The following is a 109,816-nucleotide window of genomic DNA, read 5'->3' on the forward strand; positions in this document are numbered from 1 at the left end:
TTGTGGGGGTGGGCGGGTGCGGTGGTGGGGCTTTGCGCGGGTGGGTGTCTGCTGGTGCCGCCAGGTTTGTCAGTCCCGTCTCGTACTCTTGGCCCGTGCAGGAACTCCACGACGCCCCCCTCGCCCCCCTCACCACCTTCCGGTTGGGTGGTCCCGCGACGCGGTTGGTCACCGCGGCCACCGACGCCGAGGTGATCGACGTCGTGCGCGCGGCCGATGACGCCGGGACGCCGTTGCTGGTCGTCGGTGGCGGGTCGAACCTCGTCATCGGGGACAAGGGGTTCGAGGGCACCGCCCTGCGGATCGCCACCCGCGGCTTCGAACTCGACGGTACGCGGCTGGAGTTGGCGGCCGGTGAGGTGTGGACCGACGCCGTCGCCCGCACCGTGGAGGCCGGTCTCGCCGGTGTGGAGTGCCTCGCCGGGATTCCCGGGTCGGCCGGTGCGACCCCGATCCAGAACGTGGGGGCGTACGGCCAGGAGGTCTCCGCCACCATCACCGAGGTCGTCGCCTACGACCGCACCACCCGCGAGACGGTCACCCTCACGAACGAGGAGTGCGCCTTCTCCTACCGGCACAGCCGGTTCAAGGCCGAGCCCGACCGGTATGTCGTGCTGCGCGTCCGCTTCGAGCTGGAGGACGCGGACGGGCTGTCGGCGCCCGTGAAGTACGCCGAGACGGCCCGCGTCCTCGGCGTCGAGCCAGGTGACCGGGTGCCGTTGGCGCAGGCCCGGGAGACCGTTCTCGCGTTGCGTGCCGGGAAGGGCATGGTTCTTGATCCCGAGGACCATGACACCTGGTCGGCCGGTTCCTTCTTCACCAACCCGATCCTCACCGACGCGCAGTTCACCGCGTTCCACGCGCGCGTGGAGGAGCGTCTCGGGGAGGGCGTGGAGCCGCCCGCGTACCCGGCGGGGGAGGGGCACACCAAGACCTCCGCCGCCTGGCTGATCGACAAGGCCGGCTTCACCAAGGGATACGGCACCGGGCCCGCCCGGATCTCCACCAAGCACACCCTCGCCCTCACCAACCGGGGTGAGGCGACCACGGCCGACCTGCTCGCCCTCGCGCGCGAGGTCGTCGCCGGGGTCCACGACACCTTCGGAGTCACGCTCGTCAACGAACCGGTGACCGTAGGCGTCAGCCTCTGACACCGCCCTCCGGAGGGCCTCAATAGGCCAGCCCCACCCCCTGCTTCACCGTCCGGGGATCGTCGGTCATCGCCAGCATCGCGTGGGCGACGTCGGCCCGGCCGATGAACCGCCCCTTGTCCGGGAAGCCGCCCACGACCGTGCGGTACGTGCCGGTCACCGGCTTGTTCTGGAGGCGGGGCGGGCGGACGGTCGTCCAGTCCGTGGCACTGGCGGCCAGGGCCGCCTCCATCTCCCGCAGATCGTCGTAGACGTCCTTCAGGAGGGCCGAGATCAGCCCGCGCGCGGTGCGGTCCAGGAGCCCCGCGCCCTCCGGGTCCGGGCCGATCGGACCGGCGCTCACCACCAGCACCCGGCGCACCCCCTCCGCCTCCATGGCCGCCAGGACCGTCCGCGTGAGCCGGGTCGCGATCCCCGCGTCCTTGCGGCTGCGCGCACCGAGCCCGGACAGGACCGCGTCCCGGCCCGCGACCGCCGGGCGTACCGCCTCCGGGTCGGTGAGGTCCGCGCGGAACACCTCAAGTCCCGCGCCCCGCACGGTCAGCCGCGCCGGGTCCCGTACGACCGCCGTGACCTCGTGGCCCGAGGCCAGCGCCTGACGGACGATCTCCTGGCCGATGCCTCCGGTGGCACCGAAAACGGTGAGCTTCATGGCGCACTCCTGCCCCTGAACGAGGTGGGTGAGTGTTTACTCACCCCTGCCTCCCTCTAGAGTGAGTAAGCACTCACCCACCCGTCAAGCCCGAACGGACCAGCCATGGAATCCTTGGGCCCCATGCAGCAGAAACAGGCCCCGGAGCCCGTCGCGCAGAAACCCGCCCGGGTCCGCATCCTCGACGCCGCCCACGCGTTGATGCTCACCGTCGGCCTGGCCAAAACGACCACCAAGGAGATCGCGAAGGCCGCGGGCTGCTCCGAAGCCGCGCTCTACAAGTACTTCGCCAGCAAGGAGGAGCTGTTCATCAGCGTCCTCACGGAACGGCTGCCCCAGCTGACCCCGCTGCTGCGCAGCCTCGCCGCCGAGCCCGGACAGCACTCCCTGGAGGACAACCTCACCGAGATCGCCCGCCAGGCGGCCCTCTTCTACGAGCAGAGCTTCCCGATCGCGGCCTCCCTGTACGCCGAGACCCAGCTCAAGCGGCGCCACGACGAGGCGCTGCGGCAGCTCGGCTCGGGTCCCCACAAGCCGATCGAGGCCCTGGACGCCTATCTGCGCGCCGAACAGACCGTCGGCCGCGTCCGCCCCGACGCGGACACCTTCGCGGCCGCGTCCCTCCTCCTGGGCGCCTGCGCACAGCGAGCGTTCGCCTACGAGGCCGCAGGGACCGGCGTACGCCCGCCCGTGGACGACTTCGCGCCACGCCTGGCCCGGACGCTGCTGGGCGGAATCTCCGTTGCCGAAAACCCCTCCTGACCGGGACCCTTGTCCCATGAGGCACCCCATATGGAGCTGAGACTCCGCCAGTTCAGACCCCGGTTCGGCCCGCACGAACACCGGGTCGTCCAGCCCGGGCAACCCCTGCGCCACACCTCGCTGCGCGACCAGGCGCCGCTCGGAATGCTCATGGGGGACCACGACGGGCTGAGCCGGCTCGCGGGCCTGTTCTCGTTCGCGGCCTACTCGCGCCACACCATCGTGCACATCCCGCTGCGCGAGAGCGTGCCGCCCGACGAGGGGTGCGGGGAGCTGGTCGATCTGGTGGTGGCCCACCAGGAGGCGGGGCTACGGCCCTCCAAGTGGCCCGAGCTGAGACGGTCGCTGGGGCGCGGGACGCCGCTCACCGTCCGCACGGACGAGGCACGAACCGAGCGCCACGCGCGCGCGTGGCGGGAGCGGCCGTACGACCGCGGGCTGTTGCGGCACACCACGCATGCGCGTACGTACTTCCTCATCGGTGGCCGTGACGTCCTCGCCTCGGCCGCCACCGCCTTCGCCTACGCGGCCGGCTGGGGGCCGCGGCACAAGGGGGTCTCCAAGGGACAGTCGGCGTTGATGGCAGGTCTGCAGTACGAGCTGGAGCCCACGCGCGGCGGCGGGCACCCTCACGAGGTCCTGATCTGTTTCAAGCCGTATCCGCCCTACGCCCAGTTCAAGAGACCGGGGCACTGAGCCAGTCGTCGATGCCCGACAGGAGCTTCGTCTTCATGTCCTCCGGGGCGGCCGATCCGCGGACCGACTGCCGGGCCAGTTCAGCGAGTTCACGGTCCGAGAAGCCGTGGTACCGGCGGGCGATCTCGTACTGGGCGGCCAGCCGGGAGCCGAACAGCAGCGGGTCGTCGGCGCCGAGCGCGAGCGGCACGCCTGCCTCGAAGAGGGCCCTCAGGGGCACGTCCTCGTGCTTCTCGTAGACGCCCAGGGCCACGTTCGACGCGGGGCAGACCTCGCAGGTGATGCCCCGGTCGGCGAGCCGCTTCAGCAGGCGCGGATCCTCCGCCGCGCGGACGCCGTGGCCGATGCGGGTCGCGTGCAGGTCGTCCAGGCAGTCCCGCACCGACGCCGGGCCCGCCAGCTCGCCGCCGTGCGGCGCCGACAGCAGGCCGCCCTCCTGGGCGATCGCGAAGGCCCGGTCGAAGTCCCGTGCCATGCCCCGGCGTTCGTCGTTCGAGAGGCCGAAACCGACCACACCCTGGTCCGCGTACCGCACGGCCAGCCGGGCCAGCGTGCGCGCGTCCAGGGGGTGCTTCATCCGGTTCGCGGCCACCAGGACCCGCATCCCGAGCCCGGTCTCCCGGGAGGTCGTCTCCACCGCGTCCAGGATGACCTCGAGCGCCGGGATCAGCCCGCCCAGGCGCGGCGCGTACGACGTCGGGTCCACCTGGATCTCCAGCCAGCCCGAGCCGTCCCTGACGTCCTCCTCGGCGGCCTCGCGCACCAGCCGCTGGATGTCCTCGGGCTCCCGCAGACACGACCGCGCCGCGTCGTACAGCCGCTGGAAACGGAACCAGCCCCGCTCGTCCGTCGCCCGCAGCTTCGGCGGCTCCCCGCTGGTCAGCGCCTCGGTCAGGGCGTCGGGCAGCCGTACGCCGTACTTGTCGGCGAGCTCCAGCACGGTGGTCGGCCGCATCGACCCGGTGAAGTGCAGGTGCAGATGGGCTTTCGGCAGTTCAGAGACATCACGTACACGCTCCATCTGGGAATCCTGCCGTACGTTCGCGCCGTCCCGGTACCACTTTCCTCGATCGTGGTCTTGCTCGCACAAAGCAGCGGGCCGCCTCCCCGGAGGGAAACGGCCCGCACACGCGCGTGGAGCACGAGAAACGTCAGTCCTTGGCCTCCGCCAGCAGCTTCTGGATACGGCTGACGCCCTCGACGAGGTCCTCGTCACCCAGGGCGTACGACAGCCGCAGGTAACCGGGGGTCCCGAAGGCCTCGCCCGGGACGACCGCGACCTCGGCCTCCTCCAGGATCAGCGCGGCCAGCTCGACCGAGTCCTGCGGGCGCTTGCCGCGGATCTCCTTGCCGAGCAGCGCCTTGACCGTCGGGTAGACGTAGAACGCGCCCTCGGGCTCCGGGCAGAGCACGCCGTCGATCTCGTTGAGCATCCGCACGATGGTCTTGCGGCGGCGGTCGAAGGCCTCGCCCATCTTCGCGACGGCGTCCAGGTTGCCGGAGACGGCGGCCAGCGCGGCGACCTGGGCCACGTTCGAGACGTTCGAGGTGGCGTGCGACTGGAGGTTGGTCGCGGCCTTGACGACGTCCTTCGGGCCGATGATCCAGCCCACCCGCCAGCCGGTCATGGCGTACGTCTTGGCGACACCGTTGACCACGATGCACTTGTCGCGCAGCTCCGGGAGGATCGCGGGCAGCGAGGTGAACTTGGCGTCGCCGTAGACCAGGTGCTCGTAGATCTCGTCCGTCATGACCCACAGGCCGTGCTCGACGGCCCAGCGGCCGATCGCCTCGGCCTCGGCCTCGCTGTAGACGGCGCCGGTCGGGTTGGACGGCGAGACGAAGAGGACGACCTTGGTGTTCTCGGTGCGGGCCGCCTCCAACTGCTCGACCGTGACGCGGTACCCGGTCGTCTCGTCGGCGACGACGTCCACGGGGACACCGCCCGCGAGACGGATCGACTCCGGGTACGTCGTCCAGTACGGCGCGGGGACGATGACCTCGTCGCCCGGGTCGAGGATCGCGGCGAAGGCCTCGTAGATGGCCTGCTTGCCGCCGTTGGTGACGAGGATCTGCGAGGCGTCCACCTCGTAGCCCGAGTCGCGCAGCGTCTTCGCGGCGATCGCGGCCTTCAGCTCCGGCAGACCGCCGGCCGGGGTGTAGCGGTGGTACTTGGGGTTCGAGCAGGCCTCGATGGCGGCCTGGACGACGTAGTCCGGGGTCGGGAAGTCCGGTTCACCCGCGCCGAAGCCGATCACCGGACGTCCGGCGGCCTTGAGGGCCTTTGCCTTGGCGTCCACGGCGAGGGTGGCGGACTCGGAGATCGCGCCGACTCGGGCGGAGACCCGGCGCTCGGTGGGAGGGGTTGAGGCGCTCATGGTGCCCATCGTTTCAGACCGGAAACCCGCCCGGCACACCGGTTTCACAGACTGAACAGGATCGGGCGAGCGTGGAACAACCGTCCGGATTCCCGCCCCGGCCTGGGCGATCTTCCTCCGGCAATCCCCGTACAGGCACTTTCTGTTCGACGACCGGCCCCGGAGCACGTACACTCCTAGCTCGTTGGCCTTCAACAGCCGCGCCCTACCGGGTGCACACCGAGCACTCGGGCGGATGCGGTACGTTGGGGACGTCACAAAGGGTCGTAGCTCAATTGGTAGAGCACCGGTCTCCAAAACCGGCGGTTGGGGGTTCAAGTCCCTCCGGCCCTGCTACACACACCTTCACCAGGATGTGTGCGCAGCGCATGTACGTACAGCAATGCACCGCCGTGCGGCTCAGACCGGGCGCGGCACGGCCACGACCCGGGAACAGGTGAGGATGAATGGCGGACGCCGTGGGCTCCATCGACATGCCTGATGCCCAGGACGAGGTGTCGGAGTCCAAGAAGAAGGCCCGCAAGGGTGGCAAGCGCGCCAAGAAGGGCCCGCTGAAGCGCCTCGGCATCTTCTACCGCCAGATCGTCGCGGAGCTCCGCAAGGTCGTCTGGCCGACCCGCAACCAGCTGACGACGTACACGACGGTTGTCATCGTCTTCGTCGTCATCATGATCGGTCTCGTGACCGTGATTGACTATGGACTCAATCACGCCGCGAAGTACGTCTTCGGCTGAGGCCGGAAGCGAAGGGCGCCCTGACCGGCGCCCCTTTCGCGTGTTCCACCCCCATGTATCCAGGAAGAAGCAGCCACGTGTCTGACCCGAACCTGAACGAGGCCGTCGAGCCGGACGAGTCCGTGGAAGACGAACTCGACATCGTCGAGGGCGCGGACGAGGAGCTGGACGAGGTCGAGGCTGCGGACGCCGACGCGGGCGAGCCGGCCGAGGAAGCCGCCGTACACGTCGAGGACGAGGACGCGGAAGCGACCGAGGACCTCGACGACGAGGCCACGGCCGAGGACGACGAGGAAGAGGCCGAACCGGCCGAGCCCGTCGACCCCGTGGTCGCCCTGCGTGAGGAACTGCGTCTCCTGCCCGGCGAGTGGTACGTCATCCACACGTACGCCGGCTACGAGAACCGCGTGAAGACCAACCTGGAGCAGCGCGCCGTCTCGCTGAACGTCGAGGACTACATCTTCGCGGCCGAGGTGCCGCAGGAAGAGGTCGTCCAGATCAAGAACGGCGACCGCAAGACCATCAAGCAGAACAAGCTTCCGGGCTACGTCCTGGTCCGTATGGACCTGACGAACGAGTCCTGGGGCGTCGTCCGCAACACCCCCGGCGTCACCGGCTTCGTGGGCAACGCCTACGACCCGTACCCGCTGACCCTGGACGAGATCGTCAAGATGCTCGCCCCGGAGGCCGAGGAGAAGGCGGCCCGCGAGGCGGCCGAGGCCGAGGGCAAGCCGGTTCCGCAGCGCAAGGTCGAGGTCCAGGTGCTGGACTTCGAGGTCGGCGACTCGGTCACCGTCACCGACGGGCCGTTCGCGACGCTGCAGGCGACCATCAACGAGATCAACGCGGACTCGAAGAAGGTCAAGGGTCTCGTCGAGATCTTTGGTCGTGAGACGCCGGTCGAGCTTTCGTTCGATCAGATTCAGAAGAACTAGTAGTACTTCTGCTGCGGGTGTGTGGGGGCTGGTCGCGCCGTTCCCCGCGCCCCTAGGTGGGTCAGGTCAGGTGGGCTCCAAGTGGGCCCCCTGGCCTTTCTCGTTTTTGGGCATGGCTTCTTACCCGCTATTGTTGTGCGGTATGCCTGCGTGCGGCAGAACAACCCGAGTGCAGGCAGGACCCGAACGAGAGGACCCGGAGAGCAATGCCTCCCAAGAAGAAGAAGGTCACGGGGCTCATCAAGCTCCAGATCAACGCCGGTGCGGCGAACCCGGCCCCGCCGGTCGGCCCCGCGCTCGGTCAGCACGGCGTCAACATCATGGAGTTCTGCAAGGCCTACAACGCGGCGACCGAGTCGCAGCGTGGCTGGGTGATCCCGGTGGAGATCACGGTCTACGAGGACCGCTCCTTCACCTTCGTCACCAAGACTCCGCCGGCCGCGAAGATGATCCTCAAGGCCGCGGGTGTCGAGAAGGGCTCCGGCGAGCCGCACAAGACCAAGGTCGCCAAGATCACCCAGGCGCAGGTCCGCGAGATCGCCACGACCAAGCTTCCCGACCTGAACGCCAACGACCTGGACGCCGCGTCGAAGATCATCGCCGGCACCGCCCGTTCCATGGGCATCACGGTCGAGGGCTGACACCCACCCTTTAGGACACACCGTGGCAGGGCCTGCTCGGCCCACACCACGACTCCTCAGAACACACACAGGAGCAGTAGTGAGCAAGCGCAGCAAGTCTCTCCGCGCTGCGGACGAGAAGATCGACCGGGACAAGCTCTACGCCCCGCTCGAGGCCGTCCGTCTCGCCAAGGAGACCTCCACCTCCAAGTTCGACGGCACCGTCGAGGTCGCCTTCCGTCTGGGTGTCGACCCGCGCAAGGCGGACCAGATGGTCCGTGGCACCGTGAACCTCCCGCACGGCACCGGCAAGACCGCCCGGGTCCTGGTCTTCGCGACCGGTGACCGTGCCGAGGCCGCGACCGCCGCCGGCGCCGACATCGTCGGCTCCGACGAACTCATCGACGAGGTGGCGAAGGGCCGGCTGGACTTCGACGCCGTCGTCGCCACCCCGGACCTCATGGGCAAGGTCGGCCGCCTCGGCCGCGTGCTCGGTCCCCGTGGTCTCATGCCGAACCCCAAGACCGGCACCGTGACGCCGGACGTGGTCAAGGCCGTCAACGAGATCAAGGGCGGCAAGATCGAGTTCCGCGTCGACAAGCACTCGAACCTGCACTTCATCATCGGCAAGACGTCCTTCGACGACACCAAGCTGGTGGAGAACTACGGCGCCGCTCTGGACGAGATCCTCCGTCTGAAGCCGTCCGCCGCCAAGGGTCGCTACATCAAGAAGGCCGCGATCAGCACCACGATCGGCCCCGGCGTTCCGCTCGACCCGAACCGCACCCGCAACCTCCTCGTCGAGGAGGACCCGGCCGCCGTCTGAGCCCCGCGCTCACCTCGGTAGCCGCGTCCGGTACGCGTCAGCATCGAGCGAGCCCCGCAACCTTCGGGTTGCGGGGCTCGTCTTCTTTCCGGACGGGGTGTCAGTGCGCTGCGCTAGCGTTTCTGGCAGGCACAGCAATCGCATAGGGGTGGGGACGGATGAAGAGCACGACCGTGCGCCGGGTGGGTCTCTCGATAGCGGTGGCGACCGCGCTGGCCTCGGTGGCCGCCTGCGGCTCCTCGGGGTCCTCCGGGGGCTCCGGGGGCTCCGGCAAGGACGACAAGGCCGTGGGCAAGGGCTCGACCCGGGTGAGTCCGATAGCGGCCCTGCGCAGCGCCGAGCAGTCCACCGACAAGGCGGACTCCGCGAAGGTCGAGTCCTCCACGGTGATGGGCTCCCTGATGTCCATGGAGGCCAAGGGCGACCTCGGCTGGAGCGACGGCATCACCGGCGTCCTCACGATGACGTACACCGGCGGCACGCTGGCCCAGACGATGCGCGCGGCCGGGAGCACGTCGATGGAGGCCCGCTATCTGCCGGACGCCTACTACGCGAAGATGGGCGAGAAGTTCGCCGAGCAGGCGGGCGGCAAGCACTGGCTGAAGTACGACTACGACGACCTGGCCAAGCTCGGCGGCAGCTCCGGCGCGTACCTCAAGGACCAGATGCAGAACTCCACGCCGAACCAGTCGGTGAAGCTCCTGCTCGCCTCCGGTGACGTCAAGAAGGTCGGTACGGAGTCGGTCCGCGGCCAGCAGGCCACGCACTACTCGGGCACGGTGGACGTCGCCGACCTCGCCGCGAAGAACTCCAACCTCACCGCGAGCCAGCTCGCCGGCCTCAAGAAGCAGCTCACCGCGGCCGGCGTCACCACGGAACAGGTCGACATCTGGGTCAACGCCCAGAACCTGCTGGTCAAGAAGGTCGAGAAGGGCAAGATGTCCTCGGGCCAGTACAGCCAGACCGCCTACTACAGCGACTACGGCGTGAAGGTCGACGCGACCGTGCCCCCGGCGAGCGACACCGAGGACTTCACGGCACTCCTGAAGCGGCAGGGCGCGGGCTCGGACAGCAGCGGCACGTCGACCGGGTCCGGCACGAGTTCCTGAGCCGAGTGCGACTCCGGCCGGGCGCACGTCCGGCCAGGGCCAACTCCGGTCGGGGCCAGGGGAGTTCGCGGGGCCGAGGGGGTACCAGAGACGTGAAGAAGTGCGCGGCGAGGGCGACAAGGGTCCGCTCGGCATGACGATCACCTTCCTTGACCTGGACAAGCCGGTGACGGTCACCGCCCCGTCGGCGAGCGACACCACCGACCTCGCCGAGCTGATGAAGGACGCCCAGGGCTGAGCCGTACGGGCGGATTTGCTTCAGTCCGTGACGCTCGCGTACGGTGGTCCAGAAGCCAAAGACCGCTGGTCGTTGCCGTGCCTGTCAAAGGGTGTGGTGACCGAAGGATCCGCTGAACAGTGGGCGACCCGCGCAGGTGAACTGGATGTGCTCCCGGGATGTTGTTTCCGGTCGAGCTACGCCCCGTGCGCCTGCGCCGGGGCGTTTTCTCTGTCCCAGCCCCTTCTGAGCGGTCCTCATCACCCGGAAGGAGGCCGACGCTCTATGGCAAGGCCCGACAAGGCTGCCGCGGTAGCCGAGCTCGCGGGACAGTTCCGCGACTCGAACGCCGCCGTGCTGACCGAGTACCGGGGTCTCACCGTGGCGCAGCTCAAGACGCTGCGTCGTTCGCTCGGTGAGAACGCCCAGTACGCCGTGGTGAAGAACACGCTGACCAAGATTGCGGCCAACGAGGCCGGCATCTCTACGCTCGACGACCTGTTCAACGGTCCGACGGCGGTCGCCTTCATCACCGGTGACCCGGTGGAGTCGGCGAAGGGTCTTCGTGACTTCGCCAAGGACAACCCGAACCTCGTCATCAAGGGCGGCGTCCTTGACGGCAAGGCGCTGTCCGCCGACGAGATCAAGAAGCTCGCGGACCTCGAGTCCCGCGAGGTTCTGCTCTCCAAGCTGGCGGGTGCCTTCAAGGGCAAGCAGACTCAGGCTGCGCAGCTCTTCCAGGCGCTTCCGTCGAAGCTCGTCCGCACGGTGGACGCCCTTCGCGCCAAGCAAGAAGAGCAGGGCGGTGCCGAGTAATTCGGCTCGCAGCATGACCGCCGCCTGAGGCTCCGCGCCGCACGGCAACGGTCGTAGCGGGCCGAACGTACGCCCGCCAGACATGTACACACCGGCACCAGCCGAAAATTAGTGGAAGGAAGCCATCGTGGCTCTCACCCAGGACGAACTGCTCGCCGAGTTCGAGACGATGACCCTCATCCAGCTTTCCGAGTTCGTGAAGGCGTTCGAGGAGAAGTTCGACGTCACCGCCGCCGCCGCGGTCGCCGTTGCCGGCCCCGCCGCCCCGGGCGCCCCGGCCGAGGCCGAGGCCGAGCAGGACGAGTTCGACGTCATCCTCACCGGCGCCGGCGAGAAGAAGATCCAGGTCATCAAGGTCGTGCGTGAGCTGACCTCGCTGGGTCTCAAGGAGGCCAAGGACCTCGTGGACGGCGCCCCGAAGCCCGTCGTCGAGAAGGTCGCCAAGGACGTCGCCGAGAAGGCCGCCGAGTCCCTCAAGGCCGCCGGCGCCTCCGTCGAGGTCAAGTAACACCGTTGAGGCCGTGAACGAGGTCTCAGGACCTTGTAACGCCTAAGCACCGAAGAGCGATCATCCATCTGGGTGGTCGCTCTTCGGCGTTCCTGGGTCGGGTGAGCGGCAGCCTTGCGATCAGGGGTTCGCGGAGTATGGTGATCTTCTTCGTGCCTCCGAGCATCCCTGGTGGCATGTGGTGTGGGCCATGGAGGCCTTGACGAACCGCACGCAGCGCGCAATTCTCAGGACGCGTCGTCACAACGATCCGAATCCGAGGCATGGATCGGCGGCGAAGAGGGCAGTATCAACGCGTTGAGGACGTGAGCTTGCCGAGGGTGTTGAGCACGACGAGGGTCTCAAAAAAGCGGGGCTGGACATCAGTGCGCCAAGTGGCTACACTGACCCTTTGCGCTGCCTGTTAGCTGCTCCCTGCCCGTCACCAGGGGCATGCCCTCACTTGAGCATCGATGACCGGACCAACTCTGACCTGGCCTTTCCGGGCCGTCTCAGGAAGTCCATGTCTCTTTGCCCCTGAGAGGGGCCGGTACGCGCGTAGTGAGTCCGAGCCCTCGGAAGGACCCCCTCTTGGCCGCCTCGCGCACTGCCTCGACCGCGAATATGAACAACGGCGCCAGCACCGCCCCGCTGCGCATCTCCTTTGCAAAGATCAAGGAGCCCCTCGAGGTTCCCAACCTGCTCGCGTTGCAGACCGAGAGCTTCGACTGGCTGCTCGGCAACACCGCCTGGCAGAGTCGGGTCGAGGCGGCTCTGGAGTCGGGTCAGGACGTCCCCACCAAGTCCGGTCTGGAGGAGATCTTCGAGGAGATCTCTCCGATCGAGGACTTCTCCGGGTCGATGTCGCTGACCTTCCGCGACCACCGTTTCGAACCTCCCAAGAACAGCATCGACGAGTGCAAGGAGCGCGACTTCACGTACGCCGCCCCGCTCTTCGTAACCGCTGAGTTCACCAACAACGAGACCGGCGAGATCAAGTCCCAGACGGTCTTCATGGGCGACTTCCCGCTCATGACCAACAAGGGCACCTTCGTCATCAACGGCACCGAGCGTGTCGTCGTGTCGCAGCTGGTCCGCTCGCCGGGCGTCTACTTCGACTCCTCGATCGACAAGACGTCCGACAAGGACATCTTCTCCGCCAAGGTGATCCCCTCCCGGGGTGCCTGGCTGGAGATGGAGATCGACAAGCGCGACATGGTCGGTGTCCGCATCGACCGCAAGCGCAAGCAGTCCGTCACCGTCCTGCTCAAGGCTCTCGGTTGGACGACCGAGCAGATCCTGGAGGAGTTCGGCGAGTACGAGTCCATGCGCGCCACCCTGGAGAAGGACCACACCCAGGGCCAGGACGACGCGCTGCTCGACATCTACCGCAAGCTGCGTCCGGGCGAGCCCCCGACCCGCGAGGCCGCGCAGACGCTTCTTGAGAACCTCTACTTCAACCCGAAGCGCTACGACCTCGCCAAGGTCGGCCGCTACAAGGTCAACAAGAAGCTGGGCGGCGAAGCCCCGCTGGACGCCGGCGTCCTGACCGTCGAGGACATCATCTCGTCGATCAAGTACCTGGTGAAGCTGCACGCCGGTGAGACCGAGACCGTTGGCGACAACGGCACGACGATCGTCGTCGAGACCGACGACATCGACCACTTCGGCAACCGTCGTCTGCGCAACGTCGGCGAGCTCATCCAGAACCAGGTCCGTACGGGTCTGGCTCGTATGGAGCGCGTCGTGCGTGAGCGCATGACGACCCAGGACGTCGAGGCGATCACGCCGCAGACCCTGATCAACATCCGGCCGGTCGTCGCCTCCATCAAGGAGTTCTTCGGCACCAGCCAGCTGTCGCAGTTCATGGACCAGAACAACCCGCTGTCGGGTCTCACCCACAAGCGCCGCCTGTCGGCTCTTGGCCCGGGTGGTCTCTCCCGTGAGCGGGCCGGCTTCGAGGTCCGTGACGTGCACCCCTCGCACTACGGCCGCATGTGCCCGATCGAGACCCCTGAAGGCCCGAACATCGGCCTGATCGGCTCGCTCGCCTCCTACGGCCGGGTCAACGCGTTCGGTTTCGTCGAGACGCCGTACCGCCGGGTCACCGACGGTGTCGTCACCGACGAGGTCGACTACCTGACCGCCGACGAAGAGGACCGATTCGTCATCGCGCAGGCCAACGCGCCGCTGACGGACGAGTTCCGCTTCGAGGAGTCCCGCGTCCTGGTCCGCATCCGTGGCGGAGAGGTCGACTACGTCCCCGGTGACGAGGTCGACTACATGGACGTCTCCCCGCGCCAGATGGTGTCCGTCGCGACCGCGATGATCCCCTTCCTGGAGCACGACGACGCCAACCGTGCCCTCATGGGCGCGAACATGATGCGTCAGGCCGTGCCCCTGATTAAGTCCGAGGCGCCGCTGGTCGGCACCGGCATGGAGTACCGCTGTGCGGTCGACGCCGGTGACGTCCTGAAGTCGGAGAAGGACGGTGTGGTCCAGGAGGTCTCCGCGGACTACATCACCACCGCCAACGACGACGGCACGTACACCACGTACCGCCTCGCCAAGTTCTCCCGCTCCAACCAGGGCACCTCCGTCAACCAGAAGGTTGTCGTGGACGAGGGCGCCCGGGTCATCGCCGGCCAGGTGCTGGCCGACGGTCCGGCGACCGAGTTCGGCGAGATGGCGCTCGGCAAGAACCTGCTCGTGGCGTTCATGCCCTGGGAGGGTCACAACTACGAGGACGCGATCATCCTGTCGCAGCGCCTCGTGCAGGACGACGTCCTCTCCTCGATCCACATCGAGGAGCACGAGGTCGACGCCCGTGACACCAAGCTGGGCCCCGAGGAGATCACCCGGGACATCCCGAACGTCTCCGAGGAGGTCCTCGCCGACCTCGACGAGCGCGGCATCATCCGTATCGGTGCCGAGGTCGTCGCCGGTGACATCCTCGTCGGCAAGGTCACGCCCAAGGGTGAGACCGAGCTGACCCCCGAGGAGCGCCTGCTCCGCGCGATCTTCGGTGAGAAGGCGCGCGAGGTGCGCGACACCTCGCTGAAGGTGCCGCACGGCGAGATCGGCAAGGTCATCGGCGTCCGCGTCTTCGACCGCGAGGAGGGCGACGAACTGCCGCCCGGCGTCAACCAGTTGGTCCGGGTGTATGTTGCGCAGAAGCGCAAGATCACCGACGGCGACAAGCTGGCCGGCCGTCACGGCAACAAGGGTGTTATTTCGAAGATCCTGCCCATCGAGGACATGCCGTTCCTCGAGGACGGGACTCCGGTCGACATCATCCTGAACCCGCTGGGTGTCCCGTCCCGAATGAACCCGGGACAGGTCCTGGAGATCCACCTCGGCTGGCTCGCCAGCCGCGGCTGGGACGTCTCCGGTCTCAGCGAGGACTGGGCGCGCCGCCTGCAGGTCATCGGCGCCGACCAGGTCGCGCCGGGTACCAACGTCGCGACCCCGGTCTTCGACGGTGCCCGCGAGGACGAGATCTCCGGTCTCTTCGAGGCCACGATCCCGAACCGCGACGGCGACCGGCTGGTCCAGGCGTCCGGAAAGGCCAACCTGTTCGACGGCCGCTCCGGCGAGCCGTTCCCGGAGCCGATCTCGATCGGCTACATGTACATCCTGAAGCTGCACCACCTGGTCGACGACAAGCTGCACGCCCGTTCGACCGGTCCGTACTCGATGATCACCCAGCAGCCGCTGGGTGGTAAGGCGCAGTTCGGTGGTCAGCGCTTCGGCGAGATGGAGGTGTGGGCGCTTGAGGCTTATGGCGCCGCTTACGCCCTCCAGGAACTGCTGACGATCAAGTCCGACGACGTCACCGGCCGCGTGAAGGTCTACGAGGCCATCGTCAAGGGCGAGAACATCCCCGAGCCCGGCATCCCCGAGTCCTTCAAGGTGCTCATCAAGGAGATGCAGTCGCTCTGCCTGAACGTGGAGGTGCTGTCCAGTGACGGTATGTCCATCGAGATGCGTGACACCGACGAGGATGTCTTCCGCGCAGCGGAGGAGCTCGGCATCGACCTGTCCCGGCGCGAGCCGAGCAGCGTCGAAGAGGTCTGACGGGAGTCCGGAGACCTGCGCCACGCAGGTCTCCGGCCCCAGGACCCCCGTATCAGACCCCAAGACTTACAACCCTGAGAGGGATTGACGCATAGTGCTCGACGTCAACTTCTTCGATGAGCTCCGGATCGGTCTGGCCACCGCTGACGACATCCGTCAGTGGAGCCACGGCGAGGTCAAGAAGCCTGAGACCATCAACTACCGCACGCTCAAGCCCGAAAAGGACGGACTCTTCTGCGAGAAGATCTTCGGTCCGACCCGGGACTGGGAGTGCTACTGCGGCAAGTACAAGCGCGTTCGCTTCAAGGGCATCATCTGTGAGCGCTGCGGCGTCGAGGTGACCCGCGCCAAGGTGCGCCGTGAGCGGATGGGCCACATCGAACTGGCCGCGCCCGTCACCCACATCTGGTACTTCAAGGGTGTCCCGTCGCGTCTGGGATACCTGCTCGACCTCGCCCCGAAGGACCTCGAGAAGGTCATCTACTTCGCGGCGTACATGATCACGTTCGTCGACGAAGAGCGCCGTACGCGTGACCTGCCCTCGCTGGAGGCGCACGTCTCCGTGGAGCGTCAGCAGGTCGAGAACCGGCGTGACTCCGACCTCGAGGCCCGCGCCAAGAAGCTCGAGACCGACCTGGCCGAGCTCGAGGCCGAGGGTGCCAAGGCCGACGTGCGCCGCAAGGTGCGCGAAGGTGCCGAGCGCGAGATGAAGCAGCTGCGCGACCGTGCGCAGCGCGAGATCGACCGCCTGGACGAGGTGTGGACCCGGTTCAAGAACCTCAAGGTCCAGGACCTGGAGGGCGACGAGCTCCTCTACCGCGAGCTGCGTGACCGCTTCGGCACGTACTTCGACGGTTCGATGGGTGCCGCGGCGCTGCAGAAGCGCCTGGAGTCCTTCGACCTCGACGAAGAGGCCGAGCGGCTTCGCGAGATCATCCGCACCGGCAAGGGCCAGAAGAAGACCCGTGCGCTGAAGCGGCTGAAGGTCGTGTCTGCGTTCCTGCAGACCTCCAACAGCCCCAAGGGCATGGTCCTCGACTGCGTCCCGGTCATCCCGCCGGACCTCCGCCCGATGGTGCAGCTGGACGGTGGCCGCTTCGCGACCTCCGACCTGAACGACCTGTACCGCCGTGTGATCAACCGCAACAACCGCCTGAAGCGGCTTCTGGATCTTGGTGCTCCCGAGATCATCGTGAACAACGAGAAGCGCATGCTTCAGGAGGCCGTTGACGCGCTGTTCGACAACGGTCGTCGTGGCCGTCCGGTCACCGGTCCCGGTAACCGCCCGCTGAAGTCCCTGAGCGACATGCTCAAGGGCAAGCAGGGTCGATTCCGTCAGAACCTGCTCGGCAAGCGTGTGGACTACTCCGCGCGTTCCGTGATCGTCGTCGGTCCGCAGCTGAAGCTGCACCAGTGCGGTCTGCCGAAGGCCATGGCGCTGGAGCTCTTCAAGCCGTTCGTGATGAAGCGCCTGGTGGACCTGAACCACGCGCAGAACATCAAGAGCGCCAAGCGGATGGTCGAGCGCGGCCGCACGGTCGTCTACGACGTCCTCGAAGAGGTCATCGCCGAGCACCCGGTTCTGCTGAACCGTGCGCCCACGCTGCACCGCCTCGGCATCCAGGCCTTCGAGCCGCAGCTGGTCGAGGGCAAGGCCATCCAGATCCACCCGCTCGTCTGCACCGCGTTCAACGCGGACTTCGACGGCGACCAGATGGCCGTACACCTGCCGCTCTCCGCGGAGGCGCAGGCCGAGGCCCGCATCCTGATGCTGTCCTCGAACAACATCCTGAAGCCGGCCGACGGTCGTCCCGTCACCATGCCGACCCAGGACATGGTGCTGGGTCTGTTCTTCCTCACCACCGACGGTGAACTCCGCGACGTCAAGGGCGAGGGCCGCGCGTTCGGCTCCACGGCCGAGGCGACGATGGCGTTCGACGGCGGCGAGCTGGCGCTCCAGTCGGCCGTGGACATCCGCTTCCCGGTGGGCACCATCCCGCCGCGTGGCTGGGTGCCGCCGGTCCGCGAGGAGGGCGAGCCCGAGTGGCAGCAGGGTGACACCTTCCGGCTGCGTACGACCCTGGGCCGCGCGCTCTTCAACGAGCTGCTGCCCGAGGACTACCCGTTCGTCGACTACTCGGTGGGCAAGAAGCAGCTCTCCGAGATCGTCAACGACCTGGCCGAGCGCTACCCCAAGGTCATCGTGGCGGCGACGCTCGACAACCTGAAGGCGGCCGGCTTCTTCTGGGCGACCCGTTCCGGTGTCACCGTGGCCATCTCCGACGTCGTCGTTCCCGAGGCGAAGAAGGAGATCGTCAAGGGTTACGAGGCGCAGGACGAGAAGGTCCAGAAGCAGTACGAGCGCGGTCTGATCACCAAGGAAGAGCGCACGCAGGAGCTCATCGCGATCTGGACCAAGGCGACCAACGAGGTTGCCGAGGCGATGAACGCGAACTTCCCGAAGACCAACCCCATCTTCATGATGGTCGACTCGGGTGCCCGAGGAAACATGATGCAGATGCGTCAGATCGCGGGTATGCGTGGTCTGGTGTCGAACGCCAAGAACGAGACGATTCCCCGTCCCATCAAGGCGTCCTTCCGTGAAGGCCTGTCCGTGCTGGAGTACTTCATCTCCACCCACGGTGCCCGTAAGGGTCTGGCCGACACGGCCCTCCGTACCGCCGACTCGGGTTACCTCACCCGTCGTCTGGTCGACGTCTCCCAGGACGTCATCATCCGCGAGGAGGACTGCGGCACCGACCGCGGCCTCAAGCTGCACATCGCGGAGCGCGGCGCGGACGGTGTCCTGCGCAAGGCCGACAACGTCGAGACCAGCGTGTACGCCCGTGCGCTGGCCGAGGACATCACCGTCGACGGCAAGGTGCTGGCCCCGGCCAACACCGACCTCGGCGACGTCCTCATCGACGAGCTGGTCAAGCACGGCATCGAGACGGTCAAGACCCGCTCGGTCCTGACCTGCGAGTCCGCCGTCGGCACCTGTGCCATGTGCTACGGCCGCTCGCTGGCCACCGGCAAGCTGGTCGACATCGGTGAGGCGGTCGGCATCATCGCCGCCCAGTCCATCGGTGAGCCCGGTACCCAGCTGACGATGCGTACCTTCCACACCGGTGGTGTGGCCGGTGACGACATCACCCAGGGTCTGCCCCGTGTCGTCGAGCTCTTCGAGGCTCGTACGCCGAAGGGTGTCGCCCCGATCTCCGAGGCCCAGGGCCGCGTGCGGATCGAGGAGACCGAGAAGACCAAGAAGCTCGTCGTCACCCCGGACGACGGCAGCGACGAGACGGCGTTCCCGATCTCGAAGCGTGCCCGTCTCCTGGTCAGCGAGGGCGAGCACGTCGAGGTGGGCCAGAAGCTCACCGTGGGTGCCACCAACCCGCACGACGTGCTGCGCATCCTGGGTCAGCGTGCCGTTCAGGTCCACCTGGTCGGCGAGGTCCAGAAGGTCTACAACTCGCAGGGTGTGTCGATCCACGACAAGCACATCGAGATCATCATCCGGCAGATGCTCCGCCGCGTGACGATCATCGAGTCCGGCGACGCCGAGCTGCTGCCCGGCGAGCTGGTCGAGCGTTCGCGCTTCGAGCAGGAGAACCGTCGTGTGGTCCAGGAGGGCGGTCACCCGGCCTCCGGTCGTCCGCAGCTCATGGGTATCACCAAGGCCTCGCTGGCCACGGAGTCCTGGCTGTCGGCGGCGTCCTTCCAGGAGACGACCAGGGTGCTGACGGACGCGGCGATCAACGCCAAGTCCGACTCCCTGATCGGCCTCAAGGAGAACGTCATCATCGGTAAGCTCATCCCGGCCGGTACGGGCCTGTCCCGCTACCGCAACATCCGGGTCGAGCCGACCGAGGAAGCCAAGGCCGCGATGTACTCGGCCGTCGGCTACGACGACATCGACTACTCGCCGTTCGGCACGGGCTCCGGCCAGGCCGTTCCGCTGGAGGACTACGACTACGGTCCGTACAACCAGTAAGCGAGCAGGCTGAGTTGAACTGAAGGGCGGTCACTCCGTTTCATACGGGGTGGCCGCCCTTCGGCGTTGTCTCAGCGCGCGGTGATTTCGAGCGCGGTGACCACGACCGTCGCTACGGCGGCCAGCGCGCCGATGCTCGCCAGCGGCCAGCGGGACCGCTCCAGGGTGTCCAACCGCCGCTCGTGGTCGGCGAGTTGCTTGTCGGTCTGGTCGCTGCGCTGGACCAGGAGCGCGAGCGAGCCGTCGACCCGGGCGAACCCGGCCTCCAACGAGCCGCGCAGCCGCTCCAGTTCGAGGGCGACGGTGATCGCGTCGTTCGGATCAGTGTCGTTCATCGGCGTCCCCCGTCCGCAGCCACGCGGGCAACAGCGCCTGTACGGCGGGCAGGGCCATGACCCTGGTGACGCCGGCGGCGACGGCCAGGGCGCCGGCCACCCACGGGATCGTCTCGGCGACACCGGCGGCGTCGACGACCGTAGGAAGAAGGACACACAGGCCGACAGCGGTCTGGACTACGGTGCGGAGGGTTCGCTTGGCGGCCTCTGACATGGGGCCTCCTCTCAGGAGCTGTACGGGACCTTCAGCGCGATCCAGGACGTGGCTCCCGGCCAGCCGTCCGCCGCGGTGCCGGTGTAGCCGAGCTTGCGCTGCCACTTGGCGTAGGAGGCCTTGTCGGTGGTGGTCCACTGGGGGCCGGGACCCGAGGTGTACGCCGAGCAGCCGACGGCGACCAGGCGCTTGCCCATCGCGGTGACGATGGCGGACTTGGGGTTCTTCTTGAACCAGTCGGCGCCGGGGAAGGGCTGGTAGGTCGGCTTGGCGGGCGGGGTGACCTTCGTGCCGAGGCGGGTGGCCACGCGGGTGCGGAAATCGGCCATCGTGAAACCCCGGGGGTCGATCTTGGTGTTCGTCCACTCCTTGTGGCCGATGACCGAGTGGGCGTTCCAGCCGTGTGCTCGGCAGAGGGCGGCGGAGGCTCGGACCATCGCGTCCAACTGGACTGCCGGCCAGGGGTCCTTGCCGTCGCCGAGGTTGACGCACTCGAAGCCGTAGAAGTGGACGTTGCCGTCCGTGTTGTTCTGGTTCGGGGCGGGGAGGGTGGGGCTCTGGGCGATGACTGCCTTCAGTACGTCTCCGTCGCCGCTGCCCGCGTGGTTGGCTCGGCCGTTGCCGACGAGGTGGACCGTGCCGTCCTTCGCGATTACCCCGTGGCAGAGGGGGCCGGGGAGTTCCGAGTGGCCGTTGTAGCAGAGGTTGACGGAGGTGGTGGTGCCGGAGGTGACGGTGTGGTGGATGACGATTCCGTTCACTGGGCCCCAACTGCCCTTGCTGTTGCGGTTGTTGGTTCGCCAGCCGGGGTGTTCGGTGACAGTGATGCCCTCGGCTTTGAGGGCGGTGATGAGGGCGTCGGGGGAGAGGGGTGTGGCCATGGGGTGCCTTCCTGGTCGGCGGGGTGGGCATGAAAAAACCCGGGCCGGGGGTGGGGGCTCGGGTTGTGTGCGGAGTGCGGGGCGGTGGGGGCTGGTCGCGCAGTTCCCCGCGCCCCTAAGGGGGTTGGGGTGCGCGGAGGTGGAGGGCTAGGTGGTTGCCGTGGGGTCCTCGGTGCCGTCGCCGTCTCCCGGATCGTCGTTCGACGGGGTCCACTTGGCGGCCAAGGCGGTATAAGACGCCGTGTTGTCCACGAAGTTGGCCAGGGCTGCGGCCACCACGCTTTGGACGGCGGTCTGGTCGGGGACGACCATCGCTGTGCCTATGGGCATGATCGTGGTGCGGGCGCTGCCTCGGATGGCGGAGCCGTTCGCGCCCCATTCTGTGAACTGGGCGGCCACCGTGACGGGGGCGTAGGTGCCGCTTATGGAGTCGGGGGCGATGATGCTGTTGTAGCTGGAGTCGGAGACGTTGACGTAGATCGTGTGGCCGGCCTCGGTGATGGTGGCTCGGCCCGCGAAATCGATGGCCAGGCCCCAGGGTTGGGTGGTGTCGATGTCCATGGGTTGTCGTGTCCTTTCTCAGGTTTGGCGGCCGTACATCAGGATCGGGTTGGCGTAGACCGTGCCGGAGGCGCTGGTGACCTGGGCCTGGACCTCGACCTTGAGCTGGGTGCCGTAGACCGTGCCGAAGTCGGAGCTGATCAGGGCCTCGTAGATGAAGTCCGTGCCGGCGCTGACCGTGCTGCCCCACTGGGCGCCGTTGACGAGGACCTGGACGGAGCCGGTGGCGCCGGAGCTGGCGCGGGTGTTCATGACCAGGCGCATCTTCGGCTGCCAGGCGATGTTGTAGGACATCGCGATCGTCGTCATTGACGTCGATGTTGTCTGTGGCCAGCGGGTCGTGCTCGTGTCCTGTGGGGGCAGCATGTTCAGCCAGGGGCGGGCCAGGCCGCCCGTGCTGATGTCGTCCGAGAGGATCTCGCGCTCCGCCTTGTCGTAGAGGCGGAGGGGTTGCAGTGAGGTGGCGGTGCCGTCGCCGTTGTACATGCTCATCGCCAACTGGCCTGTCTGGCGGCGGAGTTCCATGCGGTACTCGTCGGTGCCGGGCCACTTGCCGATCTTGAAGACCGGGGAACCGGTGGCCGGGCCCACCTCCAGGGTGCCGCCCGAGACCGTGTTGAGGGCCGGGCGGGTGTTGACCGCGGTGGAGAGCTGCTGGATGCGGCGTTCCATCTGGGTGAGCCGGTCGATGATGTCTTCGGGGAGCTGGGGCATCAGGCCTCCTCCAGGTAGAGGTCGGCGGTGTCGGGGCGGCCGCGCTGGGCGGGGCTGACCTTGACGCCGATGATCCGGTAGCGGGTGTCGAGGCCCTCGGCGTACCACTCGTCGGTGATCCGGATGCGGACCGTGCGGCCGATCAGCGCGGACGGGACCAGGTCGTCGAGGCGCACGCTGATCTCGGGGATCACCACCGCGCCGGTGGCCGCGGCCAGTTCGGTGCGGGCGAGGGCGGTGAGGGTGGCCGCGTCGGTGATGTCGTTGTGGTCCGAGGTCAGGTCGATGCGGGGGTAACCCGCTTGTCCGATCAGGTTGTTGGCGACCGCGACCGTGGAGCACAGGGGGCGGGACTCGCTTGCCTGGTCCGTGTTGGTGGAGGCGCCTCGGGCCCGGTCCGTGGTGCCGCCGCGGGTGGCGTCCCGGGGGAAGGAGTACGCCAGGATCGTGCCGGGCCTGTCCATCACCAGGTCGGTCGCCCCGGTGAGGATCTTCGGGCTGCCGAGGCGGAGGCGGCGTACGCGGGCGCCGGTCGTGGGGTCCGTGTACACCGAGATGTAGTGCTTGAAGCCGTTCTCCAGCGCGGCCAGGGCGTCCAGCGCGTCGAGGTAGACCGTCTCGTCGCCGTCGCGGTAGCTCGCCGAGCGGGTCACCCCGGAGGTCTCGGTGCCGTAGCTGACGCCGATGTCTCCGCCGGGGAGTGCGGTCTGGAGGTCCGTCCAGAGGGCCCTGGCCATGTCCAACTGGTCGCCGGTGAGGGCTAGTTGGTAGCCGGGGTCGTACTCGGGTGTCGTCGCCCGGATCAGGCGCCTTCCCGCGTACGACTCGAAGGTCGCCGCCTGGACGCCGAGGGTGAGCACGCCCTGGTCGTCGCTCTGAAGCGTGCTCGTCCAGACGATGCCGCCCCACCACAGGTCGTTGCCGCGCTGGAGGTAGACCGAGGTGCGGCCCTCCTCGATACGGCGGACCCGGGCGGCCATCGCCGCGTCCGGGACCGGGATCGTGCCCGAGAGGGAGCCGGCCTTGCCGATGTAGTCGTCGACGGTGACGTCCCGTAGGGGGAGGATGTCGATGGTGCTGTCGGTGAGCAGGTCGCAGAAGATCGCGCGGTAGGGCGTGTTGACGGTCGTCATGCGGCGGCCTCGTAGGTCGCCGAGCCGAAGATGGTGTGGCCACTCGCCCAGGTCCACGGGGTCAGGGAGTCCACTCCGCCGGTGTTGGCGAGGGCCACGGCGGTGGGCTGGCCGGAGGCGGTGACGAGTTCGAAGGCCCCGGTGGTGGCGGGGTAGAGGCGGGCCATGACGCGGTTGTTCGCGGTGTTGGCCGACATCTCGGCGAAGCCGATCGACATACGGGTCGCGGCGGCGGCGACCGGCAGCGAGAAGCGCCAGCCGTCGCTGATGGTGGGGCTGGTGCCGAAGGAGGTGGTGCTGCCGAAGACGATCTGGAAGTTCAGGTGCACGGTCGTGCCGAACTTCACGTACCGGCAGCTCAGGCTCGCGTTGCCGAAGGACGGGGTCGCCGATCCGGTGCTGGTGGTCCACACCGGGGTCCAGTTCTGCCAGGTCGGCAGGGCCGGGTAGTCGGCCCAGGCCGTGCCGTTCCAGCGCTGCAACTGGCCGTTCAGGTCGCGGTACTGGCCGGGGTAGGAGCCGTTGGTGGAGTCGGTGGTGACCGGGAGGATGCCGCCGATCGCGACCGTCGCGGTACGGACGCCGGTGAGGGCGGTGGTCCAGGCGATGCCGCCGGTGCCCGCGCTCGTGTTCTTGGGTACGGCGACCTGGTACAGCGGGACGGCGAGGTCGGGGGTGGCCGGGATCGCCGGGGTGGCCGCGGGGGTGCCCTGGACGATCTCGACGACGGCCTCGGTGCGGCCCGAGCCGTCGTAGACGTCGTCGTAGATCCGCAGGACGAGGAGGTCGATACGGCCGTAGAGGGCGTCGCCGTCCGCGAAGGTCACGTTCTCGAAGTCGGTCAGCGCGATCGGGTAGGCGCCGCGGGTGTCGGTGGACTGGACGATCGCGCGGCCGGGGCTGACGGTGCCGCTCATGGTGCCGGTGGTGCCGGTCAGGGTGAAGCCGTTGATGCGGTACAGGCCGGTGGACGATCCCGGGAGGATGCCGGAGCGGACCTGGACGGCGGAGGTCGGGGTGAGGGCGCCGAGCGAGATGAGCCGGGTGTCCTCGCGGGACTGGCTGTCCGGGGACAGCCAGCCGGAGCGGGTGGGCATGGGTGAACTCCGATCAAGGGGTGGGGAGTTGGGGGGAGCGTGGAAGGGAGGGGTCTTACGCGATGGGGTCTGTGCGGAGGTAGATCGTGTCGAACCAGGCGGGGACGGTGGAGGACGTCGATCTGTGCATGGCCGTGATCGTGTAAGTGGCGCCCGGGGTGAGGGAGTTGAGCCGAAGTTGGGTCGAGACCGACTTGCCGACCGCGCCTGAACCGGACGCGGCTCGTTCGTCGTCCGCCGACCAGATCACCGTGGTACCGAGGGTGACCTGCGGGGACATGTGCGCGGTCGTCGTCTCGCTGCTCGTCGTGTAGGCGCGGGCGCCCAGGGCGATGATCACCGAACCGGACGGTGGTGCCGTGAAGTTGAGCGTGAGTGCGGTGACCGCGGTGTCCGTGAGCGTGGACGTGTACGTCGTCGACGTGGTGTAACCCGCGTCCAGCGACTGCGCGAACGCCGGGCCCGGTACGGCGGGTTGCCAGGCGGTGCCGTTCCAGCGCTGGAGCTGGCCGGCGGAAGTGTCGCGGTACTGGCCTGTGTAGCCGCCGGTCGTCAGCGCGCCCGTCGGGGCGATACCGCCGATCGCCTTCGGGTACGGCACCCAGGCCGTGCCGCTCCAGCGCTGGAGGGAGCCGGAGGTGTCGTTGTCCTGGTACTGGCCGCGGTAACTCCCGGCCACCGTCGCGTTGTTGTAGACCGGGAGGATGCCGCCGACCGAGACGAGTGTGGTCCGCAGGTCGGTGATGGCGGTGGTCCAGGGGAGGCCGCCCGTGCCCGCGCTCGTCCCGGCCGGGACGGCGACCTGGAACAGGGGCAGGGCCAGGGCGGGGGTGGGCGGTGCGGTGGGTACGGCGGCCGGGGTGCCCTGGACGGTCTCGACGGCGGCCTCGTTGCGGCCGGAGCCGTCGCTCTCGTCGTCGTAGACGCGCAGGACGACCAGGTCGATGCGGCCGTACTGGGCGTCGCCGTCCGCGAACGTGATCGTGAGGTTCTCGTCGAGGGCGACCGGAAACGTGCCCTGGGTGGTGGTGCCCTGGACGACGGCCCTGCCGGGCTGGACGACGGCGGTCATCGTGCCCGTCGTGCCGGTCATGCCCAGGCCGCCGATGCGGTACTGGCCGTCGTCGGTGCCGGGCAGGATGCCGGAGCGGGTCTGCAGCGGGCCGGCCGGGGTGGTGGCGCCGAGGGCGGTGTGGCGGGTGTCCGCGCGCGTCTGGCCGTCCGGTGACAGCCATCCGTAGCGGACGGTCATGACGCGGACTCGTACGTGCCGTGGATCGACAGGACGTCGCCGGTGCCCCAGGCGACGGGCTGTGTCTTGTCCCAGATGCTGTTGTTGATCGACAGGGTGTCGCGGACCGAGCGGACGTAGCCGATGCCGCTGGTCACCGAGAGGAGGCCGCTGCCCTGGTAGAGCAGGCCGGTGGAGGAGTCGAAGTACTCGGCGTTCAGGACCCGTCCGTCCAGCTTCCACGCGGGGGTGGAGACCGGGGCGAACGGCAGCCGGAACGTCCAGTTGGCGTTGTCGCTCTGGGCGGTGAGGTTCGTCGTCGAGCCGGTCTTGAGGTAGATCCGGATGTGCACGACCGTGCCCAGCTTTGCGTACGACCCCGCCAGCGTCCCGTTGCCGATCGCGGGGGCGGTGCCGGTCTCGGCGCCCCACACCGGGGTGTAGTCGGTCCAGGTCGGGGAGGGGACGTAGTTGATCCAGGTCGTGCCGTTCCAGCGTTGGAGCACCCCGGCGGACGTGTCCCGGTACTGGCCGGTGTAGCTCGCGGTGGTGACCGCGCCGGCCGGGGCGATGCCGCCGAGCGCGCTCGGGTACGACACCCAGGCCGAGCCGTCCCAGCGCTGGAGCGCGCCGCCGGAGTCGCGGAACTGGCCCGGGTAGGCGCCGGTGCCGGTCTCGCCGTACGCGGGGAGGATGCCGCCGATCGCTACGACGGGGGTGCGGAGGTCGGTGACGTCGGTGCTCCAGGTGATGCCGCCCTTGCCGGCGCTGATGCCTGCGGCGACCTTGACCTGGTAGAGGGCGAGTCCGATGCCGGGGATCAGCGGGGGTGCCGGGGTGGCGGCCGGGGTGCCCTTGACTATTTCCAGGGACGCCTTCGTCTGGCCGGAGTTGTCGTAGAGGGAGTCGTAGATCCTGAGGACCACGAGGTCGATGCGGGGGTTGGTCGCGTCGCCGTCGGTGAAGGTGAGGGTGGCCGGCTCGGGGAGGGTGATCGGGTAGGCGCCCTGGGTGGCGCCGGCCGCGACCACGGCGCGGCCCTCGTGGACGGTTGCCGACATGGCGCCCGCCGCGCCCTCCAGCCAGAAGCCGGACATGCGGTTGAGGCCGTCGTAGCTCCCGGGGAGGATGCCGGAGCGTACTTCCAGGGGGTTGGCGGGGGTGGTCGCGCCCAGCTGGGTCAGGCGGGTGTCCTCGCGGGTCTGGCCGGTCTCGGCGACCCATGCGCTGCGGAGGTTCATGTACGGGGCTCCTGGGGTGGGGTGTTGTGTGGTGGCTGGGGTGGTTCGCCCGCGGGTGGGGGTTGGTGCCGGGTGCGCGGCGGGCTGCGCCGTACCGCCACGACCCGCTCCCGGTTCGTCGGTGGCTGCGGGCTCGTGGGGCGTTACCAGTCCGCCGAGCGCCAGCGGACCGACAGTTGGGCGCCGGTGTCGTAGGTGTCGGGGCGGAAGGCCAGGTCGGCTCGGCCCGGTTCGAAGGCGAAGAGCTCTTCGGGGCCGCTGTTCGCTGCCGCGGTGTGGCGGCGGGAGGCCGTGGAGTTGAGGGTGACTGTGCCGGCCGCTGTGTCTACGACCAGTTCGTCGCCGGTCGCCAGTCCGATCTCGTAGCGCAGGCGGCGGCCCGAAGTGCGGTCTGTGATGGTGGGGTTGGTGCAGGGGCCGGTGAAGGTGAGGATCGGGTGGGTGGGGGCCGAACCGGAGTTGTCCGCGCCCACGTCGCCGGTGGATGATGCCTGGCCCCAGTTCAGGGGCCAGGTCAGGGGCCAGGTGAGGCCGCTCTCCGGTTGGGGGGCTCCGGTGACCGCTGTCTGTTCGTCGACCGTGTAGCGGCGGGGGTCGGTGGCGTACCACTGGATGGCAGCCTTGGAGACGCCCTGTGTGGTGTACGTCCGGTCGGCGGCCAGGACGCGCTGGCTGACCCGGGCTCGGATGGCCAGGGTCTCGCCGTGCAGGCGTACTGCCAGCCAGCGTTCGGTGTCGCCGAGCAGCAGGGCCTGGCGCAGGGCTCGCATCGCGGAGAGGGAGGACGCGGTGTCGTCCTGCGGGGGCACGGTCCAGATCGAGCCGCCTACCTTGCGGGGTTTGGCGTAGCGCGCGCCCGGCCAGGCGCCGTGTGCGGTGGGGTGGTCGGCGTCTGTCGTGTCGTAGTCCGGCAGGTCCTCCCAGCCGGTCAGCCCGTCACTGCCGATCTCGTACGGCGTACCGGGGCCGAGCAGCAGTCCGGCCCACTGCATCTGCCCGTCGCGGGTGATGAGTGAGCCGGGGGGTACGTCGTCGGTCGATGTGGTGAGTGTGGTGGATGTGGGCGTCGTCTGATCGGCCATGGGGCCGTCACCTCGCTGTCAGGGGTGCGTGCCGTTTCACGCGCGGGCGTGGGCGTGGGCGGAGGCCAGGAAGAGGAGGTCGGTCGCGGTGCCGTGGGCGCCCGTGCCGTTGCTCTCGTGGAACTCCCTGATGTGGGGGGTGCGTTGGGCGCGCCGAGCGGTCGCCCGGCCGCGCTGTCGGTCCAGCGTGGTGAGGGGCAGGACCCTGCCGGTGCGGGCGCCGGGGATCGCGATGCCGCCCTCCGCGAGCATCGGGATCTTGTTGAGGTGTACGCCGAACTTCTTGCCGAGGATGCTGAAGCTGAGCTTGTTCAGGCCGTCGATCACCCAGTTCGCGAAGGCGACCAGGCCTTCGACGGGGCCCTTGACGACCCCGGCTACGGTCTGGGCGCCCGTGGTGACGAACTGGCCCATCGCGCGCAGGGTGTTGGAGGTGGCGTTCTTGACCCGGGTGAAGGCGGCCGGGATTTCCTTGGTGATCCAGTTCAGGGCCGGCTTGACGGCGTTCTTGAAGCCGGTCCAGATCGCCGAGACCTTGGTGGTGAGGGCGCGGGTGTCGCCGGTGGTGAGTGCTTTGAGGGCGGCGAAGCCTGTGCTGATGATCGTGTGGAGGACGGAGAGGGTGGTGGTGATCAGGGTGAGGTAGCCGGTTACGTAGGTGTTCACCGCGCTTGCGATCAGCTTGAGGATCGGGCCGAGGATCGTGAGGTGGCTCTGGACGTACTTCAGGATCAGCGTGGCCAGTTGGTCCATCAGGCGTTGGCCGGTCTCGGAGTTCAGGGCGATGTCCAGGAGCCAGCCGGCCAGAGGGAGGAGGATGCCGGCTACGAAACCGATCGGGTTGGCTCGGGTGAGAGCGTTGATGACGATCATGACGCCGGAGCCGATGGTCATGGCCGTGCCGAAGGTGTCGAGGAGGCCGCCGAGGACACCGGAGGCGGCGATGAGGGTGCCGACTATGGCGAAGACACCGCCGAGGTTGGTGGTGAGTCTGCCGAGGGATTTGCCGGCGGATCTGACCTTGGTGCCGGTGGACTTGATGCCGGAGGCGCCGGTGGTGGCGGCTGTCCGGCCGGTTCTGGTGATGGAACGGGCTGCGGTGTCCGCGTTCGTCTTGATCTGTTGTACGGCTGTGGCGGTCTGGGTGGCGGGGGTGGTGACGTGGTCGAGGTCGGCGGCGGCGCCTGTGACGCGCTGGGTGAAGGACCGTACGCCGGACTGGGTCTGGTCGACCCTGGTCCGGAAGGAGCGCAGGGCGGGGGTGGCGGCGCTGAGGGGATTGCGGAGGGCTGTGGCCGTGCTGCTCATCCGCGCGCCTTCGCCAGGAACATCAGCGCGTCGGCGGTGCGTTGTGGGGTGCTGGTCTGGGCTGCGTAGTAGTTCTCGATGTGGAGTGCGCTGCCGTCGGTGGCGGACATCCCGGCATACGCCCGGCCCCTTGAGGCTGCTGCCTTGAGGAGGCGGTCGAGCTTGGTGAGGGGGAGGACGGCCTCTGCTTCGCCGGCCTCGGCCAGGAGGGCGGGGACGCCGCCGGAGCGGGGCATGACGACACCGCCGGAGGCCAGCGCGGGGATTCTCGGGAGGCTGACGCCGAAGGTCTTGCCGCCGACCATCGGGACCCAGCCGGGGATGGAGACGTGGATGCCGTTGAGGGCGCCGATCGCGCGGTTGATGAGGCCGATGACCGCGTTGATCGGGTCGCGGACCGCGCTCCTGATGCCGTCGAAGGCTCGGCTCGCGATGCCCTTCAGGCCGCCCCAGGTGCTGGAGAGGCGGTCCTTTACGGCCCGGAAGGCGTCAGGGATGGCGGACTTGACCCAGTTGACGACCGGGGAGATGACGGCCTTGATGCCCTTCCAGACGGTGGAGACGACTGTGCTGATCGCCTTCAGGACGCCGGTGATGATGGACTTCCATACGTTGACGTAGGTCCTGATGACCGTGGCGATGGCCTTGACGATGTTCGTGATCGCCGTCTTGATGCCGCTCCAGACCGACTTGATCAGCTTGCCGGCGTTCTTCATGATCGGCTCGATGGCCTTCATGACGCTGCTGATCACGGCCTTGATGACCTCGAAGGCCTGCTTCAGGACCTTCTGCATGGTCTTGGAGTTGGTCACCATGTCGATGACCTTGTCGATGAGCGGCTGGAGCAGGCTCATGAGCAGGCCGAAGAAGTTGCCCTTCATCGACTTGTTCATCTTGTCCTGGCCCTTGGCCGCCTTGCCCGCCCCGGTCTCGTACTTGCCGAGGTTGGTGCCGGCGCTGGAACCGGTCTTTCCGGCCTTGCCGAGCGACTTCTCGGCCTGGTCGGAGGACGTCTTGAGGTCCTTCAACTCCTTTCCGGAACCGTCGGCGGCGGTCTTGAGGGCCTTGAGCTGATCGGCGCCCTTCTGACTGTTGCTGCCGATCCCCTTGGCCGCGGTACCGGCACCGGACGCCTTGGACTTGAAGTCGTCCAGGGAGCCGGAGGCTTTCTTGAGGGAACTGACGAGACTCATTGCACACCTCCTTCGGGGAGAGGGGGATCATCCGGCGATGCGGTTGGCGGCGTCGGTGGAGTCCGTGCCGAGCTCTTGGAAAAGCACCCGAAGCCGATCGCCGTCCCGGACGACTTCTCGGGCGGCTGAAGCGATGTCCTTGAGGGTCCTGGGCTTGGGGAGTTTGTCGTGATCGAAGGCGGACATCTTCTGATTCAGCCTGCCCGTGGCATCGGTCAGGTTGTCCAGATCCGCGGGGCGCAGCCGCTCGGTGATCTTCTCCAGAGCGTCACTCAGTTTGTTCGCCGCGGTTGCTGTCCGCTTCATCTTGGCTGCGGTGGGAAGCTTCGACTTGAGCCCGTCGAGGGTCGTGATGCCGTTGTTGATCCTGCCGATGGCCTGGCCGAGCGAGTTCGCCTCGGCGGAAGAGGGCAACCCTGAGGCGCCGCTCTGTTGCCGCCTCTGACGGAGTTGCTGGTTAGCCGCACGCTGTAGCTGCCGCACGGACTGCTGCGGGTTTTCCGGTTGTATCCCCAAATGCCCGTCGGCGTCACGGCCGATGTACTGGCGATTCCCGGTCAGACGGCCGGTCACGGTGAGGCTGAGGTTCTTGAATTTCTCCATGAGGCCCTTGACCGAGGCGATGATCGCCGTCACCGCTGCCACGGTTGCGGTGATAGCGCCGAACGTCAGTATGGCCTTACTCAAGAAATCCGAGCCGTTGGCGACGGCCAGGATATCCTTGATGGGGGACATCTCTTTGACGAGGTCCTTCCATCCTTGCGGTTCTTCCTCCTTCTTCCCTCCGCTCTCGATCGCCGCCTTGAGGTCTTTTATTTTTGCGTCGAAATTAGTGGTCGTTACCGTGGACTTCGCATTGGCGTCGATCGTCTCCTCGACGTCTGCCAGTTTGTCGTACACCTCGTCTGTCGTGTGCTGGCCCATTGTGTGGCTCCTCGTTGTTGTTCGGTATCTTTCGGGGGGTATCCCAACGCTCCATAATTCCGGGCGAACTGGTTGCGGGCCGGGTGATTTCTCCCTTGCTGGGGCTGGAATGCCCATGTAGTATTCAGTGGTTCTCTCGATCGCGACAGGTGGGGGTAAAGATGCGACTCTGGTACTTCGTCATTGCATGCGTGTTTCTTCTCCTTGCAATTACTTCTCTCTTCGCTTCGTTCTTGATGTGGAACACTGCGCGACACAATCCGAATTACCCGAAGAGGCCGAAGAGAGTGGCTGCATTCCTGGCTACAGGTCTCGTTTCTGTGGGGCTCTGGGTTTTCTTTCTCCTGCTCTGACTTGTCTGGATTTTAATTGCCTCATCGCGGGGCCGGCGCCGAGCCGGTCCGAAGCTCAGGTGAGCAATGGGCAGCCTCGTGCACACTCCAGGGGGAGATTTGATGGGTAACATCGCGGGTGTGGGATTCGTCCTGATGGGTATTGGGGTGCTGCTCTGCTTCGCGAATTCAGGGGGATTCGTCAAGTTTGTGAAGCTGAGAAATCTTGAGCGTCACGGTGTCGAAGGGGAGGCGGTGTCCGACCTTCAGGAATGGATTAGCAGTGGGCATCGCGTCTACTACCACATCCGTATCCCGGGAGCCTCGCTCCAGGACCCACCGCCCCAGTTCATCGAAGTCGGGCCGGAGCCGAGGGGGCCGGTGGGCACGGTCGTTCCGGTGGTGTATGACCGCAGAAAGCCGAAGCGGGCCAAGACTGGCAGTCTCGCGGAAATCGATTCTTCCGAAGAGCGGGGCATGGTGGTGTTCTTCTGGGCGCCCGGCCTGGCGCTCATCGCCGTGGGTGCCGTGCTCGCAATCTTCTTCTACTGAATCACGGCACCGACCCCCTTCTTTGTTTCCCTCCTGATTTGGGAGAGTGTTCTTCGATTTGATGCTGATTTTTCGGGGAGGGGAGTTTCGATGGGGAAACCCGCGACAAACAGGGTCTGACCTTGACCGCCGGCTGGGTCGGCGGGGGCGGTGGGCATGGCCGGTTCGGCTGCCTGGAAAAGTGTGACAGTTCTCCGGGAAGTGTCACACTTTGGCGTGCGGCTTGTGTGGGGCTCGGTGTACCGCCGCCCGCGGCGGTTTCGGGTACTTCGATCGGGGGGTGCGGTGAGTGTAATCCTGGCTGTAACCGGGATTGTTCTGATCAGTATCGGTATGGTTGCTTGCACGCTTAATTCGGGGGGTTTGGTTACTTTCCTGAAGCTGCGGAATCTGAAACGCCACGGTGTTGAGGGTGAAGCGGTGTCGGAACTTCAGGAGTGGATCAGCAGCGGGCATCGCGTCTACTACTACGTCCGACTCCCGGGTGCCGCGCCTCAGAGCGCGCCGCCCCGGTTCATCGAGGTGGGGCGGGAACCGCAGGGGCCGGTGGGCATGGTCGTGCCGGTGGTGTATGACCGCAGGAAACCGAGTCGAGCCATGACGGGAAAGCTTGCGGACATCGATCTGTCCGACGAGTGGGGCGGTGTGAAGGCGTTCTGGGGTACTGGGTTCGCGTGCATCGGTTTGGGGCTGGTGCTCATCCTGGTATTTCACTAACAATTGTCGAAACGTGCTGCGGGCCCGAATCGGTGAAGTCTGTGTGGGCTGGGAAGGTGACCTACGAGGCGGCGAATGGGGTGCGGTGCCGTGGAAAGTTCGACAAGCTCGACGTTTCTCTTTTCGGTTCGGCGTCGAAACCGAGGCGCTTGCAAAGTCTCAGGAGTACGCCGGCGCCGGGAAGTAAGGGATGTGATGGGCAACATCGCGGGTGTGGGATTCGTGAAGTCTGTGAAGCTGAGAAATCTTGAGCGTCACGGTGTCGAGGGGGAGGCGGTGTCCGACCTTCAGGAATGGATTAGCAGTGGGCATCGCGTTTACTACCACCTCTGTATCCCGGGAGCCTCGCCCCAGGACACACCGCCCCAGTTCATCGAAGTCGGGCCGGAGCCGAGGGGGCCGGTGGGTACGGTCGTTCCGGTGGTGTACGACCGTAGGAAGCCGAAGCGGGCCAGGACCGGCAGTCTCGCGGAGATCGACTCTTCAGAAGAGCGCGGCATGGTGATGTTCTTCTGGGTTCCCGGATTGACGCTCATGATCGTGGGCGCCGCGCTCGCGATCCTCTTCTACTGAGGCCATGAGATAGTGGGCGCGCGATGAGCATCTTGCTGAGTCTTGGAATTGTTTTTGCGCTGTTCGGCGTTTTCGCATTACTGGCGCAATCGGGGAGCTGTGTGGAATATCGCCTCATGCGCGCCCTGAGGGATCACGGCGTCGACGGAGAGGCGGTTTTCCGGCGTGAGGAGTACGTGAGCGGATCGAAGAACCTGATGTACTTCGATGTGCGCCTGTCCGATGGAGAGGTGCAGGCGGAATTCCATGAGTACATGCCGGAAGTTCCGGGGCCGGCGGGGACGGTCGTTTCGGCTGTCTACGATGCCCGGAATCCGAAGCGTGCTCGAACGGGGCTCCGGAAGGACCTCGACTTCGAGAAGGAGTGGCCGGTCGTCCTATTGTTGGGAGGCGGGGGGCTGATGCTGCTCGGTGTAGGGGTACTTCTGTGTGTTATCGATGCCACGGTGTGACTGTCGGAGTTTTCACCGTGAAGAGGGGGAGATGTGCGGCTCTGGTACTTCGTTATATCGGTGGGCGTCTTTTTGATCTCTGGTCTGTCTTTCTTCGCCGCCTTTTCGATGTGGGAACGCGGGCGAAATGATTCGACATACCAGCCGAAACCCAAGCTCGTCGCGCTGTGCGCAGGCGCGGGTGCGGTGGGCCTGGGGGTGTGCGTCTACCTTCTCTCGCTATAGAAACGTCGTCGAGCAGGGTAATTCGCCGTAAGTGATCGATCGAAGGTCGATGTGGCGGTACCAGCTGGAATGCGAATATTTCCTCCGTCGACGTGGTCGGCTGTGGGCCGAGGGGCAGGAGTGCCAGAACGGATACGCGGACGACGGTGCCGGCCAGCAGGGCCGTGAGGAAGCCGTCGACGTGGAGGCCCAGGTACATCTCGGAGTTGAGCCAGGAGGCGAGCAGCCAGATCAGGGTGTCCTGAACGATGCCGATCGCGGCCTGGATCAGCAGCGGGACCGGGCGGGCGTTTCGGATGTCGCCGGGGTAGGTGTAGATCAGCTGGTTCAGGACGAGGAAGACGCAACTGCCCAGCGTTATCGGCATCCATGACGGATCGTCAGTTGTCAGGGTGACGCCGGGAAGGAGGGTGGCGAGTGCCACGCCCAGGCATGTGCCGAGCACCCGTCTCTTCTTGTACATGCCGGGAATCATGGGGCTCCGCTCCTGGCGGACGCAAGGTCCCCGGCCTGCGGCTACGCCTCCGTGCGGAGCAGCCCTGAGCCCAGGGCGCCGGTGAACTCCGACCATGCCGCCCGACTCACCGTCGCCCACGGCAGTTCCGGCTGCTTCGAGTCGCGGAGCGCGATGAGGGGGCCGGCGGTCGCCATCTCGACGCAGTTGTTGGCGGACGCCTCGGAGTACGAGGACTTGATCCACTTCAACTCGGGCACGGCGGCTCTTCCTCTTACAGCTCTTTGATGATGTCGAGGACGGCGTCCCTCGACTGGCTGCGATTCAACGCTACTTGTTCGACCGCGTCCATACGGCGCCGGAAGTTGGCCAGTTGGGCGGGGGCGTCGAAGAAGACAGCTCCGGTGGGGGAGTCCACCTGGACCGTGTCCAGGTGCGGGCTGTCGGCCGCCACGTAGAGCACGGAGTCGCCCGCCATGGGGAAGCCGCCTGCGCTGAACGGGATCACGAGGAGCGTGACGTTGTCCCGCTCGCTCTCCGAGAGCAGGTGGTTGAGCTGGGCGAGAGCCACCTGCCGGCCGCCCACCTGCATACGGAGCGCGCTCTCGTGGATCACACCCTGGTACGGCACCGGGGGCTGCTTGGTGATCACCGCGTGGCGTGCGAGGCGTTGGGCGATGCGCAGTTCCACCTCCAGGCGCGGCAGCGCCGGGATGAACAGGTCGAAGAGGGCGCGTGCGTGGTCCTCGACCTGGAACATGCCCGGCAGATGGGCGGTCTGGAGCGTGCGCAGCGACGCCGCGTGGTGCTCCAGTTCGGCCAGGTCCAGGAAGTCCGGCGGCACCTTGCCCCGGTACTCGTCCCACCAGCCCCCGCTGCGCCCACCCGTCATCGAGGCCAGCGCGTCGATCAGTGTCGGGTCGTCGCACTCGTAGATGGCGGCCAAGCGCCGTAGACGCTGCTCGCTGATGCCGAAGCGGCCCGCCTCCGTGTTGGAGATGGTGGTGCGGTCCGTGCCGAGGAGTTCGGCGGCTCGCGGCGCGGACATGCCGGTGGCCTCCCGCAACCGTCGTAGCTCGGCGCCGAAACGGCGTTGCCGGACTGTTGGGGTCTGCCTCGGTGCCATGTCGCCCTCTCCTCGCTCGCGCACAGTGTGCCCACCGGCGTCGGGCCAGTCCATCGAACACCAAAACTCAACCTGTTGGGGTTAATTTGGTCTCATGGGTTGGAAATCGCCGCTACGGTGTGGCGCAAGCCACTCATCGACATCCCCGCGAGGTGAACGATGGATCTCCCGCCCTTCAACACCACCCCCACCCGCGTCGGTTGGGACACCTCCGCCCTCGACCCCCTCCGCCCCGTCGCCGAAGCCCGGCACCGCACCCGCGTATGGCTCCAAGACCACTGGAAACTGGGCGAGTTGGCCGACTCCGTCGAGCTCGCCGTGGGGGAGCTGTGCACGAATGCCGTACGGCACGGCGGTGGGCTCGCGGGGCTGGAGCTGACGCTCGGGACCGGGCGGAAGTTCGCTCCGCCGTTCCTGCGGGTGACGGTGACCGACCATGCCCCCGCGCTGGTGCCCGAACTGCCCGCGTGCGTCGACCTGTTGGACGAGGGCGGCCGGGGGCTGCGGCTCGTGGAGGCGTTGGCGCGGCGGTGGGGGTGGCACCGTACGGGGTTCGACGAGAAGCAGGTCTGGTGCACGTTCACCGTGTGAGCGGTGAGCGGTGAACGGGGCTTACGGCCGGCCCCCGCGCCCCCGCCCCGCCTCCGTCAACGCGTCCGTCCAGCCCGCCGCGTACGCCCGCGACTCGCGCGTGAGCAACTCCTCGTACAGCCGGTCGAGCAGAGCCGTGCGGTCGGGGGCGGGGGAATGCAGGAGGTGGGCGAGGCGGGTGTAGGTGTCGATCGGCTGCTGCGGGGAGTGACTCGTGCCAGTCGCCATGTCGTCGTCCTGCTTTCCTGTCTGTCCGCTCGGCTGGTGGTACAGGTGGCGCTCCTGGTGCGCTCGAAGCGTCGGTTCGAACTAGTGTACGAGTAATCCTGTGGTGGTGTTTCGTGTTTGCCGAAGACAGTTGCCCGCTGTGCGGTCCGGACCTGCGGTGATGCGGGGTGCGGTGGCAGTTGTGCCAGGTTGGTGAAGTAGGATCCGGCCGTTCTCCCGTCGGTGAATGAAAGGTGAATGACCAGGCCCGGTGCGGCATTTGGGGGCCTGGCCGCGACGGTGGGCGGCGATGAGGCGCATGTGACCGACTGGCTCGAACAAGCCCCCGATCTTCCCCATCTCATCGCCCGGCTGTCCGAACTCGTCCTACGGCTCGGCTACGCCCCCGACGACCTGGTGATCCTGCCTCGTGCCGACTTCCGTATGTCCAACTGCTGAGCGCTCCGCCCGAGTTGACGCGAGTAGAAGAGCGCGGGGAACAGGAGCGGGTCGTGGCGCGGGAGAAGCGTGCCGCGCCCGCCGAACGGCGTTCGGTCGTACGGCGCAACGGGCGGCCCAGCGTGCCCCCGCTGAACGCCGGAACCGGGCGCGACAAGGGACGTAGGACGGAACCGTCGGAGCCCTCGCCGGCCCGGCCCGGCACCCGGAGTGAGGAACGCCCCCGGCTCTCCGCCAAGGCCCGTGCCCTCGCGGACGAGTTGGAGGGCCGGGCCTCCAACGGGCGCCGGGACGAGGAGAACGGCACGGTGGACTGACAATCAGCCGAAGAACCGGGCCAGTTGGACTGTAGAGGGAGCCGGCTCCTCGGCCTCGGGCCCGTTCTCCTGCGCCGGTGTCTCCTCGCCGTACGAAGGGCGCGGTACCGGTGCCGGTGGGTCCGGCTGGTCGCCCTCCTCCGAGTTGACGGAGGCGAACATCCAGTTGGCGGCGGCGAGATGGTCCACGGCGGCGGCCAGCAGATGGTCGGTCACCGACCAGTCGGCGGCCTCGCCGTGCAGCTCCCGGTTGAGGGCGCTGTCGTGCGGCAACTGCCGTACGAGCACGGTGAGTCGGCGCGCGGAGAGCCGGTCACGATGCCAGTCGAGCAGATCGATGCCGTAATAGCGGAGCAGGTCCGCTTCGAGGGCCTCGGCGTGTTCGTCGACGAACCCGACGAGGCTCAGCCTTCCCCCAGGCCGAGCCCGGTCTCCTTGCCGTAGGCCTCCAGGATGGCGGCGATGTCCTGCATCGTGACCTCGTGCTGTTCGAAGCGGGTGAACTGCTTCTCGCCCAGCAGGAGTTGGAGCAGCCCGTCCACGTCGTTGTCGTCGAGCTTGCGCAGCGCCTTGGCGGTGGCGCGGGTCAGCTCGGTGGGGAGGGTGTAGCTCTCGGTGTCGAGTTCGAACGACCAGGTACGGCCGAGGGCTTCGAGCCGCTGGGCGCGGGCCGCGTTGACGTCGAAACGGGTCATGGGGATGAGTGCTCCTTAACAGGCCCAACGGGCCTCGGTAATAAGGGGAGTTGGGGGCCGGGGCGGGACGGGCGGGCGTGCCCCGTCCCACCCCGGTGGGTCAGGACGCGGCGTACGCGGCGTCCTTCATCACGAAGCTGGCCAGCGGCGAACCGTCGGCCGCGGACATCGCGCTGAACGTGATGCCGAGCTGCGCCGCCGACTTGCGGGCCAGCTTGATGTCGTCCGACGCGGTGACCTGGCCGCGCGGGATGCCGAAGCGGTACGTCACCGTCGAGCCGTCGCTCGCCCGGACGTCGGTGAACTCCAGCCCGAGAGCGCGCACATCGGCGAACGGCCGGTCGGCGATGTCGTACTGGTAGACGCCCGTCGAACCGGTCACCGCGCTGACCCCGCCGCCGCCCATGAAGAACGGCAGCGTGTCCTCGTTGAACTGCATCAGCGAGAACTTGAGGGTCAGATCGCGGTCCGAGTACACGAAGTGCACCGGGCTCACCGCCTGCCACACGTCGACCGGCTCCAGCTTGTCCTTCTTGCTGAAGGTGACACCGTCACCGGAGGTGAACCCGAGGTTCTTCCAGGTCGCCCAGTCGGTGGCGGGGTCGGTGGAGAAGGTCGACGGGACGTCGGTGTCGGCCGGGGCGACGTAGAGGCGGCCTACGCCGGCGATGCGGATCTCGGAGGAGTTGGTTCCTGCCATGGTGAATCTCCTTGTTTTCCAGGTGAGTTGGGATGGGGTGCGGTCGTACCCGGGAGGTCCGGGTACGAAGAAGGCCCCGCCGGGGGGTGGCGGGGCCTTCGGTCTGTGGGGCGGCGCGGAGCGTCCGGGAGGTCGGTGGGTGGGATCGGTGGGTGGGGTCAGTAGACGTCCACGTACACCTTCATCACCGTGACGTAGCGGTTGGCCGCGGAGTAGAGGTAGTCGGGCAGCCAGCGCGGGCCGTCCTGCTCCTCGACCTCGGTGACGAGGTTCGTGCCGTACTTGTTGTTCGCCATCGCCAGTACGGCCTGACGGGCGTCGTTGGCCAGGACGTGCGCGGCCTGCTTGGTCGGGCCGTACACCTCCAGTTCGATCAGCGGCTGGTCGACGTGGCGTTCACCGACCCAGGCGCCGCCGCGCCGGTTGACGAACACGGCGGCGGCCGTGCCGTCGAAGCCGGTCGGCGCCTGTACGGCGACGATCGCGCCGGAGAGCCGGGGGTCGTCCTCCAGGATGTCGACGATCATCGCCTCGACGTCCGGGAAGGCGCTCGGTGGAGTGGGTGTGGTCATGCCGGGTCACCTCGGGGCAGCTTCGGGAGGGCGTGCGGGACGCGGCGGTACGCCTGCACACCGCGACGAGGCACTGAGCGGCCGGCCTGCGGGCGCAGCTCCGCCGCTGCACCAACTGTGACAGACGAGCGTGCGCGCACGCAACTAAAAACCGAGAACCGGGTGAGCGGGGGAGGTGGAGGGAGGTGGGGGAGAGGCTCGGGAGCCAAGAGGGATGGGTGGGGGGAGAAGTCTGGGAGCGGCGAGGGAGGGACCAGTTCCCTCGTACCGCGAACCGGCGAACCGGCGAACCGGCGAACCGGCGAACCGGCGAACCGGTGAACCGGTGAACCGGTGATCGGGGCCCGAGGGCCGGAGGCCGACCGGTCAGTCGGTCATCAGCAGCCGTGCGTCCTCGCGCCGCACGTGTTCTACGGCTTCTGCCGCCGGTACGTCGTTCGGCAGGAACTGCTCGACCACCCGCACGAACATCTCCCTCCGGTCGGCCGGCACCCCCAGCAGATCGGCGACCTCCTCCAGCGTGGGGCGTCGGGTGAACTCGGCGCCGGGTGCGGGGGAGGCCAAGTAGTCGTGCGGGTCGGCGAGTTCCTCCGCGGTGAGTCGGCCGGAGCGGATGAGCATGTCGCGGACCGGTACGCCCAGCACGCGGGCGAGCCTGCGTGTGGTCTCCAAGTCCGGCATGCTCTGGCGCTGCAGCAGGCGGGTGACGGCGGCCCGGTGGACCCCCGCCTCGTCCGCGATCCGGGACTTGCCGCCGCCGCGCGGGCTGTCGATGTCGTAGCCGCGGTCGCGCATCAGGTCCTCGACCCACGCGGCGAACGCGTCCAGATCCTGGCTGGTCATCTGTGTGCTCGCTTCCTTTGGATGGCAGCGAGCTTAGCTTGCTTGCGCGCACGGAATTACGTGCTCGCGTGCAAGCACTAAGGAAAATCGGCTCAATTGGGGGGAGGTTCGGTGGAGATGGGGGCGTGGGGGCCGGTTTCGTGACGGGTTGTCGCCGTGAATGTGAGGTGAGTGACCAAAGTTTCCGTTGCGAGCGCGCGCGCAATCTGTAAACCTGGACGGCCGGATGGCACGTGCCAAACGCCTGTGCCACACCCGTCCTCCAGGGAGGCCCCATGTCCACGATGCCCGCGATATCCAGCGACACCTGCCCACCACCGCGCCGCTACGACTGCGATGGAGCCGTCGGCTGGCAGACCGCCGCTGCCTGCGCCGGACTCCCGCCCAAGGCCGTCTTCTCGAAGAAGGTCAAGGAGGCCGCTCCCGTTCTGCGGGCCTGCGCCCGTTGCCCGGTGCGGCGGGACTGCGAGCGGATCGTCGCGCCGGCCGACAACTGGTTCGACGGCGTGTGCGGCGGCCGCCTCTACCGCTCGGGGCGACCGGTCGAGATCCCCGCGCACCTCCTCCCGGCCGCGCTGACCGCCATGCCGGCGCTGTCGACCGCGCGTGCTCCGCGGGGAGGCTCCCTTGCCTGACCCGAGTCCGGGGTCCGCCGCGGCGGACCCGACCACGCACGCCGCGCTCTGGATCGGCACGCTGCTCCAGCAGTTCCCCGAACTCGCCGTCGAACTCGCCCCCGGCCGCACCTCACCGGCCCACCGCGCCCCCGCCCCGCCGCCCCCGCCCGACCTCGGCGACCGGCTCCGCGAGGAACGCGCCGAGGCCCTCCTCCTGGAACAGCGGCACGGACTCGTCGCCCCCGGCCACAGCGCGGCCCCGCTGCGCCTGCACATCTCCGACACGATCCGGGACATCACCGACGGCGTCGTAGAACTGGAAGAGGCCGTGCGGGAGCGGCTCGGGCTGCCTCGGGCGCGGCGGGCGGCCGTGCCCGAGCGGTTGCGGCGGATCGCCGGGCTGCTCGACGCGGTGGCCGCCGATGCCGTACTCGCCGCGCACGTACGGGACGAGACGCGGCGGATGGCTCGGCGCTGTGCGCGTGCGCTGGGGGACACCGAGAGGGTCGTACGGGTGTCGGGGCGTTGTCCCTGGTGCGACTCGGTGTCGTTGCGGGCCTTCCCGGACCGGGGGGCGGTGCTCTGTGTGAACCCGGCGTGCCGTTGCTCGGTGCCGGACTGCGGCTGCCACGACGATCCGGCCTACCGGCACACCTGGGACGAGGGGGAGTGGGAGCGATGACGACGTTCACCAGGGGCCGGATGCCGACGCTGATTCCCGGGCCGCTCGCCGCGCAGGAGGCCGGGGTCGCGCCCGCCACCATCCGCAAGTGGGTACAGCTCGGGCATCTGGCGCCGGTCGGCCGGGCGGGGCGGGCCCAACTGTTCCGGCTGGAGGACGTGTTCGCGGCGGAACGTGCCGCCGGGGGCGGTCGCCGCGCACGCTGAGGGACGGCGACGGAGGGTCACCCCGCTCCCCTCTATAGGGGGTTCAGGGATCTGTACGGGGGCGGGGGTGGCCGACCTCTTTCGGTATCGGTGGGGAACCGGTGCCGTTTTCGGTGCGTTGGAGCATCATGGAGGCATTCGGTCTCCGGCGCCGGGGGAGGTGTTCCGTGTCGTACCCGACACCGTGGCAGGGGCAGTGGCCAGGACCGCACCAGCCGTCGCAGGGGCCGAGCGGGGCGTCGATGCTGGCCGCGACGGCGGACCGGGAGCGGACCGTGGACGTGCTCCGGGCCGGTTTCGCCGAGGGGCGGCTGCGCGAGGACGAGCTGGAGAAGCGGGTCGCCCGGGCCTACGGCGCCCGTACGGTGGGCGAGTTGATGCTCCTGGTCGCCGATCTGCCCCAGGGCCCCCAGGTGCTGCCCGCCGTCCAGGCACCGCCGCCGGGATTCCGGCCGGTGCCGCCGACGTTCCTGCCGCCCCCGGTGCCGCCGACCAACGGCAAGGCGGTCGGCTCGCTGGTCTGCGGCCTCCTCATCGTCCCGACCCTGGGCCTCACCGGCATCCCCGCGGTGATCCTCGGCCACACCGCCCGCGCGGAGATCCAGCGCACGGACCAGGGCGGCGACGGCCTCGCCCTGACCGGCCTGGTCTTCGGGTGGCTCGCGGTGACGGGTTGGGTGCTGATGCTGCTCCTGATGATCGCGGCGGCGGCGAGCTCGACCTGAGGGCTCCCGTACCGTAGATCTGCGAGCTCCGAGCCGTAGATTCGAAGATCGCGGACGAGGCTCGGCTTCGGCATGACCCCCGTCGAGCCGTGGGTGCCACCCATTTGTTTTGACCGCAGCGAATGAGGTAGGTACGCTCAGACCTTGTGCCTGGGGTGTGCCCTGGCTCTCGTGCGTGCCTTGAACCGCACTAAGGGAGCCGACACTGGCCACCGCAATCTGCGCCCCTTTTGCTCACCGGCGAAAGTCTGCGGGATTCGACACACCCGACCGCGTGGGTCGGCGATGTTCCAGGTTAGCTTCACCATCGGCACACAGAAACCGGAGAAGTAGTGCCTACGATCCAGCAGCTGGTCCGGAAGGGCCGGCAGGACAAGGTCGAGAAGAACAAGACGCCCGCACTCGAGGGTTCCCCTCAGCGTCGTGGCGTCTGCACGCGTGTGTTCACGACCACCCCGAAGAAGCCGAACTCGGCCCTGCGTAAGGTCGCGCGTGTGCGTCTGACCAGCGGGATCGAAGTCACCGCTTACATTCCGGGTGAGGGACACAACCTGCAGGAGCACTCCATCGTGCTCGTGCGTGGCGGTCGTGTGAAGGACCTGCCCGGTGTTCGCTACAAGATCATCCGCGGTTCGCTTGACACCCAGGGTGTCAAGAACCGCAAGCAGGCCCGCAGCCGCTACGGCGCCAAGAAGGAGAAGTAGAAAATGCCTCGTAAGGGCCCCGCCCCGAAGCGCCCGGTCATCATCGACCCGGTCTACGGTTCTCCTCTTGTCACCTCCCTGATCAACAAGGTGCTGCTGAACGGCAAGCGCTCCACCGCCGAGCGCATCGTGTACGGCGCCATGGAGGGCCTGCGCGAGAAGACCAGCAACGACCCGGTCATCACGCTGAAGCGCGCGCTGGAGAACATCAAGCCCACGCTTGAGGTCAAGTCCCGCCGAGTCGGCGGTGCGACGTACCAGGTCCCGATCGAGGTCAAGCCCGGTCGCGCCAACACGCTCGCGCTGCGCTGGCTGGTCGGTTACTCCCGCGCCCGTCGCGAGAAGACCATGACCGAGCGTCTGCTCAACGAGCTTCTCGACGCTTCGAACGGCCTCGGTGCGGCCGTCAAGAAGCGCGAGGACACCCACAAGATGGCCGAGTCCAACAAGGCCTTCGCGCACTACCGCTGGTAGTCGCAGACCCCATCGAGACCGAGAGAAGACCGAAGCCTTATGGCTACCACTTCACTTGACCTGGCCAAGGTCCGCAACATCGGGATCATGGCTCACATCGACGCGGGCAAGACGACCACCACTGAGCGGATCCTCTTCTACACCGGCGTCAGCTACAAGATCGGTGAAGTCCACGACGGCGCCGCCACCATGGACTGGATGGAGCAGGAGCAGGAGCGTGGCATCACGATCACCTCTGCTGCCACCACCTGTCACTGGCCGCTCGAGGACAACGACTACACCATCAACATCATCGACACCCCGGGGCACGTCGACTTCACCGTCGAGGTGGAGCGTTCGCTGCGCGTCCTCGACGGTGCCGTCACGGTGTTCGACGGTGTCGCCGGCGTTGAGCCGCAGTCCGAGACGGTGTGGCGTCAGGCCGACCGTTACGGCGTGCCGCGCATCTGCTTCGTGAACAAGCTCGACCGGACCGGCGCGGAGTTCCACCGCTGCGTCGACATGATCAAGGACCGCCTCGGTGCGGTTCCGCTGATCATGCAGCTGCCGATCGGTGCCGAGATGGACTTCAAGGGCGTTGTGGACCTGGTCCGCATGAAGGCGCTCGTGTGGTCCGCCGAGGCGGCGAAGGGCGAGATGTACGACGTCGTCGACATCCCGGCCACGCACGCCGAGGCCGCCGAGGAGTACCGCGGCAAGCTGGTCGAGGCCGTCGCCGAGAACGACGACGAGATCATGGAGCTGTTCCTGGAGGGCGTCGAGCCCACCGAGGAGCAGCTGTACGCCGCGATCCGTCGCGTCACCATCGCGTCCGGCAAGTCCGACGGCATCACCGTCACCCCGGTGTTCTGTGGCACCGCGTTCAAGAACAAGGGCGTCCAGCCCCTGCTCGACGCGGTCGTGCGCTACCTCCCGACTCCGCTTGACGTCGAGGCCATCGAAGGCCACGACGTGAAGGACCCGGAGGTCGTGATCAAGCGCAAGCCGTCGGTGGACGAGCCGCTGTCCGCGCTCGCGTTCAAGATCATGAGCGACCCGCACCTGGGCAAGCTCACCTTCGTCCGGGTTTACTCGGGCCGCCTGGAGACCGGCACCGCGGTGCTGAACTCCGTCAAGGGCAAGAAGGAGCGCATCGGCAAGATCTACCGCATGCACGCGAACAAGCGTGAGGAGATCGAGGCGGTGGGCGCCGGCGACATCGTCGCCGTGATGGGTCTGAAGCAGACCACGACCGGTGAGACGCTGTGTGACGACAAGAGCCCGGTGATCCTGGAGTCCATGGACTTCCCGGCGCCGGTCATCCAGGTCGCCATCGAGCCCAAGTCCAAGGGTGACCAGGAGAAGCTGGGTGTAGCCATCCAGCGTCTCGCGGAGGAGGACCCCTCCTTCCACGTTCACTCGGACGAGGAGACCGGCCAGACCATCCTCGGCGGTATGGGCGAGCTGCACCTCGAGGTGCTGGTCGACCGTATGAAGCGCGAGTTCCGGGTCGAGGCCAACGTCGGTAAGCCGCAGGTCGCGTACCGTGAGACGATCCGCAAGGCCGTCGAGCGCGTGGACTACACCCACAAGAAGCAGACCGGTGGTACCGGTCAGTTCGCCAAGGTGCAGATCGCGATCGAGCCCATCACCGAGTCCGACGGCCCGGCGTACGAGTTCGTGAACAAGGTCACCGGTGGCCGTATCCCGCGGGAGTACATCCCGTCGGTGGACGCCGGTGCGCAGGAGGCCATGCAGTTCGGCATCCTCGCCGGGTACGAGATGACGGGCGTCCGCGTCACGCTTCTCGACGGTGCCTACCACGAGGTCGACTCCTCCGAGCTGGCCTTCAAGATCGCCGGATCGCAGGCCTTCAAGGAGGCCGCGCGCAAGGCGTCCCCCGTGCTCCTTGAGCCGATGATGGCCGTCGAGGTCACCACGCCCGAGGACTACATGGGTGAGGTCATCGGCGACATCAACTCCCGCCGTGGCCAGATCCAGGCCATGGAGGAGCGTGCCGGTGCGCGCGTCGTGAAGGGCCTCGTGCCCCTCTCGGAGATGTTCGGCTACGTCGGCGACCTCCGCAGCAAGACCTCGGGTCGCGCAAGCTACTCGATGCAGTTCGACTCCTACGCCGAGGTTCCCCGGAACGTCGCCGAGGAGATCATCGCGAAGGCCAAGGGCGAGTAACACACACCGTTTGCACGCTTTAGGCTTGACACCGACCGCCGGGGTCCGAAGACCGGCAGCGGGACGAGAGATCGTCCCCGGAAACCGGGACCAGAACCCCGGCGGGCGGCATCCCAGCAAAGATCACCTGGCGCCGATGAGTAAGGCGTACCAGAACCACTCCACAGGAGGACCCAGTGGCGAAGGCGAAGTTCGAGCGGACTAAGCCGCACGTCAACATCGGCACCATCGGTCACATCGACCACGGTAAGACGACCCTCACGGCCGCCATTACCAAGGTGCTGCACGACGCGTACCCGGACCTGAACGAGGCCTCGGCCTTCGACCAGATCGACAAGGCTCCTGAGGAGCGCCAGCGCGGTATCACGATCTCGATCGCGCACGTCGAGTACCAGACCGAGACGCGTCACTACGCCCACGTCGACTGCCCCGGTCACGCGGACTACATCAAGAACATGATCACGGGTGCCGCGCAGATGGACGGCGCGATCCTCGTTGTCGCCGCCACCGACGGCCCGATGCCGCAGACCAAGGAGCACGTGCTCCTGGCCCGCCAGGTCGGCGTTCCGTACATCGTCGTCGCCCTGAACAAGGCCGACATGGTGGACGACGAGGAGATCCTGGAGCTCGTCGAGCTCGAGGTCCGTGAGCTCCTCTCCGAGTACGAGTTCCCGGGCGACGACCTTCCGGTCGTCAAGGTCTCGGCGCTCAAGGCTCTCGAGGGCGACAAGGAGTGGGGCCAGACGGTCCTCGACCTGATGGCCGCCGTCGACGAGTCGATCCCGACCCCCGAGCGTGACGTCGACAAGCCGTTCCTCATGCCCGTCGAGGACGTCTTCACGATCACCGGTCGCGGTACGGTCGTCACCGGCCGTATCGAGCGTGGTGTCCTGAAGGTCAACGAGACCGTTGACATCATCGGCATCAAGCAGGAGAAGACCACCACCACGGTCACCGGCATCGAGATGTTCCGCAAGCTGCTCGACGAGGGCCAGGCCGGCGAGAACGTCGGACTGCTCCTCCGTGGCATCAAGCGCGAGGACGTCGAGCGCGGCCAGGTCATCATCAAGCCCGGCTCGGTCACCCCGCACACGGAGTTCGAGGCCCAGGCGTACATCCTGTCCAAGGACGAGGGTGGCCGTCACACGCCGTTCTTCAACAACTACCGTCCCCAGTTCTACTTCCGCACCACGGACGTGACCGGCGTCGTGACCCTCCCCGAGGGCACCGAGATGGTCATGCCGGGCGACAACACTGAGATGACGGTTTCGCTCATCCAGCCCGTCGCCATGGAAGAGGGCCTGAAGTTCGCCATCCGCGAGGGTGGTCGCACGGTGGGCGCCGGCCAGGTCACCAAGATCAACAAGTAAGTCTTGATCTGACCCGGTAGTTTCCAGAGAGACCCGTACGGCTTCGGTCGTACGGGTCTCTTTGCTGTTCCCCGGTTGCTGTTACGAAACTATTCGGCGGGTACGACCCGTTGTCCCCTCCTTCCACTCGTCCCACCATTTGTCATGCCGCTGAGCAAATTCGCTTCGGAGGGATGAGTCATGGGCGAGCGCGTGAGCCGAAGAGCCGTTCTGGGGGCGGGAGTTGCCGCGGTGCCGGTGTTGTCGGGGGTGACCTTGCCGACATCGGGGTCCGTGGACGCGGGTGCGTACATCTCCTTCTCGCGTACTACGGGTGCGTTTCCCCTCGTCGGCGCCCCGGTGGTGGTGGACCCTGACGATCACCCCGGAGTCGTACGGGTGGCAGGGGACTTGAGGGGCGACATCGAACGCGTCACCGGCGTACGCCCCGGCAGCGCGCTCGCGCGGGAGCGTGAGGTGGTGCTGGTCGGCACGATCGGGCGCAGCGCGCTGATCGACGGTCTGGTGGCCGCCGGGAAGCTGGACGTGTCCGGGGTGCGGGGCCGCTGGGAGACCTCGCTGCAGACGGTGGTCGAGCGGCCGATGCCGGGGGTGGAGCGGGCGTTCGTCGTCGCGGGAAGCGACCCGCGCGGGACGATCTTCGGTGCCTACGACGTCTCGTACGGCATCGGGGTCTCGCCCTGGCACTGGTGGGACGACGTGCCGCCGACGCGCCGGGGTGAGGTGTGGGTGCGGCCGGGGCGGTACTCGCAGGGGACGCCGGTGGTGAAGTACCGGGGCTTCTTCATCAACGACGAGAACCCGGCGCTCGGGACGTGGGCGCCGGCGTACTTCGGGCCGGGGAAGGCGGCGGGGTATCCGGGCGGCTTCAACGCCGACTTCTACGGCCGGGTCTTCGAGGTGCTGCTGCGGCTGAAGGGGAACTACCTCTGGCCGGCGGTGTGGGGGCGGGCCTTCGCGGAGGACGACCCGGAGAACCATCGGCGGGCCGCGGAGTATGGGGTTGTCATGGGCACGTCGCATGAGGCGCCGATGATGCGGGGGATCGAGGAGTGGAACCGGCACGCGGTGGCCGCCGTCCGGGACTCCTCGGGTGTGATCGTGACGCCGGGGCACGATCCGTACGGCGGGACGGGGGAGTGGTCGTACCGGCTCAACTCCCCGGCGATACGGGCCTATTGGCGGGCCGGAGTCCAGCGGATGGTCGACCAGGGCTTCGAGGGCGTCGTCACGCTGGGCATGCGCGGGAACGGTGACACGAGCCTCCCGGACGGCGACGGCATCGAGTTGATGCGGGAGATCATCGCGGCGCAACGGCAGATCATCGAGGAGGTGACGGGGCGGCCGGCGGCGGAGACTCCGCAGGTGTGGACGTTGTACAAGGAGGTGCAGCGGTATTGGGACCGGGGGTTGAGGGCGCCGGATGACGTGACGGTCGTACTGACGGACGACAACTGGGGGAACATCCGTAAGCATCCGGATGTAGGGGACGGCGTACGGGCTGGGGGCTACGGCCTCTACTACCACTTCGATTACGTGGGTGCCGGGCGGAACTACAAGTGGGTGGACACGGCGAACCTGCGGAACGTGTGGGAGCAGCTGCACGCGGCGTACGCGTACGGGAACCGTGGGCTGTGGGTCGCGAATGTGGGCGACCTGAAGGGGAACGAGCTGCCGACCGAGTTCTTCCTCAACTACGCCTGGGATCCCGAGGGTTGGGATGCCTCGCGGCTGGGTGAGTGGGAACTGCGGTACGCGCGGCAGAACTTCGGGGTGGGGCAGGCCGATGAGATCGCCTCGGTACTGGCGGCTTATGGGCAGTTGCAGGCGCGCCGCAAGCCGGAGTTGCTGAACCGGCGGATCAGTCTCGTCGACGGCCGGGTGGTCTACGACGATCAGCAGACTCCCTTCGCCTTCGGGCACCGGGAGTTGGAGCGGGTCACGGAGGAGTGGCGGGAGTTGGGGCGACGGGCCGAGCGGATCGGGCGGCGGTTGCCGGCCGGGGTGCGGGACGCGTGGTTCGAACTCGTCGGGTTCGAGGTGCAGGCCACCGCCAACCTGTACGGGCTGCGGTCGGCCGAGTTCACGAACCTGCTCTACGCGGCGCAGGGCCGGGCCGCGACGAACGACCTCGCGGATGAGGCGGAGGCGGGGCTGGAGACGGACTTCGCGTTGGCCGAGCGCTTCAACTCCGTTGTGGCGGGCGGGAAATGGCGGGGATTCCAGACGCAGCCGCACATCGACTACGGGGATGTGGAGCGGTACGGGCCCAACGCCGGGTGGCAGCAGCCGGAGAAGGACAACGTGGCGTTGCCGGATGTGTTGTTTCCGGCGGTGCGGCGGATTGGGGTGCCGGTGGGGGCGGGGCTCGGGGTGTCGGTGGACGGTGCTTCGGAGTCGGGTGCGTGGTGGCCAGGCGGTGCGTCGGGGGCGGCGGTACTACCTGCGTTCAGCCCGTATCAGACGCGGCCGCAGCAGTTCGTCGAGGTGTTCAACCGGGGGCGTACGGCCTTCGATTACCGGATCGAGGTGTCGGTGCCGTGGTTGGTGGTGGAACGGCCTCGGGGGCGGGTTGAGCGGCAGGTGCGGGTGGAGGTGGGGGTGGACTGGGCGCGGGTGCCGGTGGGGCGGGTCGAGGGGGAGTTGACGGTGACCGGGGCGGGGGGATCGGTGACGGTCGGGTGCGTCGCCGAGCGGCCGTCGGGGCGGGGGCTGCGGGGGTTCGTGGAGGCGGGCGGGTACGTGGCGATCGACGGGGAGCACTACGACCGGGCGGTGGGTGGGTGGCGCCGTATTGAGGGCATCGGGCGGACCGGGGCGGGGATGACGCCGTGGCCGGTGACGCTGCTCCGGCAGACGCCGGGTGGGGTGGACTCGCCGCGGCTGGAGTACGAGGTGAGCCTTCTGTCGGCAGGGGAGGTGACGGTGTGGGCGTACCTGTCCCCTCGTAACCCTGCGTTGCCGACGGGCGGTCTGCGCTACGGCGTCTCCCTCGACGACGGGCCGATCGAGACCGTCGACATCAACATCGGTGCAGATGACGGGCTGTTGAACGACGTGTGGGCCCGTAACACCTCCGACAACGTCAACGCGACGGCGACGAAACACTCCGTGACGAAGGTCGGGGTCCATCGGTTGAGGTTCTGGATGGTGGACCCGACGGTGGTGCTGCAGCGGCTCGTGATCGACACGGGGGGTCTGCCGGCGCTGTACCTGGGGCCGTTGGAGAGCCGGCGGGTGTAGCCCGTGGTTGAACGCGGAGGGTGACGGGTGGGCGTTGCGGGTGGCGTGCCGGGTGTGCTGGACGTTTCGGGGGTGCCGAGTGTGCCGGGGGTCTCGGCGCGGGGGCCGGGGCTGGCTTCGTCACCCGGGGAGAAACGGGCGGCGGCTCGGGCGATCGAGGACCACATCGAGCCCGGTACGCGTACGGCGGGGCGGTGGGCGGACGACGAAAACGGCGCCGCCGTACGGGAGTTCGCCGCGAAGGACGGGGACGGGTGGGTCACCTCGGCGGCCCTGAAGAAGGCGCACGGGGCGTGGGCGGACCAGGTGAAGAACCTGATGGACCGGCTGAGTGCGGAGAAGGGCGCGCTGCGGAGCGGGAATGCGGTGCTGACGAGTACCGATCTGGCGGTGGGGTCGGCGTTGCGGGAGCGGTCGGCTCTGGACGCGCTCTGAGGCCAACGGGCGCTTGGCGCGCCGGAGTTGAGTTATCGGGTTCAGCGGAACTATTGGGGCGACTGGGCGCATGCCGACGTATCACGAGATCATGACCACCGACCTCGCCGCGCTGACCACCGCGGCCGAGCGCTGGGACGGCATGGCGGGCGAGTTCGAGAAGCAGGAGTCGGCGTACCGGCGGGATGTGCACGGCATCTCCGTGGGCACGTCGTGGACGGGGCTCAGCGCCGACGCGGCGAACGCCCGCTTCGACGTCACGCTCAAGGAGTTCCAGTACGCGCAGACGGAGGCCAAGGGGATCGCGGCGCTGCTGCGGGACGCGCACGAACGGTTCGTGGAGCTGCGGGGCCGGGTGGTCGCGGCGCGGTGGGACGCGGTTCGGGCGGGTATGCGGGTCTCGGATTCGGGGGTGGTGAGCCCGAGTTCGGACCAGCCGGACACCCCCGCCGCACCCCAGGCCGCACAGCCGTGGCAGGACCGGATCGACAAGGCCGTACGCGATGTGACGGACGCGGACACGGGTGTCCGGGTCGCGCTGGCGGGGGTCGTGACCGACTCCGAACTGCTCGCCGGCGGGCGGGGGTTCAACGGCAGGGCGATGGGCGACATCGAGGCGTACGAGGCCGAGGAGACGGAGCGGTACCTCCAGAAGTTGAGCAGGGGAGGTGAATTGACGGCCACTCAACTCACCGAACTGCAACGGTCGTTCCGGGACAACAGCGAGGACGAGGGGTTCTCGCGGATGGTCCTGGACGACCTCGGCCCCACCGGCACGCTCAAGCTCACGAACGAACTGAACGACCGCGTCCACGTCCAGGGCGGCGCGGGCGCGGGTACGTACTCGGCGATCGAGACGGGCCTGGCGAACGCGCTCGCCACGGCGACGAAGGACACGAAGTCGGCGTGGTACCGGAAGTGGCGTACGGGGATGCGGCACGCGGGCGTCGAGCACTACGCCACGGACGCGCAGGGTCTCCACCTGGACAAGGCGGTCGGATACCAATCGCTGGTGACACTGATGCAGAAAGGCCACGGGTACTCCCCGGGAATGGTCGAGGACCTCACCGACGACATGATCGCGGCGGAGAAGAAACACCCCGGGATCTGGCGGGTGAAGGGCACGTATGCCGGGGCGCGCGATGGTTGGTTTGCCAACGACCCCGTCGACGGCATGCTCGGCATCATGAGCCGCGACCCTGCGGAGTCCGCGCGTTATCTCCATTCCGACGCCCACATGAAATACCTCATGAAGGACCGGGACTGGAATGTCACCCTGAACGACGAGGGGGTTTCGAAGGGCGGGCGTTATGTGCCCCGGTTGGACGGGGACGACCGGGCTGGATTCGGGGCGGCGTTGCAGGCGGGGGCCACGGGGATCGATCCTGCGGATCCGGGTGGGGTGCGTCATGGGGATCGGGCCACGAATGACGCGGTGTTCAAGTCGGCGCTCACGTATTTGGCGGACAAGGGGGATGATTTCCCGCCGTCGTTGCGGAAGCCGATGGCCAACGTGCTGGCCAATCATGGGGGGACTGTGCATGCGGCGATGAGTGAGGTGGATGTCGGCCATTCGCCCTTGGATCAGCATCAGCTTTTCGAGGTTGCCAAGCAGGTGTCCAAGGATGAGGGGGCGTATGGGGTGTTGAACGGTGGAATGAACCAGGCGATGGTGTCGGCCATTCACAACGACCACTCGAATTCAGCCAGTTCCCTGAGCGGGGCCGGCCGGACCGTGGGCTTCCTGGAGGAGGCGAGGCTGCAGGCCGCGGGAGACCCGAAGGTCGCGGAGTTCCAGACCAAGCCGTTCTTTGACAAGGCGATCAGTTACATCCCGGTGGTCAGCGGTGATGTGCAGACGGGGTTCGACTATGTGACGGACCAGTGGCTGGCTGATGAGCAGAAGAGGCTCGACGACAAGCAGGCGGAGGACAACATTCAGGCGTACACCAGGCGGAACGGCCAACTGATGGCCCTCGCGGACGAGTGGAAGAAGACCCATCGGTCGGACAGCAATCCGTACTACAACGCCAAAGAGGAGATCGGTAGATCCGCCCGAGACGGGATGGCGCACGCCACTGGAATGTCCGGAGAACAAGCCACGTGAACGCCCGCCGAATCCTGATCGTGGTGTTGCTGTCCATCCTTCTGCTGTCCTGCGGAAGTTCCGCATATCACGAGGTTCCGAAGGCTATTTGCGGGACCCCCATCGATCCCGCCCTCACTCGTCTGCTTGTGACGTCTGCGAAGGAATTCCACGAGTACAACAGAGTCGATCGCTCCGATGCGATCACCGCGCCCTGCATCCTTCTGGCGGAGCACGACCCTGTTCTCGAGTTCCGTTTCTCGTGGGACGACACGGCAACGGACCTTATGTACCTGGCAACGGGTTCGGGGTCGATCTCCCGTGTAACGCAACCGCGGAGTATCAACCTCGGCTACAAGTCGATCGTCGGCACCGACGGGGCCATCTCGATCGACCGATGCGCGACCAAGGGCGGCAAATACTTCACCCTCACCCTCCAAGTCCCCCAAATCGGCCTGATGGACCAGACCCACCGTAAGGACATCGAGAGGTTCATGCGGGCCTACTTCCCGGCGACGCTCAAGACTCTGGGGTGCAAGTGACGATGCCGGAATGAGTACGAGCGCTCATGTGCCGCCCCGCGCCCTGCAGTTGGCTGGGGGCATGTCGATCACACAGGGCACTTGGGTACGCGGTACATGGGTCGGACCGCTGATCGCGACGGTCGTCACCCTTCCCGCCACCCTCATCACGTACATCGTCGCCGGTCTCTCACCCATGGCCTGCGACGCCTGTGACGGAGCGAAGGCGGAGCACTTCACCCGGAGGTTCGACACCGCCTTCACGTTCCTACAGGTGGGCCTGCTGGCCTCCGTCGCGCTGTTGCTGGTCAGTTGGGGCCTGCCGCAGACCGAGTCGAACGTCGCCCGGCGCCGCGTCTTCGCCGTCCTCGCGCCCGGCACGATCGCGCTCTCGGCGATCTTCTTCGCGGCGATGGTCCCCTGGCCCAACTGACCGGCCCGTTCCGACCGCTCGCGGAACGGAACGAAACGGGACTGTCACTGGGTGTAGCTAAAGTGGACGGCGGTACTGAGGTGCCGAGGAACGCACGGGGGAGGACAGTGTGCTGCCGAGCGACGGTGGATCGGGGGCGTCCGCTGCGTCCGCTGCGTTCGACACGGTGAAGGGCGCCGCCGATGTCGCCACCGAACTGTCGTCCTTCGCGGCGTTCCGGAAACGCGTCGACCAACTGATCCGCGACCTCAAGGGCTCGGACGCCGGCCCCGGCAAGGTCGGCCAGGAGCGGCTCGTACGGCAGCAGTTCGGCGGCGGTGGCGGCCAATGGACGGAGGCGGCCGGGCTGTTCACCGCGTACGAGACGGTGGTCGCTGAACTGGAGACGCTGTCGCAACTGCTCTCCGTTTCGATGGAGGGCATGAACATCGCGGTGCTCGCCTCGCACAAGGGCTACCGGAACATCGACCTCGACCTCCGCGACCGTATGACCGCGATCAGCGCGGAGACGACAAAGCACTACGGCGGCGCCTACGACCCTCAACCCCCGAAGCAACCTCACCCCGCCGCCCCCGGCGTCGACGCGGGAGGCACGATCTGATGTCCGCCGCAGCACCCGGAACCGGCAGCACGTCCTTCGAGGCGATGAGCCACGAGCAGATGCTCGCGTGGCTCGACCAGGCGAACTCGGGCACGGTACGGCTCGCCGCCGACCGCCTCACCGCCGCCGCCGAGGAGATCCGCAGGATCGGCGAGGAACTCAAGGTCCGCCCGCAGTACGTGGAGTGGAAGGGCGAGGGAGCCGACGCGTTCCGCACCTGGTCCGGCGACCTGGCCAACTCCACCCTGCGCCTGGGCGACTTCAGCGACGACGCCGCGAAGTGGCTGGGCCAGGCCTCCGACGCGATCGCCCACGTACAGGCCTCGATCCCGCGCGACACGAAGACCGCCCAGGCGAACCCGAACACGGCGACCCGGGCCCACAACGCCCCGGACACCACGGCCGTCACCACCAAGTCCGCGACCGAACTCGCCGCCATCGCCGCAGCCAAGGAGAAGGTCCGCCAGGAGGCCGCACTCCAGATGCACAAACTGGGGCAGTCGTATCAACTGTCGGCCACGCAACTGGACGGGTTGGAACGGCCTGTGTTTCCGCCGCCTCCGAAGGCCGTGCAGCCGCCGGACGCTCGCGCGCGTGGCAGTCAGAGTGGCATCGCCCGTCCCAGTGGTGGTGACTCCCGTACCCCTGTAGCACCTGCTGGGCACTTGGGCGTTGGTGAAATTCGGGAGCCGAAGCCGACCTCTCACCACGGGGCGGTGGCGCCCCCGGCGTACGTGCCGACGGCTACGACCATCGACCCGCAGGTTCGGGTGGGCGTCGACTCGGTGGCCATGTTGCCTCAGATGCCGAGCACCGGTGCAGGTACGAGTGACGGTCCCAGCGGCATGGGGCAGCCCCACAGCACGGCGACAACACCGCCCGGTGGCGGGACGCCGGCGTTTGGTGGCAATACCGGCAACCCTGTGGGCTCGGGGGCGTTGGGCAGGCCGACAGCGTCTGCCCGGCCGACCGTCACTGGCCGGTCTCCCGCCACGCCTGGTCAAGGAGCCTCTGTCCCCAACTCCGGCCGTGTGGGCGGCAGTAGCGCCGGCGGTGTTGTCGGTGGTCGCCCGACCGGGACCCCGACGGGTCGGCCGGCGGGAGCGATTCCCCGGGGGACGGTGGTGGGCGCGGAGAAGCCCGCCGGTCGTGGCCCGGTGGGCTCCACAGCAGGCGGTGGCCGTGCCGTGACTCCCAACAGGGGTGTTGTGGGCGGCGCCCCGCAGCAGCCGACGCGGGTGCCGTCCAGTCGACCTGGTACGGGTGGCACCGGTGGAACGGTCGCCTCGGGTGCCGCGGTTCGAGACGGTGTCTCGGGCGGCATGCCCAGCGCCGGACGCCCGGGGGCAATCCGTGGCAGCGCGACCGCTCCTCCTTCGACGCAGCCGATGCCGTCTGCATCCTCTATGTCCTCTACGTCCTCGTCCCGCGCGGGCGTTTCCGGCGCACGGTCCGACCGCCGTGAGGCCGAGGAGCGTCAGCGCCGGGAGAAGCGCCGTCGTACCGAAACCCCACCACCGATTGACCCCCAGTGACTCCCAGATCGACCTCCAATCGACCTCCAACCGACCTCCAGGGAAGGCGAGAAGAAGCGCATGTTCATCAGCAGTACTCGGCGCGGGCGCCGCGAGCTTGTGGCATCGGCGGTGCTCGGACTGCTGCTGGTTGGTGCCACGGACGTTCCGGCGCACGCTGATTCGACCCGGCGGCAGCAGTGGTTCCTGGATGCCATGAAGGCCGAGCAGATGTGGCGGACCAGCACGGGCGAGGGCGTCACTGTCGCTGTGATCGACTCCGGTGTGGACCAGGACAACCCTGACTTGAAAGGCCGCATCCTGCCCGGGAAGGACTTCGCCACGGGCCAGGCGGGCGACGAACACACCGACTACGACGGTCACGGCACGGGAATGGCGGGCCTGATCGCCGGGACCGGGGCCTACGACTCCGGGAACGGTGCCTTCGGGCTCGCGCCGGGGGCCAAGATCCTCCCGATCCGGATGCCCGACGCCGAGGCCGCGGCCGACGAGGGAGAGGCTGCCCGGCAGTTCAACGAGGCGGCACCGAAGGCGATTCGCTACGCGGCGGACTCGGGGGCGCGGGTCATCAACATCTCGCTGGGACAGACCGAGGGTTCGGCGAAGCTGACGGCGGCGGTGCGATACGCCCTGGAGAAGGGCTCGTTGGTTTTCGCGGCGGTCGGCAACAGCGGAGACAAGGGGAACCAGGTCGAGTACCCCGCGGCCACCCCCGGCGTCGTAGGCGTAGCCGCAGTCGGCAAGAACCTGAGCAGGACCGCCGAGTCGGAACACGGCCCCCAGGTGGACCTGGCCGCACCTGGGGAGGACCTGGTCTACGCGTGCGCGAGCCAGAGCGGACTCTGCAGGGGCCACGGCACCAGCGGCGCCACCGCCCTGGCCTCAGCCTCCACCGCCCTGATCTGGTCCAAGCACCCCACCTGGACCAACAACCAGGTCCTCCGCGTCCTGCTCAACACGATCGGCGCCCCCACGGACGGCGCGAAGCGCAACGACTCGATCGGGTACGGCATCGTCCGCCCCCGTGTCGCTCTGCAGAACCCGGGGAACCCCGGTCCGGCCGAGGAGTACCCGCTCCCTGACCTTGCCGCTGCCCGGAGCTCGCCGTCCCCGGCCTCGAACGCCTCAGCTTCCAGTGCGGCGGGCGCCCCGGCGAAGGGAGACGACCTCCTGGCCGCAGTCTCGTCCTCGGGGGACACCGGTGGGAGCGCGCTCTGGATCGGACTGGGTGCCGGTGCCGCGGTGCTGGCCGGCGGGGGCGCGGTGGCATTCCTCGTGCGCCGGCGCAGACACGCATGAAGCAATCGGCAGTTGACGGCCGGTGGTTGGGCATCGCGGGGCGAGGCCGGTGTGAAGGACCGATGCGGGGTGACCCTCAAGTGCCGTGGGTGCCACCGCCGTTGGGTAAGTTGAAGAACTGGTAAGAAAACCTGCGGCCGGCCGAGCCGACTGCTGGGGCACGGGGATCAGGGGATCGAGGAAGGACGCGGGGCGATGGCCTGGGACGAGTGGGAGCAGCTCAAGACTGACGCGGCCCGGAGGGGCTCGGCGCACATGCGGCTCAACCAGCTCCCCGCGGACGGCGGTGGCAGCGGCGGCGATCTCGTCGTGCACCAGGACGACCTCGGCGCCGTAGGCCATGAGGCGTTCACCCTCCACGACGATCTCCGTACGGCGGCGGACGTCGACGGAATGGGCGCGGACAGGCAGGGCGACGGATCCACGACGCGGGCCGCCGCCGAGCTGAAGGCACAGGGTTTCGCGATGGGGCCCGCCCTGTCGCGGACCGTCACGACATGGACGAGCCAGGTGCAGTCGCTGCTTCAGGCATGTGCGCACATCTCGAATCACCTCGACTACACCCGGAAGACGCACACGCATGACGACGCACTGATCGCGGCATCGGTACGAGACGCCGGCGGCTCCGCTCTGTCGGTCTCACAGCTCGACAAGTACTTCAAGTAACGGGGGTTGCCGCGGTGTCCGGCGTCACGATGACGAACCTGGCGGAAGTCGATCTGGGGAGGCTCGGGAGCAGCGTCGCCGACTGGAAGTCCGTGGTCGACAAGCTTGACGAGCTGGCGACCCGGGCTGATACGGGCCTGCGGGCCAAGTCGGACGGTGCTCGCTGGGCCGGGGTGAACGCGGACGTCACACGCGAGTTCGTGGGAAAGACGGCCAAGGAGTTCAAAGACGCGCATGCCGAGGCCAGCAGCATCCACAGGGTTCTCGACGACGCCCACACCGAACTCGTCGAGATCCAGCGGAAGTTGACGACCGCGCTCCACAAGGAGGCGCCGGGACTCGGCGTGAAGGTGCAGGACTACGGCAACGAGGGCGGCAGCCCGGTCATCCACGTGTTCTTTCCGCATGATCGCACCACGGACGACGCGCACACCCAGGAACAGCTCGACGAGGCCCACCACTTGGCCGGTCGCATCGCCAACCTGGTGGCCCACGCCCGGGAGATCGACGACTCGGTGGCTCGCGCCCTCACCAAGAGCCACGGCGAGGACGGTCACAACTTCGGGTACGAGACGTACACGTCCCTGGACGACGCGGAGCAGCAGCGCGCCACCGAACTGGCCAAGCTCGGCACGGAGATGACCGACAAGCAGCTCGCCGAGTTCGACTCCCTCATGAAGTGGAACGCGAAGGACCCCGACTTCAGCACCGCCTTCTACAAGTCTCTCGGGGGAGCCGAGGAGACGCTCGAGTTCTACGGCCGTATGGCTCTCGACGGCACGGAAGGCGACGACAAACAGCGGCTGGCGCTGACCAGGCAACTCCAGAGCAGCATGGGCATCGCGCTCGCCACGGCGACCGACACCGGCAACGAACCTCATCTGCCCACTACTTGGGGCGATGAGTTCAGAAAGCTGGGAACCCAGCAGATCGCGCTCTACCCGGGCGCGATCAACTCCCCCTACGGCTATCAGATCCTCGGTGGGCTGCTTCGGTACGGGAACTACGATCCGAAGTTCATCAACCCCATCGCGGAACACATCGTCCAACTGCACCACGAGAACCCCGACTTCTTCGTGGGCAACAAGCCGATGACCGGAGGAGCCGACCTCGACTGGGGATTCAACCCGTCGGGGAAGACCGGTGCCGGCTACGACCCGCTCACCAGCGTTCTGGAGGGGCTCGGGCACAGCCCCGAGGCGTCGAAGCTGTTCTTCTCGGACGACACGACGCCCACGGTGTACAACGAGGACGGCACCGTGAAGGGCGGCACCCTCGGCTACACGTACTTCGACGAGCTGACGAAGAAGGACTTCGAGTGGCCGCCGGACAGCCTCGTCGCCCCCGGCAGCGACGCCGCCGCGCACGCCCGGGACAGCGGCCCGGACGCGCTCGGTCACGCGCTGGAGGCGGCGACACTGGGGCACGCGTACGACGACCCGGCGCCCGAGCTGGTCCGGGACGGAGTCTCGGCCGCGATCATGGAAAAGGTCGTGGCGACCTACGGCGACCCGGAGAACGTCCAGGACCCCATCTCGGACAGCCTCGGCCGGATGGGGGCCGGTTACATCGACGATCTGAACTGGGCGCTGAACGACAACAAGGCGGACAGCCTGTTCTCCCCGACCGATTCGGACGGTCATGCGCAGTTCGGATCGAGCGGCGCCATCAAGTTCCTGAGCTCGGTCGGCCAGCACCCGGACGGCTACTCGGACATCTCCACGGCTCAGCAGATCTACGGAACGAGCGCGCTGGAAGCGCAGGCCGACGGGGAGCACATCAATCAGCCGCACGCCCGGGAGATCGTTCGTACCGGTGCGGAGATCCAGGGAATCCTCGACCAGTCCAGAGCGGACCAGGTCACGGCCGAGGGGCTCGCGAAAGACGCCGAATACAACAAGAGCCTGGGACAGAAGGCGGGTTGGGTCTCATTCGGCGCGGGCGTCGGCATCGCCGCCGGAGCGGCTTTCCTGCCACCTGTGGCTGCCGTCGGTGTGGCAGGCACGCTGATTCCTGTCTTCATGGGCGCGGGCCAAGGCGCCATCTCGCAGCAGATCGGCACCGTGATCGGCGACAGCGCCGAGACGATGCAACAGGACAGCGGAAGCACGCTTCAGGAGCAGCGGGCCGAGATCTATCGAGCGGGCCAGGGCGCGGCGGCATCCCCGATGAACAGTTTCATGCAGGGGCACGGGATCGCGAGCGATGACGACGGCTTTGGGCAGGACCTGGAAGACGCCCTGAACAGCGGGTACGTGAAGGGAACCAACGGAGAGAACCAGCAGGGTGCGCTTCCCAAGACCTGACCCGAGGCGTTGCCCGCCGCGTCGGAATTCCTTCTCCCGCCCCCGTACAGACGAATGGTATTGCTGATGAAGCGCCTGAAGATCGCGCCGGTTCTGATCGCTGTGGTCCTCGCTGCGGCGGGCTGCCAGGGTGGGGGATCGAAGGCCGCGGATGCGACGAGCCCGAGTGAGGCGGCGAGCGGATCCTGCGACAGGTCCTTGACTGCTCCGGTCAAGGCGGCCATGAAGCGGGTGGCCGACCTCCCCGTCTCCGCGAAGACCTCCTTCATCGGAGATCCGCAACGGGCCGCTGAGCAGGTGATCGCACGGTACGAGGCCGGGGGAGCCGGCGATCTCACCGGCATCGCCTTCTGCGGAGCCTACAAAGGATCTTCGGGACTCGATTCCGTGATGGTCAGTTACTACCTTCCTCGATCCACTCCGGAGAAAGGAAAGGTCGCCGAGACCTTCAAGGAATACCGCATGGGGAAAACGGCGCTCGCCGGCGTCAAGGTCGGCGTTCTCTATTTCGAGTGCGTCAGCGGCAAGTTCGGCGGGACTTCAGGAACGAGCGTTCTGATCCGGGGAGAGGTGCGGAGCCGGAGCGAGGCGAGTGAATCCGCCGCCGCGGCACGCGAGGACAACCTGCACATCCTGCACGACACGAGCCGCACACTCGCGAGCCTGCTCAACTGCAAGGAGAACTCCGGCCTTTCGGACACCTTCAGCATGCCGCCCGAGGCATAGGAGGGCCCGCGCCGCTCGCCTGCTCGAGCAACCGGGCCCAGCCCCTCAGCCCCGACGATCCCCCAACACCCCCACCGCCCTCGCGAACCCGGAATCCCGCCCCTCCGTGAACTCCTCCTCCGTGAACACCGGCACCCGTACCTGCGGCGGAATCCCCGTCCCGTCGAACGTGTGGCCCGAGTGGGTCAGGAACTCCTCGTTCGGGAGCCAGGCCGCCATGCCGTTGGGCAGGCGGCGGGTCAGGGTGTCCGAGAAGACGCCCTGGGTGGGCTGGCCGATGCGGATCGTCTCGCCGGGGCGGCCCATCAGGGCCTGGGTGAAGGTCTCGCCCGCGCTCACCGTCGAGCCGCCGGTCAGGATCGCGATCGGGCCGGTGTAGCGGGGGGAGTGGGCCGGGAGCACCGGGATCGGTTCGGGGTGGGTGTGGTGGGCCGGGTTCCTCGGGTCGTTGCGGGCTCGCTTGGCGTAGGCGATGTACGGGGTGTCCGTCAGGCGGGACGCGATGTGGAGGCCCATCGCGTCGGAGCCGCCGCCGTTGATCCGGAGGTCGATGATCAGGCCGTGCAGCCGGCCCACCCGTTTCGACGTGAGGATCGTGTTCAACGCCCGGTCCAGCTCGGCCAGTTGGGACGCGTACGACGCGTTCTCCTGCGGCAGGTAGCCGCCGAAGCCCGAGATGCGCAGGTAGCCCAGCCGGCTGTCACCCCGTAGATCCGCGTACGTGATGCGGCCGTTGGCGAAGTCCCGGTGGTACGTCGCGCCCGTCAAGTCGTGCTGCTCGATGAACTTCTTCGCCCTGGCGTCCAGTTCGGGGGTCGGCGGTTCCGTGCCGGGGTGGCCCGTGGCGAACGTGTGGCCGCCGTCCTGGACCACGATGTGCGCGTCGTGCAGCGGGCGCACCATCGCGCTGAAGATGTCGAACAGTTCCGCCCTGGTCGTGTCCGCGTGGACCCGCGGGCGGTACTCGGCCCGCACCGCCCGCCAGTCGACGCCCTTGGCCGCGAAGAAGGGGTAGTTCTCCTCGAAGGACTGCCAGAAGACGTCGAAGGAGGTGACGGGGTCCGTCGATAGATGCTTCGTGCAGGTCGGCGGGAGCGACCCGATGCGGTGCAGCTGCTTGTGGCCCGCCGAGCTCGCCGTCGCCACCGACGCGTGGTTCGCGTCCTCGCCCAGGCGGACCGTCAGGACGTCCCCGTTCACCGTGTACGTCCCCGGGCCCGTCCGCCGGGCGGTGTCGCCCTTGAGGCAGCCCACGGCGGTGGTCTGGTACTCCTGGTACGTCCCGTGGGTGAGGGCGACGACCGTGCCGTAGCCGTCCATGCGCCAGAAGCCGTCGGCGGTGTGATCGGTGCCGGCGGCGGACGCGGCCGGGGCGGCGATGCCCGCGGCGAGGGTCAGGGCGATGACGGTTGCGGTGGCGGTACGCACGTTCTGTTCTCCCCGTGGTGCGGCGGTTCGACCTGCATGACCTGCATGTCTCACAACCCTGACCGACCGGTCACCGCCCCGGCCATCCGGCACACCCGTGCATCGGGGTGAGGAAAACCCCCGAGTGGGGGTCGGCGGTCATCGCGAGCGTGGAAGCGTCGAGTTCCAGGTGATGCCGATGGACTTCGACGATGGTGCGGCTGTGGCTGTGGCTGCGGCTGCGGCGATCGACGGCGCTTCCGGGTCGGAGAGGCTCAGGAGCAGTCACAGCAACGCGGCAGCGAGGGTGACTCTCGCGTCGAGGCCGCCACCACCTTCGTACGTATCAGGAAGCTCCTTGAGCTGATCGCTCCTGCTCGATCTCTGCCGCTTGTTCCGCCAGGTACGCCCGTGCCGCCTCCTCCTGGTGCGCGCGTTCGCCGGGGGCGAGGCTGTCGTACTCGCGGAAGCCCTGAACCATGCGATCACCCAGTGCCTCCGCGTACGCGGGGACCCGGGCGGCCTCGCGCAGCGGATCGTCGGGGGCACGGTCGACGGCGAGTTTCTGCAGTGCCTTGCGAATCTTCGTGAACTCGGAGACCGTTCCGTAGAGGGTCGCGCTGATGGTCTCCACCACACCGACGGAGCATGTTGGCGATCTCCAGTGCCGCGAGGCCGCAGCCCACCGCCGCGCCGACTCCGGTCCACGACACGCGTCGGCGGCACGGGCGTTCCATGCCTTGTCGAGCGTCCTGTTGCCGGACCTGATGTTGTCGGAGACCGCCTCGACGGCCTGGCCCAACTGGCCCAACTGGCCCAACTGGCCCCAGACATCACCGCACTTGGCGAACGACTCCCAGCCGCCGGCGAACCTCCCACAGCCTGTCCATCGCCAGGTTGACCGTTTTCACCGCGCGTATCCACTGAAGGCCCAAGGGCTCACCCTGAGGTTCTGCGAAGCCTTCCGTGCTCGCGGCGGTGTTGCCGCTTCCGCCAACTCCCGTAGCGGGACGGGCGTTTCGCGAGTCGCCGGGAGGAACAGGAAGGAATGAAACGAACGGGTTGATCTATGTCAGTAGATTGCCCATCGTGACGAACCGCGGGAGTCGGGCAAACGGCCGGAGCGGGGTCGGCCTCGACGACAGTACGGTTGCGCGGGCCGCGGTCGACGACCGTGGCCGGAGTCTGTACGGTCCGGCTCGCTCTCGGTTCTCGGGCGGAGCGTGGCAGGCCCGGGGGGAAGCGCTCGGCGGGCTTCAGGTAGGGGCGGCCGTCATGGGGCTCGTGGTGGACGCGGCCGTGGTGTGGCTGGTGGTCCGGGGCCGACGGGCCCGGAGCTGGGCGCCGCTGCTCGTCGCGTGCGGGATCTGCGTGGGCCGGATGGCCGTCATGGCTCTCGCGGCGAGGGTCTAGGTGTGCCGTCCCGGCGCGTTGGCGCCGGTGGTTTGCGTGTGCCGCGGCGGCGTCGCTCTTCTGCGCCCTGATCCGTCGGGCATGCCCTGGACGTGGGGTGCCCGGCAGGCGTGCAGTGGACTTGTGGCGGTGCGGATGGGTGTCACCTGGGTGGAGTGATCAGGCCCGGTCTCGCGGGCATCTGGCTCCGGTCCCGGGGGGCCCGCCGCGCGCGTGTGTTTGACCTGCGTCACTCCGGGGGTAATCTCTACGCCCCGATTGGCCAGCCCCCTGCCCCATATGGCAGACTGTCCGAGTTGCTCGGTCGAGTGTTGATGCTGCGCGCCTCCCGTCGGGAGGACCGGAAGCGAGTCCCACGGTACTCGTCGTCCCAACTGCCTCACGGCAGCGCTGGGACGGACGTACGGGAATCTTTCGGGAAGTGTCAGTGCGGCGCCGGCCAGGCACCCGGTGGGCTTCTTCGCCCTCGGCTTGCGGTTCCGGAAGGGCCGTGCTTTCCCAGTAGGGAAGTTCCGTATATGGGACTTCTGTGTCGGTGAGAGCGCGACACACCCGACCGCGTGGGTCGGAGGAATCGAAGAGAACCAGAGAGCAGAAGGGCTTACCGGGGTGCAGAGCGTTACTAGAGACAGGACTACTGAGTAGCCATGGCGGGACAGAAGATCCGCATCCGGCTCAAGGCCTACGACCACGAGGTCATCGACTCCTCGGCGAAGAAGATCGTCGAGACGGTGACGCGCACTGGTGCGTCGGTCGCGGGCCCGGTGCCGCTGCCCACTGAGAAGAACGTGTACTGCGTCATCAAGTCGCCGCACAAGTACAAGGACTCGCGCGAGCACTTCGAGATGCGCACGCACAAGCGCCTGATCGACATCCTCGACCCCACCCCCAAGACCGTTGACTCTCTGATGCGACTCGACCTCCCGGCCGGTGTCGACATCGAGATCAAGCTCTAGGGGCCGGTGAGCTGAAGATGGCTAAGCAGATCAAGGGCATCCTGGGCGAGAAGCTCGGCATGACGCAGGTGTGGGACGAGAACAACCGTGTTGTTCCCGTGACCGTCGTCAAGGCCGGCCCGAACGTCGTGACCCAGGTCCGTACGAACGACAGTGACGGCTACGAGTCGGTCCAGATCGCCTTCGGCGAGATCGACCCGCGCAAGGTGAACAAGCCCCTCAAGGGCCACTTCGCCAAGGCCGATGTCACGCCGCGTCGCCACCTCGTCGAGATCCGCACCGCGGGCGCCTCCGAGTACACGCTCGGCCAGGAGATCACCGCTGAGGTGTTCGAGGCCGGCGTCAAGGTCGACGTGACCGGCAAGAGCAAGGGCAAGGGCTTCGCCGGTGTCATGAAGCGCCACAACTTCCGTGGCCTCGGCGCCGGTCACGGTGTCCAGCGCAAGCACCGCTCTCCCGGCTCCATCGGTGGCTGTGCCACCCCGGGTCGTGTGTTCAAGGGCGTCCGCATGGCGGGCCGCATGGGCAACGAGCGGGTCACCACCCAGAACCTGACCGTTCACGCTGTTGACGCGGAGAAGGGACTGCTCCTCATCAAGGGAGCCATCCCCGGTCCGAACGGCGGCCTCGTCCTGGTCCGTACCGCCGCCAAGGGGGCCTGAGGACACTATGAGCACCATTGACATTCTGTCGCCCTCCGGCGACAACGCCGGGACCGTTGAGCTCCCGGCCGAGATCTTCGACGTAGAGAAGATCAGCATTCCGCTGCTTCACCAGGTCGTCGTCGCACAGCTGGCCGCCGCCCGTCAGGGCACGCACAAGGTCAAGCGTCGTGGCGAGGTCCGCGGTGGTGGTAAGAAGCCGTACCGCCAGAAGGGCACCGGCCGCGCCCGTCAGGGTTCGACCCGCGCCCCGCAGTTCGCCGGCGGTGGCGTCGTGCACGGCCCGACGCCGCGCGACTACTCGCAGCGGACCCCGAAGAAGATGAAGGCCGCGGCCCTGCGCCACGCCCTCACCGACCGGGCCCGCAACGCTCGCATCCACGTCATCACCGGCGTGATCGAGGGCGAGACCCCCTCCACCAAGGCCGCCAAGAGCTTCCTCGGCAAGGTCAGCGAGCGCAAGAACGTGCTCCTGGTCATCGAGCGCTCCGACGAGGCCGCGCTGCTTTCCGCGCGCAACCTGCCCCAGGTCCACATCCTGGAGCCGGGCCAGCTGAACACGTACGACGTTCTCGTCTCGGACGACGTGGTCTTCACCCAGGCCGCTTTCGAGTCCTTCGTGTCTGGCCCCCAGGCCGCTGACACCGAAGGGAGCGAAGCCTGATGGCTACGCGTCACCCGAGCATTGCCTCCAAGGCGGCCAAGGCCGCCAAGGCCGCGCGCGTCGCCAAGGCGAAGCGCCACGAGGCCGAGGGCAAGAACACTGTCGAGACGCCGATCAGCAAGTCGTTCACGGACCCCCGTGACGTGCTGCTGAAGCCGGTCGTCTCCGAGAAGAGCTACGCGCTCCTCGACGAGGGCAAGTACACCTTCATCGTGGCCCCGGGCGCCAACAAGACCCAGATCAAGCAGGCCGTCCAGGCGGTCTTCTCGGTCAAGGTCACCGGGGTCAACACGATCAACCGCCAGGGCAAGCGCAAGCGCACCAAGACCGGTTTCGGTCAGCGCGCGGGCTCCAAGCGCGCGATCGTGACCCTCGCTGAGGGCGACCGTATCGACATCTTCGGCGGTCCGGCCGCGTAAGCGGGTCGGATCGTCCGATATCGGACGAGGACTGAGAAATGGGAATCCGCAAGTACAAGCCGACTACGCCGGGCCGCCGTGGCTCCAGCGTCGCCGACTTCGTCGAGGTCACGCGGTCCACGCCGGAGAAGTCGCTGGTTCGCCCGCTGCACAGCAAGGGCGGCCGTAACAATTCCGGTCGTGTGACCGTTCGCCACCAGGGTGGCGGACACAAGCGCGCCTACCGCGTCATCGACTTCCGTCGCCATGACAAGGACGGCGTGCCGGCGAAGGTCGCGCACATCGAGTACGACCCCAACCGCACCGCGCGCATCGCGCTGCTGCACTACGCGGACGGCGAGAAGCGCTACATCCTCGCCCCGCGCAACCTGCAGCAGGGCGACCGCGTCGAGAACGGTCCCGGGGCCGACATCAAGCCGGGCAACAACCTGGCGCTCCGCAACATCCCGGTCGGTACCACGATCCACGCGATCGAGCTCCGTCCCGGTGGCGGCGCCAAGTTCGCCCGCTCCGCCGGTGCCTCGGTGCAGCTGCTGGCGAAGGAGGGCACGATGGCCCACCTTCGTATGCCCTCCGGCGAGATCCGCCTGGTCGACCAGCGCTGCCGCGCCACGGTCGGCGAGGTCGGCAACGCCGAGCAGAGCAACATCAACTGGGGCAAGGCAGGCCGCAAGCGTTGGCTGGGCGTCCGCCCGTCCGTCCGCGGTGTTGCGATGAACCCGGTCGACCACCCGCACGGTGGTGGTGAGGGCAAGACCTCCGGTGGTCGCCACCCGGTCAGCCCGTGGGGTCAGAAGGAGGGTCGTACTCGCTCGCCGAAGAAGGCATCGAGCAAGTACATCGTCCGCCGCCGCAAGACGAACAAGAAGCGCTAGGAGCGGGTTTAGATGCCGCGCAGTCTCAAGAAGGGGCCCTTCGTCGACGGCCACCTCATCAAGAAGGTGGACGTACAGAACGAGGCCGGCTCCAAGAACGTCATCAAGACCTGGTCCCGCCGCTCGATGATCGTCCCGGCCATGCTCGGCCACACGATCGCGGTGCACAACGGCAAGACCCACATCCCGGTGTTTGTCACCGAGTCGATGGTCGGCCACAAGCTCGGCGAGTTCTCGCCGACGCGCACCTTCCGGGGTCACGTCAAGGACGACCGGAAGTCGAAGCGCCGCTAGCGCGGGGCGACCGACCATGACAAACACTGAAGGGACAACCATGGAAGCCAGGGCCCAGGCGCGGTACATCCGCGTCACGCCCATGAAGGCCCGCCGCGTGGTGGACCTCATCCGTGGCATGGACGCCACGGAGGCTCAGGCGGTCCTGCGTTTCGCCCCGCAGGCCGCGAGCGTGCCGGTCGGCAAGGTGCTGGACAGCGCCATTGCCAACGCCGCACACAACTACGACCACACCGACGCCGGCAGCCTCGTCATTTCCGAGGCGTACGTCGACGAGGGTCCGACCCTGAAGCGGTTCCGGCCGCGTGCCCAGGGCCGCGCCTACCGGATCCGCAAGCGGACCAGCCACATCACCGTGGTCGTCAGCAGCAAGGAAGGAACCCGGTAATGGGCCAGAAGGTTAACCCGCACGGGTTCCGGCTCGGCATCACCACGGACTTCAAGTCCCGGTGGTACGCCGACAAGCTGTACAAGGACTACGTCAAGGAAGACGTCGCCATCCGTCGGATGATGACGTCCGGCATGGAGCGCGCCGGCATCTCGAAGGTGGAGATCGAGCGCACCCGTGACCGCGTGCGTGTGGACATCCACACCGCTCGTCCGGGCATCGTCATCGGCCGCCGTGGCGCCGAGGCCGACCGCATCCGCGGCGACCTCGAGAAGCTCACGGGCAAGCAGGTCCAGCTGAACATCCTCGAGGTCAAGAACCCCGAGACGGATGCCCAGCTGGTCGCGCAGGCCGTCGCCGAGCAGCTCTCCTCCCGCGTCTCCTTCCGCCGCGCCATGCGTAAGAGCATGCAGTCGGCGATGAAGGCCGGCGCCAAGGGCATCAAGATCCAGTGCGGTGGCCGCCTCGGCGGCGCCGAGATGTCCCGCTCGGAGTTCTACCGCGAGGGCCGCGTGCCCCTGCACACGCTCCGCGCGAACGTGGACTACGGCTTCTTCGAGGCCAAGACGACCTTCGGCCGTATCGGTGTGAAGGTCTGGATCTACAAGGGCGACGTCAAGAACATCGCCGAGGTCCGCGCCGAGAACGCCGCTGCCCGTGCGGGTAACCGCCCGGCTCGCGGTGGCGGCCCGGGCGGCGACCGCCCGGCCCGCGGCGGTGGCCGCGGTGGCGAGCGTGGCGGCCGCGGCCGCAAGCCGCAGCAGGCTGCTCCCGCTGCCGAGGCCCCCAAGGCCGAGGCTCCGGCGGCTGCCGCTCCGGTCGAGGCCGCGCCCTCTTCTACCGGTGGAACGGAGGCCTGACCGAAATGCTGATCCCCCGTAGGGTCAAGCACCGCAAGCAGCACCACCCCAAGCGTCGTGGTCAGGCCAAGGGCGGTACGCAGGTTTCGTTCGGCGAGTACGGCATTCAGGCCCTCACGCCGGCGTACGTGACGAACCGCCAGATCGAGGCCGCCCGTATCGCGATGACCCGCCACATCAAGCGTGGCGGCAAGGTCTGGATCAACATCTACCCGGACCGCCCGCTCACGAAGAAGCCTGCCGAGACCCGCATGGGTTCCGGTAAGGGTTCTCCCGAGTGGTGGATCGCGAACGTGCACCCGGGCCGGGTCATGTTCGAGCTGTCCTACCCCAACGAGAAGATCGCCCGTGAGGCCCTCACTCGCGCAGCGCACAAGCTGCCGATGAAGTGCCGGATCGTCAAGCGCGAGGCAGGTGAAGCGTGATGTCGGCCGGTACCAAGGCGTCCGAGCTGCGCGAACTGGGTGACGAGGAGCTTCTCGCGAAGCTCCGCGAAGCCAAGGAAGAGCTGTTCAACCTCCGCTTCCAGGCGGCGACCGGTCAGCTCGAGAACCACGGTCGGCTCAAGGCCGTCCGGAAGGACATCGCGCGGATCTACACCCTGATGCGTGAGCGCGAGCTGGGCATCGAGACGGTGGAGAGCGCCTGATGAGCGAGAGCAACGTGACTGAAGAGCAGACCGCTTCCCGCGGCTTCCGCAAGACCCGTGAGGGTCTCGTCGTCAGCGACAAGATGGACAAGACCGTCGTCGTCGCCGTCGAGGACCGCGTGAAGCACGCGCTGTACGGCAAGGTCATCCGCCGTACGAACAAGCTCAAGGCCCACGACGAGCAGAACGCCGCAGGCGTCGGCGACCGCGTCCTCCTCATGGAGACGCGTCCGCTGTCCGCGACGAAGCGCTGGCGCATCGTCGAGATCCTCGAGAAGGCCAAGTAATTCCTGCGGGGTAATTCCGCAGGACAGTTCCGCCAGGCTCCAAGGGCCGTTCAGTGAACGGCCCTTGGGGAACCGGCAGACGATCAGGAGATAGACGTGATCCAGCAGGAGTCGCGACTGCGTGTCGCCGACAACACTGGTGCGAAGGAAATCCTTTGCATCCGTGTGCTCGGTGGCTCCGGTCGCCGCTACGCGGGCATCGGTGACGTCATCGTCGCCACCGTCAAGGACGCGATCCCCGGTGGCAACGTGAAGAAGGGTGACGTCGTCAAGGCCGTCATCGTTCGCACCGTCAAGGAGCGCCGCCGTCCGGACGGCTCGTACATCCGCTTCGACGAGAACGCCGCCGTCATTCTGAAGAACGACGGCGACCCTCGCGGCACCCGCATCTTCGGCCCGGTCGGGCGCGAGCTGCGCGAGAAGAAGTTCATGAAGATCATCTCGCTGGCTCCGGAGGTGCTGTAAGCATGAAGATCAAGAAGGGTGACACGGTTCAGGTCATCACCGGCAAGGACAAGGGCAAGCAGGGCAAGGTCATTGCCGCTTACCCGCGCGACGAGCGCGTCCTGGTCGAGGGTGTGAACCGGGTCAAGAAGCACACCAAGGCAGGCCCCACCGCCAAGGGTTCGCAGGCCGGTGGCATCGTCACGACCGAGGCGCCGATCCACGTCTCCAACGTCCAGCTGGTCGTTGAGAAGGACGGCAACAAGGTCGTCACGCGTGTCGGCTACCGCTTCGACGACGAGGGCAACAAGGTTCGCGTTGCCAAGCGGACGGGTGAGGACATCTGATGACTACCACCACCACTCCGCGTCTCAAGACGAAGTACCGCGAGGAGATCGCGGGCAAGCTGCGTGAGGAGTTCTCCTACGAGAACGTCATGCAGATCCCCGGCCTCGTCAAGATCGTGGTGAACATGGGTGTCGGCGACGCCGCCCGTGACTCCAAGCTCATGGACGGTGCCGTCCGTGACCTGACCACGATCACCGGTCAGAAGCCGGCCATCACCAAGGCCCGCAAGTCCATCGCGCAGTTCAAGCTGCGCGAGGGTCAGCCGATCGGTGCCCACGTCACGCTCCGTGGCGACCGCATGTGGGAGTTCCTGGACCGCACCCTGTCGCTCGCGCTTCCGCGCATCCGCGACTTCCGTGGTCTGTCTCCCAAGCAGTTCGACGGTCGTGGCAACTACACCTTCGGTCTCACCGAGCAGGTCATGTTCCACGAGATCGACCAGGACAAGATCGACCGCGTCCGGGGTATGGACATCACCGTGGTGACCACGGCGACCAACGACGCCGAAGGCCGTAGCCTTCTCCGTCACCTCGGCTTCCCCTTCAAGGAGGCGTAAGCGAGATGGCGAAGAAGGCTCTGATTGCCAAGGCTGCTCGTAAGCCCAAGTTCGGTGTGCGTGGCTACACCCGCTGCCAGCGCTGCGGCCGCCCGCACTCCGTGTACCGCAAGTTCGGCCTCTGCCGCGTGTGCCTTCGTGAGATGGCTCACCGTGGCGAGCTGCCGGGCGTGACCAAGAGCTCCTGGTAGTCCGGTACTTCCGGACTCCCGAAGCTCTCGGTAAGCAGAGGGCACGGTCAGGTGCCCACCCCTCCATGGCTTAGGCTAGGAGGGTTGGGCGCCTGATTGCCGCCCATACGACTTACTACGCCGTAGGTCCACCGCACCGCACCCGCCTCGTCTCGGATCGAGGAGAGGGATGGGCACCTGGAAACCCCGGCGAGAGAGGCCGAAGGCCAATTCATGACCATGACTGATCCGATCGCAGACATGCTTACGCGTCTGCGGAACGCGAACTCGGCATACCACGACTCCGTGACGATGCCGGCATCGAAGATCAAGTCGCACATCGCGGAGATCCTCCAGCAGGAGGGCTTCATCACGGGCTGGAAGGTCGAGGACGCCGAGGTCGGCAAGAACCTCGTCCTCGAGCTGAAGTTCGGCCCGAACCGTGAGCGCTCCATCGCGGGCATCAAGCGGATCTCCAAGCCCGGTCTCCGGGTTTACGCGAAGTCCACCTCCCTGCCCAAGGTGCTCGGTGGCCTCGGCGTGGCGATCATCTCCACGTCGCACGGTCTCCTCACCGACAAGCAGGCCGGCAAGAAGGGCGTAGGCGGAGAAGTTCTCGCCTACGTCTGGTAGCGGAAAGGAATCGGAAGAAGCTATGTCGCGTATTGGCAAGCTCCCCATCACGGTTCCCGCCGGCGTGGACGTCACCATCGACGGCCGTACGGTCTCGGTCAAGGGCCCCAAGGGCTCGCTGACCCACACCGTCGCTGCGCCGATCGACATCGCCAAGGGTGAGGACGGCGTGCTGAGCGTCACCCGCCCCAACGACGAGCGTCAGAACAAGGCCCTGCACGGCCTGTCCCGCACGCTGGTGGCGAACATGATCACCGGCGTGACCGAGGGTTACGTGAAGAAGCTCGAGATCAGCGGTGTCGGTTACCGCGTTGCGGCCAAGGGATCGAACCTCGAGTTCGCGCTCGGCTACAGCCACTCGATCACCGTCGAGGCGCCCGAGGGCATCTCGTTCAAGGTCGAGAACCCGACGCACTTCTCGGTCGAGGGCATCGACAAGCAGAAGGTCGGCGAGGTTGCGGCCAACATCCGCAAGCTGCGCAAGCCCGACCCGTACAAGGCCAAGGGCGTCAAGTACGAGGGCGAAGTCATCCGGCGCAAGGTCGGAAAGGCGGGTAAGTAAGCCATGGCATACGGTACGAAGATCGCTAAGGGCGACGCTTACAAGCGTGCTGCCATCAAGCGTCGTCACATCCGCATCCGGAAGCACATTTCCGGTACGGCTGAGCGTCCGCGCCTGGTCGTGACCCGCTCCAACCGCCACATCGTGGCCCAGGTCATCGACGACATCAAGGGTCACACCCTGGCGTCGGCGTCGACCCTGGACACCTCGATCCGCGGCGGCGAGAGCGACAAGTCCGCGCAGGCCAAGTCGGTCGGCGCCCTGGTCGCCGAGCGCGCCAAGGCCGCCGGTGTCGAGGCTGTCGTATTCGACCGCGGTGGCAATCAGTACGCGGGGCGCATCGCCGCCCTGGCGGACGCCGCCCGCGAAGCCGGACTGAAGTTCTAGTCGCTTCCGTAGCTAGCGGAAAGAGAGAGGTAATCCAATGGCTGGACCCCAGCGCCGTGGAAGCGGTGCCGGTGGCGGCGAGCGGCGGGACCGGAAGGGCCGTGACGGCGGCGCTGCTGCCGCCGAGAAGACCGCGTACGTTGAGCGCGTAGTCGCGATCAACCGCGTCGCCAAGGTTGTCAAGGGTGGTCGTCGCTTCAGCTTCACCGCGCTCGTCGTGGTGGGCGACGGTGACGGCACCGTCGGTGTCGGTTACGGCAAGGCCAAGGAGGTGCCGGCCGCGATCGCCAAGGGTGTTGAAGAGGCCAAGAAGCACTTCTTCAAGGTCCCCCGTATCCAGGGCACCATCCCGCACCCGATCACGGGCGAGAAGGCCGCGGGCGTCGTCCTGCTCAAGCCTGCTTCCCCCGGTACCGGCGTTATCGCCGGTGGCCCGGTGCGTGCGGTGCTCGAGTGCGCCGGCGTTCACGACATCCTGTCGAAGTCGCTCGGCTCGTCCAACGCGATCAACATCGTGCACGCGACCGTGGCGGCCCTCAAGGGCCTGCAGCGTCCCGAGGAGATCGCGGCCCGCCGCGGTCTGCCCCTCGAGGACGTCGCCCCCGCGGCTCTCCTTCGTGCACGTGCCGGGGCGGGTGCGTAATGGCTCGCCTCAAGGTCACGCAGACGAAGTCGTACATCGGCAGCAAGCAGAACCACCGTGACACGCTGCGGTCGCTTGGTCTCAAGGGGATCAACACCGTGGTCGTCAAGGAGGACCGCCCCGAGTTCCGCGGAATGGTGCACACCGTCCGCCACCTCGTGACGGTTGAGGAGGTCGACTGATCATGGCGGAGAACAACCCGCTCAAGATCCACAACCTCCGTCCCGCCCCGGGCGCCAAGACCGCCAAGACCCGTGTGGGTCGTGGTGAGGCGTCGAAGGGTAAGACGGCCGGTCGTGGTACCAAGGGCACGAAGGCCCGTTACCAGGTTCCGGAGCGCTTCGAGGGTGGCCAGATGCCCCTCCACATGCGTCTCCCGAAGCTGAAGGGTTTCCGTAACCCGTTCAAGACCGAGTTCCAGGTCGTGAACCTCGACAAGCTGGGCGCGCTGTACCCCGAGGGTGGCGAGGTCACCGTAGAGGGTCTCGTCGCCAAGGGTGCCGTTCGCAAGAACAGCCTCGTCAAGGTGCTCGGCCAGGGCGAGATCTCCGTGGCGCTGCAGGTTTCGGTTGACGCCGTCTCCGGCTCCGCCAAGGAGAAGATCACTGCCGCCGGCGGTACGGTCACCGAGCTCGTCTGAGTCCTTTTCGGACCGAGCCTGACCAACGTCAGCATCAGCGGCCGGGGTTGGCCCTCTCTGGAGGGTCGACCCCGGCCGTTTTTTCAGCAGTCGTGACTCATGGGACCTTCGATCGGTATCCCCTAGGGGCGTTGATGTAGGTAGGCTGTGCGGCTGGTACCCAGCGTCGTCTTGGCATGCCGTAATCTCGTTCCACAGGCCATCAACCACACTTAGTCGTCACCTCACGCGCGCACACGCGGGGGTCGCAGGAGGCACCGTGCTCACCGCGTTCGCCCGGGCGTTCAGGACACCCGACCTGCGCAAGAAGCTGCTCTTCACGCTCGGCATCATCGTGGTGTACCGGGTCGGTACGCACGTCCCGATCCCGGGCGTCGATTACAAGAGCGTCCAGACCTGTATCGACGTCTCGAACGGCAACCAGGGTCTGTTCGGTCTGGTCAACATGTTCAGCGGTGGCGCGCTGCTCCAGATCACGATCTTCGCGCTCGGCATCATGCCGTACATCACGGCGAGCATCATTCTGCAGCTGCTGACCGTCGTGATCCCGCGCCTCGAAGCCCTCAAGAAGGAGGGGCAGGCCGGCACGGCGAAGATCACGCAGTACACGCGTTATCTGACCGTGGCGCTCGCCATCCTCCAGGGCACCGGTCTGGTGGCCACCGCCCGCAGCGGCGCCCTCTTCTCGGGCTGCCCGACGGCGAATCAGATCGTCCCGGACCAGTCGATCTTCACCACCATCACCATGGTCGTCTGCATGACCGCCGGCACCTGCGTCGTGATGTGGCTCGGCGAGCTCATCACCGACCGCGGCATCGGCAACGGCATGTCGATCCTCATGTTCATCTCGATCGCCGCGACCTTCCCGTCCGCGCTGTGGGCCATCAAGAAGCAGGGCACGCTGGCCGGCGGCTGGATCGAGTTCGGCACCGTCATCCTCGTCGGCCTGGTGATGGTCGGCCTCGTGGTCTTCGTCGAGCAGGCCCAGCGCAGGATCCCGGTCCAGTACGCGAAGCGCATGATCGGCCGCCGTTCCTACGGTGGTACCTCGACCTACATCCCGCTGAAGGTCAATCAGGCCGGTGTGATTCCGGTCATCTTCGCGTCGTCGCTGCTCTACATCCCGGCTCTGGTCGCTCAGTTCTCCGGCGGTACGTCCGGCTGGAAGACCTGGATCCAGACCAACCTGACCAAGGGTGACCACCCGATTTACCTGGTCAGCTACTTCCTGCTGATCGTTTTCTTCGCGTTCTTCTACGTGGCGATCTCGTTCAACCCCGAGGAAGTCGCGGACAACATGAAGAAGTATGGTGGCTTCATCCCGGGCATCCGGGCTGGCCGGCCCACCGCTGAGTACCTGAGTTACGTACTCAACCGGATCACCTGGCCGGGTTCGCTGTATCTGGGTCTGATCGCTCTCGTACCGACGATGGCGTTGGTCGGTTTCAACGCAAGCGGCAACTTCCCGTTCGGCGGGACCAGCATCCTGATCATCGTGGGTGTCGGTCTCGAGACGGTGAAGCAGATCGAGAGCCAGCTCCAGCAGCGCAATTACGAAGGGTTCCTCCGCTGATGCGAATCGTCCTCGTCGGGCCGCCGGGTGCCGGTAAGGGAACGCAGGCTGTGCGCCTCGCCAAGACGCTGCACATCCCGCACATCTCCACGGGCGACCTCTTCCGTGCCAACATCAGTCAGGCCACGGAACTCGGCAAACTGGCGAAGTCCTACATGGACGCGGGCAACCTGGTCCCGGACGAGGTCACCATCGCGATGGCCAAGGACCGCATGGAGCAGCCGGACGCGGTCAACGGCTTTCTGCTGGACGGCTTTCCGCGCAATGTGTCGCAGGCCGAGGCGCTGGACGAGCTGCTGAAGACCGAGGGCATCAAGCTGGACGCGGTCCTCGACCTGGAGGTCTCCGAGGACGAGGTGGTCAAGCGCATCGCCGGCCGCCGCATCTGCCGCAAGGACTCCAGCCACGTCTTCCACGTGACGTACAGCCCGCCGAAGCAGGACGGCGTCTGTGACGTGTGCGGCGGCGAGCTGTACCAGCGCGACGACGACTCCGAGGACACGGTCCGCACCCGCCTGGAGGTCTACCACACGCAGACCGAGCCGATCATCGACTACTACAAGGCCCAGGGCCTGGTGGTCACGATCTCCTCGCTCGGTCCGGTGGAAGAGATCACGCAGCGGGCGCTGGACGCGCTGCAGCACGAGGACGAGAGCGCGAAGTAGTCAGCTGACAGATCCGGCCGCGGTGCCCACAGGGGTGCCGCGGTCGTACTGTTGTGTACGGCCATTGTGTGGCCGGCCGTTTTGTACAGCCATTCTTTGTGTCGCGGAAGACGGAGAGCGCAGGCCCCCATGGTGCAGATCAAGACCCCCGAGCAGATCGCCAAGATGCGCGAGGCGGGGCTGGTCGTCGCCGCGATCCACGCGGCCACGCGTGAGGCGGCCGTACCCGGCGCCAGCACGAAGGATCTGGACGAGGTCGCCCGCAAGGTCCTCGCGGACCACAACGCGAAGCCGAACTTCCTCGGCTACGGCGGCTTCCCCGCGACGATCTGCACCTCGGTGAACGAGGTCGTCGTGCACGGGATCCCGTCCGAGGACGTGGTGCTGAAGGACGGCGACATCATCTCCATCGACTGCGGGGCGATCATCGATGGGTGGCATGGCGATGCGGCGTACACCGCGTTCGTGGGGTCGGGGCATTCTCCGGAGCTGCTTGAGTTGTCGCGGGTGACCGAGGGGTCGATGTGGGCCGGGATCGCGGCGATGAAGCTCGGTAATCGGCTGGTGGACATCTCGCGGGCGATCGAGACGTACATCCGGCGGCAGCCGAAGCCGGGTGGGGGCAAGTACGGGATCGTCGAGGACTACGGCGGTCACGGCATCGGTACGGAGATGCACATGGACCCGCACCTGTTGAACTACGTCGAGAAGCGGCGGGGCAAGGGGCCGAAGCTGGTGCCGGGGTTCTGCCTCGCCATCGAGCCGATGGTGTCGCTGGGGACCCCTAAGACCGAGGTGCTCTCGGACGACTGGACTGTCATCACGACGGACGGGACCTGGTCGTCGCACTGGGAGCACTCGGTTGCCTTGACCGAGGAGGGGCCGCTTGTGCTGACGGCTCCTGATGGTGGTACGGCGAAGTTGGCCGAGTATGGGATCACGGCTGCGCCGGATCCGCTCGCGTAGTTGTCTGGCTGACCGCCGGTGGGGGCTGGTCGCGCAGTTCCCCGCGCCCCTAAAAGCCCTCCGCGTGCTTAGTGATCTCCGCTCTGGGGCATCCTTCCTCGATTCGTCTTTCCGAGTGGCCTGACGTAGACTGACTCGTCGGCTCTCGTGCACCCGCATGTCCGCATGCACCCCGCAAGGGGAACGCACCGAGTCGATCAAGGTAGTCGATTCGAAGGGCGAAGCGTGGCCAAGAAGCAAGGTGCCATCGAGATCGAAGGCACTGTCGTCGAGTCTCTCCCGAACGCCATGTTCAAGGTGGAGCTCCAGAACGGCCACCAGGTCCTGGCACACATCAGCGGCAAGATGCGTATGCACTACATCCGCATCCTCCCTGACGACCGGGTCGTGGTGGAGCTGTCTCCGTACGACCTGACGCGTGGCCGGATCGTCTACCGCTACAAGTAGATCTTGCCCAGGTTCCGCGCAAGCGGCGCCGAAGGCAACTGACCCGGAGAACCTCACCAATGAAGGTCAAGCCGAGCGTCAAGAAGATCTGCGACAAGTGCAGGGTGATCCGCCGTCACGGTCGGGTCATGGTCATCTGCGAGAACCCGCGCCACAAGCAGCGCCAGGGCTGACGCACGACCTTCCCTCTGCATCTTTCGCAGAGTTTCGCGCGACGCGAGCAATACATGTTCATACGCAGGACCCGGGCGTAGTAGGCGCCCGACACCCCCGGCTCGGAGGCTGGGGACCCACGCCGTACCAAGTCTTCTGCGGAAGAGGCCGGCGGCTGGGATCCGGTTCTGCGGAAGACCTCCGAAGATCAACTGGAGCCATTGAATGGCACGCGTTTCCGGTGTCGACATCCCGCGCGAAAAGCGCGTGGAGGTCGCCCTCACCTACGTGTTCGGCATTGGTCGGACCCTTTCCCAGCTGACGCTGGCCGAGACCGGCATCGACCCCAACACCCGCGTTCGCGACCTCTCGGAAGAGCAGCTCGTCGCGATTCGTGAGTACGTCGACGCCAACATCAAGACCGAGGGTGACCTCCGTCGCGAGATCCAGGCCGACATCCGCCGCAAGGTGGAGATCGGTTGCTACCAGGGTCTCCGTCACCGTCGTGGTCTGCCCGTTCGCGGTCAGCGCACCAGCACGAACGCTCGTACCCGCAAGGGTCCGCGTCGCGCCATCGCCGGCAAGAAGAAGCCGGGCAAGAAGTAGTCCGCAGCGGACAACGCTTCACCAGCGGTCTTCGCTGTAGGACCGACCACCTCCCCGTAGGAGTAATAGATGCCCCCCAAGGGTCGTCAGGGCGCTGCCAAGAAGGTGCGCCGCAAGGAAAAGAAGAACGTCGCTCACGGCCACGCGCACATCAAGAGCACGTTCAACAACACGATCGTCTCGATCACGGACCCCTCGGGCAACGTGATCTCCTGGGCCTCCGCCGGCCACGTCGGCTTCAAGGGCTCGCGCAAGTCCACCCCCTTCGCCGCGCAGATGGCCGCCGAGTCGGCCGCCCGTCGCGCGCAGGAGCACGGCATGCGCAAGGTTGACGTCTTCGTGAAGGGCCCGGGCTCCGGTCGCGAGACCGCGATCCGCTCCCTCCAGGCCACTGGCCTCGAGGTCGGCTCCATCCAGGACGTCACCCCCACCCCGCACAACGGCTGCCGTCCGCCGAAGCGCCGCCGCGTCTGACTTTTCGTCGGGCGTACGGTTGTCTTGGGTTTCGGGCGGTATGGCACTTCGGTGGCGTGCCGCCCGTACCCTTGGAGTACTAGTCGGACATCAAATAGTGGGTGTCCATGACTGAAGGATTCATCACATGCTGATCGCTCAGCGCCCCTCGTTGACCGAAGAGGTCGTCGACGAATTCCGCTCCCGGTTCGTGATCGAGCCGCTGGAGCCGGGCTTCGGCTACACCCTCGGCAACTCCCTGCGTCGTACGCTCCTCTCCTCGATCCCCGGTGCGGCTGTCACCAGCATCAGGATCGACGGCGTTCTGCACGAGTTCACCACCGTGCCGGGCGTCAAGGAGGACGTCACCGACCTGATCCTCAACATCAAGCAGCTGGTCGTCTCCTCGGAGCACGACGAGCCGGTCGTGATGTACCTGCGCAAGCAGGGTCCGGGTCTGGTCACCGCCGCCGACATCGCGCCCCCGGCCGGTGTCGAGGTGCACAACCCCGATCTCGTCCTCGCCACGCTCAACGGCAAGGGCAAGCTGGAGATGGAGCTCACGGTCGAGCGTGGCCGCGGTTACGTCTCCGCCGTGCAGAACAAGCAGGTGGGCCAGGAGATCGGCCGTATTCCGGTCGACTCCATCTACAGCCCGGTGCTGAAGGTCACGTACAAGGTCGAGGCCACGCGTGTCGAGCAGCGGACCGACTTCGACAAGCTCATCGTCGACGTCGAGACGAAGCAGGCCATGCGGCCGCGTGACGCCATGGCGTCCGCCGGTAAGACCCTGGTGGAGCTGTTCGGTCTCGCCCGCGAGCTGAACATCGACGCCGAGGGCATCGACATGGGCCCGTCCCCCACGGACGCCGCCCTTGCCGCTGATCTCGCCCTGCCGATCGAGGAGCTGGAGCTCACCGTTCGGTCGTACAACTGCCTCAAGCGCGAGGGCATCCACTCCGTGGGTGAGCTCGTGGCTCGTTCCGAGGCCGACCTCCTGGACATCCGCAACTTCGGTGCGAAGTCCATCGATGAGGTCAAGGCGAAGCTGGCCGGCATGGGCCTGGCCCTGAAGGACAGCCCGCCCGGATTCGACCCGACCGCCGCCGCCGATGCCTTTGGCGCCGACGACGATGTGGACGCGGGTTTCGTGGAGACCGAGCAGTACTGATCGGTTGTTGCCGGTGAGCGTCCGCTCGCCGGGTCCTGACCCCGGTACCTGATACGGCCGGGGCAGATACCAAGGAGAAAGAAATGCCGAAGCCCACCAAGGGTGCCCGTCTGGGCGGCAGTGCCGCGCACGAGAAGCTGCTGCTCGCGAACCTTGCGAAGAGCCTCTTCGAGCACGGCCGTATCACCACCACCGAGGCGAAGGCCCGCAAGCTGCGGCCGTACGCCGAGCGTCTGATCACCAAGGGCAAGAAGGGCGACCTTCACAACCGCCGTCAGGTGCTTCAGGTGATCACGGACAAGAGCATCGTCCACACGCTCTTCACCGAGATCGGCCCGCGCTACGAGAACCGTCCCGGTGGCTACACCCGTATCACCAAGATCGGTAACCGTCGTGGCGACAACGCGCCCATGGCTGTCATCGAGCTCGTCGAGGCCCTGACCGTCGCGCAGGCTGCGACCGGTGAGGCCGAGGCGGCGACCAAGCGTGCGGCGAAGGACACCGAGGCTGCGGCTCCGGTTGAGGTCGTCGAGGACGCGAAGCCGGTTGAGGCTGACGAAGAGGCCAAGGACGCGTAACACCGTTTTTGGCTGCCGGTCCGCTGTGGCTGGTCGCGCAGTTCCCCGCGCCCCTAACGGGGCGCTTCAGTGGGCCCGTTCCTTCTTGGGACGGGCCCACTTTTGTGTAGGTGAAAGGATCTCGGTGTGAGTGATGACGTAGAGGCTGGGTTCGTCCGCGTACGGCTCGATCTCTCCTACGACGGGACCCTGTTCTCCGGGTGGGCCAAGCAGGCCGGGGGGCGGCGGACTGTGCAGGGGGAGGTCGAGGATGCGTTGCGGACGGTGACGCGGTCGGGGGCGGTGGCGTACGACCTGACCGTGGCCGGGCGGACCGATGCCGGGGTGCATGCCCGGGGGCAGGTGGCGCATGTCGATCTGCCGGGGGAGTTGTGGGCGGAGCACCGCGAGAAGCTGTTGAAGCGGCTTGCGGGGCGGTTGCCGAAGGATGTGCGGGTGTGGGGCGTGGCGGAGGCTCCGGAGGGGTTCAACGCGCGGTTCGCGGCTCTGTGGCGGCGTTATGTGTATCGGGTGGGGGATCGGCCGGGGGGAGTCGATCCGTTGCTGCGTAACCATGTGCTGTGGCACGACTGGGAGTTGGACGTCGACGTGATGGACGCCGCCGCCAAGTCCCTTGTGGGGGAGCATGACTTCGCCGCCTATGCGAAGAAGCGCGAGGGCGCGTCGACCGTTCGGGAGATCTTCGACTTCGGGGTGCGGCGGCGGGACGACAGGGTCGTCGAGATCGAGGTGCGTGCCGATGCCTTCTGCCACAACCAAGTGCGGTCCATGGTGGGCGCGTTGGTGTTCGTCGGCGACGGTCACCGGGGCGCCGAGTGGCCGCGGAAGGTGCTGGACGCGGGGGTGCGGGACAGTGCCGTGCATGTCGTACGGCCGCACGGGCTGACCCTGGAGGAGGTCGCCTATCCGGCCGACGAGGGGCTGGCGGAGCGGCAGTTGCTGGCCCGGCGGGTGCGGGGGACTCTGCACTGAGGGGCCGGGTGGGCGCCAACTCCTGTTGGCGCCCCGGGTGTTACTGGGCCGCCGCCGAAGCCTGGGCCTCGCCGCGGGCGTGGATCTGGTCGAAGGCGAACTTGGCCAGGTCGTCGCCGATCGTGAAGACCTTGGTGTCCTTCGCCGTCACGTCCGTGCCGTTGGTGAAACCGGCGACGGTGAAGTAGGCGTAGCGGCCGTAGGCGTTGGTCGTCGTACGGCAGATCGCGCCGTCGCAGAAGGCCTTGATGCCCTTGCCGGACAGTGACCTGACGGCGCTCTTGGTGTCCGCCTGGGCCTTGGCCTTCGTCGCCTGTGCCTCGGTGTCGAAGAGGGCCACACCGACCGTGACCGCGATGTCGTCCTTGATGTACGAGACCCGCATGAGGCGGGTGCAGCCGTCCGCGGTGAGGATCTTGGGGAGGGTGCCGGAGGCGACCGAGGCGCAGTTGGTGGTGTCGGCCGTCGGGCCCTTCTTGTACACGGTGGAGGCGACCGTCAGCTGGGTGCCCGGGAAGAGGGTCGCGGGGCTGAGTGGTGCCGTGTCCTTCGCCTTGCTGGAGATGAACTCCTTCGGGTCCAGCGGCGGGGGCGCGCTGGTCGGCGCGAAGGACGGCGAGGTCGCGTCGGTGCTGGGCACGGAGGCGCTCGCGGGCAGGTTCGTCGGCTTGCCCGACGCGCTCGTGTCGTCGTTCGCCGACATCACGGCCATGGCCACGGCCGTGCCGACGCCCACCGTCGCGAGCGCGCCGCCGACTATGAGCAGCAGTCTCTTGCGCCGGTTGCGCGTCTCCGCCTGGTCGGCGAGCGCGGCCCAGTCCGGGGTCTCGTCGTCGACGTTGCCGCCCCACGGCTGCTGCGATTGCGGTTTCCAGGGATCCCACTGGGACTGGGGTCCCCCCTGCCCAAAGCTCATGGGAGGCATCCTAGACGGGGCAACGGGCGTGCGGGTGCGCCTCAATGAGCCCTGGAGCAACTGACGTTGGGTGTGTCACGGTAAGTATTTCCGCCGTCGCTTTCCGCGCCCGCTCCGGTCCCGCCGACCGCGTTTTGACCCGTCCGGGGCGGCGCGGGTACTCTTACGGTTTGTTATGCGTATCGGCTTGGTCCTTACCGGACGAGAGGCCCTTACGTAGGTTCCCTGGAGCAGTTACCAGTGGGCGGCATACGGGCAGGGTCCCCGGCATTGTCGTCCCCAGCTGCACGATCGCTTCAGTGATGCCATGTGTCAGGCCCTATCCACTGAAGAAGTGAAGGCTACGAAGTGCGTACGTACAGCCCCAAGCCCGGCGATGTGACTCGCCAGTGGCACGTCATCGACGCCCAGGACATCGTCCTCGGCCGTCTGGCTACCACTGCCGCGAACCTCCTCCGCGGCAAGCACAAGCCGACCTATGCCCCGCACATGGACATGGGCGACTTCGTCATCATCATCAACGCCGACAAGGTTCACCTGTCCGGCAACAAGAAGACCCAGAAGCTGGCGTACCGCCACTCCGGTTACCCGGGTGGTCTGCGCTCCGTCCGCTACGACGAGCTGCTGGCGAAGAACCCCGAGAAGGCCGTCGAGAAGGCCATCAAGGGCATGATCCCCAAGAACACCCTGGGCCGTCAGATGATCAGCAAGCTGAAGGTCTACTCGGGCGACCAGCACCCGCACGCTGCCCAGCAGCCGGTGCCGTTCGAGATCACCCAGGTCGCGCAGTAGTTCCGGCCACACACCCCCTAAGACAGAAAAGAATCTGAGGAGAACCGTGGCCGAGACCACCGTTGAGCAGCCGGTCGAAGAGACCGAGACCGAGCTCGTCGACATCGAGAGCTACACCACCGAGTCCGACGTCCCCGTCGAGGGTGAGTACACGTCGGAGTCGCTCGCCGGCCGCTTCGGCGACCCGCAGCCGGCCGCCGGCCTGGGCCGTCGCAAGAACGCCATCGCGCGCGTCCGCATCGTGCCCGGCACCGGCAAGTGGAAGGTCAACGGGCGCACGCTCGAGGACTACTTCCCGAACAAGGTGCACCAGCAGGAAGTCAACGAGCCCTTCAAGGTGCTCGAGCTCGACGGCCGCTACGACGTCATCGCCCGCATCTCGGGTGGCGGCGTCTCCGGTCAGGCCGGTGCCCTGCGCCTCGGCGTGGCCCGCGCGCTGAACGAGGCCGACGTGGACAACAACCGCGCCGCCCTCAAGAAGGCCGGTTACCTCCGTCGCGACGACCGTGCGGTCGAGCGCAAGAAGGCCGGTCTCAAGAAGGCCCGCAAGGCCCCGCAGTACAGCAAGCGCTAAATCGCGCCTGCTGTCTGTACTCCGAACGCCCCGGCGGCACGCCACTTGTGCCGTCGGGGCGTTCGTTTATCACAGCCGGGGGCGTATAACGGCACAAGACGCTCAAAGGCTTGTGTGATCGGATGAACAGGCATCGTATGTCCGGAACGCGGAACTCAGGCGTTGCGGGACTTTCAGCGGTGCAGGACTTTCAGCTTTGCAGGACTTCGGCCTTGCAGGACTTTCGCCTTCCTCAGGAGGACAAGTGGGACGACTCTTCGGCACGGACGGCGTGCGCGGTGTCGCCAACGCGGATCTGACGGCCGAGATGGCCCTCGGGCTCTCCGTCGCGGCGGCGCACGTACTCGCCGAGGCGGGTACCTTCGCGGGCCACCGGGCGACGGCCGTGGTCGGGCGGGACCCGCGCGCGTCCGGGGAGTTCCTGGAGGCCGCGGTGGTCGCGGGCCTGGCCAGCGCCGGCGTGGACGTGCTGCTCGTCGGCGTGCTGCCCACCCCCGCGGTGGCGTATCTCACCGGCGTGCTGGGCGCCGACCTCGGCGTGATGCTCTCCGCGAGCCACAACGCCATGCCGGACAACGGGGTGAAGTTCCTCGCCCGCGGCGGGCACAAGCTCGACGACGAGCTGGAGGACCGGATCGAGAAGATCTACGACGAGCACCGCACCGGCGCCCCCTGGGACCGCCCGACCGGCTCGGGCGTCGGCCGGGTCCGGCACTACAACGAGGGGTTCGACCAGTACGTCGCCCATCTCATCGGCGTGCTCCCGAACCGGCTCGACGGGCTGAAGATCGTCCTCGACGAGGCGCACGGTGCCGCTTCGCGGGTCTCGCCGGAGGCGTTCTCGCGGGCCGGTGCCGAGGTCATCACGATCGGCGCGGACCCGAACGGGCTGAACATCAACGACGGTTGCGGCTCGACCCACCTGGGTCTGCTCAAGGCCGCGGTCGTCGAGCACGGCGCGGACTTCGGCATCGCGCACGACGGTGACGCCGACCGCTGCCTGGCCGTGGACCACACCGGTGAAGAGGTCGACGGGGACCAGATCATGGCCGTGATCGCGCTGGCGATGCGGGAGCGTTCCGCACTGCGCTCCGACACCGTCGTCGCGACCGTCATGTCGAACCTCGGCTTCAAACTGGCCATGGAACGCGAGGGGTTGACGCTCGTCCAGACCGCGGTCGGCGACCGCTACGTCCTGGAGGAGATGAAGGAGCACGGCTACGCCCTGGGCGGCGAGCAGTCCGGCCACGTCATCATCCTGGACCACGCGACGACCGGTGACGGCACGCTGACCGGCCTGATGCTGGCGGCGCGGGTCGCCGACACGGGCCGTACGCTCAAGGACCTCGCGTCCGTGATGACGCGGCTGCCGCAGGTACTCATCAACGTCCCGGACGTGGACCGCACCCGCGTCGGCACCTCTGCCGACCTGGCCGCCGCGGTCGCCGAGGCGGAGCGTGAACTCGGGTCCACGGGGCGGGTGTTGCTGCGTCCTTCCGGCACCGAGCCGCTGGTACGCGTGATGGTGGAAGCCGCCGACATCGACCAGGCCCGGTCGGTGGCGGGGCGGTTGGCCGATGCGGTGAAGTCGGCGCTCGGTTAGGTGAGTTGAGCGGTGGTGCGCTCGCGCTGCCAGGCCCAGAAGGCCTTCTGGGCCAGGAGCGTGAGCGTGCCCGCCGCGACGATCCCGCCGAGGTTGGCGAGGAGCTGCCAACTGGAGCCCCACGTCTGGGAGTAGTCGCGGTAGCTGAAGGCCACGGCGGCGTTCGCGGCGGCCGGGACGGTCGTCACCGAGATCGCGACGCCGATCAGCGCACCGGACTTCGCCGAGGTGAGGGACAGGGTGCCCGCGATGCCGGCCAGGAAGGCCACGACGAAGGACATCCAGTCGGGCTTCCAGATGAAGGCGGTGTTGGGCCGGGCCGCCTGCACCATGGACTTCTCGAACAGCCCGAACGCGTCCAGCAGCCAACTGAAGCCCACCGTCAGCACCATGGCCGCGGCGAACCCGGCGAGCAGCGCCCAAAGCGACCGCCACACCAGCCGCGGCGCCCGCCGCACCAGCGCCGTGGAGATCCCGGCGAGCGGCCCGAACTCCGGTCCTACGGCCATCGCGCCCACGATCAGGATCGCGTTGTCCAGCATCACACCGCAGGCCGCGAGCATCGTGGCGACGGTCAGGAACGCGACGTAGGTGACGGTGAGCGTCGACTCCTCGTGCGTGGCGTCCGCGAGGTGCTCCCACAGCACGGCGTCGGCACCCTCGCCGGGCGCGTCCTCCTCGGCCCGGTCCGCCCGATCCGACAGCGAGAGGCCGATGTCGTCGACGGCGATCGAACCGGTGCGGTCCAGCCCCAACTGCCGTAGCGCGCCGATGAGTTCGTCGCCGGCCTCGCGGGCGACGTCGCACATGACGACGTCGCCGGCGGGGTTGCGGGCGGCGCCGGTCATGACGATGAGGTGGGCGGTGCCGACCGTCGTCTCGATGAGTCGGACCACGTCGTCGGTGCGGTCGGCGGGGGTGATCAGGCGGAGGTGCAGCATGCGGGCAGGGTAGCCGTCACAGTTTGCGCAGGCTGAGCCGCTGGACCTTGTGGTCGGTGCCCTTGCGGATGACGAGGGTGGCGCGGCCTCGGGTGGGGGCGATGTTCTCCACCAGGTTGGGCTTGTTGATGGTGCGCCAGAGGGTGCGGGCGTAGTCGACGGCCTCGTCCTCGGAGACCTGGGTGTACTTGCGGAAGTACGAGTCGGGGTTCTGGAACGCGGTGGCGCGCAGCTTGCGGAACCGGTTCAGGTACCAGCGCTCGATGTCCTCGGCGCTCGCGTCGACGTACACACTGAAGTCGAAGTAGTCGGCGAGCCCGACGCGGGTCCGGCCGTCCTTGCCCGGGAGCGCGGGCTGGAGCACGTTCAGCCCCTCGACGATCAGGATGTCCGGGCGGCGGACGGTGAGCCGCTGGGCAGGGACGATGTCGTAGATCAGGTGGGAGTAGACGGGGGCGGTGACCTCGTCCTTGCCCGCCTTGATGTCGGCGACGAAGCGGGTGAGCGCGCGGCGGTCGTACGACTCGGGGAAGCCTTTCCTCGACATCAGCCCGCGCGCCTCCAGCTCCCGGGTGGGGAGCAGGAACCCGTCGGTGGTGACCAGCTCGACGCGGGGGTGCTCGGGCCAGCGGGAGAGCAGCGCCTGCAGCAGTCGCGCGACGGTCGACTTCCCTACGGCCACCGACCCCGCGACGCCTATCACGAACGGCGTGCCGGACTGGGAGCCCTGCTCGCCCAGGAAGGTGTTCAGCGCGTTTCTCAGGCCGTCCGTGGCGCCGACGTAGAGGTTGAGGAGTCTGGACAGCGGGAGGTAGATGTCACGCACCTCGTCGAGGTCGATGACATCGCCCAGGCCGCGCAGCTTCTCGACCTCCTCGGCGGTGAGCGGCAGCGGCGTCTTGTCGCGCAGCGCGCTCCACTCGGCTCGGGTGAGGTCGACGTAGGGAGTCGCCTCCGGCTTGTGCCGGTGGGCGCTCCGGGGCATCGGGGAGACCGGAGAGATCACAGTCCATTGTTAACGGAGTTTGAACGGGGTGGTGGGTGGGGTGCGTCACGTGGGGAGGCGTGGGGGTCACTTTGGGCGTGGTCAGGTGAAGTCCGCGTAGGCGAGACGGGTCTCGCAGACCCGGCAGCGGAAGAGGTACGCGGTCGGCCCGCCGTCCTTGTCGAGCGAGTCGAGGAAGTCCTCGACCTGGTCGGGCGGCCACTTCCACGCGGCGCACTGCCGACGGAGGTGGTCGACGGCGTCGGGATACGCCGCGAGCTCCTTGCTTCCGGCGGGCCCGAGGAACGCGGCGCCGTCGCCGCAGTGCGTCAGCCAGTACGGGGACTGCCAGGCGGTGAACCCCGGTGTGCGGGTCAGGACGGCCATGACGACATCCCGGGGTACGTCGCCCTCGACGGTGTCGGCGAAGGAGGCGTCGTAGCGTTCGGCGGCGGTTCCGGAGGCGATGCAGTACGGGCAGATACCGGCGTCCGGGGCGTCGGCGGCGTAGACGGGACCGGTGTACACCCAGCCGCGTTCCTGCCTGCAGCAGACGCAGGGTTCGTCGGAGGCGGCTACGGAACCGGTGGCGACGGGGTTCGGGTGGTACGGGAACCGGGGCAGGATCGGCCGTTGGCGTGGTTCCGGCTGCGGGGCGATGGCGAGGGAGACGGCCTGCCCGGTCAGAGCCGGCGGCGGGACCACGATCGCCTCCGCCCGCAGGTTTTCCGGGAGGTGTCTCCGGTCGGCCTCGGTCGTCAGGATCGCCGGGCGGCCGTCCGGGACGACCACCGCGCCGGTCCGGCGGGCGAGTTCGGCGACGAGGTCGAGGACGCGTCCGGGGGAGGGGCGGTGGAAGGTGAGCCCGTGGGCGTCGCCGTGGACGTCCGCTGTTCCGCCGTCCTCGGCTGCGAGTGCTGCGAGTGCTTCGAGTGCTGCGAGCACGTCGCGTATCGCGGTCTCGTCCATCGGGGCCGGTTCTCCGTCGACGAACCGGCACAGGTACAGGCTGTAGCTCACGTCGTCAGCTCCTTTCGTCGCGTTTCCTGAGTCGGGCCGGGCCGGGTGGCAGAGGAAACGGATGGATCAGGGCCGGGTGGATCAGTGCCGGAAGCCCGTCACCAGGACCATGCTTCCGTGCCCGTGCCGGTCCGGTTCCTCGACCTCGAACCCCGCCGAGGCGAGGATTCCCATGAGGGCTGCCTGCATGTGGTTGAGCACCGTTCTGTGGTGGCGCACGGCCGGGGGCGGGTTCGCGTAGTCGATGCCTTTCGCGAAGAGGTCGAGCGCGGGGTCGCGCAACTCCGCGTCCGTGTGCCAGTTCGCGTACACCCCGCCGTCGACGAACGGCGTGACGTGCACGTCCACGCCGGGCAGGTAGTGCGGCCCGCCGCTGAGGTCACCCCGGTCCACGGGAAAACCGACGAGCCGCAGTGCCTGACACACCTGCCCGGCCAGTGCCTGGCGCGCCTCGACGATCTCCGGTGGGGCTTTCGGGGGCAGGTCGAATCGGGGAGTGTCCGTCATGGGGTCTCCTGAGCGGGCGTGGGACGCGGGGCGGGCGTCGGGTCGGGCATCGTCCCGAAGACCAGGACGTGGTCCGGGTTCATGGTGTCGTTGTCCGGCGTCGCGAGGACTCCCGCCGACAGCAGGATGTTGATCAGCGCGCTCTGCATGTGCAGGCCGATGATCCCGGAATAACGGACGACGGGTGCGTCGGGATCACCGGAGGTGAGGCTGTCGACGGCCGCCCCGAGCATGGCGGGGTCGCATCTCCAGCTCAGGGACACGGGCGCCGAAGCCATTTCGGCGTCGGGATCGACGTAGATCACAGCGCCTGCCCGGCCAGCGCCACGCGCGCCTCGATGGTCTCCGGCGGAGCTTTCGGGGGCAGGTCGAACATGGGGTGGTCGGGCATGGGGTCTCCGGTCGCTCGGTCAGTTCTCCGGGGCGAGGTGGCCGATGGCGTCCTGCACATGGGACGTGCCGTAGCCGAACTGGTCGCCGAGGGCCCGGTAAGCGGCGTACCGGGGCGGGGCGAGCGGTACGGACAGCACGGCGAGCAGCCGGAGGAACAGCCGGTAGCCGAGGTCGGGGTCGGCGTGGGTGACGACCTCCTTCAGGGCGTCGACCGCGGCCGCGCCCGGAATTCCCAGCCAGTGGGCGCTGATCGTCCGGGTCGCCAGCGCCGGGGTCGCCTCGTCGATCGCCTCCAGCACCGGCTGGGTGAGCGCGGTCCGAACCGGTCCTACGACGGGTGCGTAGGCGGGGGCGACCTCCCGCAGGCGTTCCTCGCACACGTCCGCGATCAGCCCGAGCCAGTCCCGCCCGTCGATGCCGAGCCGGTCGATGTTGAGGCCCCGGTCGGACACGGCCAGCCACAGGGTGGCGACGGTGGCCGCGCTCACCGGGGAGTTCAGGAGGCGGGAGACGTCCTCGAACAGCAGTGCCGCCGCGGTGCCCGGGGTTTCCGCGGAGTCGTCGAACGTCGCGGCGCGCGCCACGCCCTCCCGTGCCGTGGGTTCCTCCCAGAAGGTGGAGAAGCGCTCCGCCAGGACCGAGATGCCGAAGTCTCCCGAGCGGTCGCGTCGAGCCGGGTCGATGGGCAGCCACTGGATGTCGAGACCGTCGTAGATCAGCGGTCCTGGCCGGCCGAGTTCCGAGGAGAGCTCCATGAGGCGGTCGTACTGATCCTTGGCGACCGGTACCGCCCAGGCTTTCAGGACGCGGAGCAAGAGGCGGAATCCGGTCTCCCCGTCGGCCTGCCCGGCGATGTCCTCCAGGGCCTCGGGAACCGTCGCGGGCAAGGTCCGCCCGGCACCGCCGTGTACCAGCGCGCGCCTCAACTGGGCGGCGGAGACACGTATTTCGGCTACGACGGCCGCGCGCAGGTTCTCTTCCGCGAACTCGGGGTGCGGTGGCGAGGGCCAGTACACCTGGGGCTTCCTGCGGGGCCGGGCCGGGTACAGCTCCGCGAGCCGGGTCAGCCAGCCGTGGAGGTCCGTCCCGAAGTCCGCCGGGTCGAAGCGCTCGTGTGTGGCCGCCGACCAGGCCGCGCGCAGTGTCTCGTCCGGCAGACCGGAGTCGAGCAGGCAGCGGATGTCCACGCCGAGTTCCACGGCGCCTTCGCCTTCGCAGTCACCGGCCACCTCGGCGGCGAACTCCTGTGCTCGTCCGAGGTCGGGTGCGGTGGCCGAGGCGAGTTTCCCGGCGAGCGCGCTCAGCCCGAAGTCGTCCTCGTAGAACGCGAAGAGCGGTTCGCGTTGTCTGGCCATGGTGTGGTTTCCCCCGGGCGCTGGTCGCTGGCCGCTGGTCGACGGCTTGAACTGGACGTCTATGGATTGGCGGATTGGTCAAGATCCGGTCAAGCGCGCGTCACTTTAGGCAGGTGGTGGGTGTCCTGAGCAAGGGTGGCCGGTTTTCGATCATGGCCACAATTTCCGAAATCGGGCAAGAAGTGCCGTGTTCGGACGGGCTCCGGCGCCTAGGCTGCGGCGCATGTGCGGAATCGTGGGATACGTGGGGTCGCAGTCGGCGCTTGATGTGGTGATGGCCGGACTGAAGCGGCTGGAGTACCGGGGGTACGACTCGTCGGGTGTCGCCGTGCTCGCGGACGGCGGGCTGGCGGCGGCCAAGAAGGCGGGGAAACTCGTCAATCTGGAGAAGGAACTGGTCGATCACCCGTTGCCAGCGGGGTCGACGGGCATCGGGCACACGCGCTGGGCCACGCACGGCGGGCCGACGGACGCGAACGCCCACCCGCATCTCGACAACGCGGGGCGGGTCGCGGTCGTCCACAACGGCATCATCGAGAACTTCGCCTGTCTGCGGGCCGAGTTGGCGGAGCGCGGGCACGATCTCGCCTCGGACACGGACACCGAGGTGGTCGCGCATCTGCTGGCCGAGGAGTTCTCGGGGTGCGGGGATCTGGCGGAGGCGATGCGGCAGGTGTGCCGGCGGCTTGAGGGCGCGTTCACGCTGGTCGCGGTGCACGCGGACGAGCCGGATGTGGTCGTGGGTGCGCGGCGTAATTCGCCGCTCGTGGTCGGGGTGGGGGAAGGGGAGGCATTTCTCGCCTCCGACGTCGCCGCGTTCATCGCCCACACGCGCTCCGCGATCGAGCTGGGGCAGGACCAGGTGGTCGAGCTGCGGCGGGACGGGGTGACGGTCACCGGTTTCGACGGGGCTCCGGCCGAGGTGCGTTCGTATCACGTCGACTGGGACGCGTCCGCCGCGGAGAAGGGCGGCTACGACTACTTCATGCTCAAGGAGATCGCCGAGCAGCCGAAGGCGGTCGCCGACACGTTGCTGGGCCGCATCGACGCGGCGGGCCTGCTCTCGCTCGACGAAGTCCGCATCCCCGTCCATGAGTTGAGGGAGATCGACAAGGTCGTCATCGTCGCCTGCGGTACGGCTTTCCACGCGGGCATGATCGCCAAGTACGCCATCGAGCACTGGACGCGGATTCCCTGCGAGGTGGAGCTGGCGAGCGAGTTCCGGTACCGGGATCCGATCCTGGGCGCGCGGTCCCTGGTCATCGCGATCTCCCAGTCCGGCGAGACGATGGACACGCTGATGGCGCTACGGCACGCGAGGGAGCAGGGCTCGAAGGTCCTGGCCATCTGCAACACCAACGGGTCGACGATTCCCCGTGAGTCGGACGCGGTGCTGTACACGCACGCCGGGCCCGAGGTCGCCGTAGCGTCGACGAAGGCGTTTCTGACGCAGCTGGTGGCGTGCTATCTGGTCGCGCTGTATCTCGGTCAGGTGCGGGGCACGAAGTGGGGCGACGAGATCCAGGCCGTCATCCGGGACCTGTCGCAGATCTCCGGTGAGGTCGAGCGGGTGCTCGAAACCATGGAGCCCGTACGGGAGTTGGCGCGGTCGGTGGCTTCCAAGAACACCGTGCTGTTCCTGGGCCGGCATGTCGGTTATCCCGTCGCTCTCGAAGGCGCCCTGAAACTCAAGGAGTTGGCGTACATGCACGCCGAGGGCTTCGCGGCGGGGGAGTTGAAGCACGGGCCGATCGCGCTGATCGAGGAGGGGATGCCGGTGGTCGTCGTCGTTCCCTCGTCCCGTGGGCGGTCGGTTCTGCACGACAAGATCGTGTCCAACATCCAGGAGATCCGGGCGCGCGGTGCGATGACGATCGTGATCGCGGAGGAGGGCGACGAGACGGTCGTCCCGTACGCCGACCACCTGATCCGGATTCCGGCCACACCGACGTTGCTGCAACCGCTGGTCGCGACCGTGCCGTTGCAGGTGTTCGCCTGTGAGCTGGCTACGGCTCGGGGCAACGAGGTTGATCAGCCTCGGAACCTGGCGAAGTCGGTGACGGTGGAGTGAGCGGAGTGGGTGGAGTGAATCGGCTTTAGGGCTTCCACGAAGGAGGTGAAGGCTCCGGTCGGGGACGTGACGGTGGCGGCCGGGCCACCTCTCCGAAAAAGTGTGACACTTCTGTAGAAAGTGTCACACTTTTCAGGTTGAGGTCGAGGGGGACGACGCGCTGCGTGCGCGGTGGGTGGAGGGGCGCAGCGCCTGGGTGTTCAGGCGGATGTGTCAGATGCCAGGGCTTCGGCGAGGCTGACCACCGCACAGCCCAACATCCCTGTCAGTACCCTGCGTTGACGCTGCGTCAGGCTGCCCACGAAGACCGCCGCGTCGGCGTTCGTCCGCTCGCAGAGTGCCGCCGCCTCGCGGGCCTTGCCGTACGTCAGAAGCGTCCGCGAGGAATAGGGCAACGCCATCTTCTTGGCACCGCCGGCCGAGACGCCCCGCCGCTGCACGATCCGGCCCACGACCCGCGCACCGCGTTCCCCCAACTTCCGCGCCGCCGCGTCCATCAGCTCGGCCCAGTCCTTCTGCTTGCCGGAGAAATAGCCGACGATCACCACGTCGGCGTCCTCGACCTCAACTGCCGAGGCCGGAACCCGGTGTTGGGCCGTTCCTGCTCGATGAGCGGGGCGCCTGTCGCGCCTTCGGGCCTGATGCATGGCCTTCAGGCTAGTTGCGCTCCGCTGAAAGCGCGCTGAGGGCGTCGTGAAACCCGGTGCGCGCAGGCTCTGTGTCAGAAGGAAGCCGGTGCACAGCCGGAGTGGAACCGACGAACCCAGGAGCGCACACCATGGCCATCAACCTCACCGACCAGGACAAGCTCACCCTCCGTACCGCCGCGTACGGTGCCATCACGCTGATGGCCGCCGCCGGTGCCACCGCCGGGTCGCCGCACCGGATCGCCACCCAGGGCAGCCTCGCGCTGGCCTCGGCGACCGGGCCGGTCGGGTACGTGCTCGCCGAGAACTCGAAGATCCCGAACCTGGACGGCAAGTCCGTGGCCGAGATCGCCGATCAGGTGCTGCCGGCCCTCACCGCCGCCATGGGTCTGCTCAAGAAGCAGGACCCGGCCGAGGCCGACAACTTCCGCGGCACCGTCCTCGTCGCCCTCGAAGCGGCCGTACGGCCCAAGAAGGGCGAGCCCAGCCCGGTCATGCTGGAGATGATCCGCAAGATCACCGGAGCCCTCGACGCCGCGTGAACCGGCCGGGCTTCATGCTCAGCGGTGGTGCCGTTGGTCGGAATCCGTCTCCGAACCTCGATCCCTGGAGGATCGGAGACGGATTCCGAAGGAGCGGTCTGTCTCCGGGCCCGTGGACGATCGGCCACCCCGCGCCGCCTGGTGGCGATGTGACAGGCGCCGTGTTGACGACCTGACCGGCCGAGTCATGACGCGCGCCATCGCGCGTCAGGCTGAACGACCGTCGACGTCTGAGCCTCCGCCGTATGCGGTCCACGGACCCGCCTTCGCCAGGAATGCTGCCCAACTCGCCGGGGTGAAACGGAGGGTGGCGTACTCCCTGCTCTTGGTGTCACGGACCATGATTCGGCCACCGGTCCAAGCGATCTGGACGCAGTTATCCGGATTGACATCGCTATAGCTGCTCTTGCGCCACGCCCACGGCTCTGTCACTCATGCCTCCTCCGCCTTGCATGCGGAGGGACTGCCGATCCGGCTCACTCGACAGAGTGCCACCTGCCGCCGTCCGGTTACGGGCCCTCGTCCCCCTCAGCCCGCGTGATCACACACGGGAAAGCCAGCACTCGCCTTCACCGTAACAATGCCTCGCGGGGAAGGACATGACACATCGCGCCGGGACTTGTACGGCTGACCAGTATCTTCAACTTGGCGAATTCGAGGCCCTCTTGAATGGTTCCGGAATCCCTTCTTCCGGGCTGTGGCGCGATAGGCTGAGGACAGTCCATCTCACGAGGGGACGACCGATGACGCGTTCGGCTCTCTCTTGCTCTCCTCGATCTTTGTTCTGGATGCAGGCTGCCTACGTTTTCGTATCCGGAACCTTGGCGTTCGGCGCTGGATACGGTGCGGCTCGCATGCTCGGCTCGATGGCATGGGGAATCCTGGTGGCACTGGTCGTCACGGTGGCTGCGGGGTGGTGGGGGCACTCTCTCCAGCAGGTGGCTCACCGGGTGTTGGTGAGTCAGACACGGCGGACAATGCGCGGGACTTGAGCCACCTCCGCAGCCGTGTTGTGACCATCACGCCGGTGCTGCAGCCCAGTACGCCGAGCCAGCCGCGGGGATCCGGGATCAGTACGGTGAAGAGCACGGTGAAGAAGCCCCCGAGTATCGCCGGCGGGAGGGTGACGACCCACAGAAGATGCACCGTGCGCGTACGGGACGGCAGTACGTCATGGATGATCTCGTTGCAGATGTGGACCCAGGTCTCAACTCGCCTACGTCCGGCCATGTCCACACCCCCGCACCCGTCGCCGGCGGCGTCGGGTGCGACCGCCTGTGCCAACCTGCGACCTTGCCATCGGTCACCTCGGTGATCCGTCGTCAGAAACCGCAGCCATGGGTGCAGCTGCGGGAGGCGCCTTGCTTCGCGGTTCGACTGGCTGGGGGCCGGTGACCCGTAGCCGGGTCCGGGGGTGTGGCCGTCCTGTTCGCCGTTCCTGATCTCCGGGTTTCGTCGCGCCGCTGTCAGGAGGTCTCGGCGGGCGCGGGCAGCGTCAGGTCAGGGCTGTCCTGGCCGCTACCGGCTGCCACGTTCCGCAGAATGGGGCCGATGTTGTCCAGGAGTGCCTGATCCTCCAGTCCCCAAAAGGTCTCCAGATATCGGCCGGTGACCTCGGGGTCGTTGCTTGCATACGACTCGCCTCGCGGGTTCTCAAGATGGATCGAGTCCGGCATGCCGTCCTCGCGGAACTCGAAGTGTGTGAAGGGGCCCATCAGCCCGCGATGGGCGCCCACGCCAAAGGGCAGGACCTGGATGGTGATCCTCGGGTGCGAGGCCAGGTCCGCCAGTCGGTCGAGCTGGGACCGCATGACTTTCGGGCCACCGATCTGCCGACGGATGACCGACTCGTCGAGGATCATGAACAGCTTTGGGCCCTCGTCCCCTTCCAGGATTTCCTGACGGGACAAGCGGGCTTCGACAAGTCTGTCCAGGCGTTCCGGTGAGGTGGCCTGCCCGGTCCCCGCGGCCATGGCCCGCATGTATTCCTCGGTCTGGAAGAGCCCGGGAACCACGAAGAAGTGAAACCCGCGAATGATCGAAGCGGATGATTCAAGAGCCAGGAAGGTGAGAAACTCCTTGCTCAGCACATCCCGGTATTCGCTGAACGGCATCTTCCGACTGCTGCGCGCCAACTGCAACAGTTCATCGATCTTGCGGCGATCGGTCACTCCGTACTCGATCAGCAATGCCTTGAGGTCATTGACGGAGATCGCGACCTCTCCGGCTTCGATCCTGATCAGCTTGGAGGGACTCCAATACATTTTCGTGGCGACTTCACGTTGCGTCAGTCCCACTTGATTTCGTGCCTTGCGCAACTCTGTCCTCAGGCGCAGGCGTTGTACGGCGGCGCTCGGTGTGCTCACGATCGCCACCTCCCAACAGTGAAGGTCCGATGTGCAATGTAGCAGATTGTCATATCGCCAGGAAAGGCCTCACTAGTTGCGCACTCGGAATACCTGACGTGCTGGTCGGGGGTCTGAGTGCTGAGCGCGTCTGGCAGGAAGCCAGGTCGCAGTCTGCGATGTCGCAGAACTGCAACTCACCTGCCGCCTGTCAGCATGGTGGCCGTTACCGTATCGGATCTGACGTACCGACATGTCTTCATCCGGGTGGTGCGGTCCTCTCTGTGCTATCTGCGTCCGACGTGCTCCGCAGGCGGAGTGGCTCGCTACGGCCCTGGTGGCCCGGGGTGCCGCGCATGTCACCCCGGGGGTGGGAGCTCGCGGAATTTCACCCTGTCGCGCACCGTGACTTCTTGTGTACTCTGCGTGTCTGGCGCTGGGGTGGTGCATATGCCGCCCCGAGTTAAAGCGCAGGTGGCGCCCGGGAGTTGGGCCCGGGCCGATCAGTTTGGGGGAATCGCGATGACCGACCGTTCGCTCAGCCGCCGCCACGCCATGAAGCTCGCCGGTGGGGTGGTGCTGGGGGCCGGGGCCGTGTCCCTCGGGGCCGCGGCTCCGGCCGCGGCGTCCGATGTGCGCGGGTTCGACGGGACGTGGGACGGCAGTCTGGACGGGCGTCACGCCCGGCTCGTCGTCAATGTGTTCTCGCTGGGCCCGCAGTATGTGGTGCAGCTCCGCCTGACCGACCTGGACCGCGACGTGTCCTACGCGGCGGACGTGTACAACGTCCCGCTGGAAGCGGACCGACTGGAGAACATCAACCTCACCGGGAACAGCGGCACCAAGGAATGGCTCGTCCTGCACCGGCACACCTGGTCGGACAACTCCCTTTCCGGGCGCACGCGTTGGGACGGCAAGGAGTACGGCTTCAGCTTCTGGCGCCAGGGTACGAACCGGGCGTACATCACCCCGGCCCGCCCGTTCAAGACCTGGAACGACTGGCTGGGCGGCCGCCTCGACCAGGGCTACGCCCCCGGACTTCCCCCCGCCATGTGGTACGCGACCTATGACGGCAACCACGACGGGCGCAACGCGTCGTTGCGCGTGTACGCGGTGCCCTACGCCGGCAACGGCGCCGAAATGGCCGTGGTGTTCGACTTCTGGGACCTGGAACGCGGCGCCGGCTGGCGCCAGTTGTGGCCCTACCGGGGACCGGCACCCTTCGGCACCTGGTCCTACGACCAGCAGCGCACCCCCATCCTCGGCAACTACTACTTCGCGCCCCTCAACGGCGCCGCCGGCAGTGATCTGCAGATCAACCGGATGTTCTGGCACAGCTGGAACGCCTGGTACGTCAGCGGACAGTCGGTCTGGAACGGGAAATCCTACGGCTTCTCCTTCATCCGTCAGACCCCGTTCGCCACCGAGTGATCACCTTGCCCCGGCTGCTCGTAGGGTGCTCGGCATGAGCATCATCGGTGTTGGTATCGACGTGGCCGAGATCGAACGGTTCGCGGCGTCGCTGGCGCGTACGCCCGGGATGGCCCAACGGCTTTTCCTGGACAGTGAGTTGCTGCTGCCGAGCGGGGAGCGGCGAGGGCCCGCCTCCCTCGCCGCCCGGTTCGCGGCGAAGGAGGCGCTCGCCAAGGCGCTGGGGGCGCCGGCCGGGCTGCACTGGACGGATGCCGAGGTGTACGTCGAGGACACTGGGCGGCCTCGGTTGCGGGTTACCGGGACTGTCGCGGCTCGGGCGGCTGAGCTGGGGGTGCGGTCCTGGCATGTTTCGTTGAGCCATGACGCGGGGGTGGCTTCTGCGGTGGTGATCGCGGAGGGGTGACGGGTGGGGGCGGCCCCCGTGGAGGTAGATCGCCGTTGGCGGGTGCCGGTTTCGTCGGGTGTGCGGGTGCGGTCTCGGTTGCTTACGGGGCAGACTCGAACGTATGCGTACTGCGTACAGCGTGGAGACGGTAAGGGCCGCTGAGCGACGGCTGATGGCGCGGGTTCCGGAGGGTGCGCTCATGCAGCGGGCCGCCGCCGGACTCGCCGTTGTCTGTGCTCAGTTGGTGGGGCGGGTCTACGGCAGTCGGGTCGTGCTGCTGGTGGGGAGTGGGGACAACGGGGGTGATGCCCTGTACGCGGGAGCGAGGCTGTCCCGGCGCGGAGCGGCCGTCGTGGCCGTGCTCCTCGCGCCCGAGCGCACCCATGCCGGCGGGCTTGCGGCGCTGCTGCGGGCCGGCGGTCGTACCGTCGCGGCCGGTGACGCCGAAGGGCTGTTTCTCCGCGCCGATCTCGTTCTTGACGGGATCGTCGGGATCGGGGGGCGGGGTGGGTTGCGGCCCGATGCCGCGCGGCTGGCCGGGCTTGCCTCGGAGGCCCGGGGGGTTGTCGTCGCCGTTGATCTGCCCAGTGGGGTCGATGCGGACAGCGGGGAGGTGCGGGGGGCTGCCGTGCGGGCCGATGTCACCGTCACCTTTGGGGCGCACAAGCCGGGGTTGTTGATCGATCCTGCTCGGGAGTACGCCGGGGCCGTGCGGCTTGTCGATATCGGGCTGGGGGGTGAACTGCCCGATGAGGCTGGGCTGGAGGCGTTGCAGCATGTGGATGTGGCTGCGTTGCTGCCTGTGCCGGGGGCTGAAAGTGACAAGTATCGGCGGGGAGTTGTGGGGATCGCCGCGGGGTCGGGGCGGTATCCGGGGGCTGCTGTGCTTGCCGTTGCGGGGGCCTTGCGGGGTGGGGCGGGGGCCGTTCGGTATGTCGGGCCGGCTGCTGATGCCGTGATCGCTCGGTTTCCTGAGGTGTTGGTGTCCGAGGGTGGGCCGCTCAAGGCTGGGCGGGTGCAGGCGTGGGTGGTCGGGCCGGGGGCGGGGGATGATGCCTCGGCTGTGGCTGATGTGGTGACTGCCGATGTGCCTGTGCTGATCGATGCGGACGGGTTGCGGTTGGTTGACCCCGAGGCTGTGCGGGGGCGTGGTGCGCCGACGTTGATGACTCCGCATGCGGGGGAGGCGGCCGCGTTGCTCGGGGTTCCTCGGGGGGATGTCGAGGGGGCTCGGTTGGAGTCCGTGCGGGAGTTGGCCGGGCGGTATGGGGCGACCGTGTTGTTGAAGGGGTCGACCACGCTTGTCGCCGACTCGGGGGGTGGGGTTGTGCGGGTCAACTCGACGGGGACGGGGTGGCTGGCTACGGCGGGGAGTGGGGACGTGTTGTCGGGGCTCTGTGGGTCGTTGCTGGCGGCGGGGTTGTCGGCGTTCGACGCGGGGAGTGTGGGGGCGTATCTGCATGGGCTGGCGGGGAGGTTGGCCTCGGATGGGGCGCCGGTGGGGGCGCATGATGTGGCCGAGGCGGTTCGGGTTGCCTGGCGGGATGTGCGGGGCTGAGTTTCTTTCGCCCCCGCCGCCCCTACCCGTCCCATCCCCAGGGGCTGCCGCCCCTTCCGCCCCGCCCGGGGGCTGCGCCCCCAGACCCCCCTTCGGCCTGAACGGCCTCGTCCTCAAACGCCGGACGGGCTGGATAACGCCGACCGGTGTTGCACGCATTCGCGCTCGTCAATAAGGGTGACCCCTCCGCGCGGCACCCGGATCACGTCGTACCGCCGCGTTTCTCTGATCGCATGATCAGTACACGAATCGCGCACAGAAGTATCGCGGTGCTGCTCACCGCGGTGATCGCCCTCCCTGTCGGGGCCGGTAGTGCCTGGGCGGATGGGCCGGTGCCGCCGGCGGCGGGGCCCGGGGAGACCGAGCTGGTGCCGGGGGTGCCGCCGGGGCCGTATCAGCCGTGGCAGATCGATACGCCGGATCAGGCGCTCGCGCCGAGGGTGTACACGCCTACCGCCGAAGAGGACCGGGTCGAGCCTCGGGACGCCGCCGTGGGGACCTACGCGCTCGTCGAGTACGTGCCGATCGCCGACGCCGTCGCCAAGGTGAGCTGTAGCAAGCAGACCGGGCCGTATCAGCGGGGCGTCGAACGGTGGCTGAGGCTGAAAGTGGACGGTAAGCAGTCCGGCGGCGACTGCAAGGCCATCCGTGCCTTTCAGAAGAAGCAGGGGATCAAGCCCGCCATCGGGTTCGCCGGGCCTGTGACGTGGGCTCGTATGCAGCTCATCGGTGCCAGGAAGAATCCGAACGCCGCCCGGAAATGCCCCGTCCGCTCGTACCGCGTCGCCTGTGTCGATCTCGACCGGCAGCTCACCTGGGTGCAGAAGGGGAAGAAGGTCGTCTTCGGGCCTGTGCCCATGCGGAGCGGGCGCAGTGGGCATGTGACCCGGGGCGGGTGGCACAAGATCTACTGGAAGCACAAGAACCACTGGTCGACGCTCTACAACAGCCCTATGCCGTATGCCCAGTTCTTCGACGGCGGCATCGCCTTCCACGCCGTCTACGGGAGCATCTACACCACCGTCGGCTCCTGGGGCTGCGTCAATCTGCGGCTGGCCGACGCCCGCAAGCTCTGGGGTGTGCTGAAGAAGGGCGACCGTGTGTACGTGTGGGGGCACCGGCCCGGGAACTAGCGAACGAGGAGGGCTCAGAGGGGGTGTCAGTCCCCTCTGAGACACTGGGGGTGCCATGAATGAGACAGCGACACAGCCCACCGCACCGTTGCGCGCCCGCGCCGAGATCGATCTGGGCGCCCTGCGGGCCAATGTGCGGACCCTGCGCGCCCTCGCGCCGGGCGCGGCCCTCATGGCCGTGGTGAAGTCCGATGCCTACGGCCATGGGGCTGTGCCGTGTGCGCGTGCCGCTGTGGAGGCCGGGGCCAGCTGGCTCGGTACTGCCACGCCCGAGGAAGCGCTTGACCTGCGTGCTCGCGCCGGCTTGCCCGACGGCGTGCGGATCATGTGCTGGCTGTGGACCCCGGGCGGGCCCTGGCGTGAGGCCATCGAGGCCGATCTCGATGTGTCGGTGAGCGGGATGTGGGCCCTGGAGGAAGTCGTCGCGGCCGCTCGTGCGGTTGGGCTTCCCGCGCGCGTGCAGCTCAAGGCCGATACGGGGCTGGGGCGTAGTGGATGTCAGCCCGGCGACGACTGGGCCGAGCTCGTCGGGGCTGCCCTGTGCGCCGAGAGCGACGGGCTTCTCCGTATCACCGGGCTCTGGTCCCATCTCGCCTGCGCCGACGAACCCGGGCATCCCTCCATCGACGCCCAACTCGCGCTCTTCCGGGAGATGGTGGCGTACGCGGAGGAGCGTGGGGTGCGGGCCGAGGTGCGGCACATTGCCAACTCGCCTGCCACGCTCACCCGTTCCGACTCGCACTTCGATCTCGTCCGCACGGGAATCGCCGTCTACGGGATCTCGCCGAGCCCTGAGGTGGGGTCCTCGGCCGACTTCGGGCTGCGGCCGGTGATGTCGCTGAAGGCGTCCGTCGCGCTCGTGAAGCAGGTGCCGGGCGGGCACGGGGTCAGTTACGGGCATCACTACATCACCCCGGGCGTGACCACCCTCGGGCTCATCCCCGTCGGGTACGCGGACGGCATCCCGCGGCACGCCTCCGGTACCGGTCCCGTACTCGTCGGCGGGAAGTGGCGGACCGTCGCGGGGCGGGTCGCCATGGACCAGTTCGTCGTGGACCTGGGAGGGGACGAGCTGGAGGCCGGGGCGGAGGCCGTCCTGTTCGGGGCCGGTGATCATGGTGAGCCCACCGCCGAGGACTGGGCGCAGGCCGCCGGGACCATCGCGTACGAGATCGTCACCCGCATCGGAACACGCGTTCCCCGCGTCTACGTCAATGAGGGCGTCGGAGAGATCGCAGAGATCGTCCCCGAGGTCGTCGGTGAGGTCATCCCCGGGTATGAGGGAGACGACGTAGCGCAGGGCTGTGACGTGAAGAGGAGCGGCACGTGAGCGAGAGCAGTGCGGAGGCGGTCGCCGCGGTCGCCTCCGCCGCCGCGGGGGCGGGCGGGAACTGGCGGAAGGTCACCGGAATCGCGGGCGCCGCGATAGGTGTGATCGCCGCCGGGGCCGCGGCCGGTGTCGCCATAGAGCGGATGACCGTCGGGCGCGGGATGCGCGAGCGGGCCCGGCTGGCGCTCGACTCCACCGGGCCGTACGGGTCGCTGCGCGGTACGCCCGGTACGGCACAGGCCGACGACGGGACCGAGCTGTACTACGAGGTCGACGACATCGAGCCCGATGTCGTCGTCACGCCCAAGCGGCGGCGGCTCTTCGGGCGGAAGGCGCCGGCCCCCGTCACCGTCGTCTTCAGTCACGGGTACTGCCTCAACCAGGACTCCTGGCACTTCCAGCGGGCCGCCCTGCGCGGGGTCGTGCGGACCGTGCACTGGGACCAGCGCAGCCATGGGCGTTCCGCGCGCGGGGTCGCGCAGCTGGAAGACGACATGCCGCTCACCATCGACCAGTTGGGGCGCGACCTGAAGGCCGTGATCGACGCGGCCGTGCCCGAGGGGCCGATCGTGCTCGTCGGACACTCCATGGGCGGCATGACGGTGATGGCCCTCGCCGACCAGTACCCCGACCTGATCCGCGACCGGGTCGTCGCCACCGCCTTCGTCGGTACGTCCTCCGGGCGGCTCGGCGAGGTCAACTTCGGACTGCCCGTCGCCGGGGTCAACGCGGTGCGGCGGGTGCTGCCGGGTGTGCTGAAGGCGCTCGGGCAGCAGGCCGCGCTGGTGGAGCGGGGGCGGCGGGCCACCGCCGATCTGTTCGCCGGGATCATCAAGCGGTACTCGTTCGCCTCGCGGGACGTCGATCCGGCGGTCGCGCGGTTCGCGGAGCGGATGATCGAGGGGACGCCCATCGATGTCGTGGCGGAGTTCTATCCGGCGTTCACCGACCACGACAAGACGGCCGCGCTCACCCACTTCAAGGACATGCCGGTGCTCGTGCTCGCCGGGATCGGCGATCTCGTCACGCCCAGTGAGCACAGCGAGGCCATCGCCGATCTGCTGCCGGACGCCGAGCTGGTGCTCGTGCCGGACGCCGGGCACCTGGTCATGCTGGAACACCCCGAAGTGGTGACGGACCGCCTCGCCGACCTGCTCACCCGCGCGGGTGCCGTGCCGGCAGGGGCTACCGTAAGTGGCTATGGAAGCACCAGCAGCACCGCACAACGCGGCTGAGCCCCTGTCCGTCTCGATCACCGTCAACTCCCCTGATCAGATGCGGGAGTTGGGGCGCCGCCTGGCCAAGTTGCTGCGCGCGGGCGACCTCGTGATGCTCACGGGGGAGTTGGGCGCGGGCAAGACGACACTCACCCGGGGGTTGGGGGCGGGGCTCGGGGTCCGCGGGGCGGTCACCTCGCCGACGTTCGTCATCGCACGCGTGCACCCTTCGCTCGGTGAGGGGCCGCCGCTTGTGCACGTCGACGCGTATCGCCTGGGCGGCGGGCTGGACGACATGGAGGATCTCGACCTCGACGTGTCGTTGCCCGAGTCCGTGATCGTCGTGGAGTGGGGCGAGGGGAAGGTCGAGGAGTTGACGGACGACCGGCTGTCCCTCGTGATCCACCGGGCCGTCGGGGATACGACCGACGAGGTACGGCACGTCACGGTCACCGGGCTCGGTGCGCGGTGGGCCGCGGTTGAACTGGGTGTGCTCGGGGGCTGACCGGGGGGTGTGGGCGGTGTGGGTTCCGACAAGGTGTCGGCAAGATGTTGCGTTCCGGGTCTCGGGCGTGGTCACATGGTATCCAGTTCGTAGTTAGGTCTACCTAACTACGTCTGCCCCCGGCTCCCAGGAGGCGTCCGTGTCGGCTTCAGAGAACCAGCGTGAGTGGGCGCGGCCGTCTGCGTTCGCTGGGGTGTCCATGCGGGAGCTGTTGGCGGCGGGGGAGGCGGCGAGGGTGGTTTCTACGCCGCCTCGTGACCCGGAGCCGGAGGCTCTGCCGGTTGAGCAGGAGCGTAAAGCCGCGTAGTTGCTTGGCTGCGGGTGCGTTGTGGCTGGGCGCGCAGTTCCTCGCGCCCCTAGGGGGTTGCCCTGGCCCCAATTGAATTGCTTAGCGGATTACCACGATCGACTGGCCGATCGTCGCGAACTCCCACATTGCCGCGCCATCCTCGGGCGACTCGCGGATGCCGCCTGACTTGGTCGTGGGGTCGGGGGCGTCCGTCGCGCCGCTGACCGCCGCGCTGAAGCCGATGGCGACGTTGTCCGCGTTGGTGAAGCGGACGACGTGCTGGATGGGGGTGCCGTCGGTGCCGGTGATGGCGTTCGAGCGGGAGGTGACCGGGTAGGTGCCCGTGGGCGGGTCCACCGTGCCGGGGGTGACCTTGAACGTGCGGTTGACCTTGTTGTTGTCCGCGACCAGCCATACCCGGTCGTCGTCCACGGAGTACACGACCCGTTCGCCGGTGCCGGAACCGGCGGGCAGCGCCGCGGGGTTCCTCTTGTCGCGCGGGGCCTTCTTGGCGGCCACCGCCGCGGGGGAGGCGCTCGCGTGGGCCGTGTCGCCCAGTCCGGCCGGGACCGTCGCCGATGCCTGGTAGGCCAGGAAGCTGACCGTGGCGACCGCCGCCACGGTGAGCCCGGCCACGATTCCCGAGCTGCTGCCGGCCATCAGCGCCCACCTCCGCGTCTCATACGTCTACGTCTACGTCCTGTGTCGGTGCCCCGTACGGACCCGTACGTCCCGTAAGTCCGGTGACCCTAGGTGACCGTAGCAGCCGGGGCCGGGGTGTCCGGGGCGGCCGTGCTCGCGGCGCCGGAGCCGTAGGCTGTTTGCGTGCTCTTGCTCGCTCTCGATACCGCCACCCCCGCCGTCACCGTCGCCCTGCACGACGGCGAGGCCGTCATCGCCTCGTCGAGTCAGGTGGACGCGCGCCGCCACGGTGAGCTGCTGCTCCCGGCCGTCGACCACGTGCTCGCCGGCGCGGGGCTCACGCTCGACGCCGTCACCGGAATCGTCGTGGGCATCGGCCCCGGCCCCTACACCGGGCTGCGCGTCGGGCTGATGACCGCCGACACCTTCGGGCTCGCGCTCGGGGTACCCGTGCACGGTGTGTGCACGCTGGACGGCCTCGCCTACGCCACCGACCTCGACGGCCCCTTCGTCGTGGCCACGGACGCGCGGCGCAAGGAGGTGTACTGGGCGCGCTACGCCGACTCCCGGACCCGCCTCACCGACCCGGCCGTCGACCGGCCCGCCGACATCGCCGACGAGGTGGCAGGGCTGCCCGCCGTCGGCGCCGGCGCGCTGCTCTACCCGGACACCTTCCCGTCCGCGCACGAGCCGGAGCACGTGTCCGCCGCCGCGCTCGCCTCGCTGGCCGCGGAGAGACTCGCGGCGGGTGTCGAACTCCCCGCGCCCAGGCCCCTGTACCTGCGCCGTCCCGACGCCCAGGTGCCCAAGAACTACAAGGTGGTCACCCCCAAGTGACCGAATCCCTGAGCCCTCGGCTGCGCGAGATGCGCTGGTGGGACATCGACCCCGTGCTGGAACTGGAGAAGGACCTCTTCCCCGAGGACGCCTGGTCCCGGGGCATGTTCTGGTCCGAGCTGGCGCACGCGCGCGGCGCCGAGGCGACCCGCCGGTACCTGGTGGCCGAGGTGACCGGCGAGGAGTACGAGAGCGGTGTCCGGGTCATCGGCTACGCCGGTCTCGCCACCACCGGTGACCAGGCCGACATCCAGACCATCGCCGTCGCACGCGACCACTGGGGCACCGGCCTCGGTGGCACCCTGCTGACCGAACTCCTCACCGCGGCAAGCGAGTTCGAGTGCGCCGAGGTCATGCTGGAGTGCCGCGTCGACAACGTCCGCGCGCAGAAGCTCTACGAGCGCTTCGGCTTCGCCCCGATCGGATTCCGGCGCGGCTACTACCAGCCGGGCAACGTCGACGCCCTGGTGATGCGCCTGACCGACCCGTCAACTTCCGTACAAGGAACCGAGATTCATGGCTGACTCACGCGACGAGCCGCTCGTCCTGGGCATCGAGACCTCCTGCGACGAGACCGGCGTCGGCATCGTCCGCGGCACGACCCTGCTGGCGGACGCGGTCGCGTCCAGCGTCGACGAGCACGCCCGCTTCGGCGGGGTCGTACCGGAGGTGGCGTCCCGCGCCCACCTGGAGGCGATGATCCCGACGATCCAGCGCGCGCTGAAGGACGCGGGCGTGAGCGCGCGGGACCTGGACGGCATCGCGGTCACGGCCGGGCCCGGCCTCGCCGGCGCCCTGCTGGTCGGCGTCTCAGCCGCCAAGGCCTACGCCTACGCACTCGGCAAGCCCCTCTACGGCGTCAACCACCTCGCCTCCCACATCTGCGTGGACCAGCTGGAACACGGCCCACTGCCGGAACCGACGATGGCGCTGCTGGTGAGCGGCGGCCACTCTTCGCTCTTGCTCTCCTCGGACATCACCTCGGACGTACGGCCGCTGGGCGCGACGATCGACGACGCGGCGGGCGAGGCCTTCGACAAGATCGCCCGCGTCCTGAACCTCGGCTTCCCGGGCGGCCCGGTCATCGACCGGTACGCGAAGGAGGGCGACCCTACGGCGATCACGTTCCCGCGCGGACTGACCGGCCCGCGCGACCCGGCGTACGACTTCTCCTTCTCCGGGCTGAAGACGTCCGTGGCCCGCTGGATCGAGGCGAAGCGGGCGGCGGGGGAGGAGGTGCCGGTGCGCGATGTGTCGGCGTCCTTCCAGGAGGCGGTCGTCGACGTCCTGACCCGCAAGGCCGTACGGGCCTGCAAGGACGAGGGCGTCGACCACCTGATGATCGGCGGCGGGGTCGCCGCGAACTCGCGGCTGCGGGCGTTGGCGGCGGAGCGTTGCGAGGCGGCCGGTATCCGCCTGCGCGTCCCGCGCCCCAAGCTGTGCACGGACAACGGCGCGATGGTCGCCGCCCTCGGCGCGGAAATGGTCGCGCGGAACCGGGTCCCCTCGGACTGGGACCTGTCGGCGGACTCCTCCCTCCCGGTGACGGACCCGCACGTCCCCGGCCACTCCCACGATCACGACCACGTGCACGAGGTCAGCAAGGAGAACCTGTACTCGTGACGGCCACGGTCGCGTTGATGTGGGAGGCACGGGCGGTCCCGGGCCGGGGCGCTGAACTCCTCGCCTGGGCGCGGGCCCAGACCCTCCCGGCCGGGCCGCTGCGCCGGGAGTTCCTGCGCGCGCCCCAGGACCGGGTCCTCGTCATCACGTGGTGGGACGCGGAGTACGACGCGGAGCTGCCTGAACTGCCTGAGCCGGATGGGGAGTTGGTTATGCGGGCGGTGCATCGGTGGCGGTTCGAGTCGGTGGGCGAACAGGCGGCGGGCGAATAACAAGAGTTTTGTTAAAGTGGGGTCATGGCTGAAGCTCCCGTGCCCGGTGAAGGCCCCGTCCGCCCGGTGTCGGTGTCGCTCCACGAGGGCACCATCGCCGCCCTCAAGGCGCGCACCGGCAAGCGAGGCATGTCCGCCTACGTCGAAGCGCTCATCCAGCGTCAGCTGGAGCGGGATCGGCTGCGGGAGCTGATCGAGGACGCGGAGGCCGCGCACGGTCCGGTGGACCCGGCCGCGGTCGAGGCCAAGCGGGCCGTCCTGCGCGGTGGTTCGGCCGGCTCGGCCGACGCCGCGTGAGCGGCACGCTCGTCCTCGACTGCGAGGGCCTGTCCAAACTCGTACGGCGCACTCCGGAACTGACCGAGTGGCTCGTCGCGGCCGAAGCCGAGGACATCCGCGTGGTCGTGAGCTCGGTGACGCTCGTCGAGGCCCGCGATCCCCGGACCCACCAGGCCCGCTTCGACCATGCCGTCTCGCGCGTCAACGTCGTCCCGCCCAGTGAGGCGATCGCCCGCCACGCGAGCAAGCTCCTTGCCGCGGCCGGTCTGCACGGGCACAAGTACGCACTTGACGCGATCGTCGCCGCGACGGCGCTCGCCTCGCCCGCACCCGTCACCGTGCTGACCTCGGACCCCGAGGACCTCCGGGACCTCTGCGGTGCCGGTGCCCACGTGATCAAGGTCTGACCTGCGCCGGGGTCACGCGTCGCCCCGCACCTCCGTCTCACACCGCAACCGCCGCTCCGCCCCCACCTCCCGCACGGGACCCGTCAGCGTCAGCCGCGTCGTATGCCGTACCTCCGCGCTCGAAACCCCCAACCTCAGCTCCAGCGCCCCCGGTTCAACCACCCGGCGCCCCGAGCGGTCCGTGAACGCCGACAGGTCCGCGTGGAAGGGGAAGGTCACCCTCGTGGACTCCCCGGGGGTCAACTGCAGGCGCTGGTAAGCGATCAGGCGGACGTCCGGGCGGGTCACCGAGGCGACCGGGTCGTGGAGGTAGAGCTGGACGACCTCCGTGCCGGTGCGGGCGCCCGTGTTGCGGACGGTGACCGTCAGGTCGTAGGAGCCGTCCGTGGTGATCTCGGGAGCCTCATCCGGCTGCGCTGCCTCCCACTCGAAGGTCGTGTACGAGCGGCCGTGGCCGAAGGGGTACAGCGGGGTCGGGTCCAGGCTGCTGACCTCGTCGGCCAGGCCCAACGGGGGTTGGAGGTACGTCCACGGCTGGCCGCCCGGTGCCTGCGGGACGCTCACCGGGAGGCGGCCCGACGGGTTGACGCGGCCCGACAGTACTCCCGCCACTGCCGGGCCGCCTTCCTCCCCGGGGAAGAACGCCTGGACCACCGCGCCCAGTTGGCCCTGCCAGCGGCCCAGCGCGTAGGGGCGGCCGGTCAGGAGGACCAGGATCACCGGGACGCCCGTCGAGACCAGGGCGTCCAGCAAGTCGGCCTGGACCCCAGGGAGTTGGAGGTCCGCGACATCGCAGCCCTCGCCCGACGTGCCGCGTCCGAACAGGCCCGCCTGGTCGCCGAGTACCGCCACGCACACGTCCGCCTCCGACGCCCGCGCCACCGCCTCCTCGAAACCCGACGTGTCCGGGTCGGAGACATCGCACCCCTCCGCGAACGTCACCTTGGCGTCCGGGAGTTCGGCCCGCAACGACTCCAGCACCGTGGGGATCTCGATACCCATCGGCACCTCGGGGTGGTGCGTCCCCACGTGGGACGGGAAGGAGTAGCAGCCGAGCATGGCGAGGGCATCGGCCGCCCGGGGGCCCACCACGGCGATCCGCGCGTCCGACGCCAGCGGCAGCAGACCGTCCGGGTTGTCCAGCAACACCACCGATTCTTCGGCCAGTTGGCGGGCCAGGGCCCGGTTCGCCGTCGAGTCGAGGTCGATGCGCCGCGTCGGCTCCGGTGACCAGTCCTCGTCCAGGAGCCCCAACTCGGCCTTCTGCAGCAGCACTCGGCGCGCCGCCCGGTCCACCAGCGCCTCCGGGACCTCGCCCGCCCGCACCGCCTCCACCAACGGCTTCCCGTAGCACTTCAGGGTCGGCAGCTCTACGTCGATGCCCGCCTCCAG

Annotated in this window: 128 protein-coding genes and 1 tRNA gene (1 of these 129 cut by a window edge); 89 read left to right on the top strand and 40 right to left on the bottom strand. The window is 67.9% G+C overall.

Features of this window, described 5'->3' with window-relative positions:
• Positions 1-95: 95 nt before the first annotated feature.
• Positions 96-1,151 carry a UDP-N-acetylmuramate dehydrogenase gene (locus tag OO69_RS08975; protein ID WP_033279970.1) on the top strand — a complete coding sequence of 352 codons (1,056 nt, stop codon included), beginning with the start codon at positions 96-98 and terminating at the stop codon, positions 1,149-1,151.
• A 19-nt stretch (positions 1,152-1,170) separates the two neighbouring features.
• Here OO69_RS08975 and OO69_RS08980 read toward each other — a convergent pair whose 3' ends face one another.
• A complete protein-coding gene (locus OO69_RS08980; protein ID WP_033279971.1) occupies positions 1,171-1,803 on the bottom strand; it encodes an NAD(P)-dependent oxidoreductase in 633 nt (210 codons plus the stop codon).
• 123 nt (positions 1,804-1,926) lie between these two features.
• Between OO69_RS08980 and OO69_RS08985 the strand changes: the two genes are divergently transcribed.
• Positions 1,927-2,565, top strand: a complete 639-nt coding sequence (locus tag OO69_RS08985; RefSeq protein ID WP_051800878.1) for a TetR/AcrR family transcriptional regulator — start codon at positions 1,927-1,929, stop codon at positions 2,563-2,565.
• Between the two features lie 30 nt (positions 2,566-2,595).
• Entirely contained in the window at positions 2,596-3,261 is a 666-nt protein-coding gene (locus OO69_RS08990) for a hypothetical protein (RefSeq protein ID WP_033279972.1), read from the top strand.
• On the opposite strand, the gene OO69_RS08995 is transcribed toward OO69_RS08990, so the two are convergent.
• A complete protein-coding gene (locus OO69_RS08995) occupies positions 3,242-4,282 on the bottom strand; it encodes an adenosine deaminase (RefSeq protein WP_033279973.1) in 1,041 nt (346 codons plus the stop codon). The genes OO69_RS08990 and OO69_RS08995 overlap by 20 nt on opposite strands.
• A gap of 130 nt (positions 4,283-4,412) precedes the next feature.
• Positions 4,413-5,639, bottom strand: coding sequence for a pyridoxal phosphate-dependent aminotransferase (locus OO69_RS09000; protein ID WP_033279974.1), 1,227 nt, complete (start codon positions 5,637-5,639; stop codon positions 4,413-4,415).
• 260 nt (positions 5,640-5,899) lie between these two features.
• Here OO69_RS09000 and OO69_RS09005 point away from each other — a divergent pair.
• From OO69_RS09005 to OO69_RS09050, 10 genes are all read left to right on the top strand, one after another.
• Positions 5,900-5,972: transfer RNA gene (locus OO69_RS09005), tRNA-Trp, on the top strand.
• 113 nt (positions 5,973-6,085) lie between these two features.
• Positions 6,086-6,373 (top strand): preprotein translocase subunit SecE, encoded by a 288-nt coding sequence (gene secE, locus OO69_RS09010; RefSeq protein ID WP_019055477.1) that lies wholly within the window; start codon positions 6,086-6,088, stop codon positions 6,371-6,373.
• A 77-nt stretch (positions 6,374-6,450) separates the two neighbouring features.
• Entirely contained in the window at positions 6,451-7,308 is an 858-nt protein-coding gene (gene nusG / locus OO69_RS09015; protein ID WP_033279975.1) for a transcription termination/antitermination protein NusG, read from the top strand.
• Between the two features lie 206 nt (positions 7,309-7,514).
• A complete protein-coding gene (gene rplK / locus OO69_RS09020) occupies positions 7,515-7,949 on the top strand; it encodes a 50S ribosomal protein L11 (protein WP_019072313.1) in 435 nt (144 codons plus the stop codon).
• A gap of 79 nt (positions 7,950-8,028) precedes the next feature.
• On the top strand, positions 8,029-8,754 hold the full coding sequence (gene rplA, locus OO69_RS09025; protein WP_033279976.1) for a 50S ribosomal protein L1: 726 nt from the start codon (positions 8,029-8,031) through the stop codon (positions 8,752-8,754).
• A 158-nt stretch (positions 8,755-8,912) separates the two neighbouring features.
• Entirely contained in the window at positions 8,913-9,863 is a 951-nt protein-coding gene (locus OO69_RS09030) for a hypothetical protein (protein ID WP_033279977.1), read from the top strand.
• A gap of 502 nt (positions 9,864-10,365) precedes the next feature.
• On the top strand, positions 10,366-10,896 hold the full coding sequence (rplJ, locus tag OO69_RS09035) for a 50S ribosomal protein L10 (RefSeq protein ID WP_033279978.1): 531 nt from the start codon (positions 10,366-10,368) through the stop codon (positions 10,894-10,896).
• A gap of 124 nt (positions 10,897-11,020) precedes the next feature.
• Positions 11,021-11,404 carry a 50S ribosomal protein L7/L12 gene (gene rplL, locus OO69_RS09040; RefSeq protein WP_106970986.1) on the top strand — a complete coding sequence of 128 codons (384 nt, stop codon included), beginning with the start codon at positions 11,021-11,023 and terminating at the stop codon, positions 11,402-11,404.
• A 570-nt stretch (positions 11,405-11,974) separates the two neighbouring features.
• Positions 11,975-15,460: a DNA-directed RNA polymerase subunit beta gene (rpoB, locus tag OO69_RS09045; RefSeq protein ID WP_033279980.1), complete on the top strand. Its 3,486-nt coding sequence runs from the start codon at positions 11,975-11,977 to the stop codon at positions 15,458-15,460.
• A 94-nt stretch (positions 15,461-15,554) separates the two neighbouring features.
• Positions 15,555-19,454 carry a DNA-directed RNA polymerase subunit beta' gene (locus OO69_RS09050; protein WP_033279981.1) on the top strand — a complete coding sequence of 1,300 codons (3,900 nt, stop codon included), beginning with the start codon at positions 15,555-15,557 and terminating at the stop codon, positions 19,452-19,454.
• 71 nt (positions 19,455-19,525) lie between these two features.
• On the opposite strand, the gene OO69_RS09055 is transcribed toward OO69_RS09050, so the two are convergent.
• From OO69_RS09055 to OO69_RS09115, 13 genes are all read right to left on the bottom strand, one after another.
• Complete coding sequence (locus tag OO69_RS09055) at positions 19,526-19,789, bottom strand: hypothetical protein (protein WP_033279982.1); 264 nt, start codon at positions 19,787-19,789, stop codon at positions 19,526-19,528.
• The gene (locus OO69_RS09060; RefSeq protein ID WP_033279983.1) at positions 19,776-20,003 is read right to left on the bottom strand and encodes a hypothetical protein; all 228 of its coding nucleotides are present in this window, start codon (positions 20,001-20,003) and stop codon (positions 19,776-19,778) included. The genes OO69_RS09055 and OO69_RS09060 overlap by 14 nt, the downstream gene beginning before the upstream one ends.
• Positions 20,004-20,014: 11 nt before the next feature.
• Positions 20,015-20,884 (bottom strand): peptidoglycan-binding protein, encoded by an 870-nt coding sequence (locus OO69_RS09065; protein ID WP_033279984.1) that lies wholly within the window; start codon positions 20,882-20,884, stop codon positions 20,015-20,017.
• Between the two features lie 147 nt (positions 20,885-21,031).
• Positions 21,032-21,445, bottom strand: a complete 414-nt coding sequence (locus OO69_RS09070) for a hypothetical protein (protein ID WP_051800879.1) — start codon at positions 21,443-21,445, stop codon at positions 21,032-21,034.
• An 18-nt stretch (positions 21,446-21,463) separates the two neighbouring features.
• Entirely contained in the window at positions 21,464-22,159 is a 696-nt protein-coding gene (locus OO69_RS09075) for a hypothetical protein (RefSeq protein ID WP_033279985.1), read from the bottom strand.
• Positions 22,159-23,292: a hypothetical protein gene (locus tag OO69_RS09080; protein WP_033279986.1), complete on the bottom strand. Its 1,134-nt coding sequence runs from the start codon at positions 23,290-23,292 to the stop codon at positions 22,159-22,161. The genes OO69_RS09075 and OO69_RS09080 overlap by 1 nt, the downstream gene beginning before the upstream one ends.
• Positions 23,289-24,389 carry a hypothetical protein gene (locus OO69_RS09085; RefSeq protein ID WP_033279987.1) on the bottom strand — a complete coding sequence of 367 codons (1,101 nt, stop codon included), beginning with the start codon at positions 24,387-24,389 and terminating at the stop codon, positions 23,289-23,291. The genes OO69_RS09080 and OO69_RS09085 overlap by 4 nt, the downstream gene beginning before the upstream one ends.
• 55 nt (positions 24,390-24,444) lie before the next feature.
• Entirely contained in the window at positions 24,445-25,641 is a 1,197-nt protein-coding gene (locus OO69_RS09090; protein ID WP_033279988.1) for a hypothetical protein, read from the bottom strand.
• Entirely contained in the window at positions 25,638-26,861 is a 1,224-nt protein-coding gene (locus OO69_RS48790) for a hypothetical protein (protein ID WP_037831564.1), read from the bottom strand. The genes OO69_RS09090 and OO69_RS48790 overlap by 4 nt, the downstream gene beginning before the upstream one ends.
• Positions 26,862-27,004: 143 nt before the next feature.
• Entirely contained in the window at positions 27,005-27,943 is a 939-nt protein-coding gene (locus OO69_RS09100) for a phage distal tail protein (protein WP_033279989.1), read from the bottom strand.
• Positions 27,944-27,979: 36 nt separating this feature from the next.
• Positions 27,980-29,251 (bottom strand): hypothetical protein, encoded by a 1,272-nt coding sequence (locus OO69_RS09105; RefSeq protein WP_033279990.1) that lies wholly within the window; start codon positions 29,249-29,251, stop codon positions 27,980-27,982.
• On the bottom strand, positions 29,248-30,444 hold the full coding sequence (locus OO69_RS09110) for a phage tail protein (protein WP_033279991.1): 1,197 nt from the start codon (positions 30,442-30,444) through the stop codon (positions 29,248-29,250). The genes OO69_RS09105 and OO69_RS09110 overlap by 4 nt, the downstream gene beginning before the upstream one ends.
• Before the next feature lie 27 nt (positions 30,445-30,471).
• Complete coding sequence (locus OO69_RS09115) at positions 30,472-31,368, bottom strand: hypothetical protein (RefSeq protein WP_033279992.1); 897 nt, start codon at positions 31,366-31,368, stop codon at positions 30,472-30,474.
• 455 nt (positions 31,369-31,823) lie between these two features.
• On the opposite strand from OO69_RS09115, the gene OO69_RS09120 reads away from it, so the two are divergent.
• The 4 genes from OO69_RS09120 (at position 31,824) to OO69_RS09135 (ending at position 33,994) form a co-directional block, all read left to right on the top strand.
• Positions 31,824-32,252 carry a DUF3592 domain-containing protein gene (locus tag OO69_RS09120; RefSeq protein WP_033279993.1) on the top strand — a complete coding sequence of 143 codons (429 nt, stop codon included), beginning with the start codon at positions 31,824-31,826 and terminating at the stop codon, positions 32,250-32,252.
• A 285-nt stretch (positions 32,253-32,537) separates the two neighbouring features.
• Positions 32,538-32,969: a DUF3592 domain-containing protein gene (locus OO69_RS09125; protein ID WP_158713361.1), complete on the top strand. Its 432-nt coding sequence runs from the start codon at positions 32,538-32,540 to the stop codon at positions 32,967-32,969.
• Between the two features lie 195 nt (positions 32,970-33,164).
• Positions 33,165-33,542, top strand: a complete 378-nt coding sequence (locus OO69_RS09130) for a hypothetical protein (RefSeq protein ID WP_033279995.1) — start codon at positions 33,165-33,167, stop codon at positions 33,540-33,542.
• Positions 33,543-33,565: 23 nt separating this feature from the next.
• Positions 33,566-33,994 (top strand): DUF3592 domain-containing protein, encoded by a 429-nt coding sequence (locus OO69_RS09135; RefSeq protein WP_033279996.1) that lies wholly within the window; start codon positions 33,566-33,568, stop codon positions 33,992-33,994.
• Between the two features lie 52 nt (positions 33,995-34,046).
• Here the strand turns inward: OO69_RS09135 and OO69_RS51230 are convergent, their stop codons facing one another.
• The 3 genes from OO69_RS51230 to OO69_RS09145 are packed head-to-tail and all read right to left on the bottom strand — an operon-like array spanning position 34,047 to position 35,799.
• Positions 34,047-34,694: a hypothetical protein gene (locus OO69_RS51230; protein ID WP_158713362.1), complete on the bottom strand. Its 648-nt coding sequence runs from the start codon at positions 34,692-34,694 to the stop codon at positions 34,047-34,049.
• A 41-nt stretch (positions 34,695-34,735) separates the two neighbouring features.
• Positions 34,736-34,933, bottom strand: coding sequence for a DUF397 domain-containing protein (locus OO69_RS09140; protein WP_033279997.1), 198 nt, complete (start codon positions 34,931-34,933; stop codon positions 34,736-34,738).
• A 14-nt stretch (positions 34,934-34,947) separates the two neighbouring features.
• A complete protein-coding gene (locus OO69_RS09145; RefSeq protein WP_051800880.1) occupies positions 34,948-35,799 on the bottom strand; it encodes a helix-turn-helix domain-containing protein in 852 nt (283 codons plus the stop codon).
• 159 nt (positions 35,800-35,958) lie between these two features.
• On the opposite strand from OO69_RS09145, the gene OO69_RS09150 reads away from it, so the two are divergent.
• Positions 35,959-36,390, top strand: coding sequence for an ATP-binding protein (locus OO69_RS09150; RefSeq protein WP_051800881.1), 432 nt, complete (start codon positions 35,959-35,961; stop codon positions 36,388-36,390).
• Positions 36,391-36,411: 21 nt separating this feature from the next.
• Here OO69_RS09150 and OO69_RS09155 read toward each other — a convergent pair whose 3' ends face one another.
• Positions 36,412-36,618, bottom strand: a complete 207-nt coding sequence (locus OO69_RS09155) for a hypothetical protein (RefSeq protein WP_033279999.1) — start codon at positions 36,616-36,618, stop codon at positions 36,412-36,414.
• Positions 36,619-36,855: 237 nt separating this feature from the next.
• On the opposite strand from OO69_RS09155, the gene OO69_RS51880 reads away from it, so the two are divergent.
• Positions 36,856-37,056, top strand: a complete 201-nt coding sequence (locus tag OO69_RS51880; RefSeq protein WP_158713363.1) for a hypothetical protein — start codon at positions 36,856-36,858, stop codon at positions 37,054-37,056.
• Between the two features lie 53 nt (positions 37,057-37,109).
• Complete coding sequence (locus tag OO69_RS09160; RefSeq protein ID WP_033280000.1) at positions 37,110-37,373, top strand: hypothetical protein; 264 nt, start codon at positions 37,110-37,112, stop codon at positions 37,371-37,373.
• Between the two features lie 3 nt (positions 37,374-37,376).
• Here OO69_RS09160 and OO69_RS09165 read toward each other — a convergent pair whose 3' ends face one another.
• The 5 genes from OO69_RS09165 to OO69_RS09185 all read right to left on the bottom strand — a co-directional run bounded on the left by OO69_RS09165 (position 37,377) and on the right by OO69_RS09185 (position 40,183).
• A complete protein-coding gene (locus OO69_RS09165) occupies positions 37,377-37,712 on the bottom strand; it encodes a hypothetical protein (RefSeq protein WP_033280251.1) in 336 nt (111 codons plus the stop codon).
• Between the two features lie 65 nt (positions 37,713-37,777).
• Entirely contained in the window at positions 37,778-38,068 is a 291-nt protein-coding gene (locus tag OO69_RS09170; protein ID WP_033280001.1) for a hypothetical protein, read from the bottom strand.
• Between the two features lie 100 nt (positions 38,069-38,168).
• Positions 38,169-38,768: a hypothetical protein gene (locus tag OO69_RS09175; RefSeq protein WP_033280002.1), complete on the bottom strand. Its 600-nt coding sequence runs from the start codon at positions 38,766-38,768 to the stop codon at positions 38,169-38,171.
• 158 nt (positions 38,769-38,926) lie between these two features.
• Entirely contained in the window at positions 38,927-39,340 is a 414-nt protein-coding gene (locus OO69_RS09180) for a hypothetical protein (RefSeq protein ID WP_033280003.1), read from the bottom strand.
• A 366-nt stretch (positions 39,341-39,706) separates the two neighbouring features.
• Positions 39,707-40,183, bottom strand: a complete 477-nt coding sequence (locus OO69_RS09185) for a helix-turn-helix domain-containing protein (RefSeq protein WP_033280004.1) — start codon at positions 40,181-40,183, stop codon at positions 39,707-39,709.
• 275 nt (positions 40,184-40,458) lie between these two features.
• Here OO69_RS09185 and OO69_RS49360 point away from each other — a divergent pair, with 275 nt between their 5' ends.
• The 19 genes from OO69_RS49360 (at position 40,459) to OO69_RS09275 (ending at position 60,981) form a co-directional block, all read left to right on the top strand.
• Entirely contained in the window at positions 40,459-40,818 is a 360-nt protein-coding gene (locus tag OO69_RS49360; RefSeq protein WP_234444384.1) for a WhiB family transcriptional regulator, read from the top strand.
• Entirely contained in the window at positions 40,811-41,482 is a 672-nt protein-coding gene (locus OO69_RS09195) for a hypothetical protein (protein WP_051800882.1), read from the top strand. The genes OO69_RS49360 and OO69_RS09195 overlap by 8 nt, the downstream gene beginning before the upstream one ends.
• Entirely contained in the window at positions 41,479-41,688 is a 210-nt protein-coding gene (locus tag OO69_RS09200) for a hypothetical protein (RefSeq protein WP_051800883.1), read from the top strand. The genes OO69_RS09195 and OO69_RS09200 overlap by 4 nt, the downstream gene beginning before the upstream one ends.
• Before the next feature lie 167 nt (positions 41,689-41,855).
• Positions 41,856-42,413, top strand: a complete 558-nt coding sequence (locus OO69_RS09205) for a DUF1707 and DUF4190 domain-containing protein (protein ID WP_078652353.1) — start codon at positions 41,856-41,858, stop codon at positions 42,411-42,413.
• Between the two features lie 332 nt (positions 42,414-42,745).
• Positions 42,746-43,117 (top strand): 30S ribosomal protein S12, encoded by a 372-nt coding sequence (gene rpsL / locus OO69_RS09210; RefSeq protein WP_003948652.1) that lies wholly within the window; start codon positions 42,746-42,748, stop codon positions 43,115-43,117.
• Positions 43,118-43,120: 3 nt separating this feature from the next.
• A complete protein-coding gene (rpsG, locus tag OO69_RS09215) occupies positions 43,121-43,591 on the top strand; it encodes a 30S ribosomal protein S7 (protein ID WP_005481264.1) in 471 nt (156 codons plus the stop codon).
• A 39-nt stretch (positions 43,592-43,630) separates the two neighbouring features.
• Positions 43,631-45,760, top strand: a complete 2,130-nt coding sequence (gene fusA, locus OO69_RS09220) for an elongation factor G (protein ID WP_033280006.1) — start codon at positions 43,631-43,633, stop codon at positions 45,758-45,760.
• 176 nt (positions 45,761-45,936) lie between these two features.
• Complete coding sequence (gene tuf, locus OO69_RS09225) at positions 45,937-47,130, top strand: elongation factor Tu (RefSeq protein WP_019072299.1); 1,194 nt, start codon at positions 45,937-45,939, stop codon at positions 47,128-47,130.
• A gap of 180 nt (positions 47,131-47,310) precedes the next feature.
• Entirely contained in the window at positions 47,311-50,373 is a 3,063-nt protein-coding gene (locus tag OO69_RS09230) for a glycosyl hydrolase 115 family protein (protein ID WP_033280007.1), read from the top strand.
• Positions 50,374-50,427: 54 nt separating this feature from the next.
• Positions 50,428-50,808: a hypothetical protein gene (locus OO69_RS09235; RefSeq protein WP_033280255.1), complete on the top strand. Its 381-nt coding sequence runs from the start codon at positions 50,428-50,430 to the stop codon at positions 50,806-50,808.
• A 70-nt stretch (positions 50,809-50,878) separates the two neighbouring features.
• The gene (locus tag OO69_RS09240; protein ID WP_033280008.1) at positions 50,879-52,915 is read left to right on the top strand and encodes a hypothetical protein; all 2,037 of its coding nucleotides are present in this window, start codon (positions 50,879-50,881) and stop codon (positions 52,913-52,915) included.
• Positions 52,912-53,436, top strand: a complete 525-nt coding sequence (locus OO69_RS09245; protein ID WP_033280009.1) for a hypothetical protein — start codon at positions 52,912-52,914, stop codon at positions 53,434-53,436. The genes OO69_RS09240 and OO69_RS09245 overlap by 4 nt, the downstream gene beginning before the upstream one ends.
• A 10-nt stretch (positions 53,437-53,446) precedes the next feature.
• The gene (locus tag OO69_RS09250) at positions 53,447-53,848 is read left to right on the top strand and encodes a hypothetical protein (RefSeq protein WP_234444385.1); all 402 of its coding nucleotides are present in this window, start codon (positions 53,447-53,449) and stop codon (positions 53,846-53,848) included.
• Positions 53,849-53,957: 109 nt separating this feature from the next.
• A complete protein-coding gene (locus OO69_RS09255) occupies positions 53,958-54,449 on the top strand; it encodes a hypothetical protein (protein ID WP_051800886.1) in 492 nt (163 codons plus the stop codon).
• Entirely contained in the window at positions 54,449-55,984 is a 1,536-nt protein-coding gene (locus OO69_RS50035; protein ID WP_078652354.1) for a hypothetical protein, read from the top strand. Before OO69_RS09255 ends, OO69_RS50035 begins: the two co-directional genes overlap by 1 nt.
• Before the next feature lie 60 nt (positions 55,985-56,044).
• Positions 56,045-57,283, top strand: coding sequence for a type VII secretion-associated serine protease mycosin (gene mycP / locus OO69_RS09260; RefSeq protein ID WP_033280011.1), 1,239 nt, complete (start codon positions 56,045-56,047; stop codon positions 57,281-57,283).
• Between the two features lie 195 nt (positions 57,284-57,478).
• Complete coding sequence (locus tag OO69_RS09265; RefSeq protein ID WP_033280012.1) at positions 57,479-57,949, top strand: hypothetical protein; 471 nt, start codon at positions 57,479-57,481, stop codon at positions 57,947-57,949.
• Between the two features lie 29 nt (positions 57,950-57,978).
• Positions 57,979-60,255, top strand: a complete 2,277-nt coding sequence (locus OO69_RS09270) for a hypothetical protein (protein WP_033280257.1) — start codon at positions 57,979-57,981, stop codon at positions 60,253-60,255.
• 66 nt (positions 60,256-60,321) lie between these two features.
• A complete protein-coding gene (locus OO69_RS09275) occupies positions 60,322-60,981 on the top strand; it encodes a hypothetical protein (RefSeq protein ID WP_033280013.1) in 660 nt (219 codons plus the stop codon).
• A gap of 45 nt (positions 60,982-61,026) precedes the next feature.
• Here the strand turns inward: OO69_RS09275 and OO69_RS09280 are convergent, their stop codons facing one another.
• Positions 61,027-62,409 carry a S41 family peptidase gene (locus tag OO69_RS09280; RefSeq protein WP_033280014.1) on the bottom strand — a complete coding sequence of 461 codons (1,383 nt, stop codon included), beginning with the start codon at positions 62,407-62,409 and terminating at the stop codon, positions 61,027-61,029.
• Positions 62,410-62,734: 325 nt separating this feature from the next.
• The gene (locus OO69_RS49365) at positions 62,735-63,025 is read right to left on the bottom strand and encodes a hypothetical protein (RefSeq protein WP_051800888.1); all 291 of its coding nucleotides are present in this window, start codon (positions 63,023-63,025) and stop codon (positions 62,735-62,737) included.
• Positions 63,026-63,663: 638 nt separating this feature from the next.
• Here OO69_RS49365 and OO69_RS52925 point away from each other — a divergent pair.
• The 32 genes from OO69_RS52925 to truA all read left to right on the top strand — a co-directional run bounded on the left by OO69_RS52925 (position 63,664) and on the right by truA (position 81,822).
• Complete coding sequence (locus tag OO69_RS52925) at positions 63,664-63,801, top strand: hypothetical protein (RefSeq protein WP_234444386.1); 138 nt, start codon at positions 63,664-63,666, stop codon at positions 63,799-63,801.
• Positions 63,802-64,448: 647 nt separating this feature from the next.
• Positions 64,449-64,757, top strand: a complete 309-nt coding sequence (rpsJ, locus tag OO69_RS09295; RefSeq protein ID WP_003948644.1) for a 30S ribosomal protein S10 — start codon at positions 64,449-64,451, stop codon at positions 64,755-64,757.
• A gap of 17 nt (positions 64,758-64,774) precedes the next feature.
• Positions 64,775-65,419 (top strand): 50S ribosomal protein L3, encoded by a 645-nt coding sequence (rplC, locus tag OO69_RS09300; RefSeq protein WP_033280016.1) that lies wholly within the window; start codon positions 64,775-64,777, stop codon positions 65,417-65,419.
• Between the two features lie 7 nt (positions 65,420-65,426).
• Positions 65,427-66,083 carry a 50S ribosomal protein L4 gene (rplD, locus tag OO69_RS09305; RefSeq protein ID WP_033280017.1) on the top strand — a complete coding sequence of 219 codons (657 nt, stop codon included), beginning with the start codon at positions 65,427-65,429 and terminating at the stop codon, positions 66,081-66,083.
• Positions 66,083-66,502 (top strand): 50S ribosomal protein L23, encoded by a 420-nt coding sequence (rplW, locus tag OO69_RS09310; protein WP_033280018.1) that lies wholly within the window; start codon positions 66,083-66,085, stop codon positions 66,500-66,502. Before rplD ends, rplW begins: the two co-directional genes overlap by 1 nt.
• A 38-nt stretch (positions 66,503-66,540) precedes the next feature.
• Positions 66,541-67,377: a 50S ribosomal protein L2 gene (gene rplB / locus OO69_RS09315; protein ID WP_019055517.1), complete on the top strand. Its 837-nt coding sequence runs from the start codon at positions 66,541-66,543 to the stop codon at positions 67,375-67,377.
• A gap of 12 nt (positions 67,378-67,389) precedes the next feature.
• Positions 67,390-67,671 carry a 30S ribosomal protein S19 gene (rpsS, locus tag OO69_RS09320; RefSeq protein WP_019055518.1) on the top strand — a complete coding sequence of 94 codons (282 nt, stop codon included), beginning with the start codon at positions 67,390-67,392 and terminating at the stop codon, positions 67,669-67,671.
• A gap of 40 nt (positions 67,672-67,711) precedes the next feature.
• A complete protein-coding gene (rplV, locus tag OO69_RS09325) occupies positions 67,712-68,059 on the top strand; it encodes a 50S ribosomal protein L22 (protein WP_006604878.1) in 348 nt (115 codons plus the stop codon).
• Complete coding sequence (rpsC, locus tag OO69_RS09330) at positions 68,059-68,919, top strand: 30S ribosomal protein S3 (RefSeq protein WP_033280019.1); 861 nt, start codon at positions 68,059-68,061, stop codon at positions 68,917-68,919. Before rplV ends, rpsC begins: the two co-directional genes overlap by 1 nt.
• Before the next feature lie 5 nt (positions 68,920-68,924).
• On the top strand, positions 68,925-69,344 hold the full coding sequence (gene rplP, locus OO69_RS09335) for a 50S ribosomal protein L16 (RefSeq protein ID WP_010986348.1): 420 nt from the start codon (positions 68,925-68,927) through the stop codon (positions 69,342-69,344).
• Positions 69,344-69,568, top strand: a complete 225-nt coding sequence (gene rpmC / locus OO69_RS09340; protein ID WP_003998824.1) for a 50S ribosomal protein L29 — start codon at positions 69,344-69,346, stop codon at positions 69,566-69,568. Before rplP ends, rpmC begins: the two co-directional genes overlap by 1 nt.
• Positions 69,568-69,855, top strand: coding sequence for a 30S ribosomal protein S17 (gene rpsQ, locus OO69_RS09345; RefSeq protein ID WP_019072282.1), 288 nt, complete (start codon positions 69,568-69,570; stop codon positions 69,853-69,855). The genes rpmC and rpsQ overlap by 1 nt, the downstream gene beginning before the upstream one ends.
• A 96-nt stretch (positions 69,856-69,951) precedes the next feature.
• Positions 69,952-70,320 carry a 50S ribosomal protein L14 gene (rplN, locus tag OO69_RS09350; RefSeq protein ID WP_003998823.1) on the top strand — a complete coding sequence of 123 codons (369 nt, stop codon included), beginning with the start codon at positions 69,952-69,954 and terminating at the stop codon, positions 70,318-70,320.
• Between the two features lie 2 nt (positions 70,321-70,322).
• A complete protein-coding gene (gene rplX / locus OO69_RS09355; RefSeq protein ID WP_019072281.1) occupies positions 70,323-70,646 on the top strand; it encodes a 50S ribosomal protein L24 in 324 nt (107 codons plus the stop codon).
• Entirely contained in the window at positions 70,646-71,203 is a 558-nt protein-coding gene (gene rplE, locus OO69_RS09360) for a 50S ribosomal protein L5 (protein WP_033280020.1), read from the top strand. Before rplX ends, rplE begins: the two co-directional genes overlap by 1 nt.
• 5 nt (positions 71,204-71,208) lie before the next feature.
• A complete protein-coding gene (locus OO69_RS09365) occupies positions 71,209-71,394 on the top strand; it encodes a type Z 30S ribosomal protein S14 (protein ID WP_003948630.1) in 186 nt (61 codons plus the stop codon).
• 213 nt (positions 71,395-71,607) lie between these two features.
• Positions 71,608-72,006 carry a 30S ribosomal protein S8 gene (gene rpsH / locus OO69_RS09370; protein WP_013001411.1) on the top strand — a complete coding sequence of 133 codons (399 nt, stop codon included), beginning with the start codon at positions 71,608-71,610 and terminating at the stop codon, positions 72,004-72,006.
• Positions 72,007-72,028: 22 nt separating this feature from the next.
• Positions 72,029-72,568: a 50S ribosomal protein L6 gene (rplF, locus tag OO69_RS09375; protein ID WP_033280021.1), complete on the top strand. Its 540-nt coding sequence runs from the start codon at positions 72,029-72,031 to the stop codon at positions 72,566-72,568.
• A 3-nt stretch (positions 72,569-72,571) separates the two neighbouring features.
• Positions 72,572-72,955, top strand: coding sequence for a 50S ribosomal protein L18 (rplR, locus tag OO69_RS09380; RefSeq protein WP_019055526.1), 384 nt, complete (start codon positions 72,572-72,574; stop codon positions 72,953-72,955).
• A gap of 37 nt (positions 72,956-72,992) precedes the next feature.
• The gene (gene rpsE, locus OO69_RS09385; protein ID WP_006376045.1) at positions 72,993-73,598 is read left to right on the top strand and encodes a 30S ribosomal protein S5; all 606 of its coding nucleotides are present in this window, start codon (positions 72,993-72,995) and stop codon (positions 73,596-73,598) included.
• The gene (gene rpmD / locus OO69_RS09390) at positions 73,598-73,780 is read left to right on the top strand and encodes a 50S ribosomal protein L30 (RefSeq protein WP_006376032.1); all 183 of its coding nucleotides are present in this window, start codon (positions 73,598-73,600) and stop codon (positions 73,778-73,780) included. Before rpsE ends, rpmD begins: the two co-directional genes overlap by 1 nt.
• 2 nt (positions 73,781-73,782) lie before the next feature.
• A complete protein-coding gene (gene rplO / locus OO69_RS09395; RefSeq protein ID WP_019055527.1) occupies positions 73,783-74,238 on the top strand; it encodes a 50S ribosomal protein L15 in 456 nt (151 codons plus the stop codon).
• Between the two features lie 259 nt (positions 74,239-74,497).
• Positions 74,498-75,811, top strand: coding sequence for a preprotein translocase subunit SecY (gene secY, locus OO69_RS09400; RefSeq protein ID WP_033280022.1), 1,314 nt, complete (start codon positions 74,498-74,500; stop codon positions 75,809-75,811).
• Positions 75,811-76,476: an adenylate kinase gene (locus OO69_RS09405; RefSeq protein ID WP_033280023.1), complete on the top strand. Its 666-nt coding sequence runs from the start codon at positions 75,811-75,813 to the stop codon at positions 76,474-76,476. The genes secY and OO69_RS09405 overlap by 1 nt, the downstream gene beginning before the upstream one ends.
• Before the next feature lie 129 nt (positions 76,477-76,605).
• Positions 76,606-77,442 (top strand): type I methionyl aminopeptidase, encoded by an 837-nt coding sequence (map, locus tag OO69_RS09410; protein WP_033280024.1) that lies wholly within the window; start codon positions 76,606-76,608, stop codon positions 77,440-77,442.
• Positions 77,443-77,667: 225 nt separating this feature from the next.
• A complete protein-coding gene (infA, locus tag OO69_RS09415; RefSeq protein WP_003948620.1) occupies positions 77,668-77,889 on the top strand; it encodes a translation initiation factor IF-1 in 222 nt (73 codons plus the stop codon).
• A 59-nt stretch (positions 77,890-77,948) separates the two neighbouring features.
• On the top strand, positions 77,949-78,062 hold the full coding sequence (gene rpmJ, locus OO69_RS09420) for a 50S ribosomal protein L36 (protein ID WP_003998809.1): 114 nt from the start codon (positions 77,949-77,951) through the stop codon (positions 78,060-78,062).
• A gap of 205 nt (positions 78,063-78,267) precedes the next feature.
• Entirely contained in the window at positions 78,268-78,648 is a 381-nt protein-coding gene (gene rpsM / locus OO69_RS09425; protein WP_019055531.1) for a 30S ribosomal protein S13, read from the top strand.
• Positions 78,649-78,717: 69 nt separating this feature from the next.
• Positions 78,718-79,122 (top strand): 30S ribosomal protein S11, encoded by a 405-nt coding sequence (rpsK, locus tag OO69_RS09430; protein WP_003956432.1) that lies wholly within the window; start codon positions 78,718-78,720, stop codon positions 79,120-79,122.
• 127 nt (positions 79,123-79,249) lie between these two features.
• Entirely contained in the window at positions 79,250-80,272 is a 1,023-nt protein-coding gene (locus OO69_RS09435) for a DNA-directed RNA polymerase subunit alpha (protein WP_019055532.1), read from the top strand.
• An 83-nt stretch (positions 80,273-80,355) separates the two neighbouring features.
• Entirely contained in the window at positions 80,356-80,850 is a 495-nt protein-coding gene (gene rplQ, locus OO69_RS09440; protein WP_033280025.1) for a 50S ribosomal protein L17, read from the top strand.
• Between the two features lie 126 nt (positions 80,851-80,976).
• On the top strand, positions 80,977-81,822 hold the full coding sequence (gene truA, locus OO69_RS09445; protein ID WP_033280026.1) for a tRNA pseudouridine(38-40) synthase TruA: 846 nt from the start codon (positions 80,977-80,979) through the stop codon (positions 81,820-81,822).
• A 40-nt stretch (positions 81,823-81,862) separates the two neighbouring features.
• Here truA and OO69_RS09450 read toward each other — a convergent pair whose 3' ends face one another.
• Complete coding sequence (locus tag OO69_RS09450; protein ID WP_033280027.1) at positions 81,863-82,738, bottom strand: hypothetical protein; 876 nt, start codon at positions 82,736-82,738, stop codon at positions 81,863-81,865.
• A gap of 348 nt (positions 82,739-83,086) precedes the next feature.
• Here OO69_RS09450 and rplM point away from each other — a divergent pair, with 348 nt between their 5' ends.
• The 3 genes from rplM to glmM all read left to right on the top strand — a co-directional run bounded on the left by rplM (position 83,087) and on the right by glmM (position 85,707).
• Entirely contained in the window at positions 83,087-83,530 is a 444-nt protein-coding gene (gene rplM / locus OO69_RS09455) for a 50S ribosomal protein L13 (protein WP_013001400.1), read from the top strand.
• Positions 83,531-83,576: 46 nt separating this feature from the next.
• Positions 83,577-84,104 (top strand): 30S ribosomal protein S9, encoded by a 528-nt coding sequence (gene rpsI / locus OO69_RS09460; protein ID WP_019055538.1) that lies wholly within the window; start codon positions 83,577-83,579, stop codon positions 84,102-84,104.
• A 244-nt stretch (positions 84,105-84,348) separates the two neighbouring features.
• The gene (gene glmM / locus OO69_RS09465; protein ID WP_033280028.1) at positions 84,349-85,707 is read left to right on the top strand and encodes a phosphoglucosamine mutase; all 1,359 of its coding nucleotides are present in this window, start codon (positions 84,349-84,351) and stop codon (positions 85,705-85,707) included.
• Here the strand turns inward: glmM and OO69_RS09470 are convergent.
• From OO69_RS09470 to OO69_RS09495, 6 genes are all read right to left on the bottom strand, one after another.
• A complete protein-coding gene (locus OO69_RS09470) occupies positions 85,704-86,648 on the bottom strand; it encodes a DUF389 domain-containing protein (RefSeq protein ID WP_033280029.1) in 945 nt (314 codons plus the stop codon). The two genes, glmM and OO69_RS09470, sit on opposite strands and share 4 nt — an antisense overlap.
• A gap of 16 nt (positions 86,649-86,664) precedes the next feature.
• On the bottom strand, positions 86,665-87,633 hold the full coding sequence (gene coaA / locus OO69_RS09475; protein ID WP_199810912.1) for a type I pantothenate kinase: 969 nt from the start codon (positions 87,631-87,633) through the stop codon (positions 86,665-86,667).
• A 102-nt stretch (positions 87,634-87,735) separates the two neighbouring features.
• Positions 87,736-88,653, bottom strand: coding sequence for a CbrC family protein (locus tag OO69_RS50045; RefSeq protein WP_234444387.1), 918 nt, complete (start codon positions 88,651-88,653; stop codon positions 87,736-87,738).
• A gap of 81 nt (positions 88,654-88,734) precedes the next feature.
• Positions 88,735-89,160: a hypothetical protein gene (locus OO69_RS09485; RefSeq protein ID WP_033280031.1), complete on the bottom strand. Its 426-nt coding sequence runs from the start codon at positions 89,158-89,160 to the stop codon at positions 88,735-88,737.
• Positions 89,157-89,438 (bottom strand): hypothetical protein, encoded by a 282-nt coding sequence (locus tag OO69_RS09490; RefSeq protein WP_158713364.1) that lies wholly within the window; start codon positions 89,436-89,438, stop codon positions 89,157-89,159. The genes OO69_RS09485 and OO69_RS09490 overlap by 4 nt, the downstream gene beginning before the upstream one ends.
• A 132-nt stretch (positions 89,439-89,570) precedes the next feature.
• Positions 89,571-90,908, bottom strand: a complete 1,338-nt coding sequence (locus OO69_RS09495) for a hypothetical protein (protein WP_033280033.1) — start codon at positions 90,906-90,908, stop codon at positions 89,571-89,573.
• A 223-nt stretch (positions 90,909-91,131) separates the two neighbouring features.
• Between OO69_RS09495 and glmS the strand changes: the two genes are divergently transcribed.
• A complete protein-coding gene (gene glmS / locus OO69_RS09500; RefSeq protein WP_033280034.1) occupies positions 91,132-92,979 on the top strand; it encodes a glutamine--fructose-6-phosphate transaminase (isomerizing) in 1,848 nt (615 codons plus the stop codon).
• A gap of 200 nt (positions 92,980-93,179) precedes the next feature.
• Here the strand turns inward: glmS and OO69_RS09505 are convergent, their stop codons facing one another.
• Complete coding sequence (locus OO69_RS09505; RefSeq protein WP_234444388.1) at positions 93,180-93,626, bottom strand: hypothetical protein; 447 nt, start codon at positions 93,624-93,626, stop codon at positions 93,180-93,182.
• 131 nt (positions 93,627-93,757) lie between these two features.
• Between OO69_RS09505 and OO69_RS09510 the strand changes: the two genes are divergently transcribed.
• Positions 93,758-94,168, top strand: coding sequence for a hypothetical protein (locus tag OO69_RS09510; protein ID WP_033280036.1), 411 nt, complete (start codon positions 93,758-93,760; stop codon positions 94,166-94,168).
• A gap of 207 nt (positions 94,169-94,375) precedes the next feature.
• Here the strand turns inward: OO69_RS09510 and OO69_RS50050 are convergent, their stop codons facing one another.
• The 3 genes from OO69_RS50050 to OO69_RS09515 form a co-directional block, all read right to left on the bottom strand.
• A complete protein-coding gene (locus tag OO69_RS50050; RefSeq protein WP_078652355.1) occupies positions 94,376-94,600 on the bottom strand; it encodes a DUF397 domain-containing protein in 225 nt (74 codons plus the stop codon).
• Positions 94,601-95,065: 465 nt separating this feature from the next.
• Positions 95,066-95,398, bottom strand: a complete 333-nt coding sequence (locus OO69_RS51885) for a hypothetical protein (RefSeq protein WP_158713365.1) — start codon at positions 95,396-95,398, stop codon at positions 95,066-95,068.
• Between the two features lie 236 nt (positions 95,399-95,634).
• Positions 95,635-96,534: a helix-turn-helix domain-containing protein gene (locus OO69_RS09515; protein ID WP_033280037.1), complete on the bottom strand. Its 900-nt coding sequence runs from the start codon at positions 96,532-96,534 to the stop codon at positions 95,635-95,637.
• A 501-nt stretch (positions 96,535-97,035) separates the two neighbouring features.
• Between OO69_RS09515 and OO69_RS09520 the strand changes: the two genes are divergently transcribed.
• The 7 genes from OO69_RS09520 (at position 97,036) to tsaE (ending at position 104,075) form a co-directional block, all read left to right on the top strand.
• Positions 97,036-97,944 carry a hypothetical protein gene (locus tag OO69_RS09520; protein ID WP_033280038.1) on the top strand — a complete coding sequence of 303 codons (909 nt, stop codon included), beginning with the start codon at positions 97,036-97,038 and terminating at the stop codon, positions 97,942-97,944.
• A 34-nt stretch (positions 97,945-97,978) separates the two neighbouring features.
• Positions 97,979-98,350, top strand: a complete 372-nt coding sequence (locus tag OO69_RS09525; protein ID WP_033280039.1) for a holo-ACP synthase — start codon at positions 97,979-97,981, stop codon at positions 98,348-98,350.
• Between the two features lie 103 nt (positions 98,351-98,453).
• On the top strand, positions 98,454-99,890 hold the full coding sequence (locus tag OO69_RS09530) for an NAD(P)H-hydrate dehydratase (RefSeq protein WP_199810913.1): 1,437 nt from the start codon (positions 98,454-98,456) through the stop codon (positions 99,888-99,890).
• A gap of 233 nt (positions 99,891-100,123) precedes the next feature.
• Entirely contained in the window at positions 100,124-101,023 is a 900-nt protein-coding gene (locus OO69_RS09535; protein WP_033280041.1) for a L,D-transpeptidase family protein, read from the top strand.
• Between the two features lie 55 nt (positions 101,024-101,078).
• Positions 101,079-102,353: an alanine racemase gene (alr, locus tag OO69_RS09540; RefSeq protein ID WP_033280042.1), complete on the top strand. Its 1,275-nt coding sequence runs from the start codon at positions 101,079-101,081 to the stop codon at positions 102,351-102,353.
• A complete protein-coding gene (locus OO69_RS09545) occupies positions 102,350-103,588 on the top strand; it encodes an alpha/beta fold hydrolase (RefSeq protein ID WP_033280043.1) in 1,239 nt (412 codons plus the stop codon). Before alr ends, OO69_RS09545 begins: the two co-directional genes overlap by 4 nt.
• Entirely contained in the window at positions 103,554-104,075 is a 522-nt protein-coding gene (tsaE, locus tag OO69_RS09550; protein WP_033280044.1) for a tRNA (adenosine(37)-N6)-threonylcarbamoyltransferase complex ATPase subunit type 1 TsaE, read from the top strand. The genes OO69_RS09545 and tsaE overlap by 35 nt, the downstream gene beginning before the upstream one ends.
• A gap of 388 nt (positions 104,076-104,463) precedes the next feature.
• Here tsaE and OO69_RS09555 read toward each other — a convergent pair whose 3' ends face one another.
• Positions 104,464-105,024, bottom strand: a complete 561-nt coding sequence (locus OO69_RS09555) for a L,D-transpeptidase (protein WP_033280045.1) — start codon at positions 105,022-105,024, stop codon at positions 104,464-104,466.
• A 165-nt stretch (positions 105,025-105,189) separates the two neighbouring features.
• Here OO69_RS09555 and tsaB point away from each other — a divergent pair, with 165 nt between their 5' ends.
• From tsaB to OO69_RS09585, 6 genes are read left to right on the top strand one after another with little or no spacing between them, the layout of a single operon-like run.
• Entirely contained in the window at positions 105,190-105,843 is a 654-nt protein-coding gene (tsaB, locus tag OO69_RS09560) for a tRNA (adenosine(37)-N6)-threonylcarbamoyltransferase complex dimerization subunit type 1 TsaB (protein ID WP_033280046.1), read from the top strand.
• Positions 105,844-105,872: 29 nt separating this feature from the next.
• Positions 105,873-106,367, top strand: a complete 495-nt coding sequence (gene rimI, locus OO69_RS09565; protein WP_051800907.1) for a ribosomal protein S18-alanine N-acetyltransferase — start codon at positions 105,873-105,875, stop codon at positions 106,365-106,367.
• Positions 106,360-107,466, top strand: a complete 1,107-nt coding sequence (gene tsaD, locus OO69_RS09570) for a tRNA (adenosine(37)-N6)-threonylcarbamoyltransferase complex transferase subunit TsaD (protein WP_033280048.1) — start codon at positions 106,360-106,362, stop codon at positions 107,464-107,466. Before rimI ends, tsaD begins: the two co-directional genes overlap by 8 nt.
• Before the next feature lie 17 nt (positions 107,467-107,483).
• Positions 107,484-107,738: a hypothetical protein gene (locus OO69_RS09575; RefSeq protein WP_033280260.1), complete on the top strand. Its 255-nt coding sequence runs from the start codon at positions 107,484-107,486 to the stop codon at positions 107,736-107,738.
• A 24-nt stretch (positions 107,739-107,762) separates the two neighbouring features.
• On the top strand, positions 107,763-108,035 hold the full coding sequence (locus tag OO69_RS09580; RefSeq protein ID WP_033280049.1) for a hypothetical protein: 273 nt from the start codon (positions 107,763-107,765) through the stop codon (positions 108,033-108,035).
• Positions 108,032-108,424, top strand: a complete 393-nt coding sequence (locus OO69_RS09585; protein WP_033280050.1) for a type II toxin-antitoxin system VapC family toxin — start codon at positions 108,032-108,034, stop codon at positions 108,422-108,424. The genes OO69_RS09580 and OO69_RS09585 overlap by 4 nt, the downstream gene beginning before the upstream one ends.
• Positions 108,425-108,436: 12 nt before the next feature.
• On the opposite strand, the gene OO69_RS09590 is transcribed toward OO69_RS09585, so the two are convergent.
• Positions 108,437-109,816: the 3' portion of a glycoside hydrolase family 3 N-terminal domain-containing protein gene (locus OO69_RS09590; RefSeq protein WP_033280051.1), read on the bottom strand. Its footprint extends 930 nt past the window's final position; only the last 1,380 of its 2,310 coding nucleotides appear in the window; its start codon lies beyond the right edge, outside the window — the gene reads right to left on this strand; the stop codon is at positions 108,437-108,439.

This window comes from Streptomyces sp. NRRL F-525, assembly GCF_000716605.1.
GTDB lineage: Bacteria > Actinomycetota > Actinomycetes > Streptomycetales > Streptomycetaceae > Streptomyces.

Bases quoted from the DNA above. Each gene is read 5' to 3' on its own strand.
- OO69_RS49360 (WP_234444384.1), top strand. From the start codon at position 40,459: ATGTCCACGATGCCCGCGATATCCAGCGACACCTGCCCACCACCGCGC.
- tsaE (WP_033280044.1), top strand. From the start codon at position 103,554: ATGGAAGCACCAGCAGCACCGCACAACGCGGCTGAGCCCCTGTCCGTC.
- OO69_RS09495 (WP_033280033.1), bottom strand. From the start codon at position 90,908: ATGGCCAGACAACGCGAACCGCTCTTCGCGTTCTACGAGGACGACTTC.
- rpsS (WP_019055518.1), top strand. From the start codon at position 67,390: ATGCCGCGCAGTCTCAAGAAGGGGCCCTTCGTCGACGGCCACCTCATC.
- OO69_RS09030 (WP_033279977.1), top strand. From the start codon at position 8,913: ATGAAGAGCACGACCGTGCGCCGGGTGGGTCTCTCGATAGCGGTGGCG.
- OO69_RS09110 (WP_033279991.1), bottom strand. From the start codon at position 30,444: ATGAGTCTCGTCAGTTCCCTCAAGAAAGCCTCCGGCTCCCTGGACGAC.
- OO69_RS09555 (WP_033280045.1), bottom strand. From the start codon at position 105,024: ATGGCCGGCAGCAGCTCGGGAATCGTGGCCGGGCTCACCGTGGCGGCG.
- OO69_RS08990 (WP_033279972.1), top strand. From the start codon at position 2,596: ATGGAGCTGAGACTCCGCCAGTTCAGACCCCGGTTCGGCCCGCACGAA.
- rplE (WP_033280020.1), top strand. From the start codon at position 70,646: ATGACTACCACCACCACTCCGCGTCTCAAGACGAAGTACCGCGAGGAG.
- OO69_RS09055 (WP_033279982.1), bottom strand. From the start codon at position 19,789: ATGAACGACACTGATCCGAACGACGCGATCACCGTCGCCCTCGAACTG.
- OO69_RS09450 (WP_033280027.1), bottom strand. From the start codon at position 82,738: ATGAGCTTTGGGCAGGGGGGACCCCAGTCCCAGTGGGATCCCTGGAAA.
- OO69_RS09240 (WP_033280008.1), top strand. From the start codon at position 50,879: ATGCCGACGTATCACGAGATCATGACCACCGACCTCGCCGCGCTGACC.
- OO69_RS09120 (WP_033279993.1), top strand. From the start codon at position 31,824: ATGGGTAACATCGCGGGTGTGGGATTCGTCCTGATGGGTATTGGGGTG.
- OO69_RS09470 (WP_033280029.1), bottom strand. From the start codon at position 86,648: ATGCTGCACCTCCGCCTGATCACCCCCGCCGACCGCACCGACGACGTG.
- rplD (WP_033280017.1), top strand. From the start codon at position 65,427: ATGAGCACCATTGACATTCTGTCGCCCTCCGGCGACAACGCCGGGACC.
- OO69_RS51880 (WP_158713363.1), top strand. From the start codon at position 36,856: ATGACCAGGCCCGGTGCGGCATTTGGGGGCCTGGCCGCGACGGTGGGC.
- rplC (WP_033280016.1), top strand. From the start codon at position 64,775: ATGGCTAAGCAGATCAAGGGCATCCTGGGCGAGAAGCTCGGCATGACG.
- OO69_RS09490 (WP_158713364.1), bottom strand. From the start codon at position 89,438: ATGGCTTCGGCGCCCGTGTCCCTGAGCTGGAGATGCGACCCCGCCATG.
- rplO (WP_019055527.1), top strand. From the start codon at position 73,783: ATGGCGGAGAACAACCCGCTCAAGATCCACAACCTCCGTCCCGCCCCG.
- OO69_RS09085 (WP_033279987.1), bottom strand. From the start codon at position 24,389: ATGCCCACCCGCTCCGGCTGGCTGTCCCCGGACAGCCAGTCCCGCGAG.
- map (WP_033280024.1), top strand. From the start codon at position 76,606: ATGGTGCAGATCAAGACCCCCGAGCAGATCGCCAAGATGCGCGAGGCG.
- OO69_RS09000 (WP_033279974.1), bottom strand. From the start codon at position 5,639: ATGAGCGCCTCAACCCCTCCCACCGAGCGCCGGGTCTCCGCCCGAGTC.
- OO69_RS08985 (WP_051800878.1), top strand. From the start codon at position 1,927: ATGCAGCAGAAACAGGCCCCGGAGCCCGTCGCGCAGAAACCCGCCCGG.
- OO69_RS09100 (WP_033279989.1), bottom strand. From the start codon at position 27,943: ATGGCCGATCAGACGACGCCCACATCCACCACACTCACCACATCGACC.
- OO69_RS09090 (WP_033279988.1), bottom strand. From the start codon at position 25,641: ATGACCGTCCGCTACGGATGGCTGTCACCGGACGGCCAGACGCGCGCG.
- OO69_RS09155 (WP_033279999.1), bottom strand. From the start codon at position 36,618: ATGGCGACTGGCACGAGTCACTCCCCGCAGCAGCCGATCGACACCTAC.
- OO69_RS09105 (WP_033279990.1), bottom strand. From the start codon at position 29,251: ATGAGCAGCACGGCCACAGCCCTCCGCAATCCCCTCAGCGCCGCCACC.
- OO69_RS09520 (WP_033280038.1), top strand. From the start codon at position 97,036: ATGACCGACCGTTCGCTCAGCCGCCGCCACGCCATGAAGCTCGCCGGT.
- OO69_RS48790 (WP_037831564.1), bottom strand. From the start codon at position 26,861: ATGAACCTCCGCAGCGCATGGGTCGCCGAGACCGGCCAGACCCGCGAG.
- OO69_RS09275 (WP_033280013.1), top strand. From the start codon at position 60,322: ATGAAGCGCCTGAAGATCGCGCCGGTTCTGATCGCTGTGGTCCTCGCT.
- OO69_RS09115 (WP_033279992.1), bottom strand. From the start codon at position 31,368: ATGGGCCAGCACACGACAGACGAGGTGTACGACAAACTGGCAGACGTC.
- rpsQ (WP_019072282.1), top strand. From the start codon at position 69,568: ATGAGCGAGAGCAACGTGACTGAAGAGCAGACCGCTTCCCGCGGCTTC.
- rplP (WP_010986348.1), top strand. From the start codon at position 68,925: ATGCTGATCCCCCGTAGGGTCAAGCACCGCAAGCAGCACCACCCCAAG.
- OO69_RS09250 (WP_234444385.1), top strand. From the start codon at position 53,447: ATGAGTACGAGCGCTCATGTGCCGCCCCGCGCCCTGCAGTTGGCTGGG.
- alr (WP_033280042.1), top strand. From the start codon at position 101,079: ATGAATGAGACAGCGACACAGCCCACCGCACCGTTGCGCGCCCGCGCC.
- rpmC (WP_003998824.1), top strand. From the start codon at position 69,344: ATGTCGGCCGGTACCAAGGCGTCCGAGCTGCGCGAACTGGGTGACGAG.
- rplV (WP_006604878.1), top strand. From the start codon at position 67,712: ATGGAAGCCAGGGCCCAGGCGCGGTACATCCGCGTCACGCCCATGAAG.
- rplK (WP_019072313.1), top strand. From the start codon at position 7,515: ATGCCTCCCAAGAAGAAGAAGGTCACGGGGCTCATCAAGCTCCAGATC.
- coaA (WP_199810912.1), bottom strand. From the start codon at position 87,633: ATGCCCCGGAGCGCCCACCGGCACAAGCCGGAGGCGACTCCCTACGTC.
- rplR (WP_019055526.1), top strand. From the start codon at position 72,572: ATGGCATACGGTACGAAGATCGCTAAGGGCGACGCTTACAAGCGTGCT.
- rpsJ (WP_003948644.1), top strand. From the start codon at position 64,449: ATGGCGGGACAGAAGATCCGCATCCGGCTCAAGGCCTACGACCACGAG.
- OO69_RS09185 (WP_033280004.1), bottom strand. From the start codon at position 40,183: ATGACCAGCCAGGATCTGGACGCGTTCGCCGCGTGGGTCGAGGACCTG.
- OO69_RS08980 (WP_033279971.1), bottom strand. From the start codon at position 1,803: ATGAAGCTCACCGTTTTCGGTGCCACCGGAGGCATCGGCCAGGAGATC.
- fusA (WP_033280006.1), top strand. From the start codon at position 43,631: ATGGCTACCACTTCACTTGACCTGGCCAAGGTCCGCAACATCGGGATC.
- mycP (WP_033280011.1), top strand. From the start codon at position 56,045: ATGTTCATCAGCAGTACTCGGCGCGGGCGCCGCGAGCTTGTGGCATCG.
- rpsG (WP_005481264.1), top strand. From the start codon at position 43,121: ATGCCTCGTAAGGGCCCCGCCCCGAAGCGCCCGGTCATCATCGACCCG.
- OO69_RS09365 (WP_003948630.1), top strand. From the start codon at position 71,209: ATGGCGAAGAAGGCTCTGATTGCCAAGGCTGCTCGTAAGCCCAAGTTC.
- OO69_RS09070 (WP_051800879.1), bottom strand. From the start codon at position 21,445: ATGGACATCGACACCACCCAACCCTGGGGCCTGGCCATCGATTTCGCG.
- OO69_RS09510 (WP_033280036.1), top strand. From the start codon at position 93,758: ATGGCCATCAACCTCACCGACCAGGACAAGCTCACCCTCCGTACCGCC.
- OO69_RS09150 (WP_051800881.1), top strand. From the start codon at position 35,959: ATGGATCTCCCGCCCTTCAACACCACCCCCACCCGCGTCGGTTGGGAC.
- OO69_RS50035 (WP_078652354.1), top strand. From the start codon at position 54,449: ATGTCCGCCGCAGCACCCGGAACCGGCAGCACGTCCTTCGAGGCGATG.
- OO69_RS09200 (WP_051800883.1), top strand. From the start codon at position 41,479: ATGACGACGTTCACCAGGGGCCGGATGCCGACGCTGATTCCCGGGCCG.
- rpmD (WP_006376032.1), top strand. From the start codon at position 73,598: ATGGCTCGCCTCAAGGTCACGCAGACGAAGTCGTACATCGGCAGCAAG.
- OO69_RS09080 (WP_033279986.1), bottom strand. From the start codon at position 23,292: ATGACGACCGTCAACACGCCCTACCGCGCGATCTTCTGCGACCTGCTC.
- OO69_RS09535 (WP_033280041.1), top strand. From the start codon at position 100,124: ATGATCAGTACACGAATCGCGCACAGAAGTATCGCGGTGCTGCTCACC.
- OO69_RS09060 (WP_033279983.1), bottom strand. From the start codon at position 20,003: ATGTCAGAGGCCGCCAAGCGAACCCTCCGCACCGTAGTCCAGACCGCT.
- OO69_RS51230 (WP_158713362.1), bottom strand. From the start codon at position 34,694: ATGATTCCCGGCATGTACAAGAAGAGACGGGTGCTCGGCACATGCCTG.
- OO69_RS09130 (WP_033279995.1), top strand. From the start codon at position 33,165: ATGGGCAACATCGCGGGTGTGGGATTCGTGAAGTCTGTGAAGCTGAGA.
- OO69_RS51885 (WP_158713365.1), bottom strand. From the start codon at position 95,398: ATGGCCGGACGTAGGCGAGTTGAGACCTGGGTCCACATCTGCAACGAG.
- OO69_RS09505 (WP_234444388.1), bottom strand. From the start codon at position 93,626: ATGCATCAGGCCCGAAGGCGCGACAGGCGCCCCGCTCATCGAGCAGGA.
- OO69_RS08995 (WP_033279973.1), bottom strand. From the start codon at position 4,282: ATGGAGCGTGTACGTGATGTCTCTGAACTGCCGAAAGCCCATCTGCAC.
- rpsM (WP_019055531.1), top strand. From the start codon at position 78,268: ATGGCACGCGTTTCCGGTGTCGACATCCCGCGCGAAAAGCGCGTGGAG.
- OO69_RS09580 (WP_033280049.1), top strand. From the start codon at position 107,763: ATGGCTGAAGCTCCCGTGCCCGGTGAAGGCCCCGTCCGCCCGGTGTCG.
- OO69_RS09265 (WP_033280012.1), top strand. From the start codon at position 57,479: ATGGCCTGGGACGAGTGGGAGCAGCTCAAGACTGACGCGGCCCGGAGG.
- tsaD (WP_033280048.1), top strand. From the start codon at position 106,360: ATGGCTGACTCACGCGACGAGCCGCTCGTCCTGGGCATCGAGACCTCC.
- OO69_RS09530 (WP_199810913.1), top strand. From the start codon at position 98,454: ATGCGTACTGCGTACAGCGTGGAGACGGTAAGGGCCGCTGAGCGACGG.
- OO69_RS09135 (WP_033279996.1), top strand. From the start codon at position 33,566: ATGAGCATCTTGCTGAGTCTTGGAATTGTTTTTGCGCTGTTCGGCGTT.
- OO69_RS09075 (WP_033279985.1), bottom strand. From the start codon at position 22,159: ATGCCCCAGCTCCCCGAAGACATCATCGACCGGCTCACCCAGATGGAA.
- rpsK (WP_003956432.1), top strand. From the start codon at position 78,718: ATGCCCCCCAAGGGTCGTCAGGGCGCTGCCAAGAAGGTGCGCCGCAAG.
- OO69_RS09180 (WP_033280003.1), bottom strand. From the start codon at position 39,340: ATGACCACACCCACTCCACCGAGCGCCTTCCCGGACGTCGAGGCGATG.
- rpsE (WP_006376045.1), top strand. From the start codon at position 72,993: ATGGCTGGACCCCAGCGCCGTGGAAGCGGTGCCGGTGGCGGCGAGCGG.
- rpmJ (WP_003998809.1), top strand. From the start codon at position 77,949: ATGAAGGTCAAGCCGAGCGTCAAGAAGATCTGCGACAAGTGCAGGGTG.
- OO69_RS09175 (WP_033280002.1), bottom strand. From the start codon at position 38,768: ATGGCAGGAACCAACTCCTCCGAGATCCGCATCGCCGGCGTAGGCCGC.
- rplQ (WP_033280025.1), top strand. From the start codon at position 80,356: ATGCCGAAGCCCACCAAGGGTGCCCGTCTGGGCGGCAGTGCCGCGCAC.
- rplW (WP_033280018.1), top strand. From the start codon at position 66,083: ATGGCTACGCGTCACCCGAGCATTGCCTCCAAGGCGGCCAAGGCCGCC.
- glmS (WP_033280034.1), top strand. From the start codon at position 91,132: ATGTGCGGAATCGTGGGATACGTGGGGTCGCAGTCGGCGCTTGATGTG.
- rplJ (WP_033279978.1), top strand. From the start codon at position 10,366: ATGGCAAGGCCCGACAAGGCTGCCGCGGTAGCCGAGCTCGCGGGACAG.
- OO69_RS09405 (WP_033280023.1), top strand. From the start codon at position 75,811: ATGCGAATCGTCCTCGTCGGGCCGCCGGGTGCCGGTAAGGGAACGCAG.
- OO69_RS09065 (WP_033279984.1), bottom strand. From the start codon at position 20,884: ATGGCCACACCCCTCTCCCCCGACGCCCTCATCACCGCCCTCAAAGCC.
- OO69_RS09270 (WP_033280257.1), top strand. From the start codon at position 57,979: ATGACGAACCTGGCGGAAGTCGATCTGGGGAGGCTCGGGAGCAGCGTC.
- OO69_RS09575 (WP_033280260.1), top strand. From the start codon at position 107,484: ATGTGGGAGGCACGGGCGGTCCCGGGCCGGGGCGCTGAACTCCTCGCC.
- OO69_RS09525 (WP_033280039.1), top strand. From the start codon at position 97,979: ATGAGCATCATCGGTGTTGGTATCGACGTGGCCGAGATCGAACGGTTC.
- rpsH (WP_013001411.1), top strand. From the start codon at position 71,608: ATGACCATGACTGATCCGATCGCAGACATGCTTACGCGTCTGCGGAAC.
- OO69_RS09145 (WP_051800880.1), bottom strand. From the start codon at position 35,799: ATGGCACCGAGGCAGACCCCAACAGTCCGGCAACGCCGTTTCGGCGCC.
- OO69_RS09230 (WP_033280007.1), top strand. From the start codon at position 47,311: ATGGGCGAGCGCGTGAGCCGAAGAGCCGTTCTGGGGGCGGGAGTTGCC.
- rpsC (WP_033280019.1), top strand. From the start codon at position 68,059: ATGGGCCAGAAGGTTAACCCGCACGGGTTCCGGCTCGGCATCACCACG.
- secE (WP_019055477.1), top strand. From the start codon at position 6,086: ATGGCGGACGCCGTGGGCTCCATCGACATGCCTGATGCCCAGGACGAG.
- rimI (WP_051800907.1), top strand. From the start codon at position 105,873: ATGCGCTGGTGGGACATCGACCCCGTGCTGGAACTGGAGAAGGACCTC.
- rplB (WP_019055517.1), top strand. From the start codon at position 66,541: ATGGGAATCCGCAAGTACAAGCCGACTACGCCGGGCCGCCGTGGCTCC.
- rplX (WP_019072281.1), top strand. From the start codon at position 70,323: ATGAAGATCAAGAAGGGTGACACGGTTCAGGTCATCACCGGCAAGGAC.
- OO69_RS09485 (WP_033280031.1), bottom strand. From the start codon at position 89,160: ATGACGGACACTCCCCGATTCGACCTGCCCCCGAAAGCCCCACCGGAG.
- OO69_RS09435 (WP_019055532.1), top strand. From the start codon at position 79,250: ATGCTGATCGCTCAGCGCCCCTCGTTGACCGAAGAGGTCGTCGACGAA.
- OO69_RS52925 (WP_234444386.1), top strand. From the start codon at position 63,664: ATGGGGCTCGTGGTGGACGCGGCCGTGGTGTGGCTGGTGGTCCGGGGC.
- rplF (WP_033280021.1), top strand. From the start codon at position 72,029: ATGTCGCGTATTGGCAAGCTCCCCATCACGGTTCCCGCCGGCGTGGAC.
- OO69_RS09170 (WP_033280001.1), bottom strand. From the start codon at position 38,068: ATGACCCGTTTCGACGTCAACGCGGCCCGCGCCCAGCGGCTCGAAGCC.